Consider the following 115,343-nt stretch of genomic DNA (forward strand, 5'->3'; position numbering starts at 1 on the left):
CGCTCACCGGCATCGACATCCATCCGGCAGCAACCATTGGCGGCAGCTTCTTTATCGACCATGGCACCGGCGTCGTCATCGGCGAAACCGCCATCCTCGGCGAGCGCGTGCGCCTGTATCAGGCGGTGACGCTGGGCGCTAAGCGTTTTCCGGTGGACGCCAGCGGCGCACTGGTCAAGGGGGCACCGCGCCACCCGATCGTCGAGGACGACGTCGTCATCTATGCCGGTGCCACCATCCTTGGCCGCATCACGGTGGGGGCCGGATCTACCATCGGCGGCAATGTCTGGCTGACGCAAAGCGTGCCGCCGGGCAGCAACGTCTCGCAGGCCCAGTCGCGCAATACCTGAGGCATTGCCAGGCTGGCCGGAACGCGCGCTTTGCTATCATGGCGCGATGTCACTCCTCCTTGTTCCCGGCTATATGCTCGACGAGACGCTCTGGGACGACGTCAGCCAGGGACTCGGCAAGTTCGGGCCGCTGGCGCACGCCGATTTGCGTCATGATGCCACCATCGAAGGCATGGCCGCCCGGGCGCTGGCCAGCGCCGCACCCAGTTTCATTCTGGTCGGCTTTTCGCTGGGCGGCTATGTCGCCCGCGAGATCGTGCGCCTGGCCCCCGGGCGCGTGCGGGCCCTGGTCCTGATTGCCACCTCGACCCGGCCCGACTCGCCCGCGCTGCGGCATAGCCGCGCCACGGTCGGCAAGGCCGCAGCGTCGGTGTCATTCTCGGGATTGAGCCGCACGGCGATTGCCACCTCGCTGCACCCGAAACAGCGCGACAACCTGGCCATGATCGAGCGCGTGCGCGCGATGGGCATGGGCCTGGGCGGCGAGGTATTCCGGCGCCAGTCGGCACTGGAGCGCGCGGGCGACCGCGATCGGCTGCACGAGATCGGCTGCCCGACCCTGGTGATCGCGGCCGGGCAGGATCGGCTGCGCAGCCGCGCCGAGTCCGACGAGCTCCACGCCGGCATTCCGGGAGCCGACTATGTCGTAATCGAAGATAGCGGCCATATGCTGCCGATCGAGGCGCCCGCGCAGTTGCTCGCGGCCATGCTGCCCTGGCTCGATCGGATCGCGCCAGGCTAGGCGGGTGTGCCCATCGACCAGGCGCGCAGGCCGCGGATCGCTTCTTCTTTGAGCTTGGCCTCGATCTCGATATACGGCGCGGCAAGGTAGGACGAAGGCATGACAGAGATGAGATCGGAATGCTGGCGGTCGTTGAAGCTTTCGCGCCCATTCGAGATATGTACCAGCTGGTGGGCCGGATTGGCCCAGGTTGCGCGCGCCTTGCGCAGCATGGCGCCGACGCTGGGGTCTTCGTAGCTCGACAGCTTCGCATGCACGATATGGTGGTGGGCATCGAACACCATCGGCACGCTAGAGCGCATGCAGATGTCGTGAATTTCGTCGGCGCCGTAGGCGTATTCGTCGTTTTCCAGCCCGAGGCGGCAGCGAATGCCGTCGGGTAGCAGCGCAATGCGTTCGACCAGCGCATCTGCGCGTTGGCCCTTGCCCCCATGCACCTCTAACAGCGCCCACGGCGAGCGCGGCTGTTCGAGCAGGTCCATGATCTCGGCATGCATCTGCAGGATCTTGATACTGTTGGCCACGACGCCCTCCGAATCCGAGCTGAGCACCACGAATTGGTCGGGGTGCATCACCAGCCGGATGCCGAGATCAAGCGCGCGCCGGCCGGAGCGCCCCAGGGTGGTGGCAAACGGAGCCAGCACGGCGCGGCCGATGTCTTCATCGGCGAAGGGGAAGATCGACGACGGAATGCGGTACAGCCCGATTTTTTCGGCCAGGCAATAGGCCAATGCCTTGTCAAAGGTCTGGATATTGTCGCGGTAAATGTCTTCGAGGATGCGGCGCTGCCCTTCGTCGGACTGCTCGAGCAGTCGCTTGCGGGTGACCGTGCGGTAGCGGACGTCTTTCGACGAGGTGATGCAGACGAGGCCGAGCTCAGGAGGCATGGTGGCTGTCGCGCCAGGCGAAAAAGAGAGTGTGCCCCGCAAGGGGAGGAGTGAGCGCCGGTGCACGGAAAAAAGGCCGCGCCCTTGCTGCGTTCATGGAAAGTCTATCCGAATCGCGCGGCCAGGGCTGCACGGCAGCTGCTGCCACAGGGACAAACCATGGGCGAAGACCAGCGCCTGGCGTTGCCGCTTTAGCGGCGGCGCCCGAACACCTGGGTCCAATAGATGAGTCCGGCGCGATGCTCGCTGGCCATGCCGTAGGCGGCGCCCATCTCGGTGAATCCGGGGTTCATGATGTTGGCGCAATGGCCGGGGCTATCGAGCCAGCCGGCGACGACTTCTTCTGGTGTGCGCTGGCCGAACGCAATGTTCTCGCCCACGCGCTGCCACTGGTAGCCGGCGCGCCGGGCCCGTTCGGCGGCGGTACTGCCATCCTTGGCCTGGTGGCTGAAATAGCGCAGCGCCGCCATGTCGCGGCTGTGTGCCAGGGCCGCTTGCCCCAGCTCCGGGTCCCAACGCAGCGGCGCCGAGGGCGGGTAGGCCTGGGTGCCGCAGGTGCGTTTGCTGGCACGCGCCGCATTGACCCGGGCCAGGATCGCCTGGCCGGCGTCGCGCCAGTCTGGATACAGGGCAGAGGGTAGCGGTGGCGACGGACGGGCGAGCAGGACCGTCCAGGTATTGCCCTCGCGATAGCTGCCGACCGCCGAGAAGCGGGGGTTCAGCAGCGTCTTGCAGTATTTTTCCTGTAACACCGTCATGGCATCGGCCGCAGTCTGTGGGCCGGTGACGCTGACGGTCTCGGCATGGTCGGCGGCGTAGCCGGCGCGTTCCAGGGCTGCCTCGATAAAGGTAGCAGGCCCGATGCGCACGCGCGCCAGTGCCGGGGGCGTGGTGAGTGCATCCACCGGGGCGACGGCGCGGCCGCCGCAGGTGCCGGGTGCCTTGCGGTAGGCATTGACCAGGCTGGTCAATGCTTCGGCGCGGTTCGCTGGCAATGGCGCGGCAGCAGCCTGGCTCGGACTGGAAGACGCGAGCGCGAGCAGGGGCAGGAGCAGGAACGGGAGGAAATGTGCCGCCAATGTCGGATCAGACTTTTCTGACAAATGCTGTCTCAAAAGTAAAGGCGCCATCCGAAGGCGGCGTCGGACCGGTGCCCGATTATACCGCCGCTTTATTCGATTCCTTGCCGGGGAAACCACCGGCTCGGCTGCTACAGTACAGCGTGTCACCGGCGCAACAGAAAGAGTGTTGTGAAACCGGAACATCAGGTGAATCTGCGTGGTACGCGGCAACAGAACCAGCTTTGTTATGCAAAATTCATCAGGAGAATTCCCTGAGTGCATGTTAATAGTGCATGATTGCGTTACGTTAAATAGAACACCCGGACTGCTGGTACAGCAGGTGCGTGTTCGCGCGCGGCGATGACAACTCGCGGCGAATAATGAGCGATGAATGAAAGCTGACAAGACATGACGATCGACGTGCCGCTTTACAAGAACAAGGTATTGTTCTTGTCTCAGAACTTTTTCATCAAGGACAATCGGTCCGAGTTGCTCCTGTGCGCGCACAAATACGATTTCGACATTCTTTTCTTCAGCGAAGTCAGCAGTTTTGTCGCCGCGGTTGAAAGCGACCAGTGCAAGGGCCTGCACGTCATTGACCTGGATGCCCTGCATACCATGCAGGCAGACATGCAGGACAGCCGCAAGACCCTGATGCTGGGTGAACTGCTGCAGCGTCTGCCGAGCGAACAGAACTATGTCTACCTGCAGAGTGCGCGCCAGGGGAGTCGCTTCCTGCTGCAGCAGCGCCTGGTGGACAGCAATTGCCTGGCCTATGCCGAGAAGCCGATCGCCAACGACGTCCTGGTCGACAAGCTGTTCAACCTGTTTGTCCAGCAAAAGCGCGGCGACATGATCCGCCTGGTTTACCTGGGCGAGCTCGGTGACCTGGATCCGGCGCAGTTGCTGTGCGAGCGCATCGAAGTGACCCAGCACCTGGATGCCCAGACCCTGCATTTGCGGGTCAAGGAGCTGCAGCCCGATATCGTGCTCATCACGGACGCCGAATTCACGCGTACCGAGTCGCTGGTGCGGGTACTCAGGAAGAACATGGAGGCAGACCCGGTACGCGAAATCGCCCTGTTGCAGATGCAGCCGGACCCGGTGCTGACGCGGCGTGCGCTGGCCAGCGGTTTCGATGCGATCATACCGATGGGCGATGCGGGCCTGCTGGCGGCGCAGCTGATCAACCGGGCCAGCAAGATCCGTATCAGCCGCGATCTGATTGGCAAGGATCGCGCCACCGGCCTGCTCAACAAGGTCGGCTTGCAGAAGAAGGCGCAGGAACTGATCCGGCGCGCGGGACTGGAGTCGCGCCCGCTGGCGTTCGGCGTCATTGACATCGACAAGTTCAAGACCATCAATGATACTTGGGGCCATTATTTCGGCGACATCGTGATCAAGCGCCTGTCGTTGACGCTGGCATCACAGGTCGGCGAGTCGGACCTGCTCAGCCGTTTCGGCGGTGAAGAATTCGTGGTCGTGTTCTGGGATTGCACGCTCGAACAGGGGCAAGCGAAGCTCGATGCCATGCGCCAGGCCTTCGGCGCCATTGCGTTCGAGGTCGGCACCGGCGAGCTGCGCCATTTCTCCTTCAGCGGCGGGGTTGCATCCTATCCCGAGTACAAAAGCGAGAATGAGTTATTTTTGCAGGCGGACGCGATGCTGTACCAGGCCAAGCAGGGCGGACGCAACCAGATCTGCACCGGCTCGTCCGGACAAGCAACAAAAACGCCAACCGCATCGGTTGGCGCTGGCTGACGGGGCGCTAGCGATTATTCAGCCTTCGCCGCCTGTGTGTGCAAGTGCTCGCGCAGTTCCTGCGCGTTGGAATGCGTATAGTCCTTGTTGAACTCGGACTTGATCAAGCCTTTTACCTGCGCGTCCATATGTTGGCGCAAGGTTCCCAGGAATTCGGGCGAGGCGGCAATGATCAATTGTTGATAGCTGCCGTCCTGGTGTGCTTTCAGCAGGTAATCGGAGACATCTCTGGCAAACAGTTCGGCCTGGTGCTGGGCCGGCGTTTGCGCAGGCTGGTACAGCTTGTTTGGCGCCCCGGCCTTGGCATTGTGGGCCATGCCGGCGCCCTCGTGGCCGCCGATGCTGTGGCGACTGCCCGCCGCGGCGGTGGGGCCAAGTTTATCGGTCTCGGTATCCTGGGTGCGCATCTGCGCTCCCGAACTGATCATGTCTTTGATTTCCTGCAAAGGCTTGGCCGGATCAGACTCCGCGAAGAATCGTGCGCGGCCTGCGTTGGCCGAGAGAATCCAGGTCGTTGGCATGCTACCCCCTGTCAGAATGTTGCATTGTTGTATGTGCGTTCCGCCGCGGCGCCAGGCGTCGGCAGCTGGAACGGCGTTCCGCGAAGGAACCGCGATCGCCCCCTATCCAGCCCCTTGACAGGGCCGGGCGCTGGTCGACCAGGCTAAACCCGAGTATAGCCTCGGTTCCAGAACCCCGGCGCACCAACACCGTCGTGCCGTGCGCGCGCTGCCGCCAAAGGCTTGCGCAGTGGCAGCGACCGACGTAAAAAACGCCACCCGTGGGTGGCGTTGTATCGTTAAGTCTGCTTAGTTCGGCATGACCACCGAGTCGATGACATGGATAACGCCATTATCGGCCTGCACGTCGGTCTTGACGACCTTGGCCTTGTCGACCATGACGTCCTTGCCCTTCATGCTGACGGTCAGCTTGCTGCCCTCGACCGTCGCAACGGCACCAGGCTTGACGCTGGCGGCCATTACCTTGCCAGGCACCACGTGGTAAGTCAGGACCTTGGTCAGTGCCGCCTTGTCTTTCAAGAGGGCGTCCAGTTTCGCCTTTGGAATCTTGGCAAAGGCTGCATCCGTCGGTGCGAAGACCGTGAACGGGCCGGGGCCCTTGAGAGTATCGACCAGACCCGCCGCCTGGACGACCGCGATCAGGGTAGTGAAGCTGCCAGCCGACTTGGCGGTGTCGACGATGTCGGCGGCGTTTGCGGCGGAAAGAGAGAATGCCATCGCGGCGCCGAGTAACAGTTTTTTCATTGTGAGCTCCTTGGGGGGTGGGTTTGTACCGTTCTTGTATTAGAATTTAAGCCATAAACCGTGAAGAATCCAGCGGTGACCCGATTAAGTCACAAGAAAAGCGGTTCAATATTGCGGCGAGAACGAGCTGATGAACCGGTAAGAGCAAGCGCTTACGGTGTATCACCGGCACCCGCGGCTGCAGCGCGGCATGCTAGGCTAGCTCTTTAACCACTTGATACCCGAGAATATGCGCTCTTGCCCCTTGATCATTGCAACGCTGCTGCTTGCCGGTTGCGCCACGCCCCCGCCGGTCGATTCGCGCGACGCATTCATGTCTACCTTGCAAGGCATGTGCGGCCAACGCTTCGAAGGCGGGTTGGCTTACGCGATTGACCCCGACAGTGAGTTTCGCGGCAAAAAGATTTCGACCGAGGTGGTCTGCGCGCCGGGCAGCGTGCGGCTGCCGGTCATGGTCGGCCAAGACCGTTCGCGTACCTGGGTGTTTACACGACCCGCTGCGGGGCTGGAATTACGGCATGACCACCGTCATCCGGACGGCAGCGCCCATGCCGTGACCATGTACGGTGGCATGGCCAAGCCAGGCGGTACGGCCCGCGCGCAAGCCTTCCTGGCCGATGCCGCGACCGCTGTAATGGTACCGGGAGCGCAAACCAATGTCTGGACCGTCAGCTTCAGCGAGGACGGCAAGGAATTGCGCTACCGTTTGGAAAGGGACGCCCGGCCACGAGCGGAATTCGTCATGCGGCGCATCAGCGGCTGACCAGACGGTTCAGATGGTTGCGTTATACATGGCGCGGCTGCGTGCCGATCAGTCGACGTTCAGCCAGATCTCGTTGCGGCGCATGAACCAGGGCGTCATGGGGCCATCGTAGCGCGACAGTACCGGCTCACCCTTCCAGGCAATCCCGGCTGCGCGCAAGCCGTCCTGCAGTTCGCGCAGATGCTTGTTGTAGTTGGCATCCGACCAGAAGCCCGAGTAGCGAATCACCGCCACGCGCTTGGGCGGCACCGCGCGTAGCATGACGCGCGGATCGAGCGGTTCCGGGGCATTGTCCATCGTGATGTCAGCTGGCAGCACGAACTGGACCAGCATGCCGCCCTGGGTGGCGCTCTGGGTCACCGGTGCGGTCATCTCCATCTTGACCGGCACCGGGGTCTGGGTCACCGGCGCGGTCATGGCCAGCTTGCGCTCACCCTTGTTCTTGCCAAAGATATAGCCCGCCAGGATAGGAAAGGCGCGCTTGCCTGCATCGTCCGCGGTCTCGTCGACGATGACTTCGGCGACGGTGTAGCCAGCATATTGGCGAATCTCGAAGCTCGGGAAGCTGCGCACCGTGGTGTAGGCGGGTTCCTCGACAGCCTGGCTGGCCAGGGGCAGCATGGCAAGCGAGAGCAGGGCGACGAAACGGGCGAGCCAGGCGGGGTGGCGAGCCGTGGCGCCGCGGCTGGAAATGCGCATCATGGATGTCATGGATCTCTTCGTGGTCAGGGGTGGCAAATGATGCGTTCGGTGAGGGCGGATGACTGTGTAGGCTACCAGGGCAATTCTGCCCCATTATAAGAACGGAACGCGCCGCTATCGGCCGGTGTCAGGGTATCGAGCACGGCAAGCATGTCGGCCGCGGCGTCGTGCGCCGGGCGACCGACAGTGTCGCCCCGAAACGGTCGCGACAGGCGCGAGCTGACGGTGCCAGGATGCAGCGCTACCAGCACGCTGTTGTTCTGGCTGCGCGCCACTTCGATAGCGGCGGTCCTGACCAGCATGTTGAGGGCGGCCTTGGACGCGCGGTAGCTATACCAGCCGCCGAGCCGGTTGTCGCCAATACTGCCCACCTTGGCCGACAGCATGGCCATGATGGCGCGCTCGCTATCGAGCAGACCGGCGAAATGGCGCATCACCAGCGCAGGGCCGAAGGCATTGGCCTGGAAGGTCGCCTGCATCTGCGCGTAGTTCAGGTCGGCGAGCCGTTTTTCAGGCATGAAGGCGTCGCTGTGCAGCAGGCCCGCCGCATTGATAACGAGATGCAGGCGTGGGCCGGCGGCAAGGCTGCGCGCCGCCTCGGCGATGCTTTTTTCGTCAGCGAAGTCCAGCCGCGGCGTCGAATGGCGGTGCAGGCCGCGCACCGACGCGCAGCGCGGCGAATTGTCGAGCAGCTCGAGCAGGGCGGCGCCGATCGACCCGGAAGCGCCAATGACGACGGCGTGATACTGGTCGGGGAGGCTGCCCATCATGACGTCGTGCTCCTGGTGGTCGGTGGACGCTCGAGTGTACCGGAGCCAGAAGGCTGGGCCAACGCCGCATACCGGATCGAGCCGAAAACAATCAGCGAAAGCCAGGCCAATCCCGGGACATTCCCCGGGCAAAAGCAGTGAGGGAGTGCCCGGTGTGGCTGGACACGGGCCAACACGGGCACAGGATAATGGCTGCCGCGCTCAATGCGACGTGGGGGCGCCGATACCTGTTCCTGGCGCCTGTCCGCCTGTCGGGAGATGCTCAGGCGGCATGCCATCCTTGAACATCTGGCGCAGTTGCTGGCGCAGTTCTGGCGAATCGTCGTGGTGGTGGACCGATACCGCATGGTCGACTGCTGCTTGCAGTAACTCTTCTTCGGTGTCGGCCGAGAGCGCAACAGAGCAATGTGTATCGCTGGGGAATTCTCGGCAATCAATGAATTTGCGTGTCATGACCGTCTCCTTTGCTGACAAGTCCGGGCAACGTGCCCAAGTCCATTATAGGAAACCGCTGTCGTTTCGCTATACCAGCCGTGCCGAGGTCCGAGCCGGCCGCCGGCCATGCTCGGCCCCAGTCACTGGTGCATGACGCGTCCGGTCCCTGATCTCGCGGCGATATGTCCCTGATCTGTTGGCTTGGGAAAGCCGCGCTCGCGATCCGTGTACAGGGGCCGTCAAGCGTATTCGAAAAGAAATTCATCCATACTATAATGACCACATGCACTGCGCCGCAGAGTCCGAAGATCACACGCTTGGACCTTCGCCCAACTACATTCGTGGGAAACCGTGGATCCAATCGAGCTTATCCCGCTGGCCGACTACGCGCCGCCGGCAATGCCAACCGAACAGGCGTTTCGTGCCCTGCTGAAGCGGGTGCAGCGCCGCTTCGGCGCGAAAGACGATCACGACCACCCGCTGCTGCCCAGCGGCGCACTGGTGCGCACGCCGGTCCCGGTTCTCGATGACATCGCCGATCCGCCCGACTGCGGGCCGATACTGCGGACGCTGCACTGTAACCTGGACAACTGGGCCGCTGGCGCCATGGCATCGCCGAGGGTGCAGCTGATCGTCGTGCCAGCGTGCGACCGCAGCGGTAGCATCGAAAGCTGGGCGCGTTCACAGAATCACATGCTGCTGCCTGCACCGGAGCGCGACGACCTGATCCATTCCGATGGAATGGCCGCGACCGAGAGCGTGGACAGCATCGGCGAAGGGCTGCTCGTGATTCCGCAGCTGGAGCGCTGGTTCTTGCGTCAGCGCAATGGACTGACAATGGTGCGGACCCTGCTGGCGCGTCTTGCGGCCAGCCAGCGGCGCTGCCTGATCGGCTGCGACGCCTGGGCATGGGCTTATCTGGCCAAGGCTGCCGATGCGAGCCTGGTGCTTCCCCGTCCCCGGACCTTTGCACCCTTCGATGCGGCGCGCCTGCGCGCATGGTTTGCCGAATTGGCTGTCGACGATGGCCCGGCTACCACCTTTCGCCTCGCGCGCAACGGCGAAGACGTGCTGGCCTGCGACGACGAGGGCGAACCTTGCAACAACTGGCTGCGGCTGCTGGCCGCGCGCAGCGGCGGTATCCCCTGGGTCGCCTGGCATCTGTGGCGCGCCAGCCTGCAAGTGCGCACCGACGACGCTGCCTTGTCGGACAAGGCTGCGAGCACTGTCACCGATGACCAGCGCACGGTGTGGGTGGTCGACACCGACGAATTTCCGCTGCCTTCAGGGCATGAAGAGCGCGCCTTGCTGACGCTGCACGCCATCCTGACCCACGGCGGCTTGAGTGCAAGCGAACTCGATGCCGTACTGCCCGCCACTGGCGAAGCCAGCGTATTGCAGGCACTGGTCGATTCGCGCCAACTGTGCTGCGATCGCGGCAATTTCAGCGTGCGTCCGACCGCCTATCCGGCCATCCGGCGCGCCCTGGAAGCGGCCGGCTTTCCCCTGGGAGTGAGTTGATGGCTACCGCAGGCGAAGGAGCCAAGAAGGCCAGCAAGCTACTCAATGACTTGCAAGATATTAGCTTCACGAAGATCGGGCTGATCCTGGCCGGAACCTGGCTGGTGGTGCTCATAGCGCGCACCTTGTTGCCGTATCTGGCCGAACGCGGCCCGAGCCGGATGCGCCTGTTCCTGCTGGGCGGGGTGCCGATCATCCGGCTATTGATGCTGGTGCTGGCGATCCTGTGGGTCATCCCGATCATCTTCAACATCACGCTGCAAAATTTCCTCGTGATCTCTGGCGCCCTTGGCGTGGCGATCGGTTTTGCCTTCAAGGATTACGCCAGCAGCGTGATCGCCGGCGTGGTGGCGATCTTCGAGCGCCCTTACCGGCCAGGCGACTGGGTGCGCATCGGCGACGATTACGGCGAGGTGCGCGCGGTCGGCATGCGCGCGCTCGAAATCTGCACGCCTGCAGACGACATCGTCCATATTCCGCACGGGAAGCTATGGGAAAGCAATATTGCAAACTCGAATGATGGCGCGCGCACGCTGATGTGCGTCGCTTCGTTTTACCTGCGCCCCGACCATGACGCTGCGCGCGTGCGCTGTGCGCTGCGCGATGTGGCAATGACCAGTGCCTACCTTGAATACGCCAGGCCGGTGCTGGTGATGCTGGCTGAAACGCCGCTGGGCACGCACTACCAGCTCAAAGCCTACCCGTTCGACATGCGCGACCAGTTCCATTTTATTAGCGACCTGACCACGCGTGGCAAGCTAGCCATTGCCGAAGCCGGCGCGATCGAAACACAAGCGATCGGCAGCGTGGACGCGGCCAAGATCGGCACCTGACACCACTGCATAACCTGGAGAGCAACATGGCAGACGCACCCGCAGAGACGGCCAACAACGTCGCAGCAATCGGCGACGCCAGTGGCAGCTTCAATCTCGACTTCAGTGCCGCACTCGTGCGCATCAACAACTGGATCGACGGCGGCATCCGCCTGTTGCCCAATATCGCCGTCGCCCTGGTGGTGATTCTTGTTTTCTACGGAATCGGCGTGCTGTTGCGGCGCTTGATCATGAAACGCGCGCGCAGCCGCAGCCGCGACAATCTGGGTGACGTACTCGGCGGCTTCATCATGTACCTGGTGGTCGGACTGGGCATCTTGCTCGGTGCGACGATCGTGATTCCGAGCCTTAAGCCAGGCGACCTGGTCGCCGGCCTGGGGGTGAGTTCGGTAGCAATCGGCTTTGCCTTCAAGGATATCTTGCAAAACTGGCTCGCCGGGCTGCTGATCCTGCTGCGCCAGCCTTTCAACATCGACGACCAGATCGAGGTCAATGGGTTCGAGGGCACCGTCGAGCGCATCGAGACGCGCGCGACGATCATCCGTACCTATGACGGCCAGCGCGTCGTCGTCCCCAATAGCGACATCTACACCAATGCCGTCATCGTCAAGACCGCGCATGAGCAGCGCCGTAGCCAGTACGACGTGGGCATCGGCTACGCCGACGACATCGGGCGCGCCTGCGACGTAATTCGCCGCGCCGTCGGCGAACTGGCCGAAGTATCCACCGATCCTGCGCCCGAGGCGCTGCCCTGGGACATGGCCGCCAGCTGGGTCACGATCCGCGTGCGCTGGTGGACGCACAGCCGCCGTTCCGATGTCGTGCTGGTGCACGCCCAGGTAATCCGGTCGATCAAGGAAGCCTTGCAGGAAGCCCGCATCGACTTGCCGTACGAAACCAGCGTCCAGCTATTCCACGACCAGACCGAAGCCGAAGACGGCGATCGCAGCCGCCAGCGCGAAGGCTGGCCCGCCCCCGAAGGCAGCGCCGGCACCAGGCCGCGCTGGCGCGCCCAGCTCGAAGACGCCGCTGCGGCCGGGCGCGATGGGGAGCACCAGGAACAGCGCTAAGAAGAGACCAAAGGAAGACCTGGTAGCGCAAGATCAATGCCTGACGACACTGGTTGACCTTGCCGGAGGTGAGATTTCAGCGGGATGGCCAGCCGATTCTGGACAGGATTGTGCTATGCAGCTTGACTAATATTGACATCTAAAACAATATGGTTCCAACATCGTTGGAATCGTTTCCAAAGCGCCGGTTGCCATTCTTGCCGATGTGATCGTGGTTAATGAGAGTCCCGACCAGCGGGACTCATCGCGTTACATAAGACAAGGAGACCTGCAATGTACTGGAACACCCGAGGAGTCAGCACTGCACACATCGTGGCAGCCACCGTTCTGGCGGTAACGGCCGGAGCCGCAACGGCCCAGCAGTGCCCTAGCGCTACCCCGCGATTTGCGGACGAATTCAATGGCTCGGCAGTAGACACCAGCAAATGGGAATTCCAGAACGGGGACGGGTGCAGCTATGGCATCTGCGGCTGGGGGAACAGTGAACTGCAGTCTTACCAGACAGCCAATGCAACTGTCTCCAACGGGATTCTTACCATCACAGCAAAGAAACAGCGTGTCGGCGCCAAGGCTTACACTTCTGCTCGTTTGCGCACCTTGAACAAGCCAGCCAGCGGGCAATGGACCCATGGCCGCTTCGAAGCACGCATGAAAACGCCCAAAGGCAGCGGTATGTGGCCGGCATTCTGGATGTTGCCAGCAAATACGACCATTGCCTGGCCTGCCAGTGGCGAGATCGACATCCAGGAATCGACCGGGCAAAAAAACATGTTCGCCCTTGGAACCATTCATTATGGATCGTCGAACGCGAATCGCCAGCAACTGAGCAGTTCGATCTACAAGCAGCCCGACAGCTGGGCGGATGCCTTTCACACCTACTCGGTGGTATGGACGCCTTACAAGATCAGCTGGTACGTCGACGATCTCCTGTACGCCACCAAGACTCCTTCGGACATGGCTAACGGGGCGGATTGGACGTTTGAAAACTACAAGTACTACCTCATCCTCAACCTGGCGGTGGGGGGCAATCTCGGCGGTCAGGTGAACGATGCCGCGCTACCGCAAACCCTGCAGGTCGACTACGTCCGCGTCTATGACGGCGCCCAGCCGTCCCTGAGCGGAGCGCACATTGTGGAACCGAACAGCGCCGCTACCTATACTGTCGTGGACGAGGCAGGCACGGGGTCCAGCTATGCCTGGTCTTCTCCAACCGGACAGACATCGAGCGGCAAATCCTTGACCGTCAACTGGGGAACCGCTGGGGGTAACGTGTCGGTGGTCGTGACCAATAGTTGCGGCTCCTTTACCAAGAGCCTGCCGGTGACGGTGTCACCGGTGTTGCGCCAGTCGGTGATGCTGGACGATTTCGAAGCCAATCGCAAGCTCAGTTATGTCAGCGTTACCGGTACGCTCAATCAAACTGCTACCAATCCCGCGCCGGATAGCCTCAACGGTTCGGCGAGCGTGGCCCGATACGTACGCAGTGCTGCCACCCAGTACGACCTTATTTCTGCCTCCACCAACCAGATTCCTGACGCTGGGCCATATATCCGTGGCGAGCAGGCGGTCTATCTCGATGTGTACAGCACGGCCCCGGTGGGTACCCCCATGCTGCTTCAAATGGAGAATGGAAGTACTGCCACGGCCAGCAACTTCCCGACGGGGCGCCACTCGCGCTATAGCACCCGCACAGTGGCGCAGAACGGCTGGCAGCGCCTGAAGTTCCTGCTCGACGATCGGCTTGACGGCGCGACGGCGGATACCGCCGTCAACCGGTTGGTCTTGCTGATCAATCCGAACAGCTATACGGGCGATACCTACTATCTAGATAATTACGCGATTTACGCCCGCTGAGAGAAGGTGTGACGCAAGCCAATGCGCCCCCGGGGCTACCTACGGTGATCTTGTCCTTCTGGTAAGGAAGTTTCACGCCCGGCGGCGCCGTGGTTCATGCTCCGGGGCGCAATCGAAGCACCGACACAAGAATCTCATTCCTGTGCAGTCGACGCCGGTCGGACCGGCAGCTTCCAGTCCGGCCGGATAAAATGGCAGGTATATCCATTCGGATTGCGTTCCAGATAGTCCTGGTGTTCCGGCTCGGCCTCCCAGAATGGTCCCGCCGCCGCGATTTCGGTGACAGCCTTGCCTGGCCAGAGACCGGAGGCATCGACGTCGGCGATGGTCTGCTCGGCCATGCGCTTTTGCGCATCATCGAGATAATAGATGGCGGAGCGATAGCTCATGCCCCGATCATTACCCTGGCGATTCGGCGTGCTCGGGTCGTGGATCTGGAAGAAAAACTCGAGGATCTGGCGATAGCTGATCTGGCCCGGATCGAACACCAGTTCAAGTGCTTCGGCGTGGGTGCCATGGTTGCGGTAGGTGGCGTTGGCCACATCGCCGCCGGTGTAGCCGACGCGTGTTGAAAGCACACCGGGTATGCGCCGCAGCAATTCTTCCATGCCCCAGAAGCAGCCGCCGGCGAGGATGGCGGTTTCAGTTTGCGCTGTCATTGGTTCCCTTTGCTTGAATGAGTGGTGGCGAAAGCGTACATCTTCCCACGTTGGCATGTTCGTTGCCGCGCCTGTCGCGTGCCGGGCCACATGGCGGCAAGGATGCAACGGTGAAGGATCGGGGCAGCCGTAATGTAGGACTTCTGTTAGTTCGCGTACCGCGCCTTTGCAATTTACGCCGCACAGTGGTTGGCCAAGGTTGCGGCGCTCGGCCGCCACCGAAAACTTTCAACACGGAAGGATTTCCATGAAAGCACTCGTCTACAACGGCCCCTGCGACGTCCAGGTTAAGGAGATGCCCGACGCAAAGATCGAAAAGCCGACCGACGTTCTGGTACGCGTCACCACTACCAATATCTGTGGCTCCGACTTGCATATGTACGAAGGCCGTACCAGCATGGAGAGCGGCCGCATCCTTGGCCACGAGAGCATGGGCGAAGTGATCGAAGTGGGCAAGGCAGTCGACCGCGTCAAGGTTGGCGACAGGGTGTGCCTGCCATTTAATATCGGCTGCGGATTTTGCGAAAACTGCGAGCGTGGCCTGTCCGGCTTTTGCCTGACGACCAATCCGGGTGTCGCCGGGGCCGCCTATGGTTTCGCCGGCATGGGGCCGTACAGCGGCGGCCAGGCCGAATTGCTGCGCGTACCCTACGGTGACTACAATTGCCTGGTGCTGCCGGACGATGCGCAGGAAAAGGAAAATGATTATGTCATGCTGTCCGACATTTTCCCGACCGGCTATCACGCCACCGAACTGGCCGGCATGCGGCCCGGCGATTCGGTCGTGGTCTACGGTGCCGGCCCGGTCGGACTGATGGCGGTGATGTCGGCTTACATCAAGGGCGCCAGCCGGGTATTCGTGGTCGACACCCACAAGGACCGTCTAAAGCTGGCTCAGGAGATGGGCGCCATTCCGATCGACGATACCGAGAAGGGCGGGGTACAGCAGATTCTCGACCTGACCGATGGCCAGGGCGCCGACTGTGGCTGTGAATGCGTCGGCTATCAGTGCTGCGACAAGCACGGCAAGGAAGTGCCGAACCTGACCATGAACAACCTGGTGCAGACGGTCAAGGCGACTGGCGGCATTGGCGTGGTGGGTGTGTTCCTGCCAGAAGATCCGGGCGCCAAGGGCGAGCTTGCCAAAGAGGGCAAGCTGGCCTTCGACTTCGGCCAGATGTGGTTCAAGGGGCAGCGCATCGCCACCGGCCAGGCCAACGTCAAGGCCTACAATCGCCACCTTGCCAAGCTGATCCAGGCAGGCCGCGCCAAGCCCTCGGCAATCATCTCGCACGAACTCGCCCTGCATGAGGCGCCCAAGGGCTATGAGCAGTTCGACAAGCGGGCAGATGGATGGACCAAGGTCGTGCTCAAGCCGGGGAAATAAAGCGCATCAATACCGTCGACAGCGAACTGCCAATCCGCATGGGTTGGCAGCCAGCGCCTTGAACCTGGGGTGACCGTTGCTGCTCAAGGCAGCAGGCAGCAGGCAGCAGATGAAGCTGCGCTTACCGCCACCTGCCTTGGTTCATGCTCTCGTAGAACAGAAAATCTTATGCCTGTCGGCGACGACGCGCCGCTGCCAAACCGGCCAAGCCTAGCCCGAGCAGGGCGATATTCGTTGGCTCTGGGACGGTGCCAGTATCAACCGCAGCAAACATGCCCGCGAATTGTTGATTGGTGTCGGTATAGAAAAATGCGTCATAAGCAGAATTAGTGCCAGAAAACACATCCTTCACTGAGCGGAAACTGCCTGCTTCACCGATGGTCCACGTAACCGAGCCAGTGCATTTGGGCGAAAAGCAGTAGAGGCCTGCATTAAAATTCCCGAATGATGTTCCCCAGCCAGTCCTATACCCTTGGCTCAAATTTGTTGTGGAGAAGTACTGTGCAGAATCGATACCGGCACCTTTCCAATTTTGGGTCGGATTGACAGGCTTGAGCAGCGCTGCGACCGATCCGTCAGGGTTCAGGGTTAGCGTGAGATTGGCCAGTGAGGTAACAGGACCAGAGTGATGGTACTGAGCAGCCGTAAAATCGGTGGTCATTGTGTCAGCTTGTGCATTGTGGGCCAGGAGAACAAGCCCCAGGACTGCTACGAATTTTTTCATGAATTCCCTCTTTGGATATCTATTCTAGTTGGAAATTAACTTAATGCAATTAGTGTGTCACCTAGGCAACTAATTGATTTCAAAAGGAATATTTTTTTTCGAAATTTAAGATGTAAAAATTTCCGACAGGATAGATGAGGGCGAATACGTTCGATAGCAGCTCATTGGCTGGGCTGGACAGGCCAAGTCTAACTTGCCAAGCCATCAGGCAAGGCTTGACCGCATGTTCTCCGGTCAACCAGGCACCGAGCTCGGCAGTGTTTATCGATGGCGTCGCAATGAACGTCAAGTCAAGTCGTGGACCGTAACTGCAGGCTCAAGCGTTCTTCTTGGCGCAATCGATCATCATCGTGCGAAACTGCAAGCGAAGCAGTGGCGCGCGCACCGGAGAGGGCGCTCAGGATCAGTTGTGTCGTCTCGCTTGGCGCATCCCAGTGCGGGAAATGGCCGCAACGATCGAACCAGTGCAGTTGAGCATCCGGGAACAAGGCCAGCGCGCGCCTGGCTTGCCGGGGAAAGCAGACCCGGTCACGCCGTCCCCAGCCGATGACGAGCGGATGCGCAATGCTGTTGCGGGGAGCCCCTTGTTGCTCTTCGCCGTAGGCGAGCTGGGCCAGAAGCTCATCGAACCCCGTCGAGGCGACATAACTGCATAATTCATCGCTCACCGTGTCCGGCGCCAGTCTGGTCGGCCTGGCGGAAAATTGCGCCAGCAACAAAGCGCGGCCAACTGGGTTGGCGCAGATCGCCGGCAATACCGGACGCAGCAGCCTCAGTAGCCGGATCGACAGGTAGATCGAGCTGAAGAACGCGTGACGCTCCCACCCCTGCCAGAAGCCGCCCGGGTTAAGCGCTACCACGCCACCGACAATTCCACCGCGTCGCGCCAGTTCCAGCACCAGCCGCGCACCCATCGAGCTGCCGACTGCATCGATGCCGCTCAAGTTATTGGCATGGAGAAAAGCGGTGGTTTCATCCGCCAGGGTGCGGATCGAGGTCTCGCCGGCCAGTTTCGGCGTGCGGCCGAAGCCGGGCAGGTCCACCGCGATGACTTCGCGCTTCGCCGCGAGATCAGCCAGGATCGGAGTCCAGCTTTTCCAATGGCCGCCGAGGCCATGGAGCAATAGTAAGGGCTTGCCGGTACCGCAACGAACGTGATGCATGATCAATTCTCCCAATTGCACTGGCGTGCAGAAGCTGCAAGCCTAGCGCAGCGGGGACAAAGACTGCGTTCGTTAGACATCCGGTTCGAAGCGACGCGCCAGCCTTGAGTCTGGCAGGGGTGCATCAGCTCGACCGATCCGCGCCGCTCGGGGCGCCGGCCGCTACAGGGTGTCGAGCAGGCTTTTCAGACCCATCAGGTCATATGGCTTGGTCAGCGTTGCAGTATCGCCATGCTCGCCTGGCGGGCAGCCTGCGCCGCTGACGTACACGATACGGCAATGCGGATAGCTGGATCGAATGTGACTTGCCAGCGCTGTTCCCGACATTCCAGGAAGGTGGATATCGGTAAACACGATATCGAATGCCCTGGCCGTGAGCATCGTGAGGGCTTCTTCCGAACTGGCGACAGCCGCGGCATCGTAACCAAGCAGGGCGAGCATGTCGCAGGTAATGGCTCGCAGGTCGGCATTGTCTTCCACCAGCAGGATGCGCTTTTTTGCTACCGGAATGGCGCCTGGCTCGGCATCTGGCCCTGACGGCCGGGCCAGCGGCGCCGGCGCTGCCGGAGCGGGCTTGCCCGCCAGGACGGCGCGCACCTTGCGCGCCAGGTCATCGCGCCCGTAGGGTTTGCTGAGCAGCTCCACCCCCGGGTCGAGACGGCCGCCGTGCACGATGGCGTTCTGCGTATAGCCAGATGTGAACAGCACGCGCAGTTGGGGAAGAATCTGGCGCGCCTGACGCGCCAGCTCAGGGCTGCGCAGGGGACCGGGCATGACCACATCGGTAAACAGTAAATCGATCTCGATGCCGCTCTGGATCACAGTTAACGCACTTTGCGCGTCGTTGGCCTTCAGGACCCGGTAGCCGAGCTGGGTCAGCATATCCACGACGGTCATTTGCACTTTCAGGTCGTCCTCGACGACGAGAACAGTCTCGGTGCCGCCCACGACGAGCGCCTTGATGCGAGAAGGCGTTTCTTCTTCCAATTCGAAAGAGCGGGGCAGGTAGATCTTGATCGTAGTGCCGTGCTCGAGTTCGCTGTAGATCTTGATATGGCCGCCACTTTGCTTGACGAAGCCGTAGGCCATGCTCAGTCCCAGGCCAGTTCCCTGTCCTTCTGGCTTGGTCGTGAAGAAAGGTTCGAAGGCCCGTTCGATAATCTCGGCCGGCATGCCGCTTCCGGTATCGGAAACCGCGAGCATGACATACTGGCCCGCCGAGATTTCGGGTGCCGACAGCACATACCCGTCATCGAGGCAGCTGTTGCCCAGCTCGATAGTGAGCTTGCCGGCGCCGCTCATGGCGTCGCGCGCATTGATCGCAAGATTCAATACGACATTCTCGAGCTGGTTCCGGTCGACCAAGGTGTTCCAGAGGCCACCGCCGACGATCGTCTCGATCTCGATGCTTTCTCCCAGCGCCCGCACCAGCATGCTTCCCATATCGTGCACGATGCGCGCCAGGTTGACCACGGTCGGTTGCAATGGCTGGCGCCGCGCAAAGGCCAGCAGTTGCGACGACAGCTTGGCCCCGCGTGCCACGGCGTCCAGGGCCAGCTCGAGGCGATCCGTGGCAACGCGGCTGGATGCGTAGGTGTCCCTGAGCAGCTGCAAGTTGCCGCTAATGATTTGCAGCACATTGTTGAAATCGTGGGCGACGCCGCCAGTGAGCTTGCCGATCGCTTCGAGTTTCTGCGATTGATTCAAGGCAGCGTTCGCGGATTCGAGCGACTTGGTCCGTTCTTCGACCAGCACTTCGAGTTGGGTCTGATAGCGCAACACGTCGTCCTGCGCCATTTTCTGGGCAGTGACGTCGACGCCGAGCGTGAAGATGCCCGAGACCTTGCCGTTCGCGTCGAATATAGGCTGATAGATCAGGTCGACGAACAAGGTGATCGGTGCACCATCCTTGTTGATCGTCACCGGTTGGTGACGGCCGATATAGGGCTCGCCGCTCGTGTACACATTGTCCAGCAAGTCAAAATAACCTTGCACGCCGATTTCGGGGAACACCTCGCGCACGGTCCGGCCGACCAGGTCGCAGCGACCTACAATGTCCAGATAGGTGTTGTTAACCAGCTCGAACACATGATCGGGGCCGTGCGTCACGGCGATTGCCGCTGGCGCCTGATTGAACAAGCGATGCAGGTACATGCTCTGGGACGCGAGCAGGCGTTGTGCTTCCGAGACGACCGATTGGTGCTGGTTGGTACTTCCACCTGTACTGCGCGCCGCCTTCAGGGCATCGCGTTCGCTTTCGACCGCACGCAAGGTGTTCTTGACCAGCTCCAGTTCGGTTACGTCGATCACATGGCCCAGGATAAATGCGGTATGTCCGTCGTCATCCAGCAGTGGCGTATTTGTTACGTTCCACACATGCCGGACGAAGTGGGCGCCATCGGCCGCCTCGACACGCATGTCATAAGGCAGCGCCGAAAACGTCTCGGTGCAGCCATGCCGCACGACGTTGTCGAGCGACGCCTTCAGTGCCGCGACACTGTCGTTGCCGCTGTCGGGAGCAGCCGGAAAAGCGTCGAACAGATACTTGCCAATGCTGTCACGGCCATGGCCGGTAACAGTGCAAAACGCCTGATTGACTTCAATAATGACAAGCTCGCGCGACATGAGCACATAGGCATTCGGCGAGATATTGAAAAATTGTTTGAAACTGAACGGGCTCTGCATGTAGGCGGTTTCCGGGGACGATCAAAACAACAGCAACAATCTGACCATAAATTACTTGAATGGAACAGTCGCGGGATCCGCACGCGCGCGTGACAATGGTGGGACACGGTCGAGCAGCGCGTGATTATACGAGTATTTTACGGTGGACAGAGCGCGTCAAACCTGAAACGTGCGCGGCAAAAAGGCAGCGCCATGTTGGGGCATAGCAGCACTAGAGCGTGTGCGAGTACATGAGCTGAAGGTTGCGCTGGCGATGCTTGATCTCAAAGCCCTGGGCATTGACCACTGTCGAGGTGGGGGCAAGGGTAACGGAAAGATTAATCTTGCTGCGCGCTGCAAGCTGCCAGCCAAGCCCTGCTGTCACATGGTTGCCGATGGTTGCTGGAAACAGGGGATTGACCAATTCGTCGGGAACTGGATTGCGCGACAGGTTAACGCCCCCACGCAAGGTGAGCGTTTCTGTTGCTGCCCAAGACGTGCCCAGGTTGAGGATGTTTTGATCCCTCCACTGTTGCGGCAAGGCGAAGCTGACGCTGCCTCCGCTATCGGCACTGTCGTACTGCATCTTGAAGTCGCGCAGGGTTCCCGACCATTGGATGCGCTTGAAGTCAACGCCTGCCAACCAGGTCGGACTGATCTGCCATGCCACACCGATAGCGGTCATGGCGGGCCATTGGAAATCCATGACGCTGATGCGGCCGTTGTCGACGAAGCCTCCGGCTGCAGCGATGCTCGCGCCTGAAGGACGCGTGCGCATGTCGCCCAGAGCCGTCTTGAAATGGTGAGACAATCCAAGGGTGAGCAGATTGTCGACTTTGTATACAGCGCCAATCTTGGAAGCCCACCCTGTTGCTCGGGCACTACCGGTGAATCTGTTCGAATTGCTGAATGCCAGGCGCGCCCACGGCGCCGTTGCAAGTGCTGGCAGCGCTGCACCAAGATTACCGCTCGCCGACGTCACCAATTGCCCGAATTGCGCCCCCGGGGCGGCCATCTGAAGGTCGAGGGAGCCCGAGATAAAATCGACGGTCGCACCCAGCGATAACGCCGGCGTTACCTGATAGGCAACTGGAAAGATCACCCGGCCCACGGCTAGTTCTGACCGGACAGGCAGGCCTGAGCCAGCAGCAAGCAGGCTGTCAGCCCGGTATTCGGCACCCATGCCACCCTGTGCAAACACTCCCACGCCATAGGTCCAGGCATGCGCGCGCCTGACATATCCCACCGCGGGCATGACATAAGAACGGCCGAGCGAACGGGCGGTCATTCCCCCACCGCTGACTTCAATACGTGGTCCGAGCTCACCCAGTGCGATCTCCAGAAGCGATTCGGCAGGAATGAGCGCCAGGGTGGCCGGGTTTGCCATCATCGCGGCGGTTCCATGCTCGATGGCTTGCGATATGCCTCCCATTCCGGTTGAGATCGGACCGTAGCCTTCCAGGCTCATTCCGTTGGTAGCATGAACAGGCGCGGTAGCCCCGATGCTCGCGAGTAGTATGACGAAACGCTTACTGTGCTGCTTAAATTCTTGCATGGGTAATCACATTGTAGGTGGATGGTGTAATGGAGATTTCAGCGATCGTTGACCGGGGGGGGGGGGGGCGATCGGCAAGTGCGGGACCTGCATGCCCGTTTTTCGCTGTGGAGCAGCCCAGTCCAGTATTGCAAAATTTGATGATTTTGATCATCGAATACCCTAGAATACCACTGTATCTCGCAACGATTGATTTACGGTAATTGAAGTTGCGGTGGGAATTGCCGAAACTGAAGCAAAGCGCCGGTTTTTTCGCAGTGTCGACCGGGCGTCGTTGATTCTTCGGAGCAGGGCAAACACATGGCCAACCTGCGGGCCGTGCGCATTGACATGCCCGCGCACGCGCGACAGGAAAGATCGATCCATGGTGAAATGGTCTGACGATTTCGACAACCTGGCGACCCGTTGACGCACCTTCAGCAGACGACCTTCACCAACGGGGACGCTGGCAATCCAGCTCTGCAAGGCCACTGCATCGGCCCCCTGACGCGCGCTGCCATCTGCCGACATCGCCAAGTTTCAACAAGAATTGATCCGCGTTGCCTGTTGAGACAGGCAACAGTCATGACATTACCAAGGAGAACACAGTGAGCAACATACGTGCATGGGCAGCCCAGGAACAGGGCGCAGCATTAGAAGTGATTGAATACGATCCGGGTCCGCTTGGCGCCGAAGATGTAGAAATCGAGGTCGAGTATTGCGGAGTCTGCCATTCGGACTTGTCGATGCTCGACAACGAGTGGGGAATCTCGTCGTATCCGTTCGTTCCCGGCCACGAGGCCATTGGCCGCGTTGTCGCGCTGGGCGAGGTGGCTCAGGCCAAGGGGCTGCGCGTCGGCCAGCGGGTCGGAGTAGGCTGGAATGCGCGTAGTTGCCTGTATTGCCCGGCGTGCATCCGAGGCGACGTTCAGCTATGCGAGCGCATCGAGCCGACCATCGTGGGCCACCACGGCGCCTTTGCCGAGCGGGTCCGTGCGCACTGGATCTGGAGCGTGCCGATTCCCGATGCGCTCGAGCCGGAGAACGCTGGCCCGCTGCTGTGCGGCGGCATTACCGTGTTCGCGCCGCTGATGCAGTTGCACGTGCCGCCAACGGCCCGCGTGGGCGTTTTCGGCATTGGCGGTCTGGGCCATATGGCGCTGATGTTTGCCAGCGCCTGGGGTTGCGAAGTGACGGCATTTACCTCGTCGCCTGAAAAGATGGAAGAAGCCAAGGCCTTCGGCGCCAGTCATACCGCCTCGAGCGTCTCGTCCGACGACTACGAGCGTCTGGCGGGCAGTTTCGACTTCATCTTTATCACCGCCAACGCCAAGCTCGATTGGGATGCGCTGATCGCGCTGCTGGCGCCGCAAGGCCGCCTGCATTTCCTTGGCGCCGTTCTCGAGCCAGTGCCGGTCCAGGTAATGCAGTTGATGATGGGACAAAAAGCCGTGTCCGCCTCGCCCACCGGCAGCCGGGCGCAGATTGACAGCATGTTGCGTTTTGCTTGTCACCACCAGGTCGCACCCAAGGTCGAGCATTTCCCGATGAGCCGGGTAAACGATGCCATGGACCATCTTCGCGCAGGCAAGGCAAACTACCGGATCGTGCTGGAAGCCGATTTCAAGGATTAACACCATCAACATCGCACCACTGCGATGAGGTCGCCATTTTTTAGGGAAACGAATGAATGTAACTGAAGCAATCCGCCAGCGCCGCGCCATCAAGCACTTTGATGCCGGCCACGTCATGAGCGAAGAAGAGCAGCGCACGCTGCTGGAGTTGGCAATGCAATCGCCAACGGCGTTCAACCTGCAGCATTGGCGCTTTGTCGTCGTTGCCGATCCTGCCGTGCGCAAGCAGATCCGCGCTGCCGCGTGGGATCAGGCACAGGTGACGGACGCGTCGCTGCTGCTGGTGTTGTGCGCCGACCTGAGCGTATGGAAGCAGCCGGCGCCGCTGTGGGAAAATGCCCCGGAGCCAGTACAAGCCATGATGGTGCCGATGATCGACACTTACTACAGTGGCAAACCGCAGGTGCAGCGCGATGAAGCGATGCGCAGTTGCGGTATCGCTGCCCAGACCATCATGCTGGCCGCTAAGTCGCTAGGCTACGATACCTGTCCGATGGATGGCTTCGATTTTGACGCGGTCGGCGAGATCATCGCGCTCCCCGAACACCATGTCATTACGATGATGATCGTGGTCGGAAAGAAAACCCAGGATGTCTGGCCCAAGCCGGGGCAGCTGGGCTACGATCAGGTCGTCGTTCGCGACCGCTTCCAGGCGGCTTGACGCAATCGGCGAGCGGGCGCGTGAACCTTGATTGAAGCGGGCCGCGGCGCCTGGCCGCTCGATGCGGCCAGCGCTTACCGGCCCAAGGCCCATTTTTCCTGGTCGCGGAATGCGATCAGCAGCAGGCTGCCGGCGAAAATGATCAGCGACGGATAGAACAGTGCGTTGCTGCCCTTGAACACCCAGCTCCAGGGATCGATTACCGACTGCATCACCGCGAGCAGCGACACGCCGTTGAACAGGGCTTGTGCCGGATAGGCCCAACGCCGCGCAACGCCGAACACCACGGCCAGGCCGACCAGCACTTGCACGACGCCGCCCACCTGCATCAGGGTGGCGTTGCCGAACAGGCCGAAATAAAACTTGTCTGCTACCGCCAGGCCGTGTTCGACGTTGACGATTTTGTCGGCGCCCCAAATGACGAGCAGCCAGCCCAGCGAGATGCGCAAGAACAGCAAGGTCCAGAGTTTCATGTAAATTCTTTCATTATTTTTTTAAGCAAGACTCGTTTAGCCACCGCCCCCGGTCATTAGTAGACCCAGGGTATCAGTCGCTTGGACTGCTGCTGATATTGGCGGTAGGCCGGATAGCGTTCTACCAGCCAGCGCTCTTCGCGCCTGGATTTCAAGTCGAAGAAAATAAACAGCACCAGCGTCACCAGCAGGCGCGCGCCGCTGGCGGTTGCCAGCGAAAACCCCAAGCAGACCAGTATTGCCGCCAGATACATGGGGTGACGCACCAGGCGGTAAACGCCGTGTGTGACAAGCTCGCCATCGTCGACGGGCCGCGGAAAAGGCGTGAACGAGCGTCCCAGATTGAGTACGCTCGAGAGAAACAACAGCATGCCGATGATCCCGGCGATCCAGCCCGCCAGGCGCACGCCGCCGTCATATGCAGCCGGTGCGCTGCCGCCCGGCGCCAGCACGAGCAATATCAGCAGCGCAGCCTGTACCACTACCCATGACGCTCCACGTTCACGCATTGAGGTCCTGGCGCCTATCGGTTACTTGTTAAGCATCGCCAGCAGCGCTTCTGCAGCCGGCGCCGACGATGCCGGATTTTGTCCGGTAATGAGCAGGCCATCGGTACGCACATGTGGTTGCCAGTCGTCGGCCTTGGAGTAGATCCCGCCGTTTTTCTTGAGCATGTCTTCCACCAGGAAGGGAACCACGTCGGTGAGCCCGGCCGCTTTTTCTTCGGAATTGGTAAAGCCGGCGACCTGCTTGCCATCGACCAGCGGCTTGCCATCCGGTTGCTTGACGTGACGCAGCACGCCCGGTGCATGGCAGACCGCGGCGACCGGCTTGCCAGCGCCGATCATGGTTTCAATTAACTTGATCGATGCCTGGCTTTCGGCCAGGTCCCATAGCGGGCCGTGACCGCCTGGATAGAACACGGCGTCGAAGTCGCCCGCCGACACCTCGGCCAGCTTGCCGGTGTTGGCGAGCACGGCCTGGGCATCGGGGTCGCCCTTGAAACGCCTGGTGGCGTCGGTTTGGGCATCTGGCTCATCGCTGGTCGGATCGAGCGGCGGCTGGCCACCGTTTGGCGACACGACCGTGATCTTGGCGCCGGCGTCTTTCATGAGGTAGTAGGGAGCGGCGAATTCTTCGAGCCAGAATCCGGTTTTCTTACCGGTGTCGCCCAATTTGTCATGCGAGGTCATTACCATCAGGATCTTCATGTCGGAACTTTCAAAATGAGTAAGTAGCGGAAATCGACGCGGGCACGCTGGCTGCAGGCGTGCGTGTACAAAGCGCCAACTTAGCATGTTTCACCGGGCCTGGCCTGTTCGGCAGGGCAGGGGGCGTGTCCCGCGCTGAGCCCCGCCCTGTTGTTAAAACTGATATAGTGATTTTTGAACACTTTAAGTCGGATCTCGGCAGCGACGCGGTCCGGGGCCGCTCTGGCCTGGCCATCCTGCGGCGTTGGCTTAATGAATGAATCATGTCCAAATTACTTCCGCATTCGCTCTCTGCGTCGCCGCCCGATCCGGTCCGAATGATGTTGCTGACCATAGGTACGATCACGATCCTGTATTTCGGGCGAGACGTCCTGCAGCCCGTGGCGCTGGCGATTTTGCTGTCGCTGATCCTGTCGCCGCTGTCCCGTGCGCTTGAGGCACGCGGCATGCCGCGTGTCGTCGCCTGCATATTGACGGTAAGCGCGACGCTTGCATTGTTTGGTGTAGCGATCACCGTGGTGCTAGGTCAACTGGGCAAGCTCGCCGCCGAATTCGGCACTTACAAATTGGCGCTGGTGCAAAAGCTTGGTGCTGATGGGGGCGAGGATGGTGTGTTGACACGCCTGATGTTGCTGCTGCAGCAAGCCGCCGACACCCTGGCCGCATTGCTGAGCAACTCGCAGCCGATGGACGTGCGCATCGTTCCCGACCCGATCGCCCGCCTGACTGACACGATTGCGCCGTATCTCGCCTTCTTTGGCATTGCCCTGATCGTTCTGATCTTGTTGACTTTCCTGATGATCCGCCGCGAGGACATGAGCGACCGGATCGTTGGCCTGTTCGGGGATACCCGCATCGGCGTGACCACGCGCGCGCTCGATGAGGCGGGCGGTCGTATCAGCCGCTATCTGAGCGCGTTCACTGCCGTCAACGTGTTCTACGGCGTGGTGATCGGCAGCGGTTTATGGGCCATCGGGGTCCCCCTTGCCGTGCTGTGGGGTGCCCTGGCTGGCGTCCTGCGTTTTATTCCCTATGTTGGGGCGGCCGCCGGCATGGTCGGCCCGGTACTGCTGTCTACCGTGCTCGCGCCCGGGTGGCTCGATCCGATACTGGTGCTGGCCCTGTTCTTCAGCGTCGAGCTGCTATTGATTGCCGTCGTCGAGCCACTGCTATACGGTAAGTCGACCGGCGTGTCTCCGATCGGCTTGCTGGTTGCGGCCAGCTTCTGGACCTGGCTGTGGGGGCCGGTCGGCCTGTTGCTGTCGACGCCCTTGACCGTGTCGCTGGCCGTCGCCGGCAAATACATGCCGGGTTTGGGCGCGCTGGCGCTCTTGCTCGACGAAAAATCGAGCATGGCTCCTCACTTGCAGTTCTATCACCGCTTGCTGGCCCAGGACACTGCCGAAGCGCGGCAGATGCTGGCCAGTGCCCTTGAACACACGCCCATGACGGCGGTGTTCGATGCCTTGCTCTTGCCTTTGCTGGCAAAGTGTCGCAGCGATGCCGATAAGGGCGCGATCTCGCCGGCCGAGTGCAGCGCCATTCGGCGCCAGATCGACGACTTCCTGGACGAACTGGAATGGAAGGCCGAGGTATCGATGGCCGAGTATGTCCCGGGACGCGCATCGACTCCAGCGCAACAGCGCTTGATCGGCATTGCGTGGGAAGATGACGGCGATTTGCTGGCCCTGCGCATGGTCAATCTGCTGCTCGCGCCGTGGGACCAGGGGTTGATTGCTATTGGCCCGATGTTCCGCGGTAAGCAAGCCTTGAGCGTGACGGCCTTCTTCGCGCCGGCAGTGGTGCTGGTGACCCGTTCCGGTAGTAGCGAGGGCGAACAGTTCGGTCGCGTTGCCGCGGCGCTCCCGAACTGTACTATCGTGCTGCTCGACAGCGCCAGCAATCCGGGCACATATCCGGGCACTTCCGGCGGCGGCACGGGCTCTGGCCGCGAGCTAGTGCGGGTGCAAACGCTAGCCAAGGCACGCGACGCCATCCTGGGCGTGCTGCAATCGCATGCCGAGGTAGGCAAGCGGCTGCAACAGGCGATCGTAGCGGGCGCGCACGAACAGGCGCAATACTTATACGAACGCGCCGATGCCAAGCTGTCGATGGACCGGTTGGTGACAGAAGTGCTCGAACCCATGCTGCGCGCGCAATTGCAAGCGGCGGGCGGGGCGGGAGCCGCGCCAGGTAGTCCGGTGGTCGATTTCTTGTTAAACAAGCTCAGGCCTGTAGCAAACGCGGTTCGCACTTTCGACGCTGATGCCAAAAGAGCCATTATCGCCAGTCCGGACGGCGCCAGCGAAGACCTGTGGATGATGATGCTGGCCGTGTCGTTGCGCGCACGCGATTGGGATGTGCTTTATCTTGGCAATACCATCGCCCTGCCAGACCTCGCCGACGTGGTCGACAGTGCCAGCCCGGATGTCGTCATCCTCGACATCGATCACATGCAGCTGGCCCGGCGCGGCGAACTCGGCGAAATCTCGATGCCCGGTATCAGCCGATATATCAAAGCACGGATTGGCTTCGGCTCCGGTTCTATAGACGAGCCTGCCATGTCTGCCGCTTCAGCCCAGTTTTCGGTACTTCCTCCATCGGTGGCGGAATCGGTCGCCGTGCTGGAACAGGCGAACTGCGCCTCGACCCGATAAACCCCAACCAGGTAGACGCGCATCCCATGAACGCAAACACGACCAACGCGGCCTTGCCCAACGTGTCGGCAACGCCGGATCAGCTAGAGCGCGAGCGCCTGCACGCGCTTGACGCCACCGGCTTGCTCGATACCCAACCCGAAGAGTCATTCGACCGGCTTACCAGACTGGCGGTGGCACTGCTGCAGGTGCCGGCATCGATGGTTTCGCTGGTCGACTCGCACCGCCAGTTCTTCAAGAGTGCAACCGGTCTGCCACCGCCGCTGTGCGAGTTGCGCGAAACGCCTCTGTCGCATTCGATCTGCAAGCATGTGGTCGCACTTGGCAGTCCACTCGTGATCGATGACACGCGGCTTGACCCCATGCTAAATGCTAATCGCGCAGTCGATGAGCTCGGTGTGCTTGCCTATGCCGGTATTCCGCTGGTGACCGGCAGCGGCGCCGTGATCGGCAGCTTTTGCGTGATCGACACGCAGCCGCGAGCATGGAGCAGCGAGCAGATTGCTTATCTAAAAGACCTGGCGGCATGTGCAATGTCGGAGATCACACTGCGTGTGCAGATTGCCGATGCCGCAGCGGCGTCGGCTGAGATCGACCTGCGCGGCCGCGAGCGGCTAGCCTTGCTCGACGCCACCAGCGATGGCCTGTACGGCATGGATCAGTCTGGCTGTTGCACCTTCATCAACCGCGCCGGCGCTCAGATGCTCGGCTACACGCCGCAGCAAGTGATCGGCCAGAACATGCATGCACTGGTTCATCACTCCCACCGGGATGGCAGTGACTTTCCGGAGGCGCAATGCCGCTTGTCGCAAGCGGCGCAAGCCAGCGCCAGCCTTGCCGATTTCGACGATACGCTATGGCGGCGCGATGGCAGTTTCTTTACGGCGCGCCTCAGCGCGCGCAGTCTCGTCATGGCGGGCCAGAATAGTGGCGTCCTGGTGACCTTTGCCGATGTGTCGGAACGCGTGCGCAGCGAGCAGCGCACCGCAATGCAGCATGCGGTGGGGTGCATCCTGGCAGAAGCGGAGCAGCCCGAGAGTGCGCCCCCACTGGTACTGGAGGCCATTGCGCGCAGCCTCGACTGGCAGTTTGGCGCGGCGTGGACGCTCGACGCCAACGAGCAGCTTCGCTGTGAGGCAACCTGGTCTGCAGCACCGGATGCCAGCATGGCCTTCGAGCAGATCACCCGCGCGACCGTGTTGAACAGCGGGGAGGGCTTGCCAGGCCGGGTATGGCGCAATGCCGAGCCCGAATGGGTGGGAGATCTGGCGCAGGGCATGGTGCCGCAGCGTGCCAATGCCGCCATCGCCCAGGGCCTGGTAGCCGCCTTTGCGCTGCCAATCAAGCTGGGCAACAAGGTATTGGGGGTGCTCGAGTTCTGCTCGACAGTGCCGTATCCGCCCGACGCCGATTTGCTGCGGGCGGTTGACACCGTGGGCAGCCATATCGGACAGTTTATCGAGCGCAAACGTGTTCAGCAGGCATTGTGGCTTGCCGACCGGGCCATCGCATCGTCGGCCGTTGGGATTACCATCGCGGATGCCAACGATCCGCAATTGCGGATGGTGTATGTGAATGACGCGTTCGTCAATATCACCGGTTACCAGCGCAGCGAGGCGATTGGACGTAATTGCCGCTTCCTGCAAGGCGCCGACACTGATGCCGATAGCATCGCTCAGCTACACCGTGCCGTGCAAGACAAACACAAGACACGCGTGGTGGTGTTGAATTACCGCAAGGATGGCACACCGTTCTGGAATGACCTGACCATTTCGCCGTTGCTGGGGACCGCCGGCGAGCTCACCCACTTCGTGGGTGTGCAATCGGACGTGACGCTAGAGCGCAAGGCCGAGGAAGCCATTCGCCAGCGCGATTTCCTGCTGCAGGCGATCTTTCGCTCGGTGTCGGCCCAGGTCATTGTGCTCACACGCGATGGCACGATCGCTTATGTCAGCGAGTCATGGACGCGTTTTTCTGCCGACAATGCCAGCGGACTGGCCGGGCCGGGCGCCCTGGGCGTGGGCGACAACTATGTAGCCGCATGCCGCCAGGCCGCCCAGGCCAGCGAGCACGCCCGCGAAGCGCTGGACGCGCTGCAACAGGTGTTGAAGCATGCCGCGCCGTATATTGCGATGGAATTTTCTCATCCGGCCGAGAAGGGTCAGAGCTGGTTCGAAATGCGCATCGATTGCATGCCGGCCGATCACGGCGGCGCGGTGGTGACGTATATCGACATCACCGAGCGCAAGCAGGCGGAGCAGGCCATGCTTCAGTCCAAGCTCGACGCGGAAGCGGCCAATCGGGCCAAGAGCGACTTTTTGGCCAACATGAGCCACGAGCTGCGCACTCCGCTCAATGCCATCATTCTCTACAGTGAACTATTGCAGGAAGAATGCGAAGACATTGGCAGCAGCATGGTGCCCGACTTGCTCAAGATTAATTCTGCCGGCCGCCACCTGCTCGGCTTGATCAACAATCTGCTGGACGTTTCCAAGATCGAAGCAGGGCGCATGGAACTGTTTCTCGAAACATTCGAGATCGAGCCTGCCGTGCGCGCGATCAGCGCGATGCTGCAACCCCTGGCAGCCAAGAACGGCAACCAGTTGCTGGTCGATTGTCCAACCGAGATCGGAACCATGCATTCCGACCTCGTCAAGGTACGCCAGACGCTGTTCAATTTGCTGAGCAATGCTGTCAAATTCACCCACGACGGCGACATAACGCTGCGGGTGCGACGCGTCGGCGGCGACGGCGGGACCTGGCTCGTGTTCGAGGTGGCCGACAGCGGCATTGGCATCTCTGACGACCAGATGGAGCAGCTGTTCAAGCCGTTCGTGCAGGCAGACGCTTCGACCACGCGCCGGTTCGGCGGGACCGGCCTTGGCCTGCATATCAGCCGTACCTTTTGCCAGGCACTGGGCGGCGACATCCTGGTCGACAGTGTGTTCGGGCAAGGCACGACATTCTCGGTGCGCCTGCCCGATGCAACGCCGGCCCCGCGTACCTTGCTGGCGCCGCCCGCCGAAGGCGCGCGCGGGCCACATGTCATGGTGGTCGATGACGACCCTGCGGTGTGTGAGTGGCTGGCCCGCTTGCTGGCAAAAGAAGGTTTCCAGGTCACCGTGGCTGGCGACGGCGAAGCGGCATTGAATGCCGCTCTGGCGCGCCGTCCGGATTTGATCTTGCTCGATATTCTGATGCCGCGAATGAATGGCTGGACCCTGATGGGGCGCTTGAAAGACATTCCTGCATTGGCCGACGTGCCGATTATCATGATCACAATGGACGAAGACCGTGAGCGCGGCTTCGCCATGGGCGCATCGGCCTATCTGCCCAAGCCGCTCGACCGCCAGCAGTGTGCTGCCATGCTGGCCAAGTACCGCTCCAGGTTGCATGCACCAAAGGCCCTGCTGGTCGAAGACGACCCCGTGGCCAGCGAATTATTGCAAGGCATGTTAGCGGCGGAAGGCTGGACCGTCAGCCTGGCCTGCAATGGCCGCATCGGCTTGGACTTGTTGCTCACGGAGCAGACGGTCGATCTGGTGCTGCTCGATTTGCTGATGCCGGAAATGGACGGCTTTGAATTTCTCGAGCGCCTGCGCCAGGTTCCGGCGTGGCACGAAATCCCTGTGATCGTCATGACCGCAAAGGACCTGACCGGGACCGACATGGCGCGCCTGAATGGCAGCATTCAAGGCATGCTGCACAAGGACGCACCTTACGAACAACACTTGGTCGAGGAAGTACGGCGCATCATGCACGCCCACCCGCAGTAGGGTGCGGGCACTGTGCAATCGACGGATCAGTACTGGAGAAATACGTGATGGTCAAACTATTGCTGGTTGAAGACAATGAAGACAACCGTGACGCGATTTCGCGTCGCCTTATTCGCCGCGGCTATGGGGTGGCGCTCGCTTGCGACGGCGCCGAAGGCCTGCAAGCCGCGCAAAACAGCTTGCCAGACCTGATACTGCTCGATATGAACCTGCCTGAAATCGACGGCTGGGAAGTGGCCCGTCGACTCAAGGCGAGCGTTAAAACGCAGGGTATTCCCATCATTGCATTGACGGCCCATGCAATGCTGGGAGACCGCGAGAAAGCCTTGGGCGCCGGCTGCGACGACTACCATACCAAACCGATCGAACTGGCGGCCTTGATCGTCCAGATTGAAGCCTTGCTGCAAAAAGCTGGCGCAAGGTGAAAGCCCCGGCCCTTGTGCCTTGCATGAATGCTTTGCGCCAGCACAACTTATGCGTAACATATGTTGACTGTGATTAAGGGCCGGTCCTGCTCCGGCGGAGCGTGGCTGCTGCGATTGAAAACTATTGACAGGTTCAGCCTGTCACGCAAAGGACGTAATGACGACACAAGTGACTGCACAAAAGCAAGGCGTATTGAACCGCGCCCTGAACTTCATCGAGGTGGCCGGCAACAAGCTGCCTGATCCGGCGATCCTGTTTGCCTTGCTGCTGGCCCTGGTCTGGGCCTTGTCCTGGGCCATGTCTGGCCTGGTCTTTGCCGAGCTCGACCCGCGTACGGGCCAGGCGATCCAGATCAAGAACCTGCTGGCGCCTGCTGCGTTGACGGAATTCACGGCAAAGATGGTCACGATCTTCGTGACCTTCCCGCCGCTGGGCGTGGTGCTGGTGGCGATGCTGGGACTGGGCGTGGCGGAATATACCGGCTTCATTAATGCAGGCTTGCGCAAGATTCTCGCGATTACCCCCAAGTTCTTGCTCACCCCGGTCCTGATCGCAGTGGGCGTGCTCAGCCATGTCGCCGTCGATGCCGGCTATGTGCTCGTCATTCCGCTGGGCGCTGTCATTTTCTATGCCGCAGGACGCCATCCGCTGGCGGGTATCGCGGCCGCCTTCGCCGGCGTGTCGGGCGGCTTTTCCGCGACCTTCTTCGTGCCGTCGAGCCTGGATCCGCTGCTCGCGGGCCTGACCCAGGTTGCCGCGCGGCTCTCGTCCGACCCGAGCGCGGTATCGATCGTCATCAACCCGCTGAACAATTACTATTTCACTAGCGCGTCGACCTTGCTGGTGGTCCTGGTCGGCTGGTTCCTGACCGATAAAGTCATCGAGCCGAGGCTGAAGAAAACGCCGATCGACGGCGACCCTGCCGGCCTGCCCAAGATGGATCCCTTGCAGCCCAAGGAAATCAAGGGCTTGCGCTGGGCTGGAGTGGCCATGCTGGTGAGCCTGGCGCTGCTGGCGTGGTCGACCATGCCGGATGGCTCGGCCTGGCGCTCGCCGGACACGCGCGAACTGACGCACTCATCGGCGCCATTGATGCAGTCGATCGTTGCGCTCATTTTCCTGTTCTTCCTGATTCCCGGTATCGTCTACGGCTACGTCGCCGGCACCGTCAATAACCACCGCGATATCGTCAAGGGCATGAGCACGGCCATGAGCGGCATGGGCTATTACATCGTCATGGCCTTCTTCTGCGCGCTGTTCATCTATGCTTTCGGACAGTCGAACCTGGGGGCGCTGGTGGCGCTCAAGGGGGCGTTGTGGCTTCGCGAGATGGCCTTCCCGATGGGCGTGACGCTGACGGGCATCGTGCTGCTCTCGGGCGTGGTCAACCTGTTCATCGGTTCGGCTTCGGCCAAGTGGGCGCTGATCGGTGCAGTCATGGTGCCGATGCTCATGGAACTGGGCGTGTCGCCCGACCTGACCCAGGCGGCTTACCGGGTCGGCGATTCGTCGACCAATATCATCACGCCGCTGCTGCCTTATTTCCCGCTGATCATCGTTTTCTGCCGCAAATATGTGCAGTCGACCGGCATCGGTACCCTGATTGCCCTGATGCTTCCCTATGCGCTGACCTTGCTGGTGGTCTGGACCTCGTTCCTGCTCGGCTTCTGGGCGCTCGACATCCCGCTCGGTGTCGGCTCGACCTACACCTATCCTGCGGCAGGCTGAGCGCAGCCAGGGTGAAAACAAAACGCCAGGCTGTCAGCCTGGCGTTTTTTATCCTTCGTCACGACGTGACGAACCGATGCCCCCCACTAACCCCAAAGCTGCTTCAGGGTTGCATCACGACCGCAACTATTTCGGTAATACCTATAACGGATCGGGTTTTTCTTCGCGTAATCCTGGTGGTAGGTTTCGGCCAGGTAGAACGTGCTGGCAGGAGCAATTTCCGTATAAATGCGCTTGAATTTTCCTGATTTTTGCAGAGCATCCCGACTCGATTGCGCGGCCTGCCGCTGATCGTCAGTCAAATAATAAATGCCGCTGCGGTACTGGTCGCCGACATCACAAAACTGGCGGTCCTTGACGGTCGGATCGACATTGCGCCAAAAATAGGCCAGCAGTTGCGAATAGCTGATCTTGGACGGATCGTACACAATCCGCACTGCCTCGGTGTGCCCGGTTCCGCCAGCACTGACCTGCTCATAGGTAGGGTTTGGTACTCGCCCGGCAGTGTAGCCAGATTCTGCCTTGACAACCCCTTGCAGTTTTTCGAAATCGCTTTCCGTGCACCAGAAGCAACCGCTGGCGAAAATAGCCGTTTCCAGACCGGCGCCTGACTGCGCATGTGCCGGAGTGCCCATCGCTAACAGTGCAAGTGCGGTTAGCCCGGCCCATCGTGTGCTGGCGGTCATCATGCTCGCAACTCCGGAAATTTTTCACCCTTTGCCACGAATCTCAAGGCCACTCCATTGTTACAGTAACGCAGCCCTGTAGGCTTCGGACCATCGTCGAACACATGCCCCTGGTGCCCGCGACAACGGCTACAGTGGTATTCCTTGCGCGGCCAGATCAACTTGAAATCTGTCTTGGTGGCAATTGCGCCAGGACGATGATCGTAAAAACTAGGCCAGCCGGTTCCACTCTCATACTTGGTGTTGCTGTCAAAAAGGGGCTGGTAGCAGGCGGCGCAGATATAGGTGCCCGCGCGCTTTTCGGCGTTCAGGGGACTGGAGCCGGGCGGCTCGGTGTCTTCCTCGAACAAGACGCGGTACTCGGCAGGGGGCAGGATCGCCTTCCATTGCGCTTTCGTGTTCGCGCCGACAGCAGAAACGACCGGCAGCAGGGAGCCGGCGAGCAAACCAGAACCAATGAAGAGAAAATTACGACGCTGCATATCAGGGGCCTTCCGATTCAAAAAAATGTGCATTCACAAGCTCTTGGTCGCTGCGCAAAGCTCGGCTTTATTTTCAGGTCAGGTACAAGATTACTACGCATGGAGATATGGTGTCGCCGCGGCCTCGGAATCGGCGGGGGTGCACGAGAAAACAGCGCCAACCTGATGGCAGGGCGTTACGGAGTGACGCCGCGTACTGTATTGCAAGTGAGGAGAGGCATCGGCGATCACGAATGATGCACCACGGGGGGCGAGGTTTGCGTCGGCGAACCGGGAATGACATGGGCAAGAAGGCTGTGAGAGCCACAAACAAAAACGCCAACCGGTGATGGTTGGCGTTTCGTCAGCATATTCTTGGTGGCCCGGGGCGGAATCGAACCACCGACACAAGGATTTTCAATCCTTCGCTCTCCGCTGCCCGCACGGTGCAGGTTTTCGCTGACTGCCACGACCTCGATCAGCGCCTGGAGCCGCTCTGATTCCGCTCGGTTTGCTCATATTTCGCTCGGTTTGATATGGGCCAGCGGCTGCAACAAAGCGTTGTCGAATTGAGTCAGCGGGTCGTTTCGCAGGACCTTTTGCGGCCAATCGCGGTCTGCCAGCGCGCCTTTGCCAAGCGCAATGAGATCAACGGCGCCAGTGGCCAGCAGCGCGGCGGCTTAATCAATTTCGCATTCTCTTTGAAGCGGCCCCATTCATGACTAAGCGGGCACGACAGCTAATCGACGATCTGTTGAGACTTATGTTCAGGAATGATCAACGCAGCAGGATGCCGGTCCTGGCGGCCCCTGCTGGATTGGTGATGAAAATACCGCCGGCTTAAAGTTGATGCAAATGCGCCAGCTCAGCGAGGCCGCTACTTCCGTCCGCGTAAGCGCGTTGAAAGCCGGGACGCGTCTTCCATCGTTGCCATATCGCGTCAAGATGTTCGAATCGTTCATCAAGAGGCGTAGCATTCACTGGAAATTTAGAAAAGGCAATCGCTGTACATAGTGTGATATCGGCAAACGTCGGTTCGTCGCCCCCGAGCATCCATGCACGTCCGTCGGATAAATGGCGATCTACGAGGGTGGCGTGTGCCAACGCCTCTTTGCGACAATGCTCGCCCCACTGGCGGTTATGGGTCAGCTCGAGTTTCGAGCCCAGGCCTTCGTGCATCACGTGGAACATGGTCACGATACGGTACAGAATGTGAGTGAAGATCCTGTTTTCCCACATTGTGTCCGTCGCCTGCTCGAGAGGCGACTGACCCATGATTTTTCTACCGTCGTGCAGCTGGTCGAGGTAACGTGCGATCGCTGCCGCTTCGGACAGATAGTGCCCGTCGGATAACACCAAAGTAGGTGTTTCACCCCACGGGTTCATCTTCAAATGCGGCCACTTGCGTTGATCTCCGCCAGGCGACATATCGTAAATTGTTTCCTCAAAATGCTCCGCGATCCCTTTCTCATGCAGGAACAAGCGCAGGCGCTGGGGATTGGGAAACGCTGAGGGGGATGTATACAGTTTAAGCCGTTCAGTCATGGAAATCTTTCATGTATAAAGAAATTGAATGAGTCAGCCCGTCATCCTGTATGCCGGGGCTTTGGAGGTCATCGCCACCTTTTTGGCGCGGCTGTTCAGGCTGGAGCACCTGTCTGACGACTCGGCTTGGCTTCGATGAATGCCGAATGGGTATCGCAAGCTTCCATGATCCGATCGATCGTCGGTATATCAGGGATCGTAATCTTAAAAATCCTCACCATTTCCACAATGCTGGCCAGACAAATGTCGGCCATCGTCGGCGTGTCGCCATGACAAAAAACGCCTGTCTGGGGCTCGGCGGCAAGGCGTTGCTCGAGCGCGGCCAAGCCGGTCCCAAACCACTGGATCTGCCATGCACGCCAAGCCGTGTCGTCCATTCCAACAGCGGCAGTCAGGTATTTTTTGACGCGCCCCGTGATCAGCGGATGCGTATCGGCAGCGAGCATTGCAGCGATCGAGCGGACTCGGGCGCGCCCATGCAGGTCCTGCGGCAGCAGTGGGGGCGCTGGCTGGAATTCGTCCAGAAATTCCAGGATCGCCAGCGACTGTGTCAGCGGCGCATGGCCGATCTCAATCAAGGCTGGGATCGCGCCAAGTGGATTGATCTTTAAAAATTGCTCGTCGTGTTGCTCGCCAGCATCGATATTAACAATCCGTTCGTTCGCCGTCAGCCCCTTCAGATTGAGGGCGACGCGCACCCGGTAGGTGGCCGACGTGCGCCAGTAAGCATACAGCTCGAAAGTGGATGGAATAGTCATCGCTGATTTCCTTTAAATGCAGACATACATTGTGGACTGATCGATCTATAATTATAGCCATGTCCAGACTTACACGTTGCTCAACACAAAATCAGATGAAACCGACCTCCCCAATGGTGGGGCGGCCACGCCAGTTCGTGCCTCGCGAAGCACTTAGGAATGCACTCGAGGTGTTTTGGGGAAAAGGGTATCAGGCAACCTCGCTTGACGATCTCACTGCTGCCATGCACTTGAGCCGGTCGAGTTTTTATGCTTGCTTCGGTTCCAAGCACGCAGTGATGATGGCCGCTGTTGAACTCTATGCCGATGAGCTGTTTGCCAGGCTCGAGGCCATGGCGTCGTCCCTGCCTGCCCTCGAGGCCGTCCATGCCGTCCTGGCCGCAATTGCCGCCGTCGATGCAGGCCACCGTGGCTGTTTTTTTGTCAATTGTGTGACTGAACTTGCACCGCATGATGCGGCCCTGGCGGCCTTTGGTCAGCGCCACGTGGCCCGCACCGGCAAGCTGGTCGCCGGCCTGCTCGAGCGGGCCGGATTGCCCCTGGAGATGGCGCAAACGCGTGCCGCCGCCTTGTTGGCGCTGGTGATCGGCGCCATCACGCTGCGCAAGGCCGGCCTGCCAGCATCGGAGCTAATGACAATCCTGAACCAGGCGCAGCTGTTAATCGCCGATACCACTTCTTCTATTTAACGGAGTTACCCATGTCGCCACGCCTGCCCACTGTCTTCCTTCCCGCCTTGCTGTGCGACGAAAGGATGTACCAGGATGTCATCGCCGCCCTCGGCGACGCCATCGAACCGCAAATCCTGATGTCGCCGCAAGCACGCTTGTCTGACAGCGTCACCGATATTCTGGCGCGCGCGCCGCGCACCTTTGCGCTGGTCGGCACCTCATACGGCGCCAATCTGGCGCTTGCGATTGCCCTTGCCGCACCGGAGCGTGTTTCCGCACTCTGGCTTATGGGCTGCAATGCCAGCGTCCCGGCCGCTGGCGGACCCGATCTCGCCGCCGGACTCGAGGCGACGCCAGAGGCGATCATCGAGTTTTTGGCGGGAATCGTCGTGCGCCCGGCCGATCACGCAGCGACGGCCGCCTTCAAAGCCATGGCGCACCGCGTTGGCGCGGCAGCCGGCGCGGCGCAGGCACGTGCGCTGGCTGCCCGGGACGACATCTGGTCCAGGCTGGGCGAGCTGCGCATGCCTGCGCTGATCCTGTCGGGTGACGAAGATCCGATTGCGCCGCCGGCGTGCGGGCAGCAGCTCGCGCAAGCAATGCCGAACGCGCGCTTTGAACTGCTGTCGCAGTGCGGTCACTTGCCGTCGCTCGAGCAGCCAACGCAGGCGGCCGCGTCGTTCCACGCTTTTCTCGATTCCGCAATGCAGCCCGCACGATAGTGGGTAGGGCGACTTGCAGATCTTTTAGCGAGACTGCTAAAGGCGGCTCGGGTTACGCAAGCGGCAGGGCAATAGCTTCAGCCTGTGCTGCAATGCAAGCAGGAAGTTCGCAGCTCGGACTCGCTCATCACCGACGGGTAAGGGTACCGGAAATAGACCGGACACAAGGACTGCGAATCCCGGAAACAACAACGCCCACTGGCATGAGTGGGCGCTGCGCAAACGATATTCTTGGTGGCCCGGGGCGGAATCGAACCACCGACACAAGGATTTTCAATCCTCTGCTCTACCAACTGAGCTACCAGGCCAAGAGAGGCACGATTATAGCCAGCGTTTTTCATATGCGCAAGCCCCAGCGGTGCACAGGCGATGGAATCCATTGCCGCACGCACCGAGGCGCCCCGGCGCGCCGTTGCGGCGCGTAATTGGCATCTCGCTATAATGTCTTGCATGAACACGACTACCGCCCAGCACCGCAGCGATGTCTGCATCGTCGGCAATGGCGCCATCGCCAAGACCGCCGCCCTTGGTTTTGCCCAGTCGGGGTATAGCGTCACCTTGTTGGTGCCGCCGCCGCGCCCGGCGCCGGAACGAGCCGTCACGTCGGCCGCCGACAAGCCGTGGGACGTGCGCGTCTATGCCCTGAACCACACCGCGCACGACCTGCTGGCCTCGCTCAAGGTATGGGGCGCGCTCGACCTGGCGCGGGTGCAGGCGGTCGATGCGATGGATGTCCATGGCGACGGCAAGCAAGGCGGCAGCCTCGGCTTCGACGCGTTTGGCGCCCATGTCGGCACGCTCGCCTGGATTGTCGAGGACAGCAACCTCAATGACGCGCTGGATGCGGCGCTCAAGTTTGCCGCTAATGTCCAGCTGGTCACTGGCTGCGCGGCCGAACTCACCTGCGGCGAGCAGGGTGCCAGCGTTCGGCTCGACGATGGCAGCAACATCGCCTGCGAACTCATGGTCGGCGCCGACGGCCGCGAATCCTGGGTGCGCGGCCAGTGCGATATCGGGGTCGATTACCGGATGTACCACCAGCGTGCCATCGTCAGCAATTTCGAGTGCGAACAGCCGCACCACGGCGTCGCCCACCAGTGGTTTACCTGCGCGGACGGCATCATCGCGCTGCTGCCGCTGCCGGGCAAGCGCGTCTCGCTGGTATGGTCGGCGCCGGAAACGCTGGCCGACACGCTGATGGAAGAATCGCTCGGCGAAATGGCGATTCGCCTTGCCGAATACGCCGACGAAAAACTCGGCACGCTGCGTCCGCTGCAACCGGCGGCGGTCAAGGCAGTACCGCTGGCGCTGGTGCGCCCGCATTCGCCGGTCGCGCCGCGCGTGGCCCTGGTGGGCGACGCCGCCCACGCGGTACATCCGCTGGCCGGCCATGGCATGAACCTGGGTTTTGGCGACATTGTCGACCTGCTCGAAGTACTGCGCAGCCGCGAGGACCGGCGCGGTATCGCCGACGAGCGCGTGCTGGCCCGCTACGCGCGCATGCGCAAGGAAGACGTGCTGCTCATGCAACTGGCAACGGACGGTCTCGAGCGCTTGTTCGGCGCCAATCTCGAACCGGTGCGCGTGGTACGCAATTTCGGATTAAACTTGCTCGATAAGTTGCCTGGGATTAAGCGCCGCCTGATGACGCATGCCATGGGCAAGTAATCGGCACGTTGTAGGCACGCAATAGGCAAATAATAGGCAAGTCAGTCTCTTTTTAAGGAATCACCATGTTGAAAACAAAGGTCGCCGTCCTGCTGGCGACGGGCCTGCTTGCATCCTGCGTCGAAGCGCAGAACACGACCGAGGCGAGCATCAAGAAGGCGCTCGAGCCGCGCCTGGGCGGCGCCAAGATCGAATCGATCCGCGAGACGCCTTACGGCGGGCTGTATGAGGTCCGGGTCGCCGGCGACATCCTGTACACCGACAAGAAGGGTGAGTACCTGTTCATCGGCCGGGTCTACGATACCAAGACCTCGACCGACCTGACCACCGCCCGCCTTGAAGAAATCAACAAGATCACGTTCTCCGACCTGCCGCTGGAGATGGCGCTCAAGCATGTCAAGGGCAATGGCAAGCGCACCATCGCGGTGTTCGAAGATCCGAACTGCGGCTATTGCAAGCGCCTGCGCCAGACCACGCTCAAGGATATCGACAACGTCACGATCTATACCTTCATGTACAACATCCTGTCCGAGGATTCGTTCGTGAAGTCCAAGAACATCTGGTGCGCCCCCGACCGCAACAAGGCCTGGGACGACTGGATGGTCAATGGCAAGCTGCCGCCGACCGCACCAAGCGCCTGCACCACGCCGAACGACAAGATCGTGGCGCTCGGACAGAAGCTCAAGATCCAGGGCACGCCGGCGATTTTCTTCACCGATGGCTCCCGCATCCCTGGCGCGATCGACCTGAAGTCGCTGGAGGCCAAGCTGCAGTCGGTCAAGTAAGACCATGCTCACCTTGCACATCAATGGGCAAGACCGACAGGTCGACGCCGATCCGGCCATGCCGATTCTATGGGCGCTGCGCGACAATCTCGACATGACCGGCACCAAGTTCGGCTGCGGGGCAGCGCTGTGCGGCGCCTGCACCGTGCACCTGGACGGCGATCCGGTGCGCTCTTGCATCACGCCGCTGTCCGCGGCGCAGGGGCGGCAAATCACGACCATCGAAGCCATGGCCGGCGACACGGTCGGCAAGGCGGTGCAGGATGCGTGGGTGAAGAACGATGTGCCACAGTGCGGCTACTGCCAAAGCGGGCAGGTGATGAGTGCCGTGGCCCTGTTGCGCAGTAACCCGCGCCCACGCGATGCCGATATCGACCTGGCGATGAGCGGCAACATCTGCCGCTGCGGCACCTACCAACGCATTCGCGCGGCCATCAAGGATGCCGCCGGCGCGCTGGCCTGAGGTGGTCCCCACGGGCGTGCTGCTAGCGGCCGGCAGGGGGCGCCGTTTCGACCCCGCGGGCGTGCGCAACAAGCTGCTGCAGCAGCTGCCCGGCGGCGACCTGGTGGTGCTTGCCAGCGCGCGCCGGCTGCTCGCCTGTGTTCCCCGCGTGGTCGCGGTCGTGCCGCCGCACGATGGCGGCGTGGCCGATGCGCTACGCGCGCTTGGCTGCGAAGTCACCGTGTGCGCCCAGGCCGACAGCGGGATGGGCGCTTCGCTGGTTCATGCCATTGGCCAATCCTTGCGCGACGCATTGCCGGCCGGCGGCTGGCTGGTGGCCCTGGGCGACATGCCCTTCGTGCAGGACGCCACGCTGGCCGCGCTGCGCGACGCGGTGGCGCCCGCGGCCGCCGCCGGCACGATCGCGGTGCCGGTGTACGCTGGGCGGCGTGGCAATCCGGTGGCTTTCGGCGCCCGCCATCTCGATGCGCTGCTGGCGCTGGGCGGCGACCAGGGCGCGCGCGGCCTGCTCGCGGCGCATGCGGTTACCGAAGTCGCGGTGGACGATCCTGGCATCCTGCGCGACATCGACACCCCCTCCGATCTTGTCCTGTGATATATGCATGCCAATGTTTCCCGCCGTGATCGAATCCGATTACACTAGGAAGGACAACAACTAGAAGCCCGGCCGGACGACCACGACCCATCATGAAGAAACCATCCCCGAAGAAGCAGCTCGCCATTCTGTACACGATCGTGCCGAAAGACCTGGCCGGCCATCTGTTCAACGTCACGGTCACGGTCGCGGCGCCGGATCCGGAAGGGCAGGTCTTTGCGCTGCCGGCCTGGATCCCGGGGAGCTACATGATTCGCGAATTCGCCCGCAACATCGTGCGCATTCGCGCCGAAAGCGGTGGTGCGGAAGTCGCACTGACGAAACTGGACAAGCATACCTGGCGCGCCGCCCGCACCGCCGGTGCGCTGACCCTGCACTACGAGGTGTACGCCTGGGACCTGTCGGTGCGCGCCGCCCATCTCGACCAGACCCATGGCTTCTTCAATGGCACCAGCGTCTTTTTGCGCGTAGCCGGCCAGGAAAGCCTGCCGCATCAGGTGGACATCCAGCGCCCGGCCGATCCGGCCGCGAAAGGCTGGCGCGTGGCCACGGCCATGCGCGAACTGGGCGCCAGGCGCTATGGCTTCGGCACCTATGTCGCGGCCGACTACGACGAACTGATCGACCATCCGGTCGAGATGGGCGAGTTCGAGCTGGCCAGCTTCAACGCCCATGGGGTCCCGCACGACATCGTCATTAGCGGGCGCGTGCCCAACCTCGACATGGCGCGCCTGCAGGCCGACCTGAAGGCGATCTGCGAAACCCAGATCGCGTTCTTCGAACCGCAGACGCGCCGTGCGCCGATGGAGCGCTACGTGTTCATGACGATGGCCGTCGGAGACGGCTATGGCGGCCTGGAACACCGCGCCTCGACCGCCCTGATCTGCGCCCGTGCCGATCTGCCGTGTACGGCGAGCGCGAAATGCGCCGAGCCGGGCGAAGGCTACCTGCGCTTCCTGGGTTTGTGCAGCCATGAGTATTTCCATACCTGGAACGTCAAGCGCATCAAGCCAGCGGTGTTCGCGCCCTACGACCTGCAGACCGAGAACTACACGCCCTTGCTCTGGCTGTTCGAGGGATTTACCAGCTATTACGACGACCTGATGCTGGTACGGGCCGGAATCATCGGCGAAGCGACCTATTTCAAGCTGCAGGCCAAGACCATGGGCGGCGTCCTGCGCGGCAGCGGGCGTACCAAGCAGAGCGTGGCCGATTCGAGTTTTGACGCCTGGAGCAAGTATTACCGCCAGGACGAGAATTCGCCGAACGCCATCATCAGCTACTACACCAAGGGCTCGATCATCGCGCTGGCCTTCGACTTGACCATTCGCGCCAAGACCGGCGGCGTCAAATCGCTCGACCACGTGATGCTGGCGCTGTGGGAGCGTTTCGGACGCGATTTCTATGCTGGCGCGGCCCGCGGCGTGACCGAGGCAGAGGTCGAAGCGATCTTCGACGAAGTCAGCGGCGCCAAACTGCGAAGCTTGTTCGAGCGTTGGGTACGCGGCCTGGAAGACCTGCCGCTGGCCAAGCTGTATGCCCCGTTCGGCGTCAAGCTGGCCGATGAGCGCAAGAACGCCAAGGCCTCGCTCGATGCCGGCATTGGGCGCGACCCGCTTGGCGCCAAGCTGACCCAGGTCCATGAAGGCGGCGCCGCGCACAAGGCCGGCCTGTCGGCGCAGGATATCGTCATCGCCATCGACGGCCTGCGCGTGAGCGGCAATCCGGCCAATGTCGACACGCTGCTGGCACGCTACCGCGTCGGCGACAAGGTGGCAGTGCACGCCTTCCGCCGCGACGAGTTAATGGCCTTCGAGGTGGTGCTGCAGGGCGACCGCGTGCCTTGCATTACCCTGTCGCAAGCAGTGGCCGGCAAGAAGACGTCGGCACTGAAGCGTCCAAGCGCCGTCTAAGGCGGGCGCTGGCTACCTTGGGCGGCGGGTCTTTCGGCCTGCGCGCTCACCACCAATTTTCCATGAGGTTCGCGTGAAAACTGCTGCAAACGGTATCGCTGTCGCCCTGCTTTCGCTGGCCATCGCGCCCGCGTTCGGCCAACTTTCGGCGCCCCTCAAATCGGACGTGACCGCCCGTGTCGACACCATGTACCCCTGGCTCGACACGGTGTACAAAGACCTGCACGCCCACCCTGAAATCGCGTTCCAGGAAACCCGTACCGCAGCCAAGCTGGCTGCCGAAATGCGCAAGCTCGGCTTCGAGGTGACCGAAAAAGTCGGTAAGACCGGCGTGGTGGCGGTGCTCAAGAACGGCGCCGGCCCGACAGTGCTGGTGCGTACCGACATGGACGGCCTGCCGATGGAAGAGAAGACTGGCCTGCCGTATGCCAGCCGCGCCCGCGCCATGAGCGATGGACGCGAGAGCTTCGTTGCCCATAGCTGCGGCCACGACGTGCACATGGCGAGCTGGCTCGGCAGCGCACGTGCGCTGGTCGAACTCAAGCCGCAGTGGAAGGGCACGCTGGTCTTCATTGCCCAGCCGGCCGAAGAAATCGTCGGCGGCGCCAGGGCAATGCTGGACGATGGCCTGTTTACGCGCTTTCCCAAACCGGACTACGCCTTCGCCCTGCATTCCTGGCCACTGGCGCATGGAACGGTTGGCTTCAATTCCGGCCCGGTCTCGTCCAATTCGGACGCCATCGAATTCGTGTTCAAGGGCCGCGGCGGGCACGGCTCGGCGCCGGACAAGTCGCTCGACCCGATCACCATCGCGGCGCGCTTCGTGGTGGACGTGCAGACCGTGATCAGCCGCGAAAAAGACCCGAAGGAATTTGGCGTGGTGACGATCGGCGCGATCCAGGGCGGCACGGTCGGCAACATCATTCCGGACAGTGTGCTGGTACGCGGCACCATCCGCTCGTACAGCCCGGCCGTGCGCGCCAAGCTGCTGGAAGGTGTACGCCGGGTGGCCAATGCGTCCGCCGCCATGGCCGGTGCCCCCGCGCCGGAGCTCAGGTTCACCAGCGGCGGCGAGGCCATCGTCAACAGCGAAGCGCTGGTGGCCCGAACCGAGGTCGTGTTCAAGGATGCCTTCGGCGCCGCCAACGCCCAGCGCATGCCGGCGATGACGGCCAGCGAGGACTTTTCGGTCTATGTCAACGAAGGCGTGCCGTCGATGTTCTTCTTTACCGGTATCTACGATCCGAAGGCGGTGCTCGAGGCCGCCCGCGAGGGCGGCAAGCCGATCGCGTTCAATCATTCGCCGTTTTACGCGCCGGTGCCGGAGCCATCGATCAAGACCGCCGCGCAGGCGATGAGCTTCGCGGTCCTGAACGTGCTGGGGCGCTGAACAGCGCGCGGCCCTGTTTCTACCGGGCCCTTAGCCGAACAAGCGCTGCAACTCCACGCCCGGATCAGGCGCCCGCATGAACGCTTCGCCGACCAAAAAGGCATGCACGTTCGCCGCGCGCATGCGCGCGACGTCGGCCGGCCCCATGATGCCCGACTCGGTCACCACCATGCGCTCCGGCGCAATGCGCGGCAGCAGTTCCAGCGTCGTATCCAGCGAGACGTCGAAGGTACGCAGGTTACGGTTGTTGATGCCCACCAGCCGTGTTTGCAGCTTCAGTGCCGCGGTCAGCTCGTCGCCGTCGTGTACCTCGACCAGCACATCCATGCCCAGTTCGTGCGCGCAGGATTCGAGTTCGGCCATCAGCCCGTGATCAAGCGCCGAGACGATCAGCAGGATCGCATCGGCTCCCATCGCCCGCGCTTCATAGACCTGGTACAGGTCGATCATGAAATCCTTGCGGATGACCGGCAGCGCGCAGGCCGCTCGCGCCTGGCGCAGGTAGTCCACCGAGCCCTGGAAGAACTGCACGTCGGTCAGCACCGACAGGCAGGCAGCGCCATGCTGCGCATAGCTTTGCGCGATCGCCGCCGGCTGGAAGTCTGGCCGCAATACGCCCTTCGATGGCGAAGCTTTCTTGACTTCCGCGATGATGCCGGCCTGGCCTGCGGTGATCTTGCTGCGCAGGCTGTCCTCGAAGCCGCGGATGGCGCGGCGTGCGTCGGCGTCGCCCTCGACTTCGCGGCGCAGGCTGAACAGGTCACGGTGCTTCTTCGCCGCGGCTACTTCGTCGGCCTTGACGGCCAGGATCTTGTTGAGGATATCGGACATGAAAAACCTTTAATCTAGTATCAGCGGTTCCCGGCCAGTTGCTGGGTTACCTGCACGAACTGCTCGAGCTTTGCCGTCGCCGCCCCCGAGGCGATCGCGGCGCGTGCCTTCGCCAGGCCGGCTTCGATCGATGGCGTCACGCCAGCCGCGTACAGCGCGGTGCCGGCATTGAGCGCGACGATGTCGGTGGCCGGACCCGGTTCACCGCGCAGCGCTTCCAGCACGCGCAGCTTCGATTCGGCAGTGCCGGTTACTTTCAGGTTGCGGCTCGAGATCATCGCCATGCCGTAGTCTTCCGGATGGATCTCGTATTCGCGGATCTCGCCATTGACCAGTTCGCCAACCAGGGTGCCGGCGCCAAGCGAGACCTCGTCCATGTTGTCGCGGCCCCAGACCACCATTGCATGCTGGGCGCCGAGACGCTGCAGCACGCGCACCTGGATGCCAACCAGGTCGGGGTGGAACACGCCCATCAGGATATTTGGTGCGCCGGCCGGGTTGGTGAGCGGACCGAGGATGTTGAAGATGCTGCGCACGGCCAGTTCGCGCCGCACCGGCGCCACGTGCTTCATGGCCGCATGGTGGTTTGGCGCAAACATGAAGCCAATGCCGGTCTGGGCGATCGACTGCGCGATCTGCTCGGGTTTAAGGTCGATGCAGGCGCCCAGCGCTTCGATCACGTCGGCGCTGCCGCTCGAAGACGAGACGCTACGCCCGCCATGCTTGGCCACGCGCGCTCCGGCCGCCGCGGCCACGAACATCGAGGCGCTCGAGATGTTAAAGGTGTTGGCGCCGTCGCCGCCGGTGCCGACGATGTCGAGCAGCCCGGAGGTGTCGGCCATCGGCACCTTGGTCGAGAATTCGCGCATGACCTGGGCGGCGGCGGTGATCTCGCCAATGGTTTCCTTCTTCACGCGCAGGCCGATGGTCAGCGCCGCCACCATGGTCGGCGACATCTCGCCCGACATGATCTGGCGGAACAGGTGCAACATCTCGTCGTGGAAGATCTCGCGGTGTTCGATACAGCGCAGCAGGGCTTCTTGTGGGGTAATCGGCATGTCAGGGTCCAGTTCAATTAGGTATTCTCAAGACCGGCTGCCCAGCGCTGGCGCGGCCTGGGCCGCAAGTCGTTTGCGCCGGTAGCGGCGGCGACGGTGCAATGGGTAGCGGTGTACGCAGGAGCCTAGAAGCCGCTCAGCGCGTGAGGAAGTTCTTCAACAATGCATGGCCATGCTCGGACAGGATCGACTCCGGATGGAACTGCACCCCCTCGATGTCGTAGTCCTTGTGGCGCACGCCCATGATTTCGCCGTCGTCGGTCCACGCGGTGACTTCGAGGCAGTCCGGCAGCGAAGCGCGTTCGATGGCCAGCGAGTGGTAGCGAATCACGGTGAACGGGCTTGGCAGTCCCTTGAATACGCCTTCTCCGGTGTGGGCGATCAGCGAGGTCTTGCCGTGCATGACCTGCTTGGCGCGGATCACCTTGCCACCAAAGGCTTCGCCGATGGCCTGGTGCCCCAGGCACACTCCCAGGATCGGCAGCTTGCCCTTGAGCTGGCGCAGGACGTCGAGCGAGATGCCTGCATCTTTCGGCGCCTTCGGGCCTGGCGAGATGCAGATGCGCTCGGGTGCCATTGCCTCGATCTGTGCCAGCGTGACCTGGTCGTTGCGCACGGTGTGCACATCTTCACCGAGCTCACCCAGGTACTGGACGATGTTATAGGTGAACGAATCGTAGTTGTCGATCATCAAGAGCATGTCAGAACTCCCCATCCAGGCCGTCTTGCACTTGCTCGGCCGCGCGCAGCACGGCGCGCGCCTTGCTCTCGGTTTCCTGCCATTCCATCTCGGGGATCGAATCGGCCACGATGCCGGCCGCGGCCTGCACGTACAGGTTGCCGTCCTTGATCACGCCGGTGCGGATCGCGATTGCCACGTCCATCTCGCCCCCGAAACTCAGGTAGCCGCAGGCACCGCCATAGATGCCGCGCTTTACGGGCTCGAGTTCATCGATGACTTCCATCGCACGCACCTTCGGTGCGCCGGTCAGGGTGCCGGCCGGGAAGGTGGCGCGCAGCACGTCGAGATTGGACATGCCGTCTTTGAGCTTGCCCTCGACGTTCGAGACAATGTGCTGCACGTGCGAGTATTTTTCGATGACCATGCGGTCGGTCACCTTGACGCTGCCGGTATCGGCGATGCGCCCGATGTCGTTGCGTGCCAGGTCGATCAGCATCACGTGCTCGGCAACTTCTTTCGGGTCGGACAGCAGCTCGGCGGCCAGCTCGGTGTCGCGTTCCGGCGTGGCGCCGCGCGGGCGGGTACCGGCGATTGGGCGCAGCGTGACCTTCTTGCCACCCTCCGGCAGGGCTTCGTTGCGCACCAAAATCTCCGGGGACGAGCCGACGATCTGCATGTCGCCGAAGTTGTAGTAATACATGTAGGGCGAAGGGTTCAGCGAGCGCAGCGAACGGTAGAGCGACAACGGCGAATCGACATACGGCTTGCGGATGCGCTGACCGATCTGCACCTGCATCAGGTCGCCCGCCATCACGTAGTCGTGCGCCTTGGCTACCGCCTTCAGGTAGTCTTCCTTGCTGAACTCGCGCACCGCCTCGGTGCGCACGGAGCTCGACGTCACCGGCGCGTCCACGCTCCGGCGCAGCATGACACGCAGGTCTTTCAGGCGCTGGCGGGTCTTCATGTAGGCTTCCGGCTGGCCCGGGTCGGCGTACACGATCAGATACAGCTTGCCCGACAGGTTGTCGATGACCGCCAGTTCTTCGGTCAGCATCAGCTGGATGTCGGGCAGGCCGAGTGCGTCCGGCGGGGCGCTGTTGGCCAGCTTGTGCTCGATGTGGCGCACAGTGTCGTAGCCAAAATAGCCGGCCAGGCCGCCGCAGAAACGCGGCAGGCCGGGACGCAGGGCCACCCGGAAGCGCGCCTGGTAGGCTTCGATGAAGTCGAGCGGGTTGCCGTCGTGTGTCTCGACTACCTCGCCGTGCTTGACGACCTCGGTGCGCTCGCCTTGCGTGCGCAGCAGCGTCGATGCCGGCAGGCCGATGAACGAATAGCGTCCGAAGCGCTCGCCGCCAACGACTGATTCTAGCAGGAAGGTATTCTTGCCGGCTCCCTGCGACTGGGCCAGCTTGAGGTAGAGCGTGAGCGGGGTTTCCAGATCGGCGAAGGCTTCCGCGATCAATGGGATGCGGTTATAGCCCTGGCTGGCCAGCGACTTGAATTCGAGTTCGGTCATGCTTTTCTCCGTGCCGCCCAAGGGGGAAGAGGGCGGTGGTTGATTCAAAAAACCTGCCGGGAACGAGCGCAAACTCGAACACACCCGGCAGCAATCGATACGGCTTAGTCAGCCCAGGATTGCCAGCGTCGCCAAAGCCAGGCCTCAAGGGCACCGGTTTGGTTGACAGTGTGTTTTTTGGTGAAAAACATGGATAGCGTCGTTAAGTAGTCGTGCGGTTGTGGGCAGCGATCAGCTGCGCTGCCTCGAGCAGCGAACCAACTATACCATCCGAATTAATTTCTTGTACAGGCCGCCCGTGGTTATAACCATATGGCACGGTAAGTACATGGCAGCCGGCCGCGCGCGCCGCTTCGGCGTCGTTCGACGAGTCGCCGATGGCCACCACCGTTGATGGCGGCAGGTCGAAGGCGCTGCACACGCCCAGCAACGGCATCGGATCGGGCTTCTTTTTCGGGAAGGAGTCGCCGCCGTAGACCAGCTCGAACCAGCCGGCCAATCCCTTCTGCGCGAGCAGCGGGGTAGTAAACGCCATCGGCTTGTTGGTGACGCAGGCCAGGCGCAGCCCGAGCGACTGCAAGGCTGCCAATCCGTCGAGTACGCCGTCGTACAAGCTGCTGAAATTGCCATTGATGGCGAGGTAGTGGCGCTGGTAGCCGGCCAGCGCGTCGACCAGGGCCGCATCCACGCGGGCCGCGTCCCAGTCGAGCAGCAGGGCGTCGCGCACGAGTTTTTCCGAGCCCTTGCCGATCAGTGGCTTGATCGCCGCCTGCGCCAGCGGGGGCAGGCCCAGGTCGGCGCGCATGCCGTTCAGGGCCGCCTCGAAATCGGGCAGGGTGTCGAGCATGGTGCCGTCCAGGTCGATGATGGCGGCCCGGATGGCGGCGCGGCCGGCGCGCATTATTTGGCGACCGTTGCCAGTTGGGCACGCATGTCGTCGATCACCGCCTTGTAGTCCGGCTTGCCGAAGATCGCCGAGCCGGCAACAAACGTGTCGGCGCCCGCGGCTGCTGCGGCGGCGATGTTGTCGCTCTTGATGCCTCCGTCGACCTCGAGCATGATGTCGCGGCCGGATTCGTCGATCATGCGGCGCGCGATCGCGATCTTCTTGAGCGCCTCTGGAATGAACGACTGGCCGCCGAAGCCGGGATTGACCGACATGATCAGGATGATGTCGATCTTGTCCATCACGTGCTCGAGATAGTGCATCGGCGTGTGCGGGTTGAACACCAGGCCGGCCTTGCAGCCGTGATCGCGGATCAGCTGCAGCGTGCGGTCGATATGCTCCGAAGCTTCCGGGTGGAAGGTGATGATATTGGCGCCGGCCTTGGCGAAATCGGGAATGATGCGGTCGACCGGCTTGACCATCAGGTGTACGTCGATCGGCACCTGCACGTGCGGGCGGATCGCCTGGCACACCAGCGGCCCGATGGTCAGGTTCGGAACATAATGGTTGTCCATGACGTCGAAGTGGATGATGTCGGCGCCGGCGGCGACGACATTGCGCACTTCTTCGCCCAGGCGGGCGAAATCGGCGGACAGGATACTGGGAGCGATGCGGTAGGTGGTCATGGCACGAATGCAGATAAAGTGAAGCCGCTATTCTACGCCGATGAGACGCTCAGGTGCTGTGGCAAGACGCCGCACACGGGCGGCGCGGAGTATGATTGTCGTTTGCGCCACACCGGCACGCCGGCTCGACAGCCGTGCGTTTTTAACTTTCGCATTGACGATCAAGCAAGGAACTACCATGTCCGCCTACCAATTCGCTGTCTCTGTCAGGACCCAGCACCTGCCGGAACAGTCCAAACCGGACCGCGACCAGTTCGTGTTCAGCTACACCATCACGATCAAGAACACCGGCACCGTTCCCGCCCAGCTCATTTCGCGCCACTGGGTGATCACCGATGCCAATAACACCGTGCAGGAAGTCAGCGGCCTGGGTGTCGTCGGCCACCAGCCGCTGCTCAAGCCCGGCGAAGAGTTCGAATACACCAGCGGCACCCAGATGGCGACCGCGCAGGGCTCGATGTATGGCGAATATTTCTGCGTCGCCGAAGATGGCCACCGGTTCGAAGTTCAGGTTCCCGAATTCGTGCTGTCGCTGCCGCATGCGCTGCACTGAATTTGGCCGCGCAGTCTGGCTGCCATGATGGCGACGATCATGGCTGTTTGTCGGCGTCCTGATCTTTCTGCGTTGGCTCGTCATGGGGAGCGTCCTTGCGTCCGGCGAACATCGTCCACCAGACGATAAAGACGAGCAGGAACAGTGCAACGCCGGCTTCCACCATCAAGATCCACATATCGGTTATTCCCATGCCATCAATACGCCGCAGTGTAACCGCTTCGCTTGTCCTCGTCGCCTTTTTGGCGGCCTGCTCGACCGAGCCGCCGCAGCCTGGTGCGCAGCCGCCGCAAGCGCTGGATCCGGCCGCGCCCGTGCGCATGCCGGCGCCGGTGGGGCCGGTGTATGTGCCCGAGCAGCCACAGCCCCCGGCGCCCTTGATGACACCAACGGTCTTTAGCGCGCTGCCGGGCTGGCAGCAAGACGACCTGCGCCAGGCCTGGCCGGCGTTCTTGCAGTCTTGCCGGGCGATCGGGAAGAAGCTCGACTGGCGCGAGGTGTGCGCCGCGGCGCGGCGCGTCGACGCCGCCGATGCCGCTGCGGTACGCCGCTTCTTCGAGGCGAATTTCGTGCCGAACCTGGTGCGCAGCCCCGACGGTGCGGACACCGGCTTAATTACCGGATACTACGAGGCCATGCTGTATGGCTCGCGCAAGCGCGGCGGTGTGTACCAGACCCCGCTCTACCGCGTCCCGCCCGATCTGCTGACCGTGGACCTGGGCAGCGTCTATCCGCAACTTAAGAACATGCGCCTGCGCGGACGCTTGTCCGGCAAGACCGTGGTGCCGTACAGCACCCGCACCGAGATTGCTCGCGCGCCGCTGGCAGGCAAGGAACTGTTGTGGGTGAGCGATCCGGTCGAAGCATTCTTCCTTGAGGTGCAGGGCTCGGGCCGGGTGCAACTAGACTCGGGCGACACCGTGCGCGTGGCTTATGCCGACCAGAATGGCCATCCGTATAAAACCATCGGCCGCTGGCTGGTGGAGCAGGGCGAGTTGACCGTCGAGCAATCGACCGCCCAGGGCATTCGTGCCTGGATCGCCGCCAATCCGGGCCGCCGCCAGGAGCTGTTCAATGTTAATCCCAGCTATATCTTCTTCCGGGAAGAAAAGCTGCCGGATCCATCGCTCGGCCCGAAAGGCGCGCTGGGCGTGCCGCTCACTCCTGGCCGGTCGGTGGCGATCGACCCGACCATCCTTCCCCTCGGCGCACCCTTGTTCCTGGCGACGACCGAGGCTGGCAGCGAGTCGCCGATGCGGCGCCTGATGATGGCGCAAGATACCGGCGGCGCGATTCGTGGTGCCGTACGGGCCGACTTCTTCTACGGCTTCGGTCCGGATGCGATGGACAAGGCAGGCAAAATGAAGCAGCGCGGGACGCTCTGGGTGCTGCTGCCGCGCGCTGCGGCCAACTGAGAAGCGCCGCCCAAGTTAGCCGGCTTGTGTTCGGCGCTGGCCGAGACGTTACAATCGCCGTCCAAACTCCACTCCATCTAACTAACAAGAGGATGCCACATGGAATACGCAGATCTGCTCATTGAACAGCACGGCAAGGTTGTCGTGATCCGCCTGAACCGCCCTAAAGCAATGAATGCGCTGAACGACAACATGATGAACGAGCTGGGCGACGCATTGCGCAGCTTCGACGCCGATCCGGCAATCAATGTGATTGTCCTGACCGGCAGCGAGAAGGCATTCGCGGCAGGCGCCGATATCGCTGCGATGGCAAATTACACCTATACGGCAGATACGTATCCAGGCAACTATATCGGCCGCAATTGGGAGCACATCCTCAATATCCGCAAACCGGTGCTCGGAGTGGTGTCGGGCTACTGCCTGGGTGGTGGCTGCGAACTGGCCATGATGTGCGACTTCCTGATCGCGGCAGACAATGCCAAGTTCGGTCAGCCAGAGATCAAGGTTGGCGTGACCCCGGGCGCAGGCGGCACCCAGCGTCTGCCACGGGCAATTTCAAAGTCGAAGGCCATGGATATGCTGCTTACTACCCGCATGATCGATGCGGCCGAAGCCGAGCGCACGGGCTTGGTGTCGCGCGTGTATCCGGCTGATAGTGTCATGGAAGAATCGCTGAAGGTGGCCCAAAGCATTGCTGACATGCCTGTGTCGGTTGCTATGCAGATCAAGGATTGCGTTAACCAGGCTTACCAGATGCCGTTGGCCGAAGGCGTGCGCTATGAGCGTCGTTACTTCCACGCAGGTTTCGGCACCCCGGCACAAAAAGAGGGCATGTCGGCCTTTCTTGAAAAGCGCAAGCCGAATTTCGACGGACTCTAAGCTGACATTCAGCCTGGCGGCGAAAAAACAACATGCGAAATGCCTTGCGTATCGCCGCTCTGGTTGCTATAGTTCGCCTCCGCTTCGGGACACTCGGCAGTAAATGCTGATGTGGGGACTGAAAAACGTTAACGTAATCAACTAGTTACGATAACAAAGTCCGCAGGGAAATCTGCAACGAAGCGAACGAAGGGGTTGACGAGAAACGCGAAACACTGCATACTCTCTTTCCTCTGCTGCTGACGAACACAACGCTTCGTCAAATGCAGCAAGGCAGTACCGAACAAAGTTCTTTAAAAATTTACAGTCGATAAGTGTGGGCGTTTGATGAAGGTGCCAGGGACTTCGGTTCTTGATTACTTAAATTATCAAATGTTCACAAAAAAGAAATAGCGTTGTCTCAGCAATGAGATGACGGTCAGTATTTTGAGTGAGCGACCCGTCTGCAAGGACGGAGACAGAAATGTCTATTAAACAGAGATTAAACTGAAGAGTTTGATCCTGGCTCAGATTGAACGCTGGCGGCATGCTTTACACATGCAAGTCGAACGGCAGCGCGGGGCAACCTGGCGGCGAGTGGCGAACGGGTGAGTAATATATCGGAACGTACCCAAGAGTGGGGGATAACGTAGCGAAAGTTACGCTAATACCGCATACGATCTAAGGATGAAAGCAGGGGACCTTCGGGCCTTGTGCTCCTGGAGCGGCCGATATCTGATTAGCTAGTTGGTAGGGTAAAGGCCTACCAAGGCTACGATCAGTAGCTGGTCTGAGAGGACGACCAGCCACACTGGAACTGAGACACGGTCCAGACTCCTACGGGAGGCAGCAGTGGGGAATTTTGGACAATGGGCGCAAGCCTGATCCAGCAATGCCGCGTGAGTGAAGAAGGCCTTCGGGTTGTAAAGCTCTTTTGTCAGGGAAGAAACGGCTGAGGATAATACCCTTGGCTAATGACGGTACCTGAAGAATAAGCACCGGCTAACTACGTGCCAGCAGCCGCGGTAATACGTAGGGTGCAAGCGTTAATCGGAATTACTGGGCGTAAAGCGTGCGCAGGCGGTTTTGTAAGTCTGTCGTGAAAGCCCCGGGCTCAACCTGGGAATTGCGATGGAGACTGCAAGGCTTGAATCTGGCAGAGGGGGGTAGAATTCCACGTGTAGCAGTGAAATGCGTAGAGATGTGGAGGAACACCGATGGCGAAGGCAGCCCCCTGGGTCAAGATTGACGCTCATGCACGAAAGCGTGGGGAGCAAACAGGATTAGATACCCTGGTAGTCCACGCCCTAAACGATGTCTACTAGTTGTCGGGTTTTAATTAACTTGGTAACGCAGCTAACGCGTGAAGTAGACCGCCTGGGGAGTACGGTCGCAAGATTAAAACTCAAAGGAATTGACGGGGACCCGCACAAGCGGTGGATGATGTGGATTAATTCGATGCAACGCGAAAAACCTTACCTACCCTTGACATGGTCGGAAGCCCGAAGAGATTTGGGTGTGCTCGAAAGAGAGCCGATACACAGGTGCTGCATGGCTGTCGTCAGCTCGTGTCGTGAGATGTTGGGTTAAGTCCCGCAACGAGCGCAACCCTTGTCATTAGTTGCTACATTTAGTTGAGCACTCTAATGAGACTGCCGGTGACAAACCGGAGGAAGGTGGGGATGACGTCAAGTCCTCATGGCCCTTATGGGTAGGGCTTCACACGTCATACAATGGTACATACAGAGGGCCGCCAACCCGCGAGGGGGAGCTAATCCCAGAAAGTGTATCGTAGTCCGGATTGTAGTCTGCAACTCGACTACATGAAGTTGGAATCGCTAGTAATCGCGGATCAGCATGTCGCGGTGAATACGTTCCCGGGTCTTGTACACACCGCCCGTCACACCATGGGAGCGGGTTTTACCAGAAGTAGGTAGCTTAACCGCAAGGAGGGCGCTTACCACGGTAGGATTCGTGACTGGGGTGAAGTCGTAACAAGGTAGCCGTATCGGAAGGTGCGGCTGGATCACCTCCTTTCTAGAGTAGCACCGGGATAGAACCCATTCATTGAGCGTCCACTCTTATCGACTGTAGAACAAGAACAACAGTGTCGGGGCTGTAGCTCAGCTGGTTAGAGCACCGTGTTGATAACGCGGGGGTCGTTGGTTCGAGTCCAACCAGCCCTACCATCAACGTGGTTGCCTGTAAAAATCATCTGGCTTTGCCAGGGATTTTTACCTGGATCCACAAAAAAGTAGGTTTGTACTTTTTTGTGATGTATTTGGGGGATTAGCTCAGCTGGGAGAGCACCTGCTTTGCAAGCAGGGGGTCGTCGGTTCGATCCCGTCATCCTCCACCAAAAAGTTCAAACGTAAGCACAGCTGCTTAGGTTTGGTCTTTTCGAGATCACTGTTTTTTCGTTCTTTAACAATCTGGAAGAAGTAAAAGTTTTTTAAGCGTGTGCGACAGCACATGCTTAGGGTAGCAATACAGTATCAACAAACATGCAACAAGTTGTACTCTTGATTTTCCATAACGATCCCTGGTTAGTGATAAGCAGGGGCCAACGTTATAGGGACAAGCGAATAAGTGCACATGGTGGATGCCTTGGCGATTACAGGCGATGAAGGACGTAGTAGCTTGCGATAAGCTGCGGGGAGCGAGCAAACACGCATTGATCCGCAGATTTCCGAATGGGGAAACCCGGCCTTTATGGTCATTGCATACTGAATACATAGGTATGCAAAGCGAACGCGGCGAACTGAAACATCTAAGTAGCTGCAGGAAAAGAAATCAACCGAGATTCCCAAAGTAGTGGCGAGCGAAATGGGATGAGCCTGTACGTGATAGTCGATTGGATAGTGGAACAACCTGGAAATGTTGGCCATAGAGGGTGATAGCCCCTTACACGAAATTCAAACGGTGATACTAAGCGTACGACAAGTAGGGCGGGACACGAGAAATCCTGTCTGAACATGGGGGGACCATCCTCCAAGGCTAAATACTCGTAATCGACCGATAGTGAACCAGTACCGTGAGGGAAAGGCGAAAAGAACCCCGGGAGGGGAGTGAAATAGATCCTGAAACCGTGTGCATACAAACAGTAGGAGCGGACTTGTTCCGTGACTGCGTACCTTTTGTATAATGGGTCAGCGACTTACATTCAGTGGCGAGGTTAACCGAATAGGGGAGCCGTAGAGAAATCGAGTCCGAACAGGGCGACAGTCGCTGGGTGTAGACCCGAAACCAAGTGATCTACCCATGGCCAGGATGAAGGTGCGGTAACACGCCCTGGAGGTCCGAACCCACTAATGTTGAAAAATTAGGGGATGAGCTGTGGGTAGGGGTGAAAGGCTAAACAAACTTGGAAATAGCTGGTTCTCTCCGAAAACTATTTAGGTAGTGCCTCAAGTATCACCATCGGGGGTAGAGCACTGTTATGGCTAGGGGCTCATTGCGAGTTACCAAACCATTGCAAACTCCGAATACCGATGAGTGCGAGCTTGGGAGACAGACGTCGGGTGCTAACGTCCGGCGTCAAGAGGGAAACAACCCAGACCGCCAGCTAAGGTCCCAAAGATTGGCTAAGTGGAAAACGAAGTGGGAAGGCTAAAACAGTCAGGATGTTGGCTTAGAAGCAGCCATCATTTAAAGAAAGCGTAATAGCTCACTGATCGAGTCGTCCTGCGCGGAAGATGTAACGGGGCTAAGCCAGTCACCGAAGCTGCGGATATGTTTCTTAGTATTTATACTTCGATCCATATGGTAGGAGAGCGTTCTGTAAGCCTGCGAAGGTGAGGTGTGAACCTTGCTGGAGGTATCAGAAGTGCGAATGCTGACATGAGTAGCGATAATGGGGGTGAAAAGCCTCCACGCCGTAAGCCCAAGGTTTCCTGTTCAACGTTCATCGGAGCAGGGTGAGTCGGCCCCTAAGGCGAGGCAGAGATGCGTAGCTGATGGGAAGCAGGTTAATATTCCTGCACCGTCGTATGATGCGATGGGGGGACGGATCGCGGAAGGTTGTCTAGCTGTTGGAATAGCTAGTTTTTGACTCATAGAAGGCGCTTAGGCAAATCCGGGCGCGGAATTCAAGGGGTCGAGACGAGGAACTTAGGTTCTGAAGCAATCGGAAGTGGTTCCAAGAAAAGCCTCTAAGCTTCAGTCATACGAGACCGTACCGCAAACCGACACAGGTGGGCGAGATGAGTATTCTAAGGCGCTTGAGAGAACTCGGGAGAAGGAACTCGGCAAATTGGTACCGTAACTTCGGGAAAAGGTACGCCCTTGTAGTTTGACCACTTTACTGTGGAAGGATGAACGGGTTGCAATAAACTGGTGGCTGCGACTGTTTAATAAAAACACAGCACTCTGCAAACACGAAAGTGGACGTATAGGGTGTGACGCCTGCCCGGTGCTGGAAGATTAAATGATGGGGTGCAAGCTCTTGATTGAAGTCCCAGTAAACGGCGGCCGTAACTATAACGGTCCTAAGGTAGCGAAATTCCTTGTCGGGTAAGTTCCGACCTGCACGAATGGCGTAACGATGGCCACACTGTCTCCTCCCGAGACTCAGCGAAGTTGAAATGTTTGTGATGATGCAATCTACCCGCGGCTAGACGGAAAGACCCCATGAACCTTTACTGTAGCTTTGCATTGGACTTTGAACCAATCTGTGTAGGATAGGTGGGAGGCTTTGAAGCGGACACGCCAGTGTTCGTGGAGCCATCCTTGAAATACCACCCTGGTTTGTTTGAGGTTCTAACCTTGGTCCGTTATCCGGATCGGGGACAGTGCATGGTAGGCAGTTTGACTGGGGCGGTCTCCTCCTAAAGCGTAACGGAGGAGTTCGAAGGTACGCTAATTACGGTCGGACATCGTGATGATAGTGCAATGGCATAAGCGTGCTTAACTGCGAGACCGACAAGTCGAGCAGGTACGAAAGTAGGACATAGTGATCCGGTGGTTCTGTATGGAAGGGCCATCGCTCAACGGATAAAAGGTACTCTGGGGATAACAGGCTGATTCCTCCCAAGAGTTCATATCGACGGGGGAGTTTGGCACCTCGATGTCGGCTCATCACATCCTGGGGCTGTAGCCGGTCCCAAGGGTATGGCTGTTCGCCATTTAAAGTGGTACGTGAGCTGGGTTTAAAACGTCGTGAGACAGTTTGGTCCCTATCTGCCGTGGGCGTTGGAAATTTGAAGGGGGCTGCTCCTAGTACGAGAGGACCGGAGTGGACGAACCTCTGGTGTACCGGTTGTCACGCCAGTGGCATTGCCGGGTAGCTAAGTTCGGAAGAGATAACCGCTGAAAGCATCTAAGCGGGAAACTTGCCTTGAGATGAGATTTCCCGGAGCCTTGAGCTCCTTGAAGGGTCGTTCGAGACCAGGACGTTGATAGGCTGGGTGTGGAAGTGCAGTAATGCATTAAGCTAACCAGTACTAATTGCCCGTACGGCTTGTCCCTATAACCTTGGTAGGTATATAGATAAGTCGAGAATACAGCGCACGTTTGTTGATACTCGCTACCCAATACAACAATTACTTCTTCCAGATTCAGAGATTTTTGCCACTTGGCAAAAACCTCGTACAAGTCAAAGCCTGATGACCATAGCAAGTCGGTCCCACCCCTTCCCATCCCGAACAGGACCGTGAAACGACTTTGCGCCGATGATAGTGCTGCAACCAGTGTGAAAGTAGGTTATCGTCAGGCTAGTTATAAGCAAAACCCCACAGAGTGATCTCTGTGGGGTTTTTTGCGTTTGGGCGTCGGCCCGCGTCAGCGCGCTGGTAGCTTGACGGTATCCTGGTGGCCGTGGCTCGTTCCGAAAACGACACGCTGCGTATCATCGGAGACACGGCGAATGCCCGGCGCTCCGACATGGCGCTCCAGGCGAGGCAATCGCCATATGCAGTGCCACCTGACTTGGTTTCTTCGCTACGACTGCCATAAAGTTCTCTCATCAACATGAGAGATCAGAACTCGCGGCAGCTCATAGATGAGGTAGATTGTTCCTTATTATCCAATCTATTTTCACTATGAAGATGAGCGGCATCCACTTGAGGCAGATTTTAGTGCTTGCGATGGCGGTGAGTATTTGCTATAGTTCTGCTCCTCCGACGCACACGCAGCTTCACGGCAGCGATAGCGAAGGAAACGAAGGGGTTGACGAGAAACGCGAAACACTGCATACTCTCGCTTCTCTGCTGCTGACGAACACAACGCTTCGTCAAATGCGGCAAGGCAGTACCGAATACAGTTCTTTAAAAATTTACAGTCGATAAGTGTGGGCGTTTGATGAAGGTGCCAAGGACTTCGGTTCTTGATTACTTAAATTATCAAATGTTCACAAAAAAGAAATAGCGTTGTCTCAGCAATGAGATGGCGGTCAGTATTTTGAGTGAGCGACCCGTCTGCAAGGACGGAGACAGAAATGTCTATTAAACAGAGATTAAACTGAAGAGTTTGATCCTGGCTCAGATTGAACGCTGGCGGCATGCTTTACACATGCAAGTCGAACGGCAGCGCGGGGCAACCTGGCGGCGAGTGGCGAACGGGTGAGTAATATATCGGAACGTACCCAAGAGTGGGGGATAACGTAGCGAAAGTTACGCTAATACCGCATACGATCTAAGGATGAAAGCAGGGGACCTTCGGGCCTTGTGCTCCTGGAGCGGCCGATATCTGATTAGCTAGTTGGTAGGGTAAAGGCCTACCAAGGCTACGATCAGTAGCTGGTCTGAGAGGACGACCAGCCACACTGGAACTGAGACACGGTCCAGACTCCTACGGGAGGCAGCAGTGGGGAATTTTGGACAATGGGCGCAAGCCTGATCCAGCAATGCCGCGTGAGTGAAGAAGGCCTTCGGGTTGTAAAGCTCTTTTGTCAGGGAAGAAACGGCTGAGGATAATACCCTTGGCTAATGACGGTACCTGAAGAATAAGCACCGGCTAACTACGTGCCAGCAGCCGCGGTAATACGTAGGGTGCAAGCGTTAATCGGAATTACTGGGCGTAAAGCGTGCGCAGGCGGTTTTGTAAGTCTGTCGTGAAAGCCCCGGGCTCAACCTGGGAATTGCGATGGAGACTGCAAGGCTTGAATCTGGCAGAGGGGGGTAGAATTCCACGTGTAGCAGTGAAATGCGTAGAGATGTGGAGGAACACCGATGGCGAAGGCAGCCCCCTGGGTCAAGATTGACGCTCATGCACGAAAGCGTGGGGAGCAAACAGGATTAGATACCCTGGTAGTCCACGCCCTAAACGATGTCTACTAGTTGTCGGGTTTTAATTAACTTGGTAACGCAGCTAACGCGTGAAGTAGACCGCCTGGGGAGTACGGTCGCAAGATTAAAACTCAAAGGAATTGACGGGGACCCGCACAAGCGGTGGATGATGTGGATTAATTCGATGCAACGCGAAAAACCTTACCTACCCTTGACATGGTCGGAAGCCCGAAGAGATTTGGGTGTGCTCGAAAGAGAGCCGATACACAGGTGCTGCATGGCTGTCGTCAGCTCGTGTCGTGAGATGTTGGGTTAAGTCCCGCAACGAGCGCAACCCTTGTCATTAGTTGCTACATTTAGTTGAGCACTCTAATGAGACTGCCGGTGACAAACCGGAGGAAGGTGGGGATGACGTCAAGTCCTCATGGCCCTTATGGGTAGGGCTTCACACGTCATACAATGGTACATACAGAGGGCCGCCAACCCGCGAGGGGGAGCTAATCCCAGAAAGTGTATCGTAGTCCGGATTGTAGTCTGCAACTCGACTACATGAAGTTGGAATCGCTAGTAATCGCGGATCAGCATGTCGCGGTGAATACGTTCCCGGGTCTTGTACACACCGCCCGTCACACCATGGGAGCGGGTTTTACCAGAAGTAGGTAGCTTAACCGCAAGGAGGGCGCTTACCACGGTAGGATTCGTGACTGGGGTGAAGTCGTAACAAGGTAGCCGTATCGGAAGGTGCGGCTGGATCACCTCCTTTCTAGAGTAGCACCGGGTTAGAACCCATTCATTGAGCGTCCACTCTTATCGACTGTAGAACAAGAACAACAGTGTCGGGGCTGTAGCTCAGCTGGTTAGAGCACCGTGTTGATAACGCGGGGGTCGTTGGTTCGAGTCCAACCAGCCCTACCATCAACGTGGTTGCCTGTAAAAATCATCTGGCTTTGCCAGGGATTTTTACCTGGATCCACAAAAAAGTAGGTTTGTACTTTTTTGTGATGTATTTGGGGGATTAGCTCAGCTGGGAGAGCACCTGCTTTGCAAGCAGGGGGTCGTCGGTTCGATCCCGTCATCCTCCACCAAAAAGTTCAAACGTAAGCACAGCTGCTTAGGTTTGGTCTTTTCGAGATCACTGTTTTTTCGTTCTTTAACAATCTGGAAGAAGTAAAAGTTTTTTAAGCGTGTGCGACAGCACATGCTTAGGGTAGCAATACAGTATCAACAAACATGCAACAAGCTGTACTCTTGATTTTCTATAACGATCCCTGTGTCAGCAGGGGCCAACGTTATAGGGACAAGCGAATAAGTGCACATGGTGGATGCCTTGGCGATTACAGGCGATGAAGGACGTAGTAGCTTGCGATAAGCTGCGGGGAGCGAGCAAACACGCATTGATCCGCAGATTTCCGAATGGGGAAACCCGGCCTTTATGGTCATTGCATACTGAATACATAGGTATGCAAAGCGAACGCGGCGAACTGAAACATCTAAGTAGCTGCAGGAAAAGAAATCAACCGAGATTCCCAAAGTAGTGGCGAGCGAAATGGGATGAGCCTGTACGTGATAGTCGATTGGATAGTGGAACAACCTGGAAATGTTGGCCATAGAGGGTGATAGCCCCTTACACGAAATTCAAACGGTGATACTAAGCGTACGACAAGTAGGGCGGGACACGAGAAATCCTGTCTGAACATGGGGGGACCATCCTCCAAGGCTAAATACTCGTAATCGACCGATAGTGAACCAGTACCGTGAGGGAAAGGCGAAAAGAACCCCGGGAGGGGAGTGAAATAGATCCTGAAACCGTGTGCATACAAACAGTAGGAGCGGACTTGTTCCGTGACTGCGTACCTTTTGTATAATGGGTCAGCGACTTACATTCAGTGGCGAGGTTAACCGAATAGGGGAGCCGTAGAGAAATCGAGTCCGAACAGGGCGACAGTCGCTGGGTGTAGACCCGAAACCAAGTGATCTACCCATGGCCAGGATGAAGGTGCGGTAACACGCCCTGGAGGTCCGAACCCACTAATGTTGAAAAATTAGGGGATGAGCTGTGGGTAGGGGTGAAAGGCTAAACAAACTTGGAAATAGCTGGTTCTCTCCGAAAACTATTTAGGTAGTGCCTCAAGTATCACCATCGGGGGTAGAGCACTGTTATGGCTAGGGGCTCATTGCGAGTTACCAAACCATTGCAAACTCCGAATACCGATGAGTGCGAGCTTGGGAGACAGACGTCGGGTGCTAACGTCCGGCGTCAAGAGGGAAACAACCCAGACCGCCAGCTAAGGTCCCAAAGATTGGCTAAGTGGAAAACGAAGTGGGAAGGCTAAAACAGTCAGGATGTTGGCTTAGAAGCAGCCATCATTTAAAGAAAGCGTAATAGCTCACTGATCGAGTCGTCCTGCGCGGAAGATGTAACGGGGCTAAGCCAGTCACCGAAGCTGCGGATATCCTTTATTGGATATGGTAGGAGAGCGTTCTGTAAGCCTGCGAAGGTGAGGTGTGAACCTTGCTGGAGGTATCAGAAGTGCGAATGCTGACATGAGTAGCGATAATGGGGGTGAAAAGCCTCCACGCCGTAAGCCCAAGGTTTCCTGTTCAACGTTCATCGGAGCAGGGTGAGTCGGCCCCTAAGGCGAGGCAGAGATGCGTAGCTGATGGGAAGCAGGTTAATATTCCTGCACCGTCGTATGATGCGATGGGGGGACGGATCGCGGAAGGTTGTCTAGCTGTTGGAATAGCTAGTTTTTGACTCATAGAAGGCGCTTAGGCAAATCCGGGCGCGGAATTCAAGGGGTTGAGACGAGGAACTTAGGTTCTGAAGCAATCGGAAGTGGTTCCAAGAAAAGCCTCTAAGCTTCAGTCATACGAGACCGTACCGCAAACCGACACAGGTGGGCGAGATGAGTATTCTAAGGCGCTTGAGAGAACTCGGGAGAAGGAACTCGGCAAATTGGTACCGTAACTTCGGGAAAAGGTACGCCCTTGTAGTTTGACCACTTTACTGTGGAAGGATGAACGGGTTGCAATAAACTGGTGGCTGCGACTGTTTAATAAAAACACAGCACTCTGCAAACACGAAAGTGGACGTATAGGGTGTGACGCCTGCCCGGTGCTGGAAGATTAAATGATGGGGTGCAAGCTCTTGATTGAAGTCCCAGTAAACGGCGGCCGTAACTATAACGGTCCTAAGGTAGCGAAATTCCTTGTCGGGTAAGTTCCGACCTGCACGAATGGCGTAACGATGGCCACACTGTCTCCTCCCGAGACTCAGCGAAGTTGAAATGTTTGTGATGATGCAATCTACCCGCGGCTAGACGGAAAGACCCCATGAACCTTTACTGTAGCTTTGCATTGGACTTTGAACCAATCTGTGTAGGATAGGTGGGAGGCTTTGAAGCGGACACGCCAGTGTTCGTGGAGCCATCCTTGAAATACCACCCTGGTTTGTTTGAGGTTCTAACCTTGGTCCGTTATCCGGATCGGGGACAGTGCATGGTAGGCAGTTTGACTGGGGCGGTCTCCTCCTAAAGCGTAACGGAGGAGTTCGAAGGTACGCTAATTACGGTCGGACATCGTGATGATAGTGCAATGGCATAAGCGTGCTTAACTGCGAGACCGACAAGTCGAGCAGGTACGAAAGTAGGACATAGTGATCCGGTGGTTCTGTATGGAAGGGCCATCGCTCAACGGATAAAAGGTACTCTGGGGATAACAGGCTGATTCCTCCCAAGAGTTCATATCGACGGGGGAGTTTGGCACCTCGATGTCGGCTCATCACATCCTGGGGCTGTAGCCGGTCCCAAGGGTATGGCTGTTCGCCATTTAAAGTGGTACGTGAGCTGGGTTTAAAACGTCGTGAGACAGTTTGGTCCCTATCTGCCGTGGGCGTTGGAAATTTGAAGGGGGCTGCTCCTAGTACGAGAGGACCGGAGTGGACGAACCTCTGGTGTACCGGTTGTCACGCCAGTGGCATTGCCGGGTAGCTAAGTTCGGAAGAGATAACCGCTGAAAGCATCTAAGCGGGAAACTTGCCTTGAGATGAGATTTCCCGGAGCCTTGAGCTCCTTGAAGGGTCGTTCGAGACCAGGACGTTGATAGGCTGGGTGTGGAAGTGCAGTAATGCATTAAGCTAACCAGTACTAATTGCCCGTACGGCTTGTCCCTATAACCTTGGTAGGTATATAGATAAGTCGAGAATACAGCGCACGTTTGTTGATACTCGCTACCCAATACAACAATTACTTCTTCCAGATTCAGAGATTTTTGCCACTTGGCAAAAACCTCGTACAAGTCAAAGCCTGATGACCATAGCAAGTCGGTCCCACCCCTTCCCATCCCGAACAGGACCGTGAAACGACTTTGCGCCGATGATAGTGCTGCAACCAGTGTGAAAGTAGGTTATCGTCAGGCTAGTTATAAGCAAAACCCCACAGAGTGATCTCTGTGGGGTTTTTTGCGTTTGGGCGTGCCGGCACCCTTGCGGCGCGCAGGTTGCCATCCAGGGGGGGGGGGCGTACACGCGGTACTGCCTGGCGCTCGGAACTCGGGCACAATGTAGTTCTTGGCATTGCTATTTAAACCACGACAGGAAAAGCATGAACGAAGAGATTGCCCGCAACGTTGTCCTGGTGCGCGCCATCGAGTCTGCGGACACGAATCACGAGGTCTTGAGTGACGACGACCGCAAGTACGCGAGCCGCAGTGCGAAAGAACTGGCCGCTTGGCAGGCCGCAGATAGCAAGACTGCGGTCACCTCCCATCACTTTCTGGAACAACGCTCCGAGCAGATCCTGAAACGCCTCGGCGAGCGTACGCCTGCATTTGCTACTTTCGCCCGGCGCAAGCCTGGCCTGTCCGGGATCTGGCTGGCTCTGCCTTTCCTGGCCTTTTTGAGCGGCGCCGCCATTGACCGGATCGCTGACCCGCACCGCGTCGACCTGCTGTCTGCCCCCTTCCTGTTGATCATCGCATGGAATCTGGTGGTTTTCCTGGGCATGCTGGTATGGGCGCTGATTCCCGGCAAGCGCCGTAGTTGGGCGGGCCCGAACCTGCTCAAGCGGCTCAGTGTTGGCAAGGCGGTCGTTCCACGCAAGTTGCCGGCACCGCTATCGGCGGGATTGGCCGCATTCATGGTGGATTGGGCGTCGCTGAGCGAACCGCTCGCGCGCGCGCGCCTTGGCCGCACCGTGCACCTGTCGGCCGCCTGTTTCGCCCTTGGCGCCATTGCGTCGCTATACGCGCGCGGCCTGTTGACGCAATACGTGGTGGGATGGGAGAGCACCTTCCTCGACAGCCGTGACGTCCACACCTTGCTGTCCTGGCTGTTCATGCCGGCGATGAGCGTGTTTCACTTCCTGCAAGGGTTCTCGCTGGCCGAGATCGAGCTTCTACGCTTCGGCCGTGGCGTCTCGGCACCGAGCGGCGAACGCTGGGTCCACCTGTATGGCGCGACCTTGCTGCTACTGGTTGTCTTGCCACGCCTGATTTTGGCCGGCGCCGCCGCCTGGCGCGCGCATCGCCTGTCACGCCACTTCCCGATTGACCTCGACCAGCCATATTTTCGTAAGCTTGCCGATGGCGTTGGCGCCGGTACGCCCGCGCTCCTGCGTGTCTTCCCCTACAGTTACACCCTTGACGAAGCGCGCGACCGCGGCTTGTGGAGCATCGCCGCCGCCGCGCTCGGGGCCCAGGCCCGCGTCCAGCTGCGTCCGACAATCAGCTATGGCATCGATGCTGGCGAAGCGCTGCATGAAGCGGCGCTGGATGATCCTGCCGTCACCGTGACCGCAGTATTGTTCAGTCTTGCGGCAACACCAGAAAAAGAAAACCATGGCGCCATCCTCGATTACCTGGCAAAGAGGGTAAAGCGCGGCGTCGCGGTGCTGGTCGACGAGTCGGCCTTTGTCGAGCGTACCGGCGCGCAGCCCGAAGACGCGACCCGCCTGGCCGAACGGGTTGCGCTGTGGCGCCAGTTCTGCAGTTTTCATGGTACGTCGGCCACCTTCGTGAACCTGGTTCAGCCGGATAAATACCCGGTCGAACTGGGCGCCGGACTTGCTCTGGCGGAGTTGCGATGATCGAGGCTCCAGTCAAGATACAGTTTGCGCTGGTCTCGCATACCAATAACGGCAAGACCACGCTGGCTCGCACCCTGGTCGGCACCGATGTGGGCGAAGTGCGCGACGCCGCGCACGTGACCCAGTTCGCCGAGGCCCACCTGCTGCAGACCAGCGAAGCGGGCGATACCCTGGTGCTGTGGGATACACCGGGCTTCGGTGATTCGGTCCGACTGCTCAAGCGACTGTCGATGTCGGGTAATCCGATCGGCTGGTTCCTGCGCGAGGTATTCGACCGTTACCGCGACCGTGCATTCTGGCTCAGTCAACAAGCCCTGCGCGCAGCGAAGGAAGAAGCTGACGTCGTGCTCTACCTGGTCAATTCGTCGGAGTCACCGCAGGACGCCGGCTACCTGCCATCCGAGATGAAGATTCTCGAATGGCTCGGCAAGCCGGTCGCCGTGCTGCTCAATCAGATGGGACCACCGCGCGCTGGCACCGAGGAATCGTCCGAACAGGGGCGCTGGAAGCAGCATCTTGCCCAGTTCCCGATCGTGAAAGACGTGCTGCCGCTCGATGCCTTCGCGCGTTGCTGGGTCCACGAGCATGTGTTCTACGAAGCGGTCGGCAAGCTGATCGAACCGGGCAAGCATGCCGGCTACGCCCGCGTGCTCGCTGCGTGGGAAGCCGCCAACCAGCGCCGCTATCGCAACGCGCTGCGGTTAGTGGCCGAATTACTGGCCGTCGCCACGCGCGATCGCCAGGAGATCGCAGCCGAGGGAACCGGGCTGGTACGATCAGCGCTGAAGGCAGTCGGTTTGGGCAAGGACGACAAGAAGCGGCAGGAGCTGGCAATGGCAGCATTGGTCCAGCGTCTGAACAACGAAATCGGCACCACCACGGCCCGTATGCTCGCGTTGCATCGGCTCGACCCGGGCGAGGCGGCCGCCATCAATGCGCGGGTACGTGAAAATTTCGCGGTGCGCGCACCGGTTGACAAGACCCAGGCTGGCTTGCTCGGCGCCGTGGTTTCGGGCGCGGCCACCGGCTTGTCGGCCGACCTGATGGCAGGTGGCCTGACGCTGGGCGGCGGCGCGCTGATCGGCGCCGTTGTCGGCGCCTTGACGATGGCGGGCGCGGCCTGGGGGTTCAATGTCGGGACCGACCGCAATGAGCACAGCGTGCAGTTCGCCGATGCGTTTCTGGAGACGCTGCTCATTGGTGGTTTGCTGCGTTATCTGGCAGTGGCCCATTTCGGGCGCGGCCGCGGCAACTATGTCGAGAGCGAGGCCCCCCCGTTCTGGCAGGCCGAAGTCGAGCGCGCCGTGGGTGAGCATGTGCCCGATCTGCCGGCCCTCTGGCGCGCACTGCGCGAGGCGCCAGACCAGGAGGCCGCCATCGCGATCGCGCAGGCTGCCACCGCGCCGGCTGCCGATGCCGTGCTGACGCAGCTGTATCCGTTAGCTGTGCTACCGGCGCCGGCAGTGTCGCCGGCACCGGCGCCAGCGCCCATTACTGAAACTGGTACCGCGCGCTGAACCCAAGCATCCAGTTGCGGCCAGGCGCCGCTTCGTAATAGCGGCGGTTCGCCTCGGCGACAATCACCGAGCCGACGATGTCGCGGTCGAGCAGATTGTTCAGGCGCAGGTACTCCTTGAAATGCCAGCGGCCGGCCTGCTGGCGTGCCTGCAGTCGCGCGTTCAAGACGCCATAACCTGGCGCCGGCACCGCCGCATTGGCATCGTCCGGATGCACCTTGCTGCTGGCCTGAGCCTCAAGGGCGGCATTGATGTTGCCGTCGCGAGTGGCCCATCCCAGCTCGGAAAATACGCTGGCACGTGGTACGCCCGGCAAGCGGTTACCTCGAGGGATCGTGCCGAATCCGTCGTCGTAGATGGCGCGCAGCAGGTTCGCCGCCACCTGCACGTTCCAGCCGGCGCCGAAGGTCGACGCAACCGACAGCTCCATACCCTGGCGCAGCGTGCGGGCAGCATTCCGGTAGCTCGTGCGTCCGCCGTTGGATACCGCGACCACGAGTTCATCGCGGGTGCTGGCCTGGAAAAGGGCGATGTCGGCCCTGGTCTGCGCGCCGAACATCGACTTGGCACCGACCTCCAGGTGCACGCTGCGACTGGGCGAGAGACCGAAATTGAAACCCGCGCCGCTGGCCGAGTAGAACAGTTCGTTGAGCGTTGGCGTTTCGAAGCCGCGCGCCGCGCTCGCGTATACGTTGAGCGAAGGCGAGATCTTGCGCAGCACGCCGATCACTGGCGCGGTGCCGTCGAACGAGGTGCCCCCGCTGTCGTCGCCGTTGGCTACGAAGCGATCATTGACGCCAATCTTCAAACGCGTATGGCGTAATCCGCCGGTCAGTACCCAGGCACCGGATTCCCACTGGGTCTGGACATACGGATCCATGCTGGTCAGGCGATTGTTTTCGTCGCGGCGCAACCTTCCCTTGACGCCGGGCCCAGTACTGTCGAAGTTCTCGAAGCCCTGGCGGGCATCTTCAGAATCGGCATATTCGAGACCAAAGGTCGTGCGCAGCATCCCCGATCCCAGAGTCCGTACGTCCTGCCAGTTGACGTCGACACCGCGAAAATCACGGTCGAAATCGATCACGCCGCCCGAATGGGTCGGCTGTTGCTGAAAGCCGCGCGAGAACGACTGGAACTGGATCACGCGGCGGTTGCCACCATAGGCAGTCACTTGCAGGCGGTGCGGGCCGAAGCGCTGTTGCCAGTTCAGCCCAAGCTGCCGGTGGTCGATGCTCTTGCGGGTGTTATAGCGCTCCGCGAAGGTGCGCTGCGGCGTTTGCGTGTCGGTGGTGTCGATCTCGCCCGCGCGCGGATCGCGCTTGAAGGTCTGCCAGGTCGCGCCAAGTGGATCCTGGGTATCGTCTTGATCAAGCGAATTGGCCACGATCGTCAGCTTGCCGTCACGGTTAGTTGCCATCGTCAGCTTGGCATAGCCCTGGTCGCGCGTCGCCGCACTATGGTCGCGGTAGCCATCGGTCTCGAAACGCGACGCATCGATCACGTAGCCGACCGCGCCGGCCTTGCCTTGCGCATTGACGTCGGTCTTGCGCAGGCCGTCGCTGCCGGCGGTAGTCGACATTTCGACCGCGGGCGCGCCTTCGCCATCGCGCGTGAACAGCTGGATCACGCCGCCGGAATGGTTGCCATACAAGGCCGAGAACGGACCGCGAAGTACTTCGATGCGCTCGGCCATGTCGAGATTGAACGTGGCGGCCTGGCCTTGCCCATCGGGCATGGTCGCCGGTATGCCGTCCGCAATGAGACGAACACCGCGCACGCCAAAGGACGAGCGCGCGCCGAAGCCGCGCGAGGACACCTGCAAATCCTGCGCATAGTTCTGGCGATTCTGGACGACGATCCCCGGAACCGTGACCAGGGACTCAGACAGGTTTACCCGCGGCTGGCCGGCGCCGATGCGCTGCGCATCCACGACACTGACGGCCGCCGGAAGGTCGAAGCTCTCCTGCTCAGTACGGGAACCGGTGACCACGACCACCGATTGCGGGGCGGCAGGGGATTGGGCAAAGGCAGGGCAGGCGAAGCTGACGAGCAGGCCAGCGACGAACGGGACATGGGGGCGAGGGAGGGACATTGGTTAGTGGAGAGTGTGAATAGATTGCCATGATAACGGCAGTGGCGGCGGGAGGTCGTCCGGGAGATTTAATACGTGTGTTTAAAAGTCCTTGCGCGCGGCTGCCAAGCTTTGTTATAGTTCGCCTCCGCTTCGGGACACTCGGCAGTAAATGCTGATGTGGGGACTGAAAAACGTTAACGTAATCAACTAGTTACGATAACAAAGTCCGCAGGGAAATCTGCAACGAAGCGAACGAAGGGGTTGACGAGAAGCGCGAAACACTGCATACTCTCTCTTCTCTGCTGCTGACGAACACAACGCTTCGTCAAGTGCAGCAAGGCAGGTCCGAACAAAGTTCTTTAAAAATTTACAGTCGATAAGTGTGGGCGTTTGATGAAGGTGCCAAGAACTTTGGTTCTTGATTACTTAAATTATCAAATGTTCACAAAAAAGAAATAGCGTTGTCTCAGCAATGAGATGACGGTCAGTATTTTGAGTGAGCGACCCGTCTGCAAGGACGGAGGCAGAAATGTCTATTAAACAGAGATTAAACTGAAGAGTTTGATCCTGGCTCAGATTGAACGCTGGCGGCATGCTTTACACATGCAAGTCGAACGGCAGCGCGGGGCAACCTGGCGGCGAGTGGCGAACGGGTGAGTAATATATCGGAACGTACCCAAGAGTGGGGGATAACGTAGCGAAAGTTACGCTAATACCGCATACGATCTAAGGATGAAAGCAGGGGACCTTCGGGCCTTGTGCTCCTGGAGCGGCCGATATCTGATTAGCTAGTTGGTAGGGTAAAGGCCTACCAAGGCTACGATCAGTAGCTGGTCTGAGAGGACGACCAGCCACACTGGAACTGAGACACGGTCCAGACTCCTACGGGAGGCAGCAGTGGGGAATTTTGGACAATGGGCGCAAGCCTGATCCAGCAATGCCGCGTGAGTGAAGAAGGCCTTCGGGTTGTAAAGCTCTTTTGTCAGGGAAGAAACGGTCGAGGATAATACCCTTGGCTAATGACGGTACCTGAAGAATAAGCACCGGCTAACTACGTGCCAGCAGCCGCGGTAATACGTAGGGTGCAAGCGTTAATCGGAATTACTGGGCGTAAAGCGTGCGCAGGCGGTTTTGTAAGTCTGTCGTGAAAGCCCCGGGCTCAACCTGGGAATTGCGATGGAGACTGCAAGGCTTGAATCTGGCAGAGGGGGGTAGAATTCCACGTGTAGCAGTGAAATGCGTAGAGATGTGGAGGAACACCGATGGCGAAGGCAGCCCCCTGGGTCAAGATTGACGCTCATGCACGAAAGCGTGGGGAGCAAACAGGATTAGATACCCTGGTAGTCCACGCCCTAAACGATGTCTACTAGTTGTCGGGTTTTAATTAACTTGGTAACGCAGCTAACGCGTGAAGTAGACCGCCTGGGGAGTACGGTCGCAAGATTAAAACTCAAAGGAATTGACGGGGACCCGCACAAGCGGTGGATGATGTGGATTAATTCGATGCAACGCGAAAAACCTTACCTACCCTTGACATGGTCGGAAGCCCGAAGAGATTTGGGTGTGCTCGAAAGAGAGCCGATACACAGGTGCTGCATGGCTGTCGTCAGCTCGTGTCGTGAGATGTTGGGTTAAGTCCCGCAACGAGCGCAACCCTTGTCATTAGTTGCTACATTTAGTTGAGCACTCTAATGAGACTGCCGGTGACAAACCGGAGGAAGGTGGGGATGACGTCAAGTCCTCATGGCCCTTATGGGTAGGGCTTCACACGTCATACAATGGTACATACAGAGGGCCGCCAACCCGCGAGGGGGAGCTAATCCCAGAAAGTGTATCGTAGTCCGGATTGTAGTCTGCAACTCGACTACATGAAGTTGGAATCGCTAGTAATCGCGGATCAGCATGTCGCGGTGAATACGTTCCCGGGTCTTGTACACACCGCCCGTCACACCATGGGAGCGGGTTTTACCAGAAGTAGGTAGCTTAACCGCAAGGAGGGCGCTTACCACGGTAGGATTCGTGACTGGGGTGAAGTCGTAACAAGGTAGCCGTATCGGAAGGTGCGGCTGGATCACCTCCTTTCTAGAGTAGCACCGGGATAGAACCCATTCATTGAGCGTCCACTCTTATCGACTGTAATAATTAGAAGAAACAGTAGCAGTGTTCCAAGTCGGGGCTGTAGCTCAGCTGGTTAGAGCACCGTGTTGATAACGCGGGGGTCGTTGGTTCGAGTCCAACCAGCCCTACCATCGCGGTTCAGAAGAATCCTGGGGGATTAGCTCAGCTGGGAGAGCACCTGCTTTGCAAGCAGGGGGTCGTCGGTTCGATCCCGTCATCCTCCACCAATCACTGCCTACATAATTCGAAAGTACAAACGTAAGCATAGATGCTTAGGTTTGATCTTTTAGCGATCAAAGCTGTTTCGTTCTTTAACAATCTGGAAGAAGTAAAAGTTTTTTAAGTGTGTGCGACAGCACATGCTTAGGGTAGCAATACAAGTATCAACAAACATGCAACAAGCTGTACTCTTGATTTTCTATAACGATCCCTGTGTCAGCAGGGGCCAACGTTATAGGGACAAGCGAATAAGTGCACATGGTGGATGCCTTGGCGATTACAGGCGATGAAGGACGTAGTAGCTTGCGATAAGCTGCGGGGAGCGAGCAAACACGCATTGATCCGCAGATTTCCGAATGGGGAAACCCGGCCTTTATGGTCATTGCATACTGAATACATAGGTATGCAAAGCGAACGCGGCGAACTGAAACATCTAAGTAGCTGCAGGAAAAGAAATCAACCGAGATTCCCAAAGTAGTGGCGAGCGAAATGGGATGAGCCTGTACGTGATAGTCGATTGGATAGTGGAACAACCTGGAAATGTTGGCCATAGAGGGTGATAGCCCCTTACACGAAATTCAAACGGTGATACTAAGCGTACGACAAGTAGGGCGGGACACGAGAAATCCTGTCTGAACATGGGGGGACCATCCTCCAAGGCTAAATACTCGTAATCGACCGATAGTGAACCAGTACCGTGAGGGAAAGGCGAAAAGAACCCCGGGAGGGGAGTGAAATAGATCCTGAAACCGTGTGCATACAAACAGTAGGAGCGGACTTGTTCCGTGACTGCGTACCTTTTGTATAATGGGTCAGCGACTTACATTCAGTGGCGAGGTTAACCGAATAGGGGAGCCGTAGAGAAATCGAGTCCGAACAGGGCGACAGTCGCTGGGTGTAGACCCGAAACCAAGTGATCTACCCATGGCCAGGATGAAGGTGCGGTAACACGCCCTGGAGGTCCGAACCCACTAATGTTGAAAAATTAGGGGATGAGCTGTGGGTAGGGGTGAAAGGCTAAACAAACTTGGAAATAGCTGGTTCTCTCCGAAAACTATTTAGGTAGTGCCTCAAGTATCACCATCGGGGGTAGAGCACTGTTATGGCTAGGGGCTCATTGCGAGTTACCAAACCATTGCAAACTCCGAATACCGATGAGTGCGAGCTTGGGAGACAGACGTCGGGTGCTAACGTCCGGCGTCAAGAGGGAAACAACCCAGACCGCCAGCTAAGGTCCCAAAGATTGGCTAAGTGGAAAACGAAGTGGGAAGGCTAAAACAGTCAGGATGTTGGCTTAGAAGCAGCCATCATTTAAAGAAAGCGTAATAGCTCACTGATCGAGTCGTCCTGCGCGGAAGATGTAACGGGGCTAAGCCAGTCACCGAAGCTGCGGATATCCTTTATTGGATATGGTAGGAGAGCGTTCTGTAAGCCTGCGAAGGTGAGGTGTGAACCTTGCTGGAGGTATCAGAAGTGCGAATGCTGACATGAGTAGCGATAATGGGGGTGAAAAGCCTCCACGCCGTAAGCCCAAGGTTTCCTGTTCAACGTTCATCGGAGCAGGGTGAGTCGGCCCCTAAGGCGAGGCAGAGATGCGTAGCTGATGGGAAGCAGGTTAATATTCCTGCACCGTCGTATGATGCGATGGGGGGACGGATCGCGGAAGGTTGTCTAGCTGTTGGAATAGCTAGTTTTTGACTCATAGAAGGCGCTTAGGCAAATCCGGGCGCAGGATTCAAGGGGTTGAGACGAGGAACTTAGGTTCTGAAGCAATCGGAAGTGGTTCCAAGAAAAGCCTCTAAGCTTCAGTCATACGAGACCGTACCGCAAACCGACACAGGTGGGCGAGATGAGTATTCTAAGGCGCTTGAGAGAACTCGGGAGAAGGAACTCGGCAAATTGGTACCGTAACTTCGGGAAAAGGTACGCCCTTGTAGTTTGACCACTTTACTGTGGAAGGATGAACGGGTTGCAATAAACTGGTGGCTGCGACTGTTTAATAAAAACACAGCACTCTGCAAACACGAAAGTGGACGTATAGGGTGTGACGCCTGCCCGGTGCTGGAAGATTAAATGATGGGGTGCAAGCTCTTGATTGAAGTCCCAGTAAACGGCGGCCGTAACTATAACGGTCCTAAGGTAGCGAAATTCCTTGTCGGGTAAGTTCCGACCTGCACGAATGGCGTAACGATGGCCACACTGTCTCCTCCCGAGACTCAGCGAAGTTGAAATGTTTGTGATGATGCAATCTACCCGCGGCTAGACGGAAAGACCCCATGAACCTTTACTGTAGCTTTGCATTGGACTTTGAACCAATCTGTGTAGGATAGGTGGGAGGCTTTGAAGCGGACACGCCAGTGTTCGTGGAGCCATCCTTGAAATACCACCCTGGTTTGTTTGAGGTTCTAACCTTGGTCCGTTATCCGGATCGGGGACAGTGCATGGTAGGCAGTTTGACTGGGGCGGTCTCCTCCTAAAGCGTAACGGAGGAGTTCGAAGGTACGCTAATTACGGTCGGACATCGTGATGATAGTGCAATGGCATAAGCGTGCTTAACTGCGAGACCGACAAGTCGAGCAGGTACGAAAGTAGGACATAGTGATCCGGTGGTTCTGTATGGAAGGGCCATCGCTCAACGGATAAAAGGTACTCTGGGGATAACAGGCTGATTCCTCCCAAGAGTTCATATCGACGGGGGAGTTTGGCACCTCGATGTCGGCTCATCACATCCTGGGGCTGTAGCCGGTCCCAAGGGTATGGCTGTTCGCCATTTAAAGTGGTACGTGAGCTGGGTTTAAAACGTCGTGAGACAGTTTGGTCCCTATCTGCCGTGGGCGTTGGAAATTTGAAGGGGGCTGCTCCTAGTACGAGAGGACCGGAGTGGACGAACCTCTGGTGTACCGGTTGTCACGCCAGTGGCATTGCCGGGTAGCTAAGTTCGGAAGAGATAACCGCTGAAAGCATCTAAGCGGGAAACTTGCCTTGAGATGAGATTTCCCGGAGCCTTGAGCTCCTTGAAGGGTCGTTCGAGACCAGGACGTTGATAGGCTGGGTGTGGAAGTGCAGTAATGCATTAAGCTAACCAGTACTAATTGCCCGTACGGCTTGTCCCTATAACCTTGGTAGGTATATAGATAAGTCGAGAATACAGCGCACGTTTGTTGATACTCGCTACCCAATACAACAATTACTTCTTCCAGATTCAGAGATTTTTGCCACTTGGCAAAAACCTCGTACAAGTCAAAGCCTGATGACCATAGCAAGTCGGTCCCACCCCTTCCCATCCCGAACAGGACCGTGAAACGACTTTGCGCCGATGATAGTGCTGCAACCAGTGTGAAAGTAGGTTATCGTCAGGCTAGTTATAAGCAAAACCCCACAGAGTGATCTCTGTGGGGTTTTTTGCGTTTGGGAACCGGTTCGCGCCAGCGCGCTGGTACTTTGACGGTATATTGGCACGGCGAATGCCCGGCGCTCTGACCGGCAGGCCGGTCAGTCCACAGACGCATTCGCGACGCTTTATACCAATTGCGCTATCTACGCGCAGGTCAACTGGCGCTCTGGCATGGCATCCCAGGCACGGTCAAGCAGCGGCAGCAGGATTACATTGCACACCGGCTCCAGCAATGCAGCCAAACCGCCCAGGGCCGCCGACCCGGTTGTCCCGTATATAACGGCAAAGGCAACTACCGCGTGCAGCGTGACTTGACTCACTTTTTCTGCAGCGAAGATTGCCAGCCGCTCCTGCGCCGACGTCCTGGCTTGCCTGTGGCGTGACCAAATTTTCTGGTGGAAGGGCAGCAACAGTACGTTGATCAAGGGTTCGATGAGGATTGCCATCCCGCCGACTACAACGGACCCAGTCAAGAGATAGGCGATAACGAAGGCAATCGCCATATGCAGTGCCACCTGACTTAGTTTCTTCGTTACGACTGCCATGAAGTTCTCCCATCAACATGGAAGCATCATAATTCGCGGCAACTCATAGATAAAGTAAATTGTTCCTAATTATCCAATCTATTTTTACTATCAAGATGAGTGGGTCGCTCCGAGAGGCAGATTTTAGTGCTTGCGATGGCGGTGAGTATTTGCTATAGTTCTGCTCCTCCGACGCACACGCAGCTTCACGGCAGCGATAGCGAAGGAAACGAAGGGGTTGACGAGAAACGCGAAACACTGCATACTCTCGCTTCTCTGCTGCTGACGAACACAACGCTTCGTCAAGTGCAGCAAGGCAGTACCGAACAAAGTTCTTTAAAAATTTACAGTCGATAAGTGTGGGCGTTTGATGAAGGTGCCAAGAACTTCGGTTCTTGATTACTTAAATTATCAAATGTTCACAAAAAAGAAATAGCGTTGTCTCAGCAATGAGATGACGGTCAGTATTTTGAGTGAGCGACCCGTCTGCAAGGACGGAGGCAGAAATGTCTATTAAACAGAGATTAAACTGAAGAGTTTGATCCTGGCTCAGATTGAACGCTGGCGGCATGCTTTACACATGCAAGTCGAACGGCAGCGCGGGGCAACCTGGCGGCGAGTGGCGAACGGGTGAGTAATATATCGGAACGTACCCAAGAGTGGGGGATAACGTAGCGAAAGTTACGCTAATACCGCATACGATCTAAGGATGAAAGCAGGGGACCTTCGGGCCTTGTGCTCCTGGAGCGGCCGATATCTGATTAGCTAGTTGGTAGGGTAAAGGCCTACCAAGGCTACGATCAGTAGCTGGTCTGAGAGGACGACCAGCCACACTGGAACTGAGACACGGTCCAGACTCCTACGGGAGGCAGCAGTGGGGAATTTTGGACAATGGGCGCAAGCCTGATCCAGCAATGCCGCGTGAGTGAAGAAGGCCTTCGGGTTGTAAAGCTCTTTTGTCAGGGAAGAAACGGCCGAGGATAATACCCTTGGCTAATGACGGTACCTGAAGAATAAGCACCGGCTAACTACGTGCCAGCAGCCGCGGTAATACGTAGGGTGCAAGCGTTAATCGGAATTACTGGGCGTAAAGCGTGCGCAGGCGGTTTTGTAAGTCTGTCGTGAAAGCCCCGGGCTCAACCTGGGAATTGCGATGGAGACTGCAAGGCTTGAATCTGGCAGAGGGGGGTAGAATTCCACGTGTAGCAGTGAAATGCGTAGAGATGTGGAGGAACACCGATGGCGAAGGCAGCCCCCTGGGTCAAGATTGACGCTCATGCACGAAAGCGTGGGGAGCAAACAGGATTAGATACCCTGGTAGTCCACGCCCTAAACGATGTCTACTAGTTGTCGGGTTTTAATTAACTTGGTAACGCAGCTAACGCGTGAAGTAGACCGCCTGGGGAGTACGGTCGCAAGATTAAAACTCAAAGGAATTGACGGGGACCCGCACAAGCGGTGGATGATGTGGATTAATTCGATGCAACGCGAAAAACCTTACCTACCCTTGACATGGTCGGAAGCCCGAAGAGATTTGGGTGTGCTCGAAAGAGAGCCGATACACAGGTGCTGCATGGCTGTCGTCAGCTCGTGTCGTGAGATGTTGGGTTAAGTCCCGCAACGAGCGCAACCCTTGTCATTAGTTGCTACATTTAGTTGAGCACTCTAATGAGACTGCCGGTGACAAACCGGAGGAAGGTGGGGATGACGTCAAGTCCTCATGGCCCTTATGGGTAGGGCTTCACACGTCATACAATGGTACATACAGAGGGCCGCCAACCCGCGAGGGGGAGCTAATCCCAGAAAGTGTATCGTAGTCCGGATTGTAGTCTGCAACTCGACTACATGAAGTTGGAATCGCTAGTAATCGCGGATCAGCATGTCGCGGTGAATACGTTCCCGGGTCTTGTACACACCGCCCGTCACACCATGGGAGCGGGTTTTACCAGAAGTAGGTAGCTTAACCGCAAGGAGGGCGCTTACCACGGTAGGATTCGTGACTGGGGTGAAGTCGTAACAAGGTAGCCGTATCGGAAGGTGCGGCTGGATCACCTCCTTTCTAGAGTAGCACCGGGTTAGAACCCATTCATTGAGCGTCCACTCTTATCGACTGTAGAACAAGAACAACAGTGTCGGGGCTGTAGCTCAGCTGGTTAGAGCACCGTGTTGATAACGCGGGGGTCGTTGGTTCGAGTCCAACCAGCCCTACCATCAACGTGGTTGCCTGTAAAAATCATCTGGCTTTGCCAGGGATTTTTACCTGGATCCACAAAAAAGTAGGTTTGTACTTTTTTGTGATGTATTTGGGGGATTAGCTCAGCTGGGAGAGCACCTGCTTTGCAAGCAGGGGGTCGTCGGTTCGATCCCGTCATCCTCCACCAATCACTGCCTACATGATTCGAAAGTACAAACGTAAGTCGACCAGTTCCTGGTTGAGACTTAGGTTTGATCTTTTAGCGATCAAAGCTGTTTCGTTCTTTAACAATCTGGAAGAAGTAAAAGTTTTTTAAGCGTGTGCGACAGCACACGCTTAGGGTAGCATTACAGTATCAACAAACATGCAACAAGCTGTACTCTTGATTTTCTATGACGATCCCTGGTTAGTGATAAGCAGGGGCCAACGTTATAGGGACAAGCGAATAAGTGCACATGGTGGATGCCTTGGCGATTACAGGCGATGAAGGACGTAGTAGCTTGCGATAAGCTGCGGGGAGCGAGCAAACACGCATTGATCCGCAGATTTCCGAATGGGGAAACCCGGCCTTTATGGTCATTGCATACTGAATACATAGGTATGCAAAGCGAACGCGGCGAACTGAAACATCTAAGTAGCTGCAGGAAAAGAAATCAACCGAGATTCCCAAAGTAGTGGCGAGCGAAATGGGATGAGCCTGTACGTGATAGTCGATTGGATAGTGGAACAACCTGGAAATGTTGGCCATAGAGGGTGATAGCCCCTTACACGAAATTCAAACGGTGATACTAAGCGTACGACAAGTAGGGCGGGACACGAGAAATCCTGTCTGAACATGGGGGGACCATCCTCCAAGGCTAAATACTCGTAATCGACCGATAGTGAACCAGTACCGTGAGGGAAAGGCGAAAAGAACCCCGGGAGGGGAGTGAAATAGATCCTGAAACCGTGTGCATACAAACAGTAGGAGCGGACTTGTTCCGTGACTGCGTACCTTTTGTATAATGGGTCAGCGACTTACATTCAGTGGCGAGGTTAACCGAATAGGGGAGCCGTAGAGAAATCGAGTCCGAACAGGGCGACAGTCGCTGGGTGTAGACCCGAAACCAAGTGATCTACCCATGGCCAGGATGAAGGTGCGGTAACACGCCCTGGAGGTCCGAACCCACTAATGTTGAAAAATTAGGGGATGAGCTGTGGGTAGGGGTGAAAGGCTAAACAAACTTGGAAATAGCTGGTTCTCTCCGAAAACTATTTAGGTAGTGCCTCAAGTATCACCATCGGGGGTAGAGCACTGTTATGGCTAGGGGCTCATTGCGAGTTACCAAACCATTGCAAACTCCGAATACCGATGAGTGCGAGCTTGGGAGACAGACGTCGGGTGCTAACGTCCGGCGTCAAGAGGGAAACAACCCAGACCGCCAGCTAAGGTCCCAAAGATTGGCTAAGTGGAAAACGAAGTGGGAAGGCTAAAACAGTCAGGATGTTGGCTTAGAAGCAGCCATCATTTAAAGAAAGCGTAATAGCTCACTGATCGAGTCGTCCTGCGCGGAAGATGTAACGGGGCTAAGCCAGTCACCGAAGCTGCGGATATGTTTCTTAGTATTTATACTTCGATCCATATGGTAGGAGAGCGTTCTGTAAGCCTGCGAAGGTGAGGTGTGAACCTTGCTGGAGGTATCAGAAGTGCGAATGCTGACATGAGTAGCGATAATGGGGGTGAAAAGCCTCCACGCCGTAAGCCCAAGGTTTCCTGTTCAACGTTCATCGGAGCAGGGTGAGTCGGCCCCTAAGGCGAGGCAGAGATGCGTAGCTGATGGGAAGCAGGTTAATATTCCTGCACCGTCGTATGATGCGATGGGGGGACGGATCGCGGAAGGTTGTCTAGCTGTTGGAATAGCTAGTTTTTGACTCATAGAAGGCGCTTAGGCAAATCCGGGCGCAGGATTCAAGGGGTTGAGACGAGGAACTTAGGTTCTGAAGCAATCGGAAGTGGTTCCAAGAAAAGCCTCTAAGCTTCAGTCATACGAGACCGTACCGCAAACCGACACAGGTGGGCGAGATGAGTATTCTAAGGCGCTTGAGAGAACTCGGGAGAAGGAACTCGGCAAATTGGTACCGTAACTTCGGGAAAAGGTACGCCCTTGTAGTTTGACCACTTTACTGTGGAAGGATGAACGGGTTGCAATAAACTGGTGGCTGCGACTGTTTAATAAAAACACAGCACTCTGCAAACACGAAAGTGGACGTATAGGGTGTGACGCCTGCCCGGTGCTGGAAGATTAAATGATGGGGTGCAAGCTCTTGATTGAAGTCCCAGTAAACGGCGGCCGTAACTATAACGGTCCTAAGGTAGCGAAATTCCTTGTCGGGTAAGTTCCGACCTGCACGAATGGCGTAACGATGGCCACACTGTCTCCTCCCGAGACTCAGCGAAGTTGAAATGTTTGTGATGATGCAATCTACCCGCGGCTAGACGGAAAGACCCCATGAACCTTTACTGTAGCTTTGCATTGGACTTTGAACCAATCTGTGTAGGATAGGTGGGAGGCTTTGAAGCGGACACGCCAGTGTTCGTGGAGCCATCCTTGAAATACCACCCTGGTTTGTTTGAGGTTCTAACCTTGGTCCGTTATCCGGATCGGGGACAGTGCATGGTAGGCAGTTTGACTGGGGCGGTCTCCTCCTAAAGCGTAACGGAGGAGTTCGAAGGTACGCTAATTACGGTCGGACATCGTGATGATAGTGCAATGGCATAAGCGTGCTTAACTGCGAGACCGACAAGTCGAGCAGGTACGAAAGTAGGACATAGTGATCCGGTGGTTCTGTATGGAAGGGCCATCGCTCAACGGATAAAAGGTACTCTGGGGATAACAGGCTGATTCCTCCCAAGAGTTCATATCGACGGGGGAGTTTGGCACCTCGATGTCGGCTCATCACATCCTGGGGCTGTAGCCGGTCCCAAGGGTATGGCTGTTCGCCATTTAAAGTGGTACGTGAGCTGGGTTTAAAACGTCGTGAGACAGTTTGGTCCCTATCTGCCGTGGGCGTTGGAAATTTGAAGGGGGCTGCTCCTAGTACGAGAGGACCGGAGTGGACGAACCTCTGGTGTACCGGTTGTCACGCCAGTGGCATTGCCGGGTAGCTAAGTTCGGAAGAGATAACCGCTGAAAGCATCTAAGCGGGAAACTTGCCTTGAGATGAGATTTCCCGGAGCCTTGAGCTCCTTGAAGGGTCGTTCGAGACCAGGACGTTGATAGGCTGGGTGTGGAAGTGCAGTAATGCATTAAGCTAACCAGTACTAATTGCCCGTACGGCTTGTCCCTATAACCTTGGTAGGTATATAGATAAGTCGAGAATACAGCGCACGTTTGTTGATACTCGCTACCCAATACAACAATTACTTCTTCCAGATTCAGAGATTTTTGCCACTTGGCAAAAACCTCGTACAAGTCAAAGCCTGATGACCATAGCAAGTCGGTCCCACCCCTTCCCATCCCGAACAGGACCGTGAAACGACTTTGCGCCGATGATAGTGCTGCAACCAGTGTGAAAGTAGGTTATCGTCAGGCTAGTTATAAGAAAAACCCCACAGAGTGATCTCTGTGGGGTTTTTTGCGTTTAGGCGCCGGCCCGGGCCATAAAAAAAGCGGAGCGCAAGCTCCGCCGTTTCGTGGGCATCCTGTCAGCTTACACACCCCACAGGACATCGGTTTTCTTGTCGCGTGCAGAGCGCAGCATTTCCAGTAGCGGATAGGCGCGCGTCGAGAACGTTACGAGCTCGATCGGTTCATGGTCGTTGTCTTCGGTCTCGCCATGATGCGCATGGACGTCGCGCTCGACCTGCTCCGACACCTGATGCTTGCGGCTCTCTTCGATTTCGCCTTCGAGCAGGGCCACTGCACGGGGCGCTTCTTCGGCGGTGATCACGCCGCGTTCCACGTCCTTGCCTAGCATGTCGAGAATGCGCTTGGCGTGCTCCTGGTACATCAAGACCTCAGGATAGGACTTGCACTTAAATGTAATCAACATAGCTATTCCAATCTTCAGTTAATGCCTAAACGATAACACGAGTTGGGCATCCGGTCACCCTGCACACGCCTTTACTGCTGAGCACGGCGCGAGAACCAGGCGGCGGCAAGCGTTATCAGCGTACAGGCAAAGGCGATGCTTGTCCCCACCAGCAGCATATCCGATGTGGCCCCAGTGGCAAGCGAGGCGATGCACCATGCGAGTGCGCCCCACGACAGGCTGTTGATCGCTTCGAGCATCGAGCGCAACAGGTCGCGCTTGCCCCGGTTGGCAAAATCGCCGCGCGCGCCAGGGCGGCCGCACCAGTGAACGATCAATGCGGCCGCACAGACTGCACCGCTGACGCACAAGCCTGCCAGCAGGCCCGCGAGCGGGGCCCGTATCGATAGCCAGAACAGGGGCAGGGCGACAATGAACAGCGAGGGCATGACCGCCGCCGCCAGCTTGGCCAGGCGGATGGCGCGTGGCGCCGCCGGTGCCATCCGTAGCAGGTCGGGAGCGTCTTCGGCCGCGACGGCGATCCAGGCCAGGGAGCCAGTCAACGCGGCGCACAGCAGGGTCAGGCCCGCGGCGACGGCTGGTAACTGGATATCGCTGCGCCGAAAGACGAGGAATAACAAGGGCAGCAGGTAGATCAATTGCAGCCCGACCTGGGAAATCAGCTGCGGGTCGCGCAGGATCAGGCGCCACTCCTTGCGCACGACGGTGTTGAACAGGCTGCTGCCGAAGCGGTAGCGCACGCCGCCCTTGGGTGGCCCTGCGGTCCGGTTCGAGGCTGCGGCCTGCTGGAGGCCTTGCACGAAGAAGCGATGCGTACGCCCGGCGGTAAACACGAAAGTGGCCAGCGCCGCCAGCGCCATGCCCAGTAATGGCAGCGGTTCGCCCAGTAGCGCGCGGCCGGGCAGCCATAGCGGGCTGGCAGCGCCAAGCGGCCCATCCGCGGCAAAGGCGCGCGCAAAGGTGGTGGCGGCCTGCGTCTGCATCGAGTTCGCGTAATGCGAGAACAGTTGCGACAGGATGAACAGCAGGGCGCCGGCCAGCGCCCCGATGACCTGTGCGACAACACGGGTGCGCCGCGCCCCGAGCACCCGCACCAGGGCTAGCGTCAGCAGCATGGCGACGCAGGCGATGACGCTGGCAGTAGCCAGAATGACCGGATAGACGGCAAGCCAGCGCGCCTGTCCGAGCAGCGCGCCTGCATGCGCAAACGGCGTCAGGATAAACAGGTAGAGCGCCGCCGTGCCCACTGCCACCGTGCCGAGGCGGACCGTGAATATGCTGAGCGATGGCAGTGGAGACGACAGCAGCAAATCGAGGTCGCCGCGCTCGAACAGCACCAGCACGCTCGATTTCAGGGCGCTGGAAAGCATGAAGGTCATCGCGCCGAACAGCAGTGCGCTGAGCGCGACCTGCACGCGCGGATCGGCCGCGTCGAACCCGCCGAAGCGCGTCACCACGACGAACGCCACCACATGCAACGCCAGATACGCCAGGGCGATGGCAGCCAAGCCGCGCGGGCCTGGGCGGCGCCCGGTTGGCGTCTGTTTGCCGGACGCCGCGTTGAACCAGAACAGCTTGATCTCGTGCCAGGCCAGCCAGCCGATGCTGCCGGGGGCGACCATCATGGCCGCGCGGTCAGCTGCAGGAACACGTCTTCGAGACTGGCGCCGCTGGCGCCTGCGCGCAGTTCGTCCAGCGTGCCCTCGGCGATCAGGCGGCCGTGCTGGATGATGCCGATGCGCTGCGCGAGGCGCTCCGCCACCTCGAGGATATGGGTCGTCAGGATCACCGTGCCGCCCTTGGCCACGTGCGACAGCAGCAGGTCTTTGACCTGGCGCGCCGCGGCCGCGTCGAGCCCGGTGAGCGGCTCGTCCAGGATCAGCAGTTCCGGCTCATGGATCAATGCACCGGCCAGCGCCAGCTTCTGCTTCATGCCGCGCGAAAATCCTTCGGTCAGCTCATGCGCATGCGGCGCCAGTTCCAGCCACGCGAGCAGCGAACGCGCACGCGCTTCGGCCTCGCGCGCGGGCACGCCCCAGAGTCCGGCGACGAACTCGAGGTATTCGGTGGGCTTGAGCTTGCCGTACAACATGGGGTCGTCCGGCAGATAGGCCATGTTGCGCTTGGCTTGCTGCGGCGTCGCTGCCAGGTCGAGGCCGAGCACCTCGATGCTGCCGGCGTCGGGCGCCACCAGCCCGGCCACCATGCGTAGCGTGGTGGTCTTGCCGGCGCCGTTGGGGCCAAGCAGCGCGTACAGTTCGCCGCGCCGGATGGTCAGGTCGAGGCCATCGACGGCAGGGCGGCCGAAGGATTTGTGCAAGCCGGCGATGCGCAGCGCCGCCACTGACGGCAGGAGCGCAGACGGGTCGTCTTTCATGGGCGAGCCTGGTTCACTGTGGCACGAACGAGTCAAGGAATTGCTCGGTTTGCTCAGGCGGCATGGCATCGGGTTTGCCGATGACGATCACTTGATAGACGCGCGCGCCTTTCACCGTAAACCGGCCCAGCAGGCGCACCGGGCCAGCATGCCCCTTGCCGGTCGCGTCCACCTGCAGCTCTGCCGCACCGGGCTTCAAAGGCGGCGTCTGGGTCCCATCTTCGGTGGCGCCGATATTGCGCAGCAGCGCCTGGCGCATGGCCGGCAAGGTGGCCAGCGCCAGCGCGGGGCTTGGCGCCAGCGCGGTGCCCACGGCGAAGGTCGCCCCCTCGACGTCGGCGCCGGTCATGGTCATGTCGACCCGGATCCCGCCCAGGTCGATGCTGCGCGTGTGTGTCGCCGGCTTGGCCGGGAACATCACCCGGTAGCTGCCATCGCCGCTGCTGTAGTCGCGCCAGTTGTAGGTGGGCGAGCAGCCGCCGAGCGCCACGCCGAACAGGGCCGCCGACAGGGTGGCAAGGAAAAGAGGTTTGATGTGCATGACCAGATGGTAGCAGGAGGCGCGGCTTCTGCGTGCACCCGGCCATGCCCTGCGTTCAGCCTTCGTGCAGCGCGCGCCGGTACTGGATCGCTTCGGCGATATGCGGGGCAGCTACGCCGTCCGCGCCGCCCAGGTCGGCAATGGTGCGCGCCACCTTGAGCACGCGGTGATAGGCGCGCGCCGACCAGTGCAGCTGTTGCATCGCCGCGCGCAGCAGCCGCTCACCGGCGCTGTCGGGGCGGCAGTAGCGGTCGATCTCGGCAGGCGCCAGGCGCTGGTTGGGGCCGCCCTGGCGCGCGAGCTGCAGGGCGTGTGCCTGGGCGACGCGCGCCGCGACCACGGCGCTGGCTTCGCCGTCGGCATGGGCGCCGATGCGCTCGGCCGGCATGGCGGCCACCGTGAACTGGATATCGATGCGGTCCAGCAGGGGCCCGGAGATGCGACCCTGGTAGCGCTGGGCAATCTCGGGCGTGCAGCGGCATTTGCCGGATGGGTGGCCGAGCCAGCCGCAGGGGCAGGGATTCATGGCCGCGATCAGTTGAAAGCGGGCCGGAAAATCGGCCTGGCGCGCCGCCCGCGAAATCGTGATGTGGCCCGATTCGAGCGGCTCGCGCAGTACCTCCAGCACGCGGCGGTCGAATTCAGGCAGTTCGTCGAGAAACAGCACCCCATGGTGCGCCAGCGATACTTCGCCCGGTCGCGGCGGGTTGCCGCCGCCGACCAGCGCCACGCTGGAGCTCGTGTGATGCGGGCTGCGGAAAGGGCGGCGCCGCCAGCGTTGTGGCGAAAAGCCGCCGGTGAGCGATTGGACCGCGGCCGATTCAAGCGCCTCGTCGTCGCTCATCGGCGGCAATAGCGCGGGAAAGCGCGCGGCCAGCATGCTCTTGCCCGCACCGGGAGGACCAATGAGAAGCACCGAATGCAGGCCGGCGGCCGCGACCTCGAGGGCGCGTTTGGCACTTTGCTGCCCCTTGACTTCGGCAAGATCCGGGTAGTCGACGGTCGCCGGCAAGGCCTGGCCCTGGTGGCGCGCCAGCCGCGCACTGCCTGCGCCATGCGCGAAGTGGGCGCATACCTCGAGCAGCGTGCGGGCCGGATAGATGGCCGCATGGGTGACCAGCGCCGCTTCGTCGGCATTGGCCAGCGGCAGGATGAAGGCGCGCGCAAGGTCGCTGCCCTGGTCACGGTGCATGGCGAAGGTCATGGCTAGCGCCCCCCGGATCGGCCGCAACTCGCCCGACAACGACAGCTCGCCCGCGAACTCGTAGCGCTCGAGCTGCTCGCCAGGGAGCTGCTGCGACGCGGCCAGGATGCCCAGCGCAATGGGCAGGTCGAAGCGGCCGGATTCTTTCGGCAGGTCGGCCGGCGCCAGATTGACGGTGATGCGCCGCGGCGGGATGGTAAAGCCCGAATTTTGCAAGGCCGCCCGCACCCGGTCTTTTGCTTCGCGCACTTCGGCGTCGGGCAAGCCGACGATGGCAAAGGCGGGCAGGCCGTTGGCCAGGTGGACTTCGACGTTGACCACGGGCGCCGCCATGCCTGCCAGTGCGCGGCTGCGAAGGACGGCAAGACTCATGTTGCACCTGACGGGATGAGCGGAGACTTGACGATACTGCCCGGTAAAGCGCAACGCCCGGTTGAGGGCGACCAAACGTGCGGCCCGGGTCACGCGCTTGGTGTCGGCCGCGCGCTGCGGCTTAAACCAACGGGTTCTTGGTGACCGCCACCGCCACGATATAGACGTAACAGGCCAGGGCGCCGACAAAGGCAGCGACCCGCACCTGCTTGGTACGGCCGCGTTTGAGGGCAATGATGCCCAGCGCGATATAGCCCACCAGCGCCACTACCTTGGCTGTCAGCCAGGACTGCTCACCAGGATACTGGCTGCTCCATACCACCAGGCCGATGGCGCTCACCAGCAGCAGCGTGTCGACGATGTGCGGCACTACTTTCACCCAGCGCCGCTGCAGTTGCTGCGATCCGGACAGCATCCAGATGCCGCGCACCAGGAACAATACCCCGCTCAGGGCGGCGAAAGTGATGTGGATGTGCTTCAGGGCGAGATAGGTCATGGCAGTCTTGAAAGTTGAGAACCTGCGCAGTATGCCTTAGCCGCACTCTCCCACATAGTGGCATTCTTCGCAGCGGGTGCAACCGTCCACCTTGCGCAGCGCGCGGGCGCCGCATTCCGGACACTTGGCGCCGCCCGCCGCGCGCAGGGCGCCGGCCGCCGTGGCAGGGCAGGGTTCGGCATCGGGCGCCATGCCAGTGGCGCGCGCGGCATAGCGCCTGGCCAGTTCCGGCAGCGCTACCTCGTTGCCCAGGGCGTCCAGGAAGCCGCGCCGGATCAGCACGCGCTGCAGCATGAAGGCGATCGCCGCCACCTCCGAGTCGTGGTAGACCGGCACCTCGGTGCCGTCCTGGCGCGTCAGGTAGCCGCAGCGCACCGGGCCTTTTTCCCAGACCACGTCGCGCATGTCGGCCAGCGCGCGCGCGATCGGGCCGCCGGCGCGCGCCACCATCGACAGCAGCCGCATCGAGGCCGTGATCCACTGCTGGCCCCCGGTGCGCTGGTTCGAGGGCATGAAGAATTCGAAGGGCCGCTCGATCGTCACCGGCTGGCCCGCGCACCTGCCGTCGACGCGGATGAAGCTCACCGTGAGGTAGGCGCTCGTGCGGCCTTCCTGGGTCGAGTATTCGATTTTCGAGGTAAGCGATTCGAGTTCGCCCAGCGGGCGGCGTTCGAAGCGCTGGCGCAGCGGGTCGTCGTCCGAGCCGGCCTGCTGCGCAGGCTCGGGCGAGTTTGATAGCACGTTGCCCAGCACCGTATTGGGCCGGTAGGTTGCCAGTCCCTTCAGCCCCGCATGCCAGGCCTGGCTGTACAGGTCGCGAAATTGCTCGAACGGGTAATCGACCGGCACGTTAACGGTCTTGGAAATGGCCGTGTCGACGAAAGGCTGCACCGCCTGCACCATGCGCAGATGATCGAGCGCGCGCATCTCGAGCGCGGTGACGAACTGCGGTGGCAGGCTGCCGGTGTCGTGGCCAAGGTGGCGGTACAGGCGCCAGGCATGGTCTTCGACCGCGTAGCTGCGGGTGCTGCCGTCGGCCATTCGCTTCTTGCGCTGGTAAGTCCAGGAATAAGGCGGCTCGATGCCGTTCGTGGCATTGTCGGCAAAGGCCAGCGAGATGGTGCCGGTGGGGGCAATCGACAGCAGGTGCGAGTTGCGGATGCCGTGCAGGCGGATCGCCGCGCGCAGCTCGTCTGGCAGGCGCAGGATGAAATGCCCGCGCAGGTAGTGCTCGGCGTCGAACAGTGGAAAGGGGCCTTTTTCGCGCGCCAGTTCGACCGAGGCGGCATACGCAGCATTGCGCAGTGCCTCCATGATGCGGGCGGCCAGCGCACGCCCCTCGTCGGCGTCGTAGCGCAGCCCCAGCATGACCAGCGCGCTGCCCAGGCCCAGAAACCCCAGGCCGACGCGGCGCTTGGCGCTGGACTGCTCCGCCTGCTGCGGCAGCGGCCAGACGGTCGCGTCGAGCACCAGGTCGAGCATGCGCACCGCCACGGTGGCCACCTCGCACATGCGCGCGAAATCGAAGGCGGCAGCCTGGCTGAACGGGTTGCGCACGAAACAGGTGAGGTTGAGCGAACCCAGGTCGCAGCAGCCATAGGCCGGCAGCGGCTGCTCGCCGCAGGGATTGGTGGCGCGCAGTTCTTCCGCGTACCAGAGGTTGTTCTCCAGGTTGATGCGGTCGACAAACAGCACGCCCGGCTCGGCATGGTCGTAGGTCGAGGCGATGATCCGGTCCCACAGGGCGCGCGCCTCTACCCGCCGGTAGACCCAGCGGCCGTCGTCGAGCCGGCGCGGATTCGGCATGTCCTGCGGCGCGTCTTCGTCACCTGGTTCGGCGGCGTGCACCAGCTCGAAGGGCGCGTCGGCTTGCACCGCGCGCATGAAGGCGTCGGTGACGCCTACCGAGATGTTGAAATTGGTGAGGCCGCCCTTGTCCTTGGCGGCGATGAAGCGCTCGATGTCGGGATGGTCGATGCGCAGCACGCCCATCTGGGCGCCGCGCCTGGCGCCGGCCGACTCCACCGTGCGGCACGAGGCGTCGAACACTTCCATGTACGAGACCGGCCCGGAGGCGCGCGAGCCGGTGCCATGGACCTTGCTGCCCATCGGGCGGATCGCGCTGAAGTCGTAGCCGACGCCGCCGCCGCGGCGCATGGTCTCGGCGGCCTCGGATAGTGCCGTATAGATGCCGGGCAGGCCGTCCTGGCTGCCCGAGATCGAGTCGCCCACCGGTTGCACGAAACAGTTGATGAGGGTGGCCTGCAGGCCGAGGCCGGCCGCGGAATTGATGCGTCCGGCGGGGACGAAGCCTTGCTCCTGGGCCCACAGAAAGCGTTGCTCGAACCCGGTGCGCTGCGCTGCCGGTTCCAGCGCCGCCAGGGCGCGCGCTACGCGCCGGCGCACGTCGTCGATGCTGGTCTCGTTGCCCTTGGCATATTTCTCGCGCAACACGTCGAGCGAGACATCCTGCGGCGCCGGCTGGTCGTTGGCATTCATGTGCGGCTCCCGGGGGACATGAATGCCGGCAGCCTTATTCCTTGCCGAGAATGATCGTCGGCGCCGGCTGGCCTGCCGCTGCCGCTGCCGGGGACGATGCCGAAGCCTGCGCGCCCAGGCGTGCTTCCAGTTCTAGCACGCGCAGTTCAAGCGCTTCGAGCTTGGCGCGGGTCTTGGCCAGCACCTGGGCCTGGATATCGAATTCTTCGCGGGTGACCAGGTCGAGCTTGGAAAAGCCCTGGGTGGCCATAGCCTTGACATTGCGCTGGATGTCCTTGGCCGGCGTGCTCTCCAGGGCCTGGTTGATCTTGCCCTGCAAATCGTTAAAGAAAGTGGTCATATCCGTACGTTCCTCAATAAGGCGGGGGGCGGCGCACCACGAAGGTGCGTCCGCTGGCCGCGGTGGTGCGTGGCACTGCGGCACATGGCGCCGCAAGTGTTTGCTGGTTATTCGTATTGCACATGGGGTAGATGACTGAGAAATCAACACCTTCCCGGGCGCGCGCCTCCCCATTTTGCCTCTGGCACGCATCGTGCTAAAGGGAAGTGAAGCGTGCTGCAAGTGCATTGTAAATCGCAACCGAGTCTACCGTTGAACATAAGGGGAAAAGCATGAAACGCAGCATACCGACCGCAGCAGCCACCTGGGCCGCCCTGGCGCTGGCAAGCGTCACGGCCAACGCGCAGCAAGCTGCTCCTGACGCAGTGCAGCAACACCAGCTCAGCTACAACGCTGCCATCACCAGCGACTACCGCTATCGCGGCCTGTCGCAGACCAGCTTCGATCCGGCGCTGCAAGGCGGCGCCGACTACGTGCACGGCCCAACCGGCTGGTATGTGGGCACCTGGCTCTCCACCATCAAGTGGACGAAGGATCTTGGCGGCGACGGCAGCATCGAATGGGATATCTACGGCGGCCGCCGCGGCCAGCTCGGCGCCTCCGTCACCTATGACCTCGGCGGCCTGTACTACCTGTATCCGTCGAACGGCCTGGGCCCGAGCGCCAACACCTTCGAGCTCTACGGGCGGCTCGGCGTCGGTCCGGCCTACATCAAGTATTCGCAGTCGACGACCAACCTGTTCGGCACCGCCAACAGCAAGGGCAGTGGCTATCTCGACCTTGGCGCTGATCTTGACGTGGGCAACGGCTTCATCCTGAACCTGCATGCCGGCCGCCAGAAAGTGCGTCACAACAGCCAGTTTTCCTACTCCGACTACAAGCTGGGCGTGAGTAAGGACCTCGGCGTGGCCACGGTCTCGCTGGCCTGGATCAAGGCCGATACCGGCGCTTACCTGAACCCGCAAGGCAAGAACCTCGGCAAGTCCGGCGCGATTCTCACCGTGTCCAAAACCTTCTGATCGATTAAGAGGCAATGCCATGAAGATGATTACCGCCATTATCAAACCGTTCAAGCTGGACGAAGTGCGCGAAGCGCTGTCGGAGATCAACGTGCAGGGCATGACGGTGACCGAAGTGAAGGGTTTCGGGCGCCAGAAAGGCCATACCGAGCTCTACCGCGGCGCCGAATACGTGGTCGACTTTCTTCCAAAAATCAAGATCGAGGCGGCCGTGGACGATGCCTTGGTCGAGCAGGTGATCGACGCCATCCAGGGTGCGGCCCGCACCGGCAAGATCGGCGATGGCAAGATTTTCGTGGCCGACCTGAACCAGGCCATCCGTATCCGTACCGGCGAGACCGGCAACGACGCACTGTAAAAGGAAATTTATGAAACGCACCATCATCAAGGTCCTGGCCGGCTTCGCCGCCCTGAGCCTGGCACTGCCGGCGCTGGCCGCGCCTTCCATCAACAAGGGAGATACCGCGTGGATGTTCGTCGCTACGCTGCTCGTCATCATGATGGCCATTCCCGGCCTGGCGCTGTTTTACGGCGGCCTGGTGCGGGCCAAGAACATGCTGTCGATCCTGATGCAGGTCTTCATGGTGTTCTCGGTGGTCATCGTGCTGTGGTGCCTGTACGGCTACTCGCTGGCCTTCACCCAGGGCAATGCCTTTATCGGCGGCTTCGACCGCGCCTTCCTGAACGGCATCTACGATCCGCTCGCCGGCAGCTTTGCCCAGGCCGCGACTTTCAGCAAAGAGACGATGATTCCCGAGTTCATCTTTGTCGCCTTCCAGGGAAGCTTTGCCGCCATCACCTGCGCGCTGATCGTCGGCGCTTTTGCCGAGCGCGTGCGCTTTGCGGCGGTACTGCTGTTCGTGGTGCTGTGGTTCACCTTTGGCTACCTGCCGGTGGCGCACATGGTCTGGTTCTGGGCCGGCCCGGACGCCATCACCGATGCCGCCTCGCTCGCCACCGTGACCAGCGGTGCTGGTTTCCTGTGGCAAATGGGCGCGCTCGATTTCGCCGGCGGCACCGTGGTGCACATCAATGCGGCGGTAGCTGGCCTGGTCGGCGCCTACATGATCGGCAAGCGGATCGGCCTGGGGCGCGAATCGATGGCGCCGCATTCCCTGACCATGACCATGGTCGGCGCTTCGCTGCTGTGGGTCGGCTGGTTCGGCTTCAATGCCGGTTCGGCACTGGAAGCGGGCGACGTCGCCGCGCTGGCCTTCATCAACACCTTGCTGGCCACTGCGGCAGCGGCCGTGTCGTGGATGATCGGCGAGTGGATCTTCAAGCGCAAGCCGTCGATGCTGGGCGCGGTGTCGGGCGCCGTCTCGGGCCTGGTGGCGATCACGCCAGGCTGCGGTTTCGTCGGCCCGATGGGCGCCCTGGTCATGGGCCTGCTGGCAGGAATCGTCTGCCTGTGGGGTGTGACCGGTTTAAAGCGCCTGCTGGGCGCGGACGACTCGCTCGATGTGTTCGGCCTGCACGGCGTCGGCGGCATTCTCGGCGCGCTGCTGACCGGCGTGTTCGCTTCGCCGGCATTGGGCGGGCAGGGCATCTGGGACTATGTCGCCAACCAGGGCGCGCCGGCGTATTCGATCGCCAGCCAGGTGTGGGTGCAGGCGCAGGCAGTGGGCATCACCATCGTGTGGTCGGCAGCCGTCGCCTTTATTGCCTTCAAGCTTGCCGATATCGTGGTCAGGCTGCGGGTGCCGGCCGACGAAGAACGCCAGGGCCTGGACATCAGCAGTCATGGCGAGACGGCCTATCACGGGTAAGGCGGTTTTCCACCAAGGCGCCTGCGGGCGCCTTTCTTCATGCTGGTCAGTGCGCGACTTTAAAACAACAGCATCGTCCTTATATAACGGTACCGATATAATTCAAACAAGCCACTACTAGGAAGTCCACCTCATGGTTCCGCACCTCGCCACCGCCCTGACCGGTCCCTTGCTCGACCTGGAAAAGAAAATTCTCGAAGCCACGCCCGCCATCGAGCGCTGGTTCCGCCTCGAGTGGCAGGAGCATACGCCGCCGTTCTATTGCTCGGTCGACTTGCGCAATGCCGGCTACAAGCTGGCACCGGTCGACACCAACCTGTTTCCGGGCGGCTTTAATAACCTGGCGACCGAAATGCTGCCGCTGGCGGTACAGGCCGCCATGGCCGCGATCGACAAGTATTGTCCCGATGCGCGCAACCTGCTGATGATTCCGGAAACGCATGCGCGTCATCCGCTCTACCTGCAGAACGTGGCGCGCCTGATGCAGATCTTCCGCCAGACCGGCCTGCACGTGCGGCTCGGTTCGCTGTCGCCGGATATCACCCAGCCGACGCCGCTGGCGCTACCGGACGGAAACATGCTGGTGGTCGAACCACTGGTGCGGTCAAGTAACGGGCGGCGCGTCGGCCTGGTCGATTTCGACCCGTGCACCATTTTGCTGAACAATGACCTGTCCAGCGGCATTCCATCGATCCTGGAAAACATCCACGAGCAGTCGCTGCTGCCGCCGGTGCACGCGGGCTGGGCGCTGCGCCGCAAGAGCAATCACCTGAAGGCCTTCGACGAAGTGGCCAAGAAGTTCGGCAAGCTGATCGACATCGATCCGTGGCTGGTCAACCCGCTGCATAGCAAGGTCAGCGAGCTCGACCTGCAGCAAGACGTCGGCACCGAGCAGCTGGCCGATGCCGTCTCGGCGCTGCTCTCCAAGATCAAGAAGAAATACAAGGAATACGGCATGAAGGAGCAAAAGCCCTTCGTGATCGTCAAGCCCGATGCCGGCACCTATGGCATGGGCGTAATGACGGTGAAAGACGCCAGCGAGGTGCGCGACCTGAGCCGTGCACAGCGCAACAAGATGACCGTCATTAAAGATGGCGTAGCGGTCAACGACATGATCGTGCAAGAAGGCGTGCCGACGTTCGAAAGCATCAACGATGCGGTGGCCGAGCCGGTGGTCTACATGATCGACCGCTACGTGGTGGGCGGCTTCTACCGCGTGCACGCCGAGCGCGGCATCGACCAGAACCTGAACGCGCCCGGCTCGCAATACGTGCCACTGGCTTTTGCCCAGCAGCACGCCATGCCCGACCTGAAAGCCAAGCCGGGCACGGCGGCGCCGAACCGCTTCTATGTGTACGGCGTGGTGGCGCGCCTGGGCCTGCTGGCCGCGTCGCTCGAACTCGAGCGCACCGACCCCAACCCCGAAGTTTACTAACAACCGGTCAGGTATCGGTCGAGACGGCATCCCAGTCGTCTTCGTCGCCATCCCGGATCATCCAGTTGACCGCGTGGTGCCATTCCAGCACCACGCCGGGATTGATGCCGGCCGGCGGCGCGCTGCCAGTGAGCTTGGCATCGCGCACTGCCCAGTGCAGGCGGTACAGCAGGTCGGCCCGGTCGAGGATCTCGGCCTTGCCGCGCAGGCGGATCGCCGCGCGCAAGGTGGTGGCGTCGAGCAGGTCGTGCGGGTAGAGCGGCAAGATCTCCTCGGCGTTTGATGGTGCGGCGGGCAAGCTGGCGCTGTCGCCCACGTCGTCGACCAGCCCCGCACACCAGGCCAGGAACACCAGGGCTTCGAGCCGCCACGAAAAGCGAATGATGTCTTCTTCGGGCGGCGTGTCCTCGAACAGGAAGGCCGCCTCGTCGTTCGACAGCATCGACCTGCGCTCTGGAGTGGCGAAATACTCTTTAAAGAACGTGTTCTGGCGCAGCATCGCGGTGCTCACCACGCCCCACAGCGCCACCAGCCGGCACCATACTTCTTGCTCGCTGCGCAAGCTCACCCCGTCGTCGTCGTCGAGCATTGGCAGCTGCGGGTTCACGCCAATACCGTGCTGCTGTAATACCGCCTCGCTTGCTGCCTTGCGTGCTTGCGCTGTCATGGACTGCCTCCTGGATCGTTTGCAAGACGATAACATCAACCGTGCCTGACATGCAGCGCCGCAGGGCGAACGGATGGGCCGCCCGCGAACATCGGCGTTTCCGGCTAAAATCAGGACATTCCCTGCATTGGACAGTCCATGAAAATCGCCTTCCTCGCCGATCCCATCGCCACCTTCAAGATTTACAAGGATTCGACCTTCGCCATGATGCGCGAAGCCGCCAGGCGCGGGCATGCCATTTATGCGTTCGAACAACGCGACATGGTGCTCGAAGAAGGCGTGGTGACGGCGCAAGCCACGCGCTTGACCCTGACCGGCGAGCCCGACGCCTGGTACCGCGCCGATGCGCCGGAAATCGTCGAGTTGTGTGATTTCGACGCCGTGATCGAACGCAAGGATCCGCCCTTCGACATGGAATATGTCTATGGCACTTATTTGCTGGAACTGGCCGAGCGCCGCGGCGCGCGCATTTTCAACCGTCCGGGGGCGATTCGCGACCACAACGAGAAGCTGTCGATTGCGCAATTTAGCCAGTACACTTCGCCGACGCTGGTGTCGTCGAACATGGCGCGCCTGCGCGCCTTCCACGACAAGCATGGCGACGTGATCTTCAAGCCGCTTGATGGCATGGGCGGCGCCGGCATTTTCCGCATCAAGCAAGACGGCATGAACCTGGGCGCCGTGATCGAGTCGCTGACCGTCAACGGCCAGCACACCATCATGGCCCAGAAATTCATCCCCGCGATCGAACAGGGCGACAAGCGAATCCTGGTCATCGGCGGCAAGCCGGTGCCCTTCGCGCTGGCGCGCATTCCGCAGGGCAACGAAGTGCGGGGCAACCTGGCAGCCGGCGGTATCGGCGTGGCCCAGCCGATCACCGAGCGCGACCGAGAAATCGCCGAAGCGCTGGGACCGGTCCTGGCCGCACGCGGCTTATTGCTGGTAGGATTGGATGTGATCGGCGATTACCTGACCGAAGTGAACGTTACCAGCCCGACCTGCTTCCAGGAGATCGCCGACCAGACCGGATTCGACGTGGCCGCGATGTTCATCGACGCGGTCGAACAGCAGCTCCTGAACCCCACACCAAGCAGACACTGACATGGTAGGCATCCTGCTGATGACCCACGCACCGCTGGGCCAGGCCTTCATCGCCGCGGTAGCACACGTGTTTCGCGGTCCCACCGAACGCTTCGAGGCGATCGACGTGGCCGCCGACCAGGACATCAACGAAGTGAACGCACGGGCCAAGGAGGCCATTGCGCGCCTGGACGACGGCGACGGCGTGCTGGTCATCACCGATATCAAGGGCGGGACCCCGTCCAATTGTTGCAATTCGCTGGCCAGTGCCGGCCACGTGGAAGTCATTGCCGGCATCAGCTTGCCGATGCTGCTGCGGGCGATTACCTACCGCCGCGACACGCTCGACGTGGTCGTCGAAATGGCGCTGGCCGGCGCCCAGAATGGCGCGGTGAGGGTGGATAACCGGATCCGGATCGGATCGAGCTGATTGATCAACTGAAGCGGGGCGGCGCGCCCAGCGGTTCTGACGATAAATTGATAAAGAGAACATGATTCAACAGGAACTAGAGATCATCAACAAGCTGGGCCTGCACGCCCGCGCCTCCGCCAAACTCACCCAGATGGCCGCGAAATTCCAGAGCGACGTCTGGCTCACCCGTAATGGCCGCCGCATCAACGCCAAGTCGATCATGGGCGTCATGATGCTTGCCGCCGGCAAGGGTGCGAAAGTGCTGCTCGAGGCCGACGGTGCCGACGAAGAAGCCTGCATCGCTGCCTTGAGTGGCCTGATCAACGACAAGTTCGGCGAAAGCGAGTAATGCCGCGCGAAGCGGCGACTCCGCGTCACACAGGACCTTCGATGGCATCGTTCACACTGCACGGTATTCCGGTTTCACGCGGCATTGCGATCGGCCGCGTGCATCTGCTCACGCCGGCGGCGCTCGACGTCAAGCATTACCTGGTCCCCGAAGAGCAGGTCGAGGCCGAAGTCGCCCGCCTGCAGCACGCCATCGCCGAAGTACACCGTGGCCTGCAGGCGCTGTGGACCGAGTTGCCCAAGGACGCACCGACCGAACTGGGTGCCTTCATCGATGTGCACGCGCTGATCCTGTCCGACCCGATGATCTCGGAAGCGCCGCTCGATATCATCCGTACCCGCCACTACAACGCCGAATGGGCGCTGGTGACCCAGATCGACGAGCTCTCCAGTCAGTTCGACGAGATCGAAGATGAATACCTGCGCGAGCGCAAGCACGATATCCAGCAGGTGGCCGAGCGCGTGCTCAAGGTCCTGATGGGCACCGCCCTGAGCGTGCCGCCGGTGTTTTCCGGCGACGACCACGCGGCGCCGCAAATGATCGTGGTGGCGCACGATATTTCGCCGGCCGACATGCTGGCCTTCCGCGACCATGACGGCGGACAGCGTTCCTTCATCGGTTTCGTGACCGATGTCGGCGGCCAGAACTCGCACACCGCGATCGTCGCGCGTTCGCTCGACATTCCGGCGGCGGTGGGCATGAGCCAGGCATCGCGCCTGATCGAGCAGGACGACTGGGTGATCGTCGACGGCGACGCCGGCGTGGTGATCTGCAATCCGAGCCAGCTGGTGCTGGAGCAGTACCGCGCGCGCCAGGCGGCGCTGGGCCGGGCGCGCAAGCGCCTGCTCAAGCTCAAGAAGACGCCCGCGGTCACCAAGGACGGCACCCCGATCAAGCTGATGGCCAACATCGAGCTGCCGGAAGACTGCGCCGGGGCGCTCGAGGCCGGCGCCAACGGGGTCGGCCTGTTCCGTTCGGAGTTCCTGTTCATGGGGCGCTCGAACGTGCTGGGTAATGCCCTGCGCATCCCCAGCGAAGACGAGCAGTTCGAGCAGTACCGCAAGGCGGTGCTGGCCATGAAGGGCCGTCCAGTCACCATTCGCACGCTCGACGTCGGCGCCGACAAGCCGCTCGATCCGACCGAGCATACGGCGCTCAATCCGGCACTGGGCCTGCGCGCGATCCGTTACTGCCTGGCCGAACCCCAGCTGTTCCTGACCCAGCTGCGCGCGATCCTGCGCGCGTCGGCCTTTGGCAAGGTTCGCATCCTGATCCCGATGCTGGCGCATGCCTTCGAGATCGACCAGACGCTGAGCATGATCGAGCAGGCCAAGGCGCAACTGCGCGAAGAAAACCTCAAGTTCGATCCGGCGGTGGAAGTCGGCGCCATGATCGAGATTCCGGCGGCCGCGCTGGCGCTGCCGATGTTCGTCAAGCGCATGAACTTTTTGTCGATCGGCACCAATGACCTGATCCAGTACCTGCTTGCGATCGACCGCGTCGATTACGAAGTGGCGCACCTGTACAATCCGCTGCACCCGGCGGTGCTGACGCTGCTGGCCCAGACCATCGCCACCGGCCAGAAGGCCGGGCTCGATGTCGCCGTGTGCGGCGAGATGGCGGGCGACGCCAAGCTGACCCGCCTGCTGCTGGGGATGGGCCTGCGCGAGTTCTCGATGCACCCGGCCCAGCTGCTGTCGGTGAAACAGGAAATCCTCAGCAGCGACCTGGCCGCGATCACCTTGCGCACGCGCCGCATCCTGCGCTCGACCGAGCCGGACGAGATTGCCTACGCGGTAGAGCAGCTGCAGTCCCTCTGAACTGGCGGCCAAGGCTGCAACCACACTGGAATATCACGACAAGCTTCATGGGATCGATCGGAACAGTCACACCACAGGCGATGCATTTCGCCGAGCCGCTGCGCCTTCAAAGCGGCGCGCACCTCGGCGACTACACGCTGATGTATGAAACCTATGGCACGCTCAATGCCGACAAATCCAACGCGGTGCTGGTCTGCCACGCGCTCAACGCTTCGCATCATGTGGCCGGCACCTATGCCGACCAGCCCAATAGCCTGGGCTGGTGGGACAACATGGTCGGGCCGGGCAAGCCGCTCGATACCAGCCGCTTCTTCGTGATCGGGGTGAACAACCTGGGCTCGTGCTTCGGTTCGACCGGCCCGATGCACCATAACCCGGCCACCGGCAAGCCGTATGGCGCCGCCTTTCCGTTGCTGACGGTGGAAGACTGGGTCAGCGCCCAGGCGCGCCTGGCCGACCGCCTCGGCATCGACTGTTTTGCCGCGGTGATGGGCGGCTCGCTGGGTGGAATGCAGGCGCTCTCGTGGAGCATCCAGTTCCCCGAGCGCCTGCGCCACTGCATCGTGATCGCCTCCACGCCCAAGCTCTCGGCCCAGAACATCGCCTTCAACGACGTCGCGCGCCAGGCCATCCTGGCCGATCCCGACTACCACGGCGGCGACTTCTACGAGCATGGCGTGGTGCCGAAAAACGGCCTGAAAGTGGCGCGCATGGTGGGCCACATCACCTATTTGTCGAACGATGACATGGCTGAAAAATTCGGGCGCCGGCTGCGCAACGGCGCACAGGACCGGGATGCCGGTCCGGACGACTACGGTTTCGACTTCGGCATCGACTTCGAGATCGAGTCTTACCTGCGCTACCAGGGCGACAAGTTCTCGAAATACTTCGACGCCAACACCTATTTGCTCATCACCAAGGCGCTCGACTATTTCGATCCGGCGCGCATGCACGATGGCGACCTGACCCGCGCACTGGCGGGAACCCGGGCGCAATTCCTGATTGCCTCGTTCAGCACCGACTGGCGCTTCTCGCCGGAGCGTAGCCGCGAGATCGTCCAGGCCTTGATCTCGAACCGGCGCCAGGTGACCTATGCCGAGATCGACGCGCCGCACGGCCACGATGCCTTCCTGCTGGAAGACCCGCGCTATCTTGGCGTGGTGCGGGCGTATATCGATCGCATCGCGCTGGAATTGTCTGGCGCGGCTGGCGCGGAGGTGGCGCCATGAATTTCGACGACCTGATCTCCTTGCGGCCCGACCTGGCCTTCATTGCGCATTGGGTGGGCGAGGGCGCGCACGTACTCGACGTCGGCTGCGGCGACGGCGCCATGCTGCGCTACCTGGAACTGGACAAGGGCTGTACCGGCTACGGCATCGAGATCGCCGACGACAAGGTGCTGGCCAGCACCCGGCGCGGCGTCAGCGTGATCCAGCACGACATGGAGCAGGGCCTGGGCCTGTTCGGCGACAATACTTTTGACACGGTGCTGTGCCTGTCGTCGCTGCAGATGATGCAGCATGTCGAGGCGCTGCTGCGCGATATCGTCCGGGTCGGCCGCGAAGCCATTGTCTCGTTTCCGAATTTCGCCCACTGGCCGCACCGCCTGGCGCTGCTGCGCGGGCGCATGCCGGTCTCGCGCGCGCTGCCCTACCAGTGGTACGACACCCCGAACGTGCGCTGCGCAACGATCTATGATTTTCAGGAGCTGGCCGAGGAATGCGGCCTCGAGGTGCTCGAATGCGTGGCGCTGGCCGACGGCCAGCCCGTGGAGTTTTTGCCGAACTTGCGCGGCAGCCTGGCGGTATTTCGCTTGCGCAAGAAAGAGCGCGCGAGCGCCTGAGGGCGGGGCCGTCCGTTACCGGCTTATGTGCGGTAGCGCCTAGTCGGGCAACTTCCCTTCCGCGATGATGGCGCCTATTGTGTGTCCATCACGCTTACTTCTATGAGGACAGGCTGCTAAGAACAGCCGGTCGGTGAACGAAATGAAAAAACTCAAGCAATTGGCCGTCTGCCTGTCCCTGATTGCCACTGTCGGCAGCCCCATGGCGCAAGACCATGCCACCGAGGTGCAGGACGGTATCCAGGTCACGCCGCTGTCGCGCGCGCGCGTGCTGATTCCCGAGGCCCAGCTCGACGAAGCTGCGGCGCAGCAATACGCCCAGATGATGGGCGAGGCGCAGCAAAAGGGCGTGCTGGTGCCAGCTTCGCACCCCGAAGTTCGCCGCCTGCGCGAGATCGCGCAGCGCATCATCCCGCATGCGCCGCGCTGGAACCAGGCGGCTGGCGACTGGCAGTGGCAGGTCAATCTGATCGACTCGAAAGACATCAACGCCTTCTGCATGCCGGGCGGGCGTATCGGCTTCTTCTCGGGCATCCTCACCCAGCTCAAGCTGACCGACGACGAAGTGGCCGCCGTGATGGGCCACGAGATCGCCCACGCCCTGCGTGAGCATGGGCGCGAGCGCATGGCCAAGTCGGGCCTGACCTCGATGGGTGCACGCAGTGTCGGCGCCTTGATCTCGGGAATCTTCGGCATCGATCCAGGCATTACCGGCGCGGTCGCCAGCCAGGCCGGCCAGCTGCTGGTGCTGAAATTCTCGCGCAGCGAAGAGCGCGAGGCCGACCTGGTCGGCCTGGATATCTCGTCGCGCGCCGGTTACGACCCGCGCGCCGGCATCACGCTGTGGCGCAAGATGGCGGCGCTGAACAAGCGTGCGCCGATCGAGCTGCTGTCGACCCACCCGGGCGGCGAGAGCCGCATCAAGGACATGCAGGCGCACATGAACGTGCTGCTGCCGCTGTACGCGCGCGCCAAGGGCACCACGGTATCGCGACTGGCGCCGTATCGTACCAACGTCAATTTGCGTTGATGGGATTGCCCTGGTGAGCCTGCACTAATGGGAAACGCAAGGCGAGGGCGGCAGGCCGAAGCCAACGCCCGGGTTCCGCTGCCGATTCGCGACGGCGTCTCGCCCAGCTACCTGTGGCTGACGGCGGCGCATGCCGGCGGCATGCTGTGCTTCCTGGCAGAGCGCTTTCCCGATGTGCCCCAGGGTGTCTGGGAGCGGCGCCTGGCGCGCGGCGAGATCGTCGATGCGAACGGGACGCCGCTGCGCGCCGACAGCCCGGTACGGCAGGGCATGCGCATCTGGTATTACCGTGAGCTGGACATTCCCGAGACTCCGATCCCGTTCCTTCAGCAGGTGCTGTTCAGGGACGAGCATCTGCTGGTGGTAGACAAGCCGCACTTCCTGCCCACCATCCCGAGCGGACGTTTCTTGCATGAGACGCTTCTGGTAAGGCTGAAAAAGCAGTACGACCTGCCTCATCTGACGCCGATCCACCGGCTCGACCGCGAGACTGCGGGGGTGGTGATCTGCTCGCACAATCCCGCCTCGCGCGGCGCCTACCAGTCGATGTTCCAGAAGCGGGTAGTCACCAAGGTCTACGAGGCGCTGGCCGGTCCGATCGAGGGCCGGCAGTTCCCGTTCACCTACCGCAGCCGCATGCAAGACGCCGAGCAGTTCTTCGTCAGTACCGAGGTGCCGGGTGAACCGAATTCGGAAACGCTGGTGGAGCTGATCGAACGCCGTGGCGAGGTGGCGCATTACCGCCTGCATCCGCACACTGGCCGCAAGCACCAGCTGCGCCTGCACCTGGCAGCGCTGGGCGCGCCGATCCTCAACGATACGTTCTACCCGCGGGCGCTGCCCTGCAAGGGCGACGACTTCAGCGCGCCGCTGCAACTGCTGGCGCGCAGCGTCGCTTTCATCGATCCCCTCAGCGGCCAGGCGCGCCGCTTCGACAGCGGCTTCAGGCTGGAGTGGCCATCTAGAAGTTAAGCTGATAAACGCCTAGTCTTCTATTAGAGATGGTAATCAATGATCAGCGGCGCGTGATCGCTGAAGCGTTCATCCTTGTACACCGACACCGCTTTGGCGCAGCCGGCAATGCCCGGGGTCGCGATGTGGTAGTCGATGCGCCAGCCGACATTGTTGGCCCACGCTTGGCCGCGGTTGCTCCACCAGGTGTAATGGGCCGCTTCCGGCTCGACCATGCGGTGCACGTCGACCAGTCCGACCTCGTCGAAGATGCGCGTCATCCACGCGCGCTCTTCCGGCAAAAAGCCTGAATTTTTCTGGTTGCTCTTCCAGTTTTTCAGGTCGATTTCCTTGTGCGCGATGTTCCAGTCGCCGCAGATCACCACTTCGCGGCCCTCGGCCTTGAGCTGTTCCAGGTGCGGCAAGAAGACTTCCATGAAGCGGAACTTCGCCAGTTGGCGCTCGGGCGACGATGAGCCAGAAGGACAGTAGAGCGAGATGATGGTCAGGTTGCCGAAATCGCAGCGCGTGTAGCGGCCTTCGGCATCGAATTCCATGCAGCCGAAGCCGATGCGCTTGTTGTCCGGCGCCGTGCGGCTATAGATGCCGGTGCCCGAATAGCCTTTTTTCTCGGCGTAGTGAAAGTGACCATGGTAGCCGTGCGGCGACAGCAGTTCTTCGGTCATGTCGGCCTGCGTGGCTTTGAGTTCCTGGACGCAGATGTAGTCGGCCGACTGGCTGGCCAGCCAGGTGAAAAAGCCCTTCTTGTTTGCCGAACGGATGCCGTTCAGGTTGGCGGAAATAATTCGTGGCATCGAGAGCGAAAAAGATAGGTGATGGATTGAAGGCCCGCTGGCAGGCAGGGCCTGGAAGTGCTGGGACGCAAAGCGCGACAGTGTAGCGCGTTTCGCCGCGCTTCGGAAATGGGGCAGGGCGCTAGCAGCCAGGGCGTTGCTGCAGTGAGCCAGGCGCGCGGTTTACAATACGCGCTTTCGGATATTCAGGAGAAGCACGTGAGCGATCTGCGCCAGGAGTTTATTGCATTTTCGGTCAAGGCCGAAGTATTGAAGTTTGGTGAATTCACCACCAAGGCCGGGCGCCTGTCGCCATATTTCTTCAACGCCGGCCTGTTCCACGACGGTGCCACACTGGGCCAGCTGGCACAGTTCTATGCCCAGACGCTGCTTGATTCGGGCGTGGACTTCGACATGCTGTTCGGCCCGGCCTACAAGGGCATCACGCTGGCCTCGGCCACTGCTGTAGCGCTGGCCGGCAAGGGGCGCAATACCTCGTTTGCCTACAACCGCAAGGAAGCCAAGGACCACGGCGAGGGCGGCACCATCGTCGGCGCCAGGCTGGCCGGCAAGGTCGTGATCGTAGACGACGTGATCTCGGCCGGCACCTCGGTGCGCGAATCGGTCGACATGATCCGCGCCGCCGGCGCCGAGCCAGCCGCGGTACTGATCGCGCTCGACCGCATGGAACGCTCCGGCAAGGACGGCGCGCTGTCCGAGCACTCGGCGGTGCAGCAGGTGGCGCAGGAATTCGGCATTCCGGTGATCTCGATCGCGAATCTGGACGACCTGTTCGGCTACCTGTCCGCCGCCACCGCCGACCCCCGCCTGTCCCAGCACAAAGCCGCCGTCGCCACCTACCGCAGCCGCTACGGCGTCTAACCCGCTTAAAACCTATTAGGGTCAGAGTCAAATTGTTGAGCAATTTTCCAGAATTGCTTTTAATTCGACTCTGACCCTCATTGTTTTGCAAGTTTTGCTCAGCCGACGAATGAGGGTCAGAGTCGAATTACAGGAAACTTTTAGAAGTTGCTGATTAATTCAACTCTGACCCTCATTGGGGGGCATTAGTTGGCGAGCTTTTTCTTTAGCAGTTCGGTGACCTGGGCCGGATTGGCCTTGCCCTTGGACGCCTTCATCGCCTGGCCGATCAGTGCGTTGATCGCTGCTTCCTTGCCGGCGCGGTATTGCTCGACGGACTTGGCGTTCGCGGCCAGTACGTCGTCGACGATGCCTTCCAGCGCGCCGGTATCCGAAATCTGCTTCAGGCCCTTCTGCTCGATCACGGTGTCGGCCAGGGTCTCGTCAGTCGATCCGGCTTCCCACATCGCTGCGAACACTTCCTTGCCGGCCTTGTTCGAGATGGTGCCATCGGCGATCCGCTTGAGCAGCAGGGCCAACTGGGCCGCCGACACCGGCGAAGCATCGATTTCCACGCCGGCGCGGTTCAGGGTCGACGACACGTCGCCCATCAGCCAGTTGGCGGCGGCCTTGGCGTTTTCCTTGCCGGCTGCGGCCACCACGGCTTCGTAGTAGGTCGCCATCGCCTTCGACGATGTCAGCACCAGGCTGTCGTATTCCGGCAGGCCGTAGTCGCCCGTGAAGCGTGCGCGCAGCGCGCCCGGCAGTTCGGGCATCTCGGCCCGGATGCGGTCGATCCAGGCCTGCTCGATGACCAGCGGCGGCAGGTCAGGGTCGGGGAAGTAGCGGTAGTCTTGCGCGTCTTCCTTGGTGCGCATCGAGCGCGTCTCTTTCTTGTCCGGGTCCCACAGGCGCGTAGCCTGGATCACCCGGCCGCCGTCTTCGATCAGCTCGATCTGGCGCCGCACTTCGTAGTGGATCGCTTCTTCCATGAAGCGGAACGAGTTCAGGTTCTTGATCTCGCAGCGGGTGCCGAATTCTTTCTGTCCTATAGGTCGCACCGAGACGTTGACGTCGCAGCGGAACGAGCCTTCTTGCATATTGCCGTCGCAAACGCCCAGCCACATCACCAGCGAGTGCAGCGCCTTGGCATAGGCCACCGCTTCGTTCGCGCTGCGCATTTCCGGCTCCGATACGATCTCGAGCAGCGGCGTGCCGGCGCGATTGAGGTCGATGCCGCTCATGCCGGCGTAGTCTTCGTGCAGCGACTTGCCGGCGTCTTCTTCCAGGTGGGCGCGGGTCAGGTTGACGGTCTTGGTTTCCAGCTTGCCGTCTTTTTCGTAGGCGAAGCTGACCGTGCCGCCCTGGACCACCGGATCTTCGAACTGGCTGATCTGGTAGCCCTTCGGCAGGTCGGGGTAAAAATAGTTCTTGCGCGCGAAGACCGACTGCGGCGCGATGGTAGCGCCGACGGCCAGGCCGAAGCGGATCGCGCGCTCGACCGCGCCGCGGTTCAGAACCGGCAGCACGCCCGGCAGTGCCAGGTCGACCGGGCTGGCCTGCGTGTTCGGCTCGGCGCCGAAACGGATCGGGCTGCCGCTGAAGATTTTCGAGTTGGTCGTGAGCTGCACGTGGTTCTCAAGACCGATGACGACTTCCCATTGCATAGTGTTCTCTTTTCTGTTCGCTGTGCGGGCAGGGTATTGCTGTTTTTCTGTGCCGGCACGGGTTGCTTAGACGCCGTCCGGCGCGCGCGTATGCCAGTCGGTGACTTGCTGGTACTGGTGCGCGATGTTCAGCAGCCTGGACTCGTTGAAGTAGTTGCCGATGATTTGCAGGCCGACCGGGCGCTTGGCGTTCTTCTCGCCCTGGCCGAAGCCGACCGGGATCGACATGCCGGGCAAGCCGGCCAGGCTGGTCGACAGCGTGAAGATGTCGGCCAGGTAGTTCGCCACCGGGTCGTTGGCCTTGGCGCCCAGGTCCCAGGCCACCGTCGGCGCCACCGGCCCCATGATCACGTCGCACTTGTCGGCAAACGCGGCCTGGAAGTCGTCGGCGATCAGGCGGCGGATCTTCTGCGCCTGCACGTAATAAGCGTCGTAGTAGCCGTGGCACAGCACATAGGTGCCGACCATGATGCGGCGCTGCACCTCGCGGCCGAAACCTTCGGCGCGGGTTTTGCGGTACATGTCTTGCAGATCCTTGTACTCGGCCGCGCGGTGGCCATAGCGCACGCCATCGAAACGCGACAGGTTGCTCGAGGCTTCGGCCGGGGCGATGATGTAATAGGTCGGAATCGACAGCGCGGTCTTCGGCAGCGAAATCTCCACCAGCGAAGCGCCCAGCTTCACGAATTCGTCGAGCGCCGCGCGTACTGCCTGCTCGACATCACTGGCCAGGCCTTCGCCGAAGTATTCCTTCGGCACGCCGATGCGCAGGTCGCTCAAGGACTGGTTCAGGTCGCGCGTAAAGTCCTCGGCCACGTTGCCTTGCTGGACCGTCAGGCTGGTCGAATCGCGTTCGTCGAAGCCGATCATCTCGCCCAGCAGCAGCGCGCAGTCTTCGGCGGTCTGGGCGATCGGGCCGCCCTGGTCGAGCGACGAGGCAAAGGCGATCATGCCAAAACGCGATACGCGGCCATAGGTCGGCTTGATGCCGGTGACGCCGCAGAACGCGGCCGGCTGGCGGATCGAGCCGCCGGTATCGGTCGCAGTGGCGGCTGGCGCCAGGCGCGCCGCGATGGCCGCGGCCGAGCCGCCCGACGAGCCGCCCGGCACCGCCAGCGGATCCCACGGGTTCTTCACCGCGCCGAAGGCCGAATTCTCGTTGGCCGAGCCCATCGCGAATTCGTCGAGGTTGACCTTGCCCAGCGTGACCATGCCGGCCGCGTGGAAGCGCTCGACCACGGTCGCGTCGAACGGGCTCTCGTAGTTGGCCAGCATCTTCGAGCCGGCAGTCGTGCGCCAGCCCTTGGTCACGAAGATATCCTTGTGCGCGATCGGCACGCCGGTCAGCGGTCCGGCGTTGCCCGACGCGAGCCGGGCATCGGCCGCTGCGGCCTGGGCTAGCGAACGCGCGTGGTCCACGTGCAGGAAGGCGTTATGGCCGCTCGCATCGATGCGCCCGAGGTAGTGGCGGGTCAGTTCGGTGCTCGAAATCTGCTTCGAGTGCAGCAGCGCCGACAGTTCTTTGATGGTCTTGTTATGCATGTGCGTGTCGATCCGAAAATACGTAAATACGGTTACTCGATGACCTTCGGTACCAGGTACAGGCCGTCCTGGGCTTTCGGTGCCGGCGCCTGATAGTCTTCGCGGCGGTTTTCTTCGGTCACCACGTCGTCACGCAGGCGCAGCGGCAGCGCCAGGATGGCGGCCAGCGGCTGGGACAGCGGCGCGACACCGGTCGTGTCCACCGCCTGCATCTGCTCGGCGAGAGCGAAAATGCCGTTCAGTTCGGCCAGCGCGGTCTCGGCGTGGGCCTCGCCCATCTCGAGCTGGGCCAGGTGGGCGATGCGTTTTACGTCTGAAAGTGTCAGGGACATGGCAAAGGGGCGCGGCGCGGGCCGCACGCTAAGATAATTGAACGGTTGATAAGTTGAGATCGAAATTGAGTCCGAAAATCGACATCGAAAGCTGGAATCGAATGGATAACGCGAATAACGGACACCTCACGGATGTTGGCAAGGCGTCAGCGAACGGCATGCTACGGCCGATAAAACCTTGGTAACACCGTCGATCTTGCTCTGGAATTGGGGTGGAAAACCCCCCGTTTTCAGCGTTTAATCGACGAATTATAAGGTAGAATGGCGGGTTAATGCGCTATGGGGCCGAAAGCTGGCCCGCAGCAGCAAAGACCGCGTGGCCTTCGGCAGCAGGTGCCGGCCGGCGCGGCAAGGACAATCCCGATCAATTTTTCGGCGCACTGCAATGCGCAATCAGGACACACATGTTTGGTTTTTTACGCAGCTACTTCTCGAATGACCTGGCGATCGACCTGGGCACCGCCAATACCCTGATCTATGTGCGCGGCCTGGGTATCGTGCTGGACGAGCCGTCGGTCGTCGCAATCCGCCAGGAAGGCGGCCCGAACGGCAAGAAGACGATCCAGGCAGTGGGCAAGGAAGCCAAGCAAATGCTGGGCAAGGTGCCGGGAAATATAGAGGCGATCCGGCCGATGAAGGATGGCGTCATCGCCGACTTCACCGTCACCGAGCAGATGCTCAAGCAGTTCATCCGCATGGTCCACGACTCCAAGTTCTTCCGCCCTTCGCCGCGCATCATCATTTGCGTGCCTTGCGGTTCGACCCAGGTCGAGCGCCGCGCGATCCGTGAATCGGCGCTCGGCGCCGGCGCCTCGCAGGTCTACCTGATCGAAGAACCGATGGCAGCGGCAATCGGCGCCGGCCTGCCGGTATCCGAAGCGACCGGCTCGATGGTGGTCGACATCGGCGGGGGCACCACCGAAGTGGGCATCATCTCGCTCGGCGGCATGGTCTACAAGGGTTCGGTGCGCGTCGGCGGCGACAAGTTCGACGAAGCCATCGTCAACTACATTCGCCGCAACTACGGCATGCTGATCGGCGAGCAGACCGCCGAAGCGATCAAGAAGGCAATCGGCTCGGCGTTCCCGGGTTCGGAAGTCAAGGAAATGGAAGTCAAGGGCCGCAACCTGTCCGAAGGCATCCCGCGCTCGTTTACCATCTCGAGCAACGAGATCCTGGAAGCACTGACCGATCCGCTCAACCAGATCGTGTCGGCCGTGAAGAACGCGCTGGAACAGGCCCCGCCTGAACTGGGCGCCGACATCGCCGAAAAGGGCATGATGCTGACCGGCGGCGGCGCGCTGCTGCGCGACCTCGACCGACTGCTGATGGAAGAGACCGGCCTGCCGGTGCTGGTGGCGGAAGACCCACTGACCTGCGTGGTGCGCGGTTCGGGCATGGCGCTCGAGCGCATGGACAAGCTCGGCTCGATCTTCTCCTACGAATAACGCAGCCAACACCATCAGGCGCCATCGACATCACTGCGGGCAGGGGCGAGCGGATCCAAGCCGCGCGCGTCTGCCCGCGTTGACATTCGCGCCCCGCACCAACTAGACAGGACACCAACCGGGACATGGAATACAGTCCGCCGCCGCTGTTCAAACAAGGTGCCCCAGCACGGGTCAAGGCGATCGTCTTCGCGCTGATATCCGTCGTGCTGCTGGTGGTCGACGCGCGCTATCACACCCTCGGCACCGTGCGCCAGGTTGCGGCCACCGTGCTGTACCCACTGCAGATGGCCGCCCTGATGCCGCGTGAAGTGCTCGGCAACATGGGCGGCTATTTTTCGTCGCTCTCCACGCTCCAGAAAGAAGTGCGCGAGCTCAAGACGCAGCAGCTGGCGCAGGCGCGCGTGCTGCAGCAGGCGCAGTACGAGATGGCCGAAAACATCCATCTACGGCGCCTGATGGACGCGCGCCAGCACTTGCCGCTGCAGGCCCAGATGGCCGAGATCCTGTACGACGCACGCGACCCGTCGACCCGCCGCGTGATACTCGACCGCGGCTCGCGCAATGATGTGGTGCTGGGCCTGCCGGTGATCGACCATGCCGGCGTGGTTGGCCAGGTCACGCGCGTGTTTCCGTTCACGTCCGAAGTCACGCTGCTCACCGACAAGGACCAGGCCATCCCGGTGCAGGTGCTGCGCAGCGGCCTGCGCAGCATCGCCTACGGCCGCGGCCATTCCGGCCTGCTCGACCTGCGCTTCGTGGTGGCCAATGCCGACATCCAGGTCGGTGACGTGCTGGTTACCTCGGGCCTGGACGGCATGTATCCGGCCGGCCTGGCGGTAGCCAAGGTGATCCAGGTCGAGAACGTTGCGGCCGGCGCTTTCGGGCGCGTGATTTGCCAGCCGCTGGCGGGCATCGACCGCCAGCGCCAGCTCTTGATCATCATGTCGCAATCGAACCTGCCGCCGCGGCCCCAGCCCGAGGCGAAAGCTGCCGCCACCACCGCGCGCAGCAAGCTGCCGGACATGGCGCCGGTGCCGACCCCGCCGCTGGCGCCAATGCCGCTGCCGCCGCAGGGCGGGCCGCCAGGCCAGGGCGGGGCCGCCGAGGGGCAGGCCGGCCCGGCCAATGCGGTCGCCGGCGTCGGCACGCCGGCGCGCACCGCGCCAGCCACCGCCGCGCCAGCCACCACGGCACCAGCCACCACCGCACCAGCCACCACCGCCGGCGCGGTCGCCACGCCGGCGCGCCCAGCCGCCACGGAGAATCGATAAATGGCCGGTAACCGCCCGCATTACATCCTGCTGCCCGTCAGCCCACTGTTCATTACCTTCAGCCTGGTGTGCGCCTTCATGCTCAACCTGCTGCCGCTCGGCCGCTGGGTGGGTACGCCCGACTTCGTCGCCGTGGTGCTGGTGTTCTGGGGCATCCACCAGCCGCGCCGGGTGGGCATCGGGGTGGCGTTCGTGATGGGCCTGCTGATGGACGTGCACGACGCCAGCCTGCTGGGCGAAAATGCGCTCGCCTACACGCTGCTGTCCTACCTTGCCATCATGATCCACCGCCGCGTGCTGTGGTTCCCCATGCTGACCCAGGCCATGCACGTGTTTCCGCTGCTGCTGTTCGCGCAGGCCGTCCAGGCCGTGGTGCACTTTACCGCGTCGGGCCGCTTCCCGGGCCTGCTGCATTTCGTCGAAAGCCTGGTCGCCGTCGCACTGTGGCCGGTGATCACCTGGCTGCTGCTGGCGCCGCAGCGCCGCGCCGTCGACCGCGACCATACCCGGCCGATCTGATGCCTGTTTCACGATCCGAGCAAGTGCTGTGACCGAATTCAAGGACAACGACCGCGAGATCCACCAGTTCCGCACGCGCATGACAGCGCTGGTGGGGCTGGTCTTCATCTGCTTTGGCCTGCTGGTGGCGCGCTTCGTCTGGCTGCAGGTGCTGCGCTACGACCAGTTCGCGCTGCAGGCAGAAGACAACCGCATCGCGCTGGTGCCGATCGTGCCCAACCGCGGATTGATCGTGGACCGCAACGGCGTGGTCCTGGCCCGCAACTATTCGGCCTATACGCTCGAGATCACGCGCTCCAAGCTGCAATCGAACCTGGAATCGGTGATCGACGAACTGTCCAAGCTGGTCGTCATCGAGCAGCGCGACCGGCGCCGCTTCAAGCGCCTGCTGGAAGAATCGCGCAGTTTTGCAAGCGTGCCGATCCGCACCCGCCTGACCGACGACGAAGTGGCGCGCTTCACCGCCCAGCGCTTCCGCTTCCCGGGCGTGGAGGTGCAGGCGCGCCTGTTTCGCCAGTACCCGCTGGGAGAAACCGCTTCGCACGTGATCGGCTATATCGGCCGCATCAACCAGAAAGAGGCTGCCAGGCTCGAAGAAGACGAACTGGCCGCCAACTACAAGGGCACCGAGCATATCGGCAAAGAGGGCGTCGAGAAGAAGTACGAAAGCCACCTGCATGGCACCACCGGCTACGAGCAGGTCGAACGTTCGGCCGGGGGGCGCGCCATTCGCACCCTGTCGCGCACCGCACCGGTCCCGGGCAGCAACCTGATCCTCTCGCTCGACATCGAACTGCAGAAGGTCATCGAGGAAGCCTTTGGAGACAATCGCGGCGCGCTGGTGGCAATCGAGCCGGCCACGGGCGACGTGCTGGCCTATGTCTCGCGCCCCGGCTACGATCCCAACCTGTTCGTGGACGGCATCGACACCCAGAGCTGGAACGAACTCAATACCTCGCTCGACAGGCCCTTGATGAACCGTCCGCTGTCGGGCACCTATCCGCCAGGCTCGACCTTCAAGCCTTTCATGGCGCTGGCAGCGCTCGAAATGGGCCTGCGCAAGCCGAGCGACGCGATTCGCGACCCCGGCTTCTTCATGCTGGGCGGCCACCGCTTCAATGACGACAAGCCGGGCGGCCACGGCACCGTCGACATGTACAAGTCGGTGGTGGAGTCGTGCGACACTTATTATTACCAGCTCGGCCACGAGATGGGGATCGACAGGATGTCGAGTTTCATGGGGCAGTTCGGCTTCGGCTCCGCAACCGGCATCGACCTTGACCACGAGAAGACCGGCGTACTGCCGTCCAAGGAGTGGAAGGCCAAGCGCTTTGCCAAGAGCCGCGCGGCACAGAAATGGGTAGGCGGCGATACCATTTCAGTGTCGATCGGGCAGGGCTTCAACAACTACAGCATGATTCAACTGGCGCACGCGGTCTCGACCCTGGCCAACAACGGCGTGGTGATGAAGCCGCACCTGGTCAAGATGATCGAGGACGGCGCCACCAAGCAGCGCACCCTGACGGTGCAAAAAGAGAGCCGCCGCATCCCGCTCAAGCAGGAAAACATCGATTTTATCAAGCACACCATGGTGGGCGTGACCCAGGAGTCCTACGGCACCGGCCATCGCGCTTTCGCCAACGCCGGCTATATCTCGGCGGGCAAGACCGGCACCGCGCAGGTGATCGGCCTGAAAGGCCAGAAGTACAATGCCAACGCCATCGACGAGCGCCATCGCGACAACGCACTCTACGTCGCTTTCGCCCCCGCCGACAATCCACGGATCGCGATCGCCCTGGTCGTGGAAAATGCCGGCTTTGGCGCGGCCTCCGCGGCGCCGATCGCGCGCAAGGCGCTCGACTACTACCTGTTGGGCAAGCGCCCGGCGCCACCCAAGCCCAAAGATCCCCCCGCGGGCCGCAAGGCCGCCCCGGCCGCCGCGACACCGGCCGCCGCCCCGGTGGCCAGCCCCGCCATCAGAAAGGAATAAGCCCATGGCGCGCATTCCAGAACGCCGCTCGCTGCGGCGCCGCCTGCGTCCGTATTTCACGGTCTTCGACTGGCCGCTCGGGCTGGTGCTGTTCATCCTGATGATGACCAGCGTGATTACAATGACCTCGGCCGGGGCCGACTATCCAGGCCGCGTCGAACACCAGATCCGCAATTTCCTGCTCGCGTTCGCGGTAATGTGGGTGACGGCCAACGTGCCCCCGCAGACGCTGATGCGCCTTGCGGTACCGATCTATACGATCGGGGTTGCGTTGCTGATCGCCGTGGCGATGTTCGGCATCATCAAGAAGGGCGCGCGGCGCTGGCTCTACGTCGGCGTGGATATCCAGCCCTCAGAAATCCTCAAGATCGCCACGCCTTTGATGCTGGCCTGGTATTTCCAGCAGCGCGCGAATGCCAACAACTGGAAATCGTTCGCGATCGCGGCGGCGCTGGTCCTGATCCCGTTTGTCCTGATCGCC

88 protein-coding genes, 9 tRNA genes and 12 rRNA genes (2 of these 109 only partly in view) are annotated in these 115,343 nt (G+C 60.4%); 66 read left to right on the forward strand and 43 right to left on the reverse strand.

All coding sequences use genetic code 11. The features are described 5' to 3' along the window. Together epsC and NRS07_RS03810 are read left to right on the forward strand one after the other, a co-directional pair. Positions 1–350 carry the end of a serine O-acetyltransferase EpsC gene (epsC, locus tag NRS07_RS03805; protein ID WP_259211327.1) on the forward strand. It extends 568 nt beyond the left edge of the window, so 350 of the gene's 918 nt are visible here — the last part of the coding sequence; its start codon lies off the left edge, out of view; its stop codon occupies positions 348–350. Between the two features lie 46 nt (positions 351–396). Continuing rightward, entirely contained in the window at positions 397–1,092 is a 696-nt protein-coding gene (locus tag NRS07_RS03810; RefSeq protein ID WP_259211329.1) for an alpha/beta fold hydrolase, read from the forward strand. On the opposite strand, the gene NRS07_RS03815 is transcribed toward NRS07_RS03810, so the two are convergent. Continuing rightward, positions 1,089–1,979, reverse strand: a complete 891-nt coding sequence (locus NRS07_RS03815; RefSeq protein ID WP_259211330.1) for a UV damage endonuclease UvsE — start codon at positions 1,977–1,979, stop codon at positions 1,089–1,091. The genes NRS07_RS03810 and NRS07_RS03815 overlap by 4 nt on opposite strands. 191 nt (positions 1,980–2,170) lie before the next feature. Next, positions 2,171–3,058 (reverse strand): CAP domain-containing protein, encoded by an 888-nt coding sequence (locus tag NRS07_RS03820; RefSeq protein ID WP_259211331.1) that lies wholly within the window; start codon positions 3,056–3,058, stop codon positions 2,171–2,173. 390 nt (positions 3,059–3,448) lie between these two features. Between NRS07_RS03820 and NRS07_RS03825 the strand changes: the two genes are divergently transcribed. Next, the gene (locus NRS07_RS03825) at positions 3,449–4,801 is read left to right on the forward strand and encodes a GGDEF domain-containing protein (RefSeq protein ID WP_259211332.1); all 1,353 of its coding nucleotides are present in this window, start codon (positions 3,449–3,451) and stop codon (positions 4,799–4,801) included. 14 nt (positions 4,802–4,815) lie between these two features. Here the strand turns inward: NRS07_RS03825 and NRS07_RS03830 are convergent, their stop codons facing one another. Further along, the gene (locus NRS07_RS03830) at positions 4,816–5,322 is read right to left on the reverse strand and encodes a host attachment protein (protein WP_259211333.1); all 507 of its coding nucleotides are present in this window, start codon (positions 5,320–5,322) and stop codon (positions 4,816–4,818) included. 288 nt (positions 5,323–5,610) lie between these two features. Further along, complete coding sequence (locus NRS07_RS03835) at positions 5,611–6,066, reverse strand: fasciclin domain-containing protein (RefSeq protein ID WP_259211334.1); 456 nt, start codon at positions 6,064–6,066, stop codon at positions 5,611–5,613. 244 nt (positions 6,067–6,310) lie between these two features. Here NRS07_RS03835 and NRS07_RS03840 point away from each other — a divergent pair, with 244 nt between their 5' ends. Further along, positions 6,311–6,829, forward strand: coding sequence for a hypothetical protein (locus NRS07_RS03840; protein WP_259211335.1), 519 nt, complete (start codon positions 6,311–6,313; stop codon positions 6,827–6,829). Positions 6,830–6,877: 48 nt separating this feature from the next. On the opposite strand, the gene NRS07_RS03845 is transcribed toward NRS07_RS03840, so the two are convergent. The 3 genes from NRS07_RS03845 to NRS07_RS03855 form a co-directional block, all read right to left on the reverse strand. Then, positions 6,878–7,540, reverse strand: coding sequence for a heme-binding protein (locus NRS07_RS03845; RefSeq protein WP_259211336.1), 663 nt, complete (start codon positions 7,538–7,540; stop codon positions 6,878–6,880). Positions 7,541–7,602: 62 nt separating this feature from the next. After that, a complete protein-coding gene (locus NRS07_RS03850) occupies positions 7,603–8,298 on the reverse strand; it encodes an SDR family oxidoreductase (protein ID WP_259213460.1) in 696 nt (231 codons plus the stop codon). A gap of 204 nt (positions 8,299–8,502) precedes the next feature. After that, positions 8,503–8,754 (reverse strand): DUF1059 domain-containing protein, encoded by a 252-nt coding sequence (locus NRS07_RS03855; protein WP_259211338.1) that lies wholly within the window; start codon positions 8,752–8,754, stop codon positions 8,503–8,505. A 333-nt stretch (positions 8,755–9,087) separates the two neighbouring features. On the opposite strand from NRS07_RS03855, the gene NRS07_RS03860 reads away from it, so the two are divergent. The 4 genes from NRS07_RS03860 (at position 9,088) to NRS07_RS03875 (ending at position 14,014) form a co-directional block, all read left to right on the forward strand. Then, a complete protein-coding gene (locus NRS07_RS03860) occupies positions 9,088–10,257 on the forward strand; it encodes a hypothetical protein (RefSeq protein WP_259211339.1) in 1,170 nt (389 codons plus the stop codon). Continuing rightward, positions 10,257–11,090, forward strand: coding sequence for a mechanosensitive ion channel family protein (locus NRS07_RS03865; RefSeq protein ID WP_259211340.1), 834 nt, complete (start codon positions 10,257–10,259; stop codon positions 11,088–11,090). Before NRS07_RS03860 ends, NRS07_RS03865 begins: the two co-directional genes overlap by 1 nt. 26 nt (positions 11,091–11,116) lie before the next feature. Beyond that, the gene (locus tag NRS07_RS03870) at positions 11,117–12,160 is read left to right on the forward strand and encodes a mechanosensitive ion channel family protein (protein WP_259211342.1); all 1,044 of its coding nucleotides are present in this window, start codon (positions 11,117–11,119) and stop codon (positions 12,158–12,160) included. Between the two features lie 273 nt (positions 12,161–12,433). Further along, the gene (locus NRS07_RS03875; protein WP_259211343.1) at positions 12,434–14,014 is read left to right on the forward strand and encodes a family 16 glycosylhydrolase; all 1,581 of its coding nucleotides are present in this window, start codon (positions 12,434–12,436) and stop codon (positions 14,012–14,014) included. A 134-nt stretch (positions 14,015–14,148) separates the two neighbouring features. Here NRS07_RS03875 and msrA (NRS07_RS03880) read toward each other — a convergent pair whose 3' ends face one another. Further along, entirely contained in the window at positions 14,149–14,673 is a 525-nt protein-coding gene (msrA, locus tag NRS07_RS03880; RefSeq protein WP_259211344.1) for a peptide-methionine (S)-S-oxide reductase MsrA, read from the reverse strand. A gap of 247 nt (positions 14,674–14,920) precedes the next feature. Here msrA (NRS07_RS03880) and NRS07_RS03885 point away from each other — a divergent pair, with 247 nt between their 5' ends. Further along, positions 14,921–16,060, forward strand: a complete 1,140-nt coding sequence (locus NRS07_RS03885) for a glutathione-independent formaldehyde dehydrogenase (RefSeq protein WP_259211345.1) — start codon at positions 14,921–14,923, stop codon at positions 16,058–16,060. Between the two features lie 166 nt (positions 16,061–16,226). Here the strand turns inward: NRS07_RS03885 and NRS07_RS03890 are convergent, their stop codons facing one another. From NRS07_RS03890 to NRS07_RS03910, 5 genes are all read right to left on the reverse strand, one after another. Further along, positions 16,227–16,784 (reverse strand): PEP-CTERM sorting domain-containing protein, encoded by a 558-nt coding sequence (locus NRS07_RS03890; protein WP_259211346.1) that lies wholly within the window; start codon positions 16,782–16,784, stop codon positions 16,227–16,229. Between the two features lie 290 nt (positions 16,785–17,074). Then, positions 17,075–17,947: an alpha/beta fold hydrolase gene (locus tag NRS07_RS03895; RefSeq protein WP_259211347.1), complete on the reverse strand. Its 873-nt coding sequence runs from the start codon at positions 17,945–17,947 to the stop codon at positions 17,075–17,077. Positions 17,948–18,109: 162 nt separating this feature from the next. Beyond that, positions 18,110–20,632, reverse strand: coding sequence for a response regulator (locus tag NRS07_RS03900; protein WP_259211348.1), 2,523 nt, complete (start codon positions 20,630–20,632; stop codon positions 18,110–18,112). Between the two features lie 211 nt (positions 20,633–20,843). Next, positions 20,844–22,166 (reverse strand): OmpP1/FadL family transporter, encoded by a 1,323-nt coding sequence (locus NRS07_RS03905; protein ID WP_259211349.1) that lies wholly within the window; start codon positions 22,164–22,166, stop codon positions 20,844–20,846. A gap of 162 nt (positions 22,167–22,328) precedes the next feature. Then, complete coding sequence (locus NRS07_RS03910) at positions 22,329–22,676, reverse strand: hypothetical protein (RefSeq protein ID WP_259211350.1); 348 nt, start codon at positions 22,674–22,676, stop codon at positions 22,329–22,331. 77 nt (positions 22,677–22,753) lie between these two features. Between NRS07_RS03910 and NRS07_RS03915 the strand changes: the two genes are divergently transcribed. Next, on the forward strand, positions 22,754–23,779 hold the full coding sequence (locus tag NRS07_RS03915) for an NAD(P)-dependent alcohol dehydrogenase (RefSeq protein ID WP_259211351.1): 1,026 nt from the start codon (positions 22,754–22,756) through the stop codon (positions 23,777–23,779). A 52-nt stretch (positions 23,780–23,831) separates the two neighbouring features. Continuing rightward, positions 23,832–24,440, forward strand: coding sequence for a nitroreductase family protein (locus NRS07_RS03920; protein WP_259211352.1), 609 nt, complete (start codon positions 23,832–23,834; stop codon positions 24,438–24,440). Positions 24,441–24,514: 74 nt separating this feature from the next. On the opposite strand, the gene NRS07_RS03925 is transcribed toward NRS07_RS03920, so the two are convergent. From NRS07_RS03925 to NRS07_RS03935, 3 genes are read right to left on the reverse strand one after another with little or no spacing between them, the layout of a single operon-like run. After that, a complete protein-coding gene (locus NRS07_RS03925; RefSeq protein ID WP_259211353.1) occupies positions 24,515–24,913 on the reverse strand; it encodes a DoxX family membrane protein in 399 nt (132 codons plus the stop codon). A 56-nt stretch (positions 24,914–24,969) separates the two neighbouring features. Beyond that, complete coding sequence (locus tag NRS07_RS03930; RefSeq protein ID WP_259211354.1) at positions 24,970–25,422, reverse strand: isoprenylcysteine carboxylmethyltransferase family protein; 453 nt, start codon at positions 25,420–25,422, stop codon at positions 24,970–24,972. Positions 25,423–25,443: 21 nt separating this feature from the next. Next, on the reverse strand, positions 25,444–26,124 hold the full coding sequence (locus tag NRS07_RS03935; RefSeq protein ID WP_259211355.1) for a type 1 glutamine amidotransferase domain-containing protein: 681 nt from the start codon (positions 26,122–26,124) through the stop codon (positions 25,444–25,446). Positions 26,125–26,387: 263 nt separating this feature from the next. On the opposite strand from NRS07_RS03935, the gene NRS07_RS03940 reads away from it, so the two are divergent. The 4 genes from NRS07_RS03940 (at position 26,388) to NRS07_RS03955 (ending at position 34,711) form a co-directional block, all read left to right on the forward strand. Next, positions 26,388–28,781 (forward strand): AI-2E family transporter, encoded by a 2,394-nt coding sequence (locus tag NRS07_RS03940; protein WP_259211356.1) that lies wholly within the window; start codon positions 26,388–26,390, stop codon positions 28,779–28,781. 26 nt (positions 28,782–28,807) lie between these two features. Further along, on the forward strand, positions 28,808–32,557 hold the full coding sequence (locus tag NRS07_RS03945; RefSeq protein ID WP_259211357.1) for a response regulator: 3,750 nt from the start codon (positions 28,808–28,810) through the stop codon (positions 32,555–32,557). Positions 32,558–32,604: 47 nt separating this feature from the next. Next, the gene (locus tag NRS07_RS03950) at positions 32,605–32,982 is read left to right on the forward strand and encodes a response regulator (RefSeq protein WP_259213463.1); all 378 of its coding nucleotides are present in this window, start codon (positions 32,605–32,607) and stop codon (positions 32,980–32,982) included. Between the two features lie 157 nt (positions 32,983–33,139). Continuing rightward, entirely contained in the window at positions 33,140–34,711 is a 1,572-nt protein-coding gene (locus NRS07_RS03955) for an AbgT family transporter (protein WP_259211358.1), read from the forward strand. Positions 34,712–34,797: 86 nt separating this feature from the next. Here NRS07_RS03955 and msrA (NRS07_RS03960) read toward each other — a convergent pair whose 3' ends face one another. The 4 genes from msrA (NRS07_RS03960) to maiA form a co-directional block, all read right to left on the reverse strand. Next, positions 34,798–35,400, reverse strand: coding sequence for a peptide-methionine (S)-S-oxide reductase MsrA (gene msrA, locus NRS07_RS03960; protein WP_259211359.1), 603 nt, complete (start codon positions 35,398–35,400; stop codon positions 34,798–34,800). After that, positions 35,397–35,912, reverse strand: coding sequence for a peptide-methionine (R)-S-oxide reductase MsrB (msrB, locus tag NRS07_RS03965; protein ID WP_259211361.1), 516 nt, complete (start codon positions 35,910–35,912; stop codon positions 35,397–35,399). Before msrB ends, msrA (NRS07_RS03960) begins: the two co-directional genes overlap by 4 nt. A 786-nt stretch (positions 35,913–36,698) precedes the next feature. After that, on the reverse strand, positions 36,699–37,403 hold the full coding sequence (locus NRS07_RS03970; protein WP_259211363.1) for a glutathione S-transferase family protein: 705 nt from the start codon (positions 37,401–37,403) through the stop codon (positions 36,699–36,701). A gap of 95 nt (positions 37,404–37,498) precedes the next feature. After that, positions 37,499–38,161: a maleylacetoacetate isomerase gene (gene maiA / locus NRS07_RS03975; RefSeq protein ID WP_259211365.1), complete on the reverse strand. Its 663-nt coding sequence runs from the start codon at positions 38,159–38,161 to the stop codon at positions 37,499–37,501. Between the two features lie 95 nt (positions 38,162–38,256). On the opposite strand from maiA, the gene NRS07_RS03980 reads away from it, so the two are divergent. Beyond that, positions 38,257–38,850: a TetR/AcrR family transcriptional regulator gene (locus NRS07_RS03980; RefSeq protein ID WP_259211366.1), complete on the forward strand. Its 594-nt coding sequence runs from the start codon at positions 38,257–38,259 to the stop codon at positions 38,848–38,850. 11 nt (positions 38,851–38,861) lie between these two features. Further along, positions 38,862–39,554, forward strand: coding sequence for an alpha/beta fold hydrolase (locus NRS07_RS03985; protein WP_259211367.1), 693 nt, complete (start codon positions 38,862–38,864; stop codon positions 39,552–39,554). Positions 39,555–39,786: 232 nt separating this feature from the next. Here NRS07_RS03985 and NRS07_RS03990 read toward each other — a convergent pair. After that, positions 39,787–39,862 (reverse strand) — tRNA-Phe (locus NRS07_RS03990). Positions 39,863–39,995: 133 nt separating this feature from the next. On the opposite strand from NRS07_RS03990, the gene NRS07_RS03995 reads away from it, so the two are divergent. The 6 genes from NRS07_RS03995 (at position 39,996) to NRS07_RS04020 (ending at position 46,368) form a co-directional block, all read left to right on the forward strand. Further along, positions 39,996–41,222 (forward strand): FAD-dependent monooxygenase, encoded by a 1,227-nt coding sequence (locus NRS07_RS03995; protein ID WP_259211368.1) that lies wholly within the window; start codon positions 39,996–39,998, stop codon positions 41,220–41,222. Between the two features lie 65 nt (positions 41,223–41,287). After that, on the forward strand, positions 41,288–42,007 hold the full coding sequence (locus NRS07_RS04000; protein ID WP_259211369.1) for a DsbC family protein: 720 nt from the start codon (positions 41,288–41,290) through the stop codon (positions 42,005–42,007). 4 nt (positions 42,008–42,011) lie between these two features. Further along, on the forward strand, positions 42,012–42,470 hold the full coding sequence (locus tag NRS07_RS04005) for a (2Fe-2S)-binding protein (RefSeq protein WP_259211370.1): 459 nt from the start codon (positions 42,012–42,014) through the stop codon (positions 42,468–42,470). Next, positions 42,448–43,065 (forward strand): NTP transferase domain-containing protein, encoded by a 618-nt coding sequence (locus NRS07_RS04010; RefSeq protein WP_259211372.1) that lies wholly within the window; start codon positions 42,448–42,450, stop codon positions 43,063–43,065. The genes NRS07_RS04005 and NRS07_RS04010 overlap by 23 nt, the downstream gene beginning before the upstream one ends. A gap of 92 nt (positions 43,066–43,157) precedes the next feature. Beyond that, the gene (locus tag NRS07_RS04015) at positions 43,158–44,978 is read left to right on the forward strand and encodes a M61 family metallopeptidase (protein ID WP_259211373.1); all 1,821 of its coding nucleotides are present in this window, start codon (positions 43,158–43,160) and stop codon (positions 44,976–44,978) included. 73 nt (positions 44,979–45,051) lie between these two features. Further along, positions 45,052–46,368 carry an amidohydrolase gene (locus NRS07_RS04020; protein ID WP_259211374.1) on the forward strand — a complete coding sequence of 439 codons (1,317 nt, stop codon included), beginning with the start codon at positions 45,052–45,054 and terminating at the stop codon, positions 46,366–46,368. A 30-nt stretch (positions 46,369–46,398) separates the two neighbouring features. Here NRS07_RS04020 and trpC read toward each other — a convergent pair whose 3' ends face one another. The 6 genes from trpC to rpe all read right to left on the reverse strand — a co-directional run bounded on the left by trpC (position 46,399) and on the right by rpe (position 52,027). Continuing rightward, positions 46,399–47,199, reverse strand: a complete 801-nt coding sequence (gene trpC, locus NRS07_RS04025; RefSeq protein ID WP_259211375.1) for an indole-3-glycerol phosphate synthase TrpC — start codon at positions 47,197–47,199, stop codon at positions 46,399–46,401. A gap of 20 nt (positions 47,200–47,219) precedes the next feature. Continuing rightward, positions 47,220–48,257: an anthranilate phosphoribosyltransferase gene (gene trpD, locus NRS07_RS04030; protein ID WP_259211376.1), complete on the reverse strand. Its 1,038-nt coding sequence runs from the start codon at positions 48,255–48,257 to the stop codon at positions 47,220–47,222. A gap of 136 nt (positions 48,258–48,393) precedes the next feature. Beyond that, positions 48,394–48,957: an aminodeoxychorismate/anthranilate synthase component II gene (locus NRS07_RS04035; RefSeq protein ID WP_259211377.1), complete on the reverse strand. Its 564-nt coding sequence runs from the start codon at positions 48,955–48,957 to the stop codon at positions 48,394–48,396. Position 48,958: 1 nt separating this feature from the next. Further along, positions 48,959–50,455, reverse strand: a complete 1,497-nt coding sequence (gene trpE, locus NRS07_RS04040) for an anthranilate synthase component I (protein WP_259211378.1) — start codon at positions 50,453–50,455, stop codon at positions 48,959–48,961. 202 nt (positions 50,456–50,657) lie between these two features. Next, a complete protein-coding gene (locus tag NRS07_RS04045) occupies positions 50,658–51,356 on the reverse strand; it encodes a phosphoglycolate phosphatase (protein ID WP_259211379.1) in 699 nt (232 codons plus the stop codon). Next, a complete protein-coding gene (gene rpe / locus NRS07_RS04050; RefSeq protein WP_259211380.1) occupies positions 51,356–52,027 on the reverse strand; it encodes a ribulose-phosphate 3-epimerase in 672 nt (223 codons plus the stop codon). The genes NRS07_RS04045 and rpe overlap by 1 nt, the downstream gene beginning before the upstream one ends. Before the next feature lie 178 nt (positions 52,028–52,205). On the opposite strand from rpe, the gene apaG reads away from it, so the two are divergent. Continuing rightward, a complete protein-coding gene (apaG, locus tag NRS07_RS04055; RefSeq protein ID WP_259211381.1) occupies positions 52,206–52,580 on the forward strand; it encodes a Co2+/Mg2+ efflux protein ApaG in 375 nt (124 codons plus the stop codon). Positions 52,581–52,617: 37 nt separating this feature from the next. On the opposite strand, the gene NRS07_RS04060 is transcribed toward apaG, so the two are convergent. Next, on the reverse strand, positions 52,618–52,758 hold the full coding sequence (locus NRS07_RS04060; RefSeq protein WP_259211382.1) for a hypothetical protein: 141 nt from the start codon (positions 52,756–52,758) through the stop codon (positions 52,618–52,620). A gap of 13 nt (positions 52,759–52,771) precedes the next feature. On the opposite strand from NRS07_RS04060, the gene NRS07_RS04065 reads away from it, so the two are divergent. The 14 genes from NRS07_RS04065 (at position 52,772) to NRS07_RS04130 (ending at position 69,676) form a co-directional block, all read left to right on the forward strand. Then, positions 52,772–53,995: a murein transglycosylase A gene (locus NRS07_RS04065; protein ID WP_259211383.1), complete on the forward strand. Its 1,224-nt coding sequence runs from the start codon at positions 52,772–52,774 to the stop codon at positions 53,993–53,995. A 99-nt stretch (positions 53,996–54,094) separates the two neighbouring features. Then, the gene (locus NRS07_RS04070; RefSeq protein WP_259211384.1) at positions 54,095–54,874 is read left to right on the forward strand and encodes an enoyl-CoA hydratase; all 780 of its coding nucleotides are present in this window, start codon (positions 54,095–54,097) and stop codon (positions 54,872–54,874) included. Positions 54,875–55,357: 483 nt separating this feature from the next. Continuing rightward, positions 55,358–56,890, forward strand: a 16S ribosomal RNA gene (locus NRS07_RS04075). 75 nt (positions 56,891–56,965) lie between these two features. Further along, positions 56,966–57,042, forward strand: a tRNA-Ile gene (locus tag NRS07_RS04080). A gap of 94 nt (positions 57,043–57,136) precedes the next feature. After that, a tRNA-Ala gene (locus NRS07_RS04085) sits at positions 57,137–57,212 on the forward strand. 216 nt (positions 57,213–57,428) lie between these two features. Beyond that, positions 57,429–60,319: ribosomal RNA gene (locus NRS07_RS04090) — 23S ribosomal RNA — on the forward strand. A gap of 133 nt (positions 60,320–60,452) precedes the next feature. Further along, positions 60,453–60,565, forward strand: a 5S ribosomal RNA gene (gene rrf, locus NRS07_RS04095). Positions 60,566–61,306: 741 nt separating this feature from the next. Then, positions 61,307–62,839: ribosomal RNA gene (locus NRS07_RS04100) — 16S ribosomal RNA — on the forward strand. A 75-nt stretch (positions 62,840–62,914) separates the two neighbouring features. Further along, a tRNA-Ile gene (locus tag NRS07_RS04105) sits at positions 62,915–62,991 on the forward strand. Between the two features lie 94 nt (positions 62,992–63,085). Next, positions 63,086–63,161 (forward strand) — tRNA-Ala (locus NRS07_RS04110). Positions 63,162–63,371: 210 nt separating this feature from the next. Then, positions 63,372–66,246, forward strand: a 23S ribosomal RNA gene (locus tag NRS07_RS04115). 133 nt (positions 66,247–66,379) lie between these two features. Beyond that, a 5S ribosomal RNA gene (gene rrf / locus NRS07_RS04120) occupies positions 66,380–66,492 on the forward strand. Together the 16S, 23S and 5S rRNA genes with 4 tRNA genes alongside form the textbook arrangement of a ribosomal RNA operon. Positions 66,493–66,677: 185 nt before the next feature. After that, positions 66,678–68,159: a DUF2868 domain-containing protein gene (locus NRS07_RS04125; protein WP_259211385.1), complete on the forward strand. Its 1,482-nt coding sequence runs from the start codon at positions 66,678–66,680 to the stop codon at positions 68,157–68,159. Next, on the forward strand, positions 68,156–69,676 hold the full coding sequence (locus NRS07_RS04130; RefSeq protein WP_259211386.1) for a DUF3482 domain-containing protein: 1,521 nt from the start codon (positions 68,156–68,158) through the stop codon (positions 69,674–69,676). Before NRS07_RS04125 ends, NRS07_RS04130 begins: the two co-directional genes overlap by 4 nt. Here NRS07_RS04130 and NRS07_RS04135 read toward each other — a convergent pair. Further along, entirely contained in the window at positions 69,651–71,768 is a 2,118-nt protein-coding gene (locus tag NRS07_RS04135; RefSeq protein ID WP_259211387.1) for a TonB-dependent receptor, read from the reverse strand. The two genes, NRS07_RS04130 and NRS07_RS04135, sit on opposite strands and share 26 nt — an antisense overlap. Before the next feature lie 531 nt (positions 71,769–72,299). Here NRS07_RS04135 and NRS07_RS04140 point away from each other — a divergent pair. From NRS07_RS04140 to rrf (NRS07_RS04160), 5 genes are all read left to right on the forward strand, one after another. Further along, positions 72,300–73,832: ribosomal RNA gene (locus tag NRS07_RS04140) — 16S ribosomal RNA — on the forward strand. A 90-nt stretch (positions 73,833–73,922) separates the two neighbouring features. Further along, positions 73,923–73,999, forward strand: a tRNA-Ile gene (locus NRS07_RS04145). A gap of 20 nt (positions 74,000–74,019) precedes the next feature. Further along, positions 74,020–74,095 (forward strand) — tRNA-Ala (locus NRS07_RS04150). 230 nt (positions 74,096–74,325) lie between these two features. Continuing rightward, positions 74,326–77,200, forward strand: a 23S ribosomal RNA gene (locus tag NRS07_RS04155). Positions 77,201–77,333: 133 nt separating this feature from the next. Continuing rightward, positions 77,334–77,446 (forward strand): 5S ribosomal RNA (gene rrf / locus NRS07_RS04160). 178 nt (positions 77,447–77,624) lie between these two features. Here rrf (NRS07_RS04160) and NRS07_RS04165 read toward each other — a convergent pair. Then, positions 77,625–78,026, reverse strand: a complete 402-nt coding sequence (locus NRS07_RS04165; RefSeq protein ID WP_259211388.1) for a DUF2061 domain-containing protein — start codon at positions 78,024–78,026, stop codon at positions 77,625–77,627. Positions 78,027–78,531: 505 nt separating this feature from the next. Between NRS07_RS04165 and NRS07_RS04170 the strand changes: the two genes are divergently transcribed. From NRS07_RS04170 to rrf (NRS07_RS04190), 5 genes are all read left to right on the forward strand, one after another. Then, positions 78,532–80,064: ribosomal RNA gene (locus NRS07_RS04170) — 16S ribosomal RNA — on the forward strand. A 75-nt stretch (positions 80,065–80,139) separates the two neighbouring features. Then, positions 80,140–80,216, forward strand: a tRNA-Ile gene (locus tag NRS07_RS04175). 94 nt (positions 80,217–80,310) lie between these two features. Continuing rightward, positions 80,311–80,386, forward strand: a tRNA-Ala gene (locus tag NRS07_RS04180). Positions 80,387–80,634: 248 nt separating this feature from the next. Beyond that, positions 80,635–83,525, forward strand: a 23S ribosomal RNA gene (locus NRS07_RS04185). 133 nt (positions 83,526–83,658) lie between these two features. After that, positions 83,659–83,771, forward strand: a 5S ribosomal RNA gene (gene rrf, locus NRS07_RS04190). A 118-nt stretch (positions 83,772–83,889) separates the two neighbouring features. Here rrf (NRS07_RS04190) and NRS07_RS04195 read toward each other — a convergent pair. The 8 genes from NRS07_RS04195 to NRS07_RS04230 form a co-directional block, all read right to left on the reverse strand. After that, a complete protein-coding gene (locus NRS07_RS04195; RefSeq protein WP_259211389.1) occupies positions 83,890–84,231 on the reverse strand; it encodes a DUF1840 domain-containing protein in 342 nt (113 codons plus the stop codon). 71 nt (positions 84,232–84,302) lie between these two features. Then, positions 84,303–85,856 (reverse strand): hypothetical protein, encoded by a 1,554-nt coding sequence (locus NRS07_RS04200; protein WP_259211390.1) that lies wholly within the window; start codon positions 85,854–85,856, stop codon positions 84,303–84,305. Further along, positions 85,853–86,608, reverse strand: a complete 756-nt coding sequence (locus tag NRS07_RS04205) for an ABC transporter ATP-binding protein (RefSeq protein WP_259211391.1) — start codon at positions 86,606–86,608, stop codon at positions 85,853–85,855. Before NRS07_RS04205 ends, NRS07_RS04200 begins: the two co-directional genes overlap by 4 nt. A 13-nt stretch (positions 86,609–86,621) precedes the next feature. Next, positions 86,622–87,149, reverse strand: a complete 528-nt coding sequence (locus NRS07_RS04210) for a hypothetical protein (protein WP_259211392.1) — start codon at positions 87,147–87,149, stop codon at positions 86,622–86,624. A 55-nt stretch (positions 87,150–87,204) separates the two neighbouring features. Next, complete coding sequence (locus NRS07_RS04215) at positions 87,205–88,725, reverse strand: YifB family Mg chelatase-like AAA ATPase (protein WP_259211393.1); 1,521 nt, start codon at positions 88,723–88,725, stop codon at positions 87,205–87,207. A gap of 121 nt (positions 88,726–88,846) precedes the next feature. Continuing rightward, positions 88,847–89,221, reverse strand: coding sequence for a SirB2 family protein (locus tag NRS07_RS04220; protein WP_259211394.1), 375 nt, complete (start codon positions 89,219–89,221; stop codon positions 88,847–88,849). A 36-nt stretch (positions 89,222–89,257) separates the two neighbouring features. Continuing rightward, positions 89,258–91,720, reverse strand: coding sequence for an adenosylcobalamin-dependent ribonucleoside-diphosphate reductase (locus NRS07_RS04225; protein WP_259211395.1), 2,463 nt, complete (start codon positions 91,718–91,720; stop codon positions 89,258–89,260). A gap of 34 nt (positions 91,721–91,754) precedes the next feature. Continuing rightward, positions 91,755–92,060 (reverse strand): accessory factor UbiK family protein, encoded by a 306-nt coding sequence (locus tag NRS07_RS04230; protein ID WP_259211396.1) that lies wholly within the window; start codon positions 92,058–92,060, stop codon positions 91,755–91,757. 272 nt (positions 92,061–92,332) lie between these two features. On the opposite strand from NRS07_RS04230, the gene NRS07_RS04235 reads away from it, so the two are divergent. The 4 genes from NRS07_RS04235 to gshA all read left to right on the forward strand — a co-directional run bounded on the left by NRS07_RS04235 (position 92,333) and on the right by gshA (position 96,283). After that, positions 92,333–93,079, forward strand: a complete 747-nt coding sequence (locus tag NRS07_RS04235) for a TorF family putative porin (protein WP_259211397.1) — start codon at positions 92,333–92,335, stop codon at positions 93,077–93,079. 19 nt (positions 93,080–93,098) lie between these two features. Beyond that, a complete protein-coding gene (gene glnK / locus NRS07_RS04240; RefSeq protein WP_259211398.1) occupies positions 93,099–93,437 on the forward strand; it encodes a P-II family nitrogen regulator in 339 nt (112 codons plus the stop codon). Positions 93,438–93,447: 10 nt separating this feature from the next. Beyond that, complete coding sequence (gene amt / locus NRS07_RS04245; RefSeq protein ID WP_259211399.1) at positions 93,448–94,848, forward strand: ammonium transporter; 1,401 nt, start codon at positions 93,448–93,450, stop codon at positions 94,846–94,848. Positions 94,849–94,981: 133 nt separating this feature from the next. Then, complete coding sequence (gene gshA, locus NRS07_RS04250; RefSeq protein WP_259211400.1) at positions 94,982–96,283, forward strand: glutamate--cysteine ligase; 1,302 nt, start codon at positions 94,982–94,984, stop codon at positions 96,281–96,283. Between the two features lie 7 nt (positions 96,284–96,290). Here the strand turns inward: gshA and NRS07_RS04255 are convergent, their stop codons facing one another. Continuing rightward, positions 96,291–96,950 (reverse strand): DUF4272 domain-containing protein, encoded by a 660-nt coding sequence (locus NRS07_RS04255; protein WP_259211401.1) that lies wholly within the window; start codon positions 96,948–96,950, stop codon positions 96,291–96,293. Positions 96,951–97,088: 138 nt separating this feature from the next. Between NRS07_RS04255 and gshB the strand changes: the two genes are divergently transcribed. The 8 genes from gshB to NRS07_RS04295 all read left to right on the forward strand — a co-directional run bounded on the left by gshB (position 97,089) and on the right by NRS07_RS04295 (position 104,456). Continuing rightward, positions 97,089–98,051: a glutathione synthase gene (gene gshB, locus NRS07_RS04260; RefSeq protein ID WP_259211402.1), complete on the forward strand. Its 963-nt coding sequence runs from the start codon at positions 97,089–97,091 to the stop codon at positions 98,049–98,051. 1 nt (position 98,052) lies between these two features. Continuing rightward, positions 98,053–98,460 (forward strand): PTS sugar transporter subunit IIA, encoded by a 408-nt coding sequence (locus NRS07_RS04265; RefSeq protein WP_259211403.1) that lies wholly within the window; start codon positions 98,053–98,055, stop codon positions 98,458–98,460. A gap of 61 nt (positions 98,461–98,521) precedes the next feature. Then, the gene (locus NRS07_RS04270; protein ID WP_259211404.1) at positions 98,522–98,791 is read left to right on the forward strand and encodes an HPr family phosphocarrier protein; all 270 of its coding nucleotides are present in this window, start codon (positions 98,522–98,524) and stop codon (positions 98,789–98,791) included. A gap of 41 nt (positions 98,792–98,832) precedes the next feature. Then, positions 98,833–100,611 carry a phosphoenolpyruvate--protein phosphotransferase gene (gene ptsP, locus NRS07_RS04275; RefSeq protein WP_259211405.1) on the forward strand — a complete coding sequence of 593 codons (1,779 nt, stop codon included), beginning with the start codon at positions 98,833–98,835 and terminating at the stop codon, positions 100,609–100,611. A 47-nt stretch (positions 100,612–100,658) separates the two neighbouring features. Further along, the gene (locus NRS07_RS04280; protein WP_259211406.1) at positions 100,659–101,840 is read left to right on the forward strand and encodes a homoserine O-acetyltransferase; all 1,182 of its coding nucleotides are present in this window, start codon (positions 100,659–100,661) and stop codon (positions 101,838–101,840) included. Then, entirely contained in the window at positions 101,837–102,454 is a 618-nt protein-coding gene (metW, locus tag NRS07_RS04285) for a methionine biosynthesis protein MetW (protein ID WP_259211407.1), read from the forward strand. Before NRS07_RS04280 ends, metW begins: the two co-directional genes overlap by 4 nt. Positions 102,455–102,596: 142 nt before the next feature. Then, positions 102,597–103,484: a M48 family metallopeptidase gene (locus NRS07_RS04290; RefSeq protein WP_259211408.1), complete on the forward strand. Its 888-nt coding sequence runs from the start codon at positions 102,597–102,599 to the stop codon at positions 103,482–103,484. A 27-nt stretch (positions 103,485–103,511) separates the two neighbouring features. After that, positions 103,512–104,456 carry a pseudouridine synthase gene (locus tag NRS07_RS04295; protein ID WP_259211409.1) on the forward strand — a complete coding sequence of 315 codons (945 nt, stop codon included), beginning with the start codon at positions 103,512–103,514 and terminating at the stop codon, positions 104,454–104,456. A 23-nt stretch (positions 104,457–104,479) separates the two neighbouring features. On the opposite strand, the gene NRS07_RS04300 is transcribed toward NRS07_RS04295, so the two are convergent. Beyond that, positions 104,480–105,250 carry an exodeoxyribonuclease III gene (locus tag NRS07_RS04300; RefSeq protein ID WP_259211410.1) on the reverse strand — a complete coding sequence of 257 codons (771 nt, stop codon included), beginning with the start codon at positions 105,248–105,250 and terminating at the stop codon, positions 104,480–104,482. Positions 105,251–105,448: 198 nt separating this feature from the next. Here NRS07_RS04300 and pyrE point away from each other — a divergent pair, with 198 nt between their 5' ends. Further along, entirely contained in the window at positions 105,449–106,111 is a 663-nt protein-coding gene (gene pyrE / locus NRS07_RS04305) for an orotate phosphoribosyltransferase (RefSeq protein ID WP_259211411.1), read from the forward strand. Between the two features lie 185 nt (positions 106,112–106,296). Here the strand turns inward: pyrE and gatB are convergent, their stop codons facing one another. From gatB to gatC, 3 genes are all read right to left on the reverse strand, one after another. Continuing rightward, the gene (gatB, locus tag NRS07_RS04310) at positions 106,297–107,757 is read right to left on the reverse strand and encodes an Asp-tRNA(Asn)/Glu-tRNA(Gln) amidotransferase subunit GatB (RefSeq protein ID WP_259211412.1); all 1,461 of its coding nucleotides are present in this window, start codon (positions 107,755–107,757) and stop codon (positions 106,297–106,299) included. A gap of 66 nt (positions 107,758–107,823) precedes the next feature. Then, positions 107,824–109,299 (reverse strand): Asp-tRNA(Asn)/Glu-tRNA(Gln) amidotransferase subunit GatA, encoded by a 1,476-nt coding sequence (gatA, locus tag NRS07_RS04315; protein WP_259211414.1) that lies wholly within the window; start codon positions 109,297–109,299, stop codon positions 107,824–107,826. A gap of 32 nt (positions 109,300–109,331) precedes the next feature. After that, positions 109,332–109,631: an Asp-tRNA(Asn)/Glu-tRNA(Gln) amidotransferase subunit GatC gene (gene gatC, locus NRS07_RS04320; protein WP_259211415.1), complete on the reverse strand. Its 300-nt coding sequence runs from the start codon at positions 109,629–109,631 to the stop codon at positions 109,332–109,334. 404 nt (positions 109,632–110,035) lie between these two features. Between gatC and NRS07_RS04325 the strand changes: the two genes are divergently transcribed. The 5 genes from NRS07_RS04325 to rodA all read left to right on the forward strand — a co-directional run. Continuing rightward, the gene (locus NRS07_RS04325) at positions 110,036–111,079 is read left to right on the forward strand and encodes a rod shape-determining protein (RefSeq protein ID WP_259211416.1); all 1,044 of its coding nucleotides are present in this window, start codon (positions 110,036–110,038) and stop codon (positions 111,077–111,079) included. A 125-nt stretch (positions 111,080–111,204) separates the two neighbouring features. Next, a complete protein-coding gene (mreC, locus tag NRS07_RS04330) occupies positions 111,205–112,353 on the forward strand; it encodes a rod shape-determining protein MreC (protein WP_259211417.1) in 1,149 nt (382 codons plus the stop codon). Next, complete coding sequence (gene mreD / locus NRS07_RS04335; protein WP_259211418.1) at positions 112,354–112,872, forward strand: rod shape-determining protein MreD; 519 nt, start codon at positions 112,354–112,356, stop codon at positions 112,870–112,872. Positions 112,873–112,900: 28 nt separating this feature from the next. Beyond that, entirely contained in the window at positions 112,901–114,862 is a 1,962-nt protein-coding gene (mrdA, locus tag NRS07_RS04340; protein WP_259211420.1) for a penicillin-binding protein 2, read from the forward strand. A 4-nt stretch (positions 114,863–114,866) separates the two neighbouring features. Beyond that, a protein-coding gene (gene rodA, locus NRS07_RS04345; protein WP_259211421.1) for a rod shape-determining protein RodA crosses the window boundary here: on the forward strand, positions 114,867–115,343 show its beginning. The gene runs 639 nt beyond the window's last position; 477 of the gene's 1,116 nt are visible here — the first part of the coding sequence; it begins with the start codon at positions 114,867–114,869; its stop codon lies beyond the right edge, outside the window.

This window comes from Massilia sp. H6, assembly GCF_024802625.1.
In the GTDB taxonomy this organism is placed as follows: Bacteria; Pseudomonadota; Gammaproteobacteria; order Burkholderiales; family Burkholderiaceae_D; genus Telluria.

Bases quoted from the DNA above. Each gene is read 5' to 3' on its own strand.
- NRS07_RS04230 (WP_259211396.1), bottom strand. From the start codon at position 92,060: ATGACCACTTTCTTTAACGATTTGCAGGGCAAGATCAACCAGGCCCTG.
- maiA (WP_259211365.1), bottom strand. From the start codon at position 38,161: ATGACTATTCCATCCACTTTCGAGCTGTATGCTTACTGGCGCACGTCG.
- ptsP (WP_259211405.1), top strand. From the start codon at position 98,833: ATGGCATCGTTCACACTGCACGGTATTCCGGTTTCACGCGGCATTGCG.
- NRS07_RS04215 (WP_259211393.1), bottom strand. From the start codon at position 88,725: ATGAGTCTTGCCGTCCTTCGCAGCCGCGCACTGGCAGGCATGGCGGCG.
- NRS07_RS03950 (WP_259213463.1), top strand. From the start codon at position 32,605: ATGGTCAAACTATTGCTGGTTGAAGACAATGAAGACAACCGTGACGCG.
- NRS07_RS04280 (WP_259211406.1), top strand. From the start codon at position 100,659: ATGGGATCGATCGGAACAGTCACACCACAGGCGATGCATTTCGCCGAG.
- msrA (WP_259211344.1), bottom strand. From the start codon at position 14,673: ATGACAGCGCAAACTGAAACCGCCATCCTCGCCGGCGGCTGCTTCTGG.
- NRS07_RS03825 (WP_259211332.1), top strand. From the start codon at position 3,449: ATGACGATCGACGTGCCGCTTTACAAGAACAAGGTATTGTTCTTGTCT.
- NRS07_RS04210 (WP_259211392.1), bottom strand. From the start codon at position 87,149: ATGCACATCAAACCTCTTTTCCTTGCCACCCTGTCGGCGGCCCTGTTC.
- NRS07_RS03900 (WP_259211348.1), bottom strand. From the start codon at position 20,632: ATGCAGAGCCCGTTCAGTTTCAAACAATTTTTCAATATCTCGCCGAAT.
- NRS07_RS03930 (WP_259211354.1), bottom strand. From the start codon at position 25,422: ATGCGTGAACGTGGAGCGTCATGGGTAGTGGTACAGGCTGCGCTGCTG.
- NRS07_RS04130 (WP_259211386.1), top strand. From the start codon at position 68,156: ATGATCGAGGCTCCAGTCAAGATACAGTTTGCGCTGGTCTCGCATACC.
- NRS07_RS03945 (WP_259211357.1), top strand. From the start codon at position 28,808: ATGAACGCAAACACGACCAACGCGGCCTTGCCCAACGTGTCGGCAACG.
- NRS07_RS03955 (WP_259211358.1), top strand. From the start codon at position 33,140: ATGACGACACAAGTGACTGCACAAAAGCAAGGCGTATTGAACCGCGCC.
- trpE (WP_259211378.1), bottom strand. From the start codon at position 50,455: ATGACCGAACTCGAATTCAAGTCGCTGGCCAGCCAGGGCTATAACCGC.
- trpC (WP_259211375.1), bottom strand. From the start codon at position 47,199: ATGTCCGATATCCTCAACAAGATCCTGGCCGTCAAGGCCGACGAAGTA.
- NRS07_RS03940 (WP_259211356.1), top strand. From the start codon at position 26,388: ATGTCCAAATTACTTCCGCATTCGCTCTCTGCGTCGCCGCCCGATCCG.
- rpe (WP_259211380.1), bottom strand. From the start codon at position 52,027: ATGACCACCTACCGCATCGCTCCCAGTATCCTGTCCGCCGATTTCGCC.
- NRS07_RS04265 (WP_259211403.1), top strand. From the start codon at position 98,053: ATGGTAGGCATCCTGCTGATGACCCACGCACCGCTGGGCCAGGCCTTC.
- NRS07_RS03865 (WP_259211340.1), top strand. From the start codon at position 10,257: ATGGCTACCGCAGGCGAAGGAGCCAAGAAGGCCAGCAAGCTACTCAAT.
- NRS07_RS03995 (WP_259211368.1), top strand. From the start codon at position 39,996: ATGTCTTGCATGAACACGACTACCGCCCAGCACCGCAGCGATGTCTGC.
- NRS07_RS04005 (WP_259211370.1), top strand. From the start codon at position 42,012: ATGCTCACCTTGCACATCAATGGGCAAGACCGACAGGTCGACGCCGAT.
- NRS07_RS03905 (WP_259211349.1), bottom strand. From the start codon at position 22,166: ATGCAAGAATTTAAGCAGCACAGTAAGCGTTTCGTCATACTACTCGCG.
- NRS07_RS04165 (WP_259211388.1), bottom strand. From the start codon at position 78,026: ATGGCAGTCGTAACGAAGAAACTAAGTCAGGTGGCACTGCATATGGCG.
- NRS07_RS04010 (WP_259211372.1), top strand. From the start codon at position 42,448: ATGCCGCCGGCGCGCTGGCCTGAGGTGGTCCCCACGGGCGTGCTGCTA.
- NRS07_RS04015 (WP_259211373.1), top strand. From the start codon at position 43,158: ATGAAGAAACCATCCCCGAAGAAGCAGCTCGCCATTCTGTACACGATC.
- NRS07_RS03870 (WP_259211342.1), top strand. From the start codon at position 11,117: ATGGCAGACGCACCCGCAGAGACGGCCAACAACGTCGCAGCAATCGGC.
- gatA (WP_259211414.1), bottom strand. From the start codon at position 109,299: ATGCATAACAAGACCATCAAAGAACTGTCGGCGCTGCTGCACTCGAAG.
- NRS07_RS03830 (WP_259211333.1), bottom strand. From the start codon at position 5,322: ATGCCAACGACCTGGATTCTCTCGGCCAACGCAGGCCGCGCACGATTC.
- NRS07_RS04325 (WP_259211416.1), top strand. From the start codon at position 110,036: ATGTTTGGTTTTTTACGCAGCTACTTCTCGAATGACCTGGCGATCGAC.
- msrA (WP_259211359.1), bottom strand. From the start codon at position 35,400: ATGATGACCGCCAGCACACGATGGGCCGGGCTAACCGCACTTGCACTG.
- NRS07_RS04300 (WP_259211410.1), bottom strand. From the start codon at position 105,250: ATGCCACGAATTATTTCCGCCAACCTGAACGGCATCCGTTCGGCAAAC.
- NRS07_RS04200 (WP_259211390.1), bottom strand. From the start codon at position 85,856: ATGATGGTCGCCCCCGGCAGCATCGGCTGGCTGGCCTGGCACGAGATC.
- NRS07_RS04065 (WP_259211383.1), top strand. From the start codon at position 52,772: ATGCCATCAATACGCCGCAGTGTAACCGCTTCGCTTGTCCTCGTCGCC.
- NRS07_RS03920 (WP_259211352.1), top strand. From the start codon at position 23,832: ATGAATGTAACTGAAGCAATCCGCCAGCGCCGCGCCATCAAGCACTTT.
- NRS07_RS03935 (WP_259211355.1), bottom strand. From the start codon at position 26,124: ATGAAGATCCTGATGGTAATGACCTCGCATGACAAATTGGGCGACACC.
- NRS07_RS04205 (WP_259211391.1), bottom strand. From the start codon at position 86,608: ATGAAAGACGACCCGTCTGCGCTCCTGCCGTCAGTGGCGGCGCTGCGC.
- NRS07_RS03885 (WP_259211345.1), top strand. From the start codon at position 14,921: ATGAAAGCACTCGTCTACAACGGCCCCTGCGACGTCCAGGTTAAGGAG.
- NRS07_RS03850 (WP_259213460.1), bottom strand. From the start codon at position 8,298: ATGGGCAGCCTCCCCGACCAGTATCACGCCGTCGTCATTGGCGCTTCC.
- NRS07_RS04045 (WP_259211379.1), bottom strand. From the start codon at position 51,356: ATGCGCGCCGGCCGCGCCGCCATCCGGGCCGCCATCATCGACCTGGAC.
- NRS07_RS03985 (WP_259211367.1), top strand. From the start codon at position 38,862: ATGTCGCCACGCCTGCCCACTGTCTTCCTTCCCGCCTTGCTGTGCGAC.
- NRS07_RS04000 (WP_259211369.1), top strand. From the start codon at position 41,288: ATGTTGAAAACAAAGGTCGCCGTCCTGCTGGCGACGGGCCTGCTTGCA.
- gshA (WP_259211400.1), top strand. From the start codon at position 94,982: ATGGTTCCGCACCTCGCCACCGCCCTGACCGGTCCCTTGCTCGACCTG.
- NRS07_RS04235 (WP_259211397.1), top strand. From the start codon at position 92,333: ATGAAACGCAGCATACCGACCGCAGCAGCCACCTGGGCCGCCCTGGCG.
- NRS07_RS03970 (WP_259211363.1), bottom strand. From the start codon at position 37,403: ATGACTGAACGGCTTAAACTGTATACATCCCCCTCAGCGTTTCCCAAT.
- NRS07_RS03855 (WP_259211338.1), bottom strand. From the start codon at position 8,754: ATGACACGCAAATTCATTGATTGCCGAGAATTCCCCAGCGATACACAT.
- NRS07_RS04035 (WP_259211377.1), bottom strand. From the start codon at position 48,957: ATGCTCTTGATGATCGACAACTACGATTCGTTCACCTATAACATCGTC.
- NRS07_RS03890 (WP_259211346.1), bottom strand. From the start codon at position 16,784: ATGAAAAAATTCGTAGCAGTCCTGGGGCTTGTTCTCCTGGCCCACAAT.
- gshB (WP_259211402.1), top strand. From the start codon at position 97,089: ATGAAAATCGCCTTCCTCGCCGATCCCATCGCCACCTTCAAGATTTAC.
- NRS07_RS03910 (WP_259211350.1), bottom strand. From the start codon at position 22,676: ATGTCGGCAGATGGCAGCGCGCGTCAGGGGGCCGATGCAGTGGCCTTG.
- NRS07_RS04255 (WP_259211401.1), bottom strand. From the start codon at position 96,950: ATGACAGCGCAAGCACGCAAGGCAGCAAGCGAGGCGGTATTACAGCAG.
- mreD (WP_259211418.1), top strand. From the start codon at position 112,354: ATGGCCGGTAACCGCCCGCATTACATCCTGCTGCCCGTCAGCCCACTG.
- NRS07_RS03835 (WP_259211334.1), bottom strand. From the start codon at position 6,066: ATGAAAAAACTGTTACTCGGCGCCGCGATGGCATTCTCTCTTTCCGCC.
- NRS07_RS03980 (WP_259211366.1), top strand. From the start codon at position 38,257: ATGAAACCGACCTCCCCAATGGTGGGGCGGCCACGCCAGTTCGTGCCT.
- apaG (WP_259211381.1), top strand. From the start codon at position 52,206: ATGTCCGCCTACCAATTCGCTGTCTCTGTCAGGACCCAGCACCTGCCG.
- NRS07_RS03875 (WP_259211343.1), top strand. From the start codon at position 12,434: ATGTACTGGAACACCCGAGGAGTCAGCACTGCACACATCGTGGCAGCC.
- NRS07_RS03925 (WP_259211353.1), bottom strand. From the start codon at position 24,913: ATGAAACTCTGGACCTTGCTGTTCTTGCGCATCTCGCTGGGCTGGCTG.
- NRS07_RS04220 (WP_259211394.1), bottom strand. From the start codon at position 89,221: ATGACCTATCTCGCCCTGAAGCACATCCACATCACTTTCGCCGCCCTG.
- NRS07_RS03895 (WP_259211347.1), bottom strand. From the start codon at position 17,947: ATGCATCACGTTCGTTGCGGTACCGGCAAGCCCTTACTATTGCTCCAT.
- msrB (WP_259211361.1), bottom strand. From the start codon at position 35,912: ATGCACATTTTTTTGAATCGGAAGGCCCCTGATATGCAGCGTCGTAAT.
- mreC (WP_259211417.1), top strand. From the start codon at position 111,205: ATGGAATACAGTCCGCCGCCGCTGTTCAAACAAGGTGCCCCAGCACGG.
- gatB (WP_259211412.1), bottom strand. From the start codon at position 107,757: ATGCAATGGGAAGTCGTCATCGGTCTTGAGAACCACGTGCAGCTCACG.
- NRS07_RS04125 (WP_259211385.1), top strand. From the start codon at position 66,678: ATGAACGAAGAGATTGCCCGCAACGTTGTCCTGGTGCGCGCCATCGAG.
- NRS07_RS04270 (WP_259211404.1), top strand. From the start codon at position 98,522: ATGATTCAACAGGAACTAGAGATCATCAACAAGCTGGGCCTGCACGCC.
- NRS07_RS04060 (WP_259211382.1), bottom strand. From the start codon at position 52,758: ATGTGGATCTTGATGGTGGAAGCCGGCGTTGCACTGTTCCTGCTCGTC.
- metW (WP_259211407.1), top strand. From the start codon at position 101,837: ATGAATTTCGACGACCTGATCTCCTTGCGGCCCGACCTGGCCTTCATT.
- glnK (WP_259211398.1), top strand. From the start codon at position 93,099: ATGAAGATGATTACCGCCATTATCAAACCGTTCAAGCTGGACGAAGTG.
- NRS07_RS04070 (WP_259211384.1), top strand. From the start codon at position 54,095: ATGGAATACGCAGATCTGCTCATTGAACAGCACGGCAAGGTTGTCGTG.
- amt (WP_259211399.1), top strand. From the start codon at position 93,448: ATGAAACGCACCATCATCAAGGTCCTGGCCGGCTTCGCCGCCCTGAGC.
- NRS07_RS04195 (WP_259211389.1), bottom strand. From the start codon at position 84,231: ATGTTGATTACATTTAAGTGCAAGTCCTATCCTGAGGTCTTGATGTAC.
- NRS07_RS03845 (WP_259211336.1), bottom strand. From the start codon at position 7,540: ATGACATCCATGATGCGCATTTCCAGCCGCGGCGCCACGGCTCGCCAC.
- trpD (WP_259211376.1), bottom strand. From the start codon at position 48,257: ATGCCGATTACCCCACAAGAAGCCCTGCTGCGCTGTATCGAACACCGC.
- NRS07_RS04295 (WP_259211409.1), top strand. From the start codon at position 103,512: ATGGGAAACGCAAGGCGAGGGCGGCAGGCCGAAGCCAACGCCCGGGTT.
- gatC (WP_259211415.1), bottom strand. From the start codon at position 109,631: ATGTCCCTGACACTTTCAGACGTAAAACGCATCGCCCACCTGGCCCAG.
- NRS07_RS04225 (WP_259211395.1), bottom strand. From the start codon at position 91,720: ATGAATGCCAACGACCAGCCGGCGCCGCAGGATGTCTCGCTCGACGTG.
- NRS07_RS04135 (WP_259211387.1), bottom strand. From the start codon at position 71,768: ATGTCCCTCCCTCGCCCCCATGTCCCGTTCGTCGCTGGCCTGCTCGTC.
- NRS07_RS03815 (WP_259211330.1), bottom strand. From the start codon at position 1,979: ATGCCTCCTGAGCTCGGCCTCGTCTGCATCACCTCGTCGAAAGACGTC.
- NRS07_RS03810 (WP_259211329.1), top strand. From the start codon at position 397: ATGTCACTCCTCCTTGTTCCCGGCTATATGCTCGACGAGACGCTCTGG.
- NRS07_RS04290 (WP_259211408.1), top strand. From the start codon at position 102,597: ATGAAAAAACTCAAGCAATTGGCCGTCTGCCTGTCCCTGATTGCCACT.